This window comes from Shewanella sp. 30m-14 (genome assembly GCF_052977125.1).
The window spans coordinates 1-115,343 of sequence record NZ_JBRILW010000005.1 but is presented as its reverse complement, the minus strand read 5'-3'; the positions used below and the strand labels follow the sequence as shown (position 1 = coordinate 115,343).

Sequence of the window (115,343 nt, the reverse complement as noted above, 5' to 3'; positions counted from 1 at the left end):
CCCTTGAATTTGCTATCATGCATATTCAGGCTACACGTGTAAACTAATGTTCATTAACATAAGTTGTATTTATATTGAGTCGCACTTAGTTGGTGGCTATACTGGCGCCAATTAAATCGCGGGAGATTATAGTGCTGTTAATCCTTAGATGTTTGATCTTGTCTGTCATGCTGTTATTAGCCTTTGTTATCGGTGGCTTAGCTTGTATTTTACGTCCTCGGCATCGAGATAACGTACATATGTTCGCCAAAGTCTTTTCTTGGGCGGCACCAGTACTTGGTATCAAAGTCATTGTGCGTAACTCACAACAGCAAGGCGATAAGCCGTGCATTTTCCTGGCAAACCACCAGAATAACTTCGATATGTTCACTCATACGGCCGTCGTACCCAAAGGCACGGTGAGTTTAGGTAAAAAGAGTCTTGCCTGGATGCCGTTATTTGGACAAATTTACTGGTTGTCTGGCAATATTCTGATTGATCGGAAAAACCGTAACAAAGCATTTGATACCATGGCAGCAACGGCCCGCAAGATAAAAGACAAATGCTTGTCTGTGTGGATCTTCCCTGAAGGCACACGTTCTCGTGGTAAAGGCTTACTGCCATTTAAAGCTGGTGCTTTTTATACGGCAATAGCTGCGGGTGTACCTATGGTACCTGTATTAGCCTCAAACCAGTGTCATATTAAGTTGAACCGTTGGAACAATGGTGTGGTGATCATCGAAATGATGGATCCAATTGAAACCGCAGGTTTTGATAAAACACAGGTGAAAGAACTTTCTAAGCGCATTCACACTATGATGTCTGAAAAGCTATCTCAGTTGAACCAAGAAGCTTCTGCATTAATGACGAAAGCGGTATAATCGGTCGCGAAATTTTTGAGGAGTTATCGATGTCTATTGAACGCCAGTTAAAAGAACAGAAACAAGAAAATAGTGAGATCGTTGAAGCGATCCTTGCAGATGGTTCATTGGCCGATGCCGACTACACCATTGAGCATCACTTCTCATCAACTAACTTTGATCGTTTAGAAAAAGCGGCTGTTGACGCATTTAAGCTAGGTTATGAAGTTAACGATGCTGAAGAGATGGAGTTAGAAGATGGCTCAGTGATCTATTGTTTCGATGCTGTCGCTAGCCATGAGCTAAAGACCGACTTGTTAGATGAAGCCTGCGAAAAAATGATTAACATCGCGGCTAAACAGAAGATTGATTACGACGGTTGGGGCACGTATTTCATCGACGAAAATGGCGAAGAAGTCCGAGATGACGATGAATATGACGACGAAGACGAAGAGCCTGTGCACTAATTGGTGCGCTTAGCGTTAAAAATAATGCCCATCTAGTGATGGGCATTTTTGTGTCTGTTTTATACTGATGGGTATAGGCTACTCATGAGTGATACAGCAGTTACGTCCTGCTTCTTTCGCTTGATAAAGTGCTTGGTCGGCTTGAGATAACCAAGTCTCACAGTCGTTTACCTCTGGCTTAATTTCACAGATACCGATGCTGATAGTGACCTTGATAAGCTGTTCTTCGTAGGCAATTTGCAATTGCTCAACTTTCTTGCGCAGACGCTCGGCAAAAAAGCGGGCATTGACCGCAGGAGTATTGGCCAGCACCACTGCAAACTCTTCACCACCATAGCGTCCTGCGCAGTCGGTTTCTCGCAGTGATTTTCGAATGGTATGAGAGACATTTTGGATGACTCGATCGCCGGCTTGGTGGCCATAGGTATCGTTAATTACTTTAAAGTGGTCGATATCTATCATCACTAGGCTGGTTTCACTGCCATATCGAGTATGGCGATCGAACTCTTTCTGTAAGCATAACTCCCAATGACGACGGTTAAATAGCTGGCTAAGACCATCAATTTGGCTTAAGTATTCTAAGCGTTCATTAGCCGACTTTAGTTGTAATTTATTGATGGCGACGTCAGTGACATCGTAAACAATCATACTAATATGAGTCACTTCACCTGAGAGTGATGATAACGGCAGCAAGGTGACATTCTGGTACATGAAGTCAGCTCTGCCTGTAATAGGCCGATAATTTTTAAATTCGAATATAAAAGGGCGTTGTTCCCAGCTGATAAAAGCGCGGTTCTTTAATAGATAGACCGACTCCATTTTTTGCTTTAACCATTGTGCGGGTAGGTATTCAAACTGCTCAAATAGATTCTTATCTTTGATTGAATTGGGGGTTACACCGCTGTGGTTTTCCATGAAACCATTCCACAGTTGAATGTTGTAATCACGATCGAGTACCACTAAGCCTACCTCTATGGTCTGTACCATATCGATTAGCCAGTGGAGTTCGTTCATTGCACTGTTGTCTACAGCTTTCTGATCTGTTGCCATCCTAATATCCATTTCAATCGAGCAAGTAGCCGAGCTTATAGTTGAGCGTTGGCAGTGAGTCTTCGGTAAACAGTAACAGCAGATCACATTGAATATCATGATCTTCAATACGGTAGTTAATTTCCATCGCCAATGTACGGCTCCATTTATCCGCGTTTTCACTAATCAGGCTGTTAACGCTGCAGTGTCTGCCAAGAACGACGGGGTGACTTTGGCTAAACTTCATGTGTAACTGCTCTGATATGCCGTTGAGGAAGGCACCAATCAACACATTACCCGTGTCTATCATGACTTCGAGTTCGGTGTGTTCATCTTCTGGGTGTTCAAGCTTCATCAGCTTAGCCATATCTTTAAATGAAGAGTCATGGAAAAGTAATAGGGCTTCTCCTGCGACACCTGCACCAATAAAGCCTTGGCATAACGCCGATACCGTGCTGTATTCTTCAGTGGCCTTAAGTGTCATGGTCAGTTCACTGACCTCGAGTACGTTCACATTAGGAATAGGCAACTTTACAAATACGTTGAGTAACTTAGATAAGAGATCGGCCGCGCGCCCCATGGCAACGTTGGCGACTTCTTGGCAGGCATCGCGCAGATCGACCTGGATCATCGGCGCTTGATTTTCACCACCGCTTTGGGCCAACTCTAAAATGCCGTACTCTTGCAAAATATGGCTAATTGAGCCGGCACTCACAGGCTTTTGAATAAAATCGAGTGCGCCTAAGCTTTTAACGCGTTCGTGAGCCTTAATTTGAATATCACCAGAAACCACAATAACTAATGCTGGAAGATCTTCTTTTTGAATGGCTTCTAAGACTTGATAACCATCCATTACGGGCATGTTGAGATCCAGAAACACGACTTCGCCTTTGCCTTCGCGAATGGCCTCTATTCCTTCTAAGCCATTGGTGGCATAGGTTATTTCAATATCCCAGTCTTTTGGGAGTGTGCGAGCCATCTGTTTTCTGGCTAGCGCAGAGTCATCACAAATGAGTATGGGGAGCGGCATTATTATTATTTTTCCTATTATCCATCAACAGCTTTTTTGTGATTTTAATTAGTCTATTGCCCCGTTCATGAAGCCTCTGTCATTTTTTGGGATCAATAACTCGCCACTGTAATACAATAAATTGCATTTCAGCGGTGCATCCTTGGCTTATGCCTTCGAAGAGAAATGGTTCTCGGTAGCTTCCATAACATTGTCCCTTATGAGAAGGGCATGCGCTACGGCCAGATTATTAATTATCAACTAATTAATAGAAAGGCTTATTTTATGACAATAAAATGACGTTTGTCATAATTCAAACACATGTTATAGCTATTAACGAAATAATCCAAATGTGTTAACTTGCCAATCTGGACAGACCACTTGCCAAGAAAGGCCCCAAGATGACTTATGATTTATTACGTTTGACCCAAAAAAATGGCATAGCTTATGTGAGCCTTAATCGACCAGAAAAATATAATGCACTGAGTTATAAGCTTTTTACTGAGATAGAACACTGTATAAAAACCTTGTCGAAAGACCGTTCGCTTACCGCTGTGGTGCTGTTCGGTGAAGGCGGTAATTTTAGCTCAGGTTTAGATGTAAAAAGTGTGATGAACTCGCCGTTAGACGCCGTTAAGTTATTATTTAAGTGGTTGCCAGGTAATGCAAATTTGGCGCAGAGGGTTTCTATTGGTTGGCGCAGATTACCGGTACCCGTTATCGCGGTCCTTGAGGGCGTGTGTTACGGTGGCGGCATGCAAATCGTTCTCGGGGCGGATTTTAGAATTGCGGCTCCCGATTGCAAAATGTCAATTATGGAAGCCAAGTGGGGTTTAGTACCCGATATGGCTGGACTTGCAGGTTTACGAGAGTTGATGCCAAAAGATCAAGCACTTATGTTGACGATGACGGCGGATGTGTTAACTGCAGAGCAGGCGTTAGCAAGCAATTTGGTCACCGCAGTCGCTGATGACCCGATGGCCACAGCGACTGCGCTAGCGACTAAATTATCGCAAACCTCGCCCGATGCTAATGCCGCTATCAAGCGAAGTATTAACAAGAATTGGTCGGCTTCTGTTCGTCAATTACTCAGGCGTGAGTCTTGGTATCAGCTACGATTACTGCTGGGGAAAAATCGAATCATTGCCGCATTAAGACAAACTAAAAGCCCTGAAAAAGCCTATCGAAACCGAGATTCAGGTTGGTAATTTTGGGTAAAACGATGAAGTGTGATCAGATTCACGAATTGCTATGAATTTTATGTAGTATGCAGTGGCTTCTTTTACACTCCTCGCTAATTCACCGCTTTGTTTGCTCGCTTAGGTTTGGCAGCGATTTAGCGAAACCATATTCCATTCAACCAATTGGAACTCTTTACTCATGCGCGAACTTTTTGAACGTTTTTTATGGAGCAGTCGTCTTTCTGTGATGTTTGGTGTGCTTTCCTGCATCATTGCTGCTTTCGTTGTTTTTGCTATGGGGCTCAGAGATGTGGTGCATATGATTGAGCTTATTCTCGGTTATATATTCAGCGGCAGCCATGCGGTACGTAATGATCTGGTGATGGTTGTGGTTGAGATCTTAGACACCTTCCTATTAGGTGCTGTACTGCTTATTTTTGCATTTGGTCTGTATGAACTGTTTATTAGCAACCTTAAGCATGCCAGCCAAAGTGAGGCGGGCGGTAAGCTCCTCATCATTAGTAGTATCGATTCGCTCAAGAGTAAGCTCGGCAAAGTGATCTTAATGATGCTGATCATCAAGGTGTTCTCTTTCTTTACCGATATGAAGCCTACATCTATGTTAGATCTGCTGTATATGGGGATAACGGTGTTACTCATTGCCGGAGCGCTCAAGCTCAGTAAAGACTAATATCGAGCGCGTAAGTCCATCATTAAAACGATGGCTGAGCCTGCGGTATGACTAGCGGTTTGACTAGCTGTTTGATTAGATAAAGCCTATCCATTTGGATAGGCTTTATTGATCCTACTGGCAAAACCTTCAATAAACTTAAGGCTATTATTCCAAGAGACTTGCAGTGATAGATCCAGTGATAACAACTGCTGGCTATATCGTGTTGGTGCGTTGGCTGGTGATAATACGCGTCGCTGCGTTTGGGTCGCGAGCGAAGCCGAGCCGCCATCGTTTGATTGTATATCGAGTACCGGTATCGATAGCGCAGCCAGCTTTTGTGGTAGTGCATTATTAACTGTGGCTATATCGCTGTATGGGTTTATCACTACCAGTATGTCAGGCATCGGCAGGTGTTTAGCCGCTAACAACTCAATGACCAAATTAGCACTGTCACCGATAGCAATAAGCATACGTTTACCGGCAAAGTCCTTGCCCAAACTATCGAGCTGCGCCATAGCGCTTAGCATAAAGTCTCGCTGCTGCTGTTGAGTTTGAGCCAGTTGTTCGGCGCTAAAGTCAGGTGTTTCTTGGTTAGCTGGTACTGAGCTTTGCTGCTCGCCCGCTTTAATCACTTCTTCGGCGTGAGTGACGAAATATGGCGTCTTACTCAGGCTCGGGGGAGTCAGTGCGAGTGTTGCCCACCCTGAGTGGTTTAACTCGTGTCTAAGATTGCTAACGAAACCAGGTGCATCGGCTCGCTCTGAAAAAGCAGGCACGATAATGGTTAACCCGAGTTGCAGCTTGCCTAACCAAGGACGCAAAAGAGCAGGGACATCTTTGCCTTCCACCTGCAGTTGTTTGAGCTCGCTTGGTGGAAGATAGCTGTAATCCACCCGCTCATGTGTGGGCACGGTATCGGCTATACATGAGTTGGCTAGCAGGCAAGTGCTGCAGACTAGGAGCAATAGGGGAGTGGACTTAGAAAAACATCGAGAAAACTTCATCTTGGACTGCAGCCTTTTTACGCTAAAACATCGAAGCGAATAAAATCTTGCGCAGTATATACATAATTGGTCAACATTCGGCAAAAAAAAGCCTCGAATTATCGAGGCCTTATGATACCCATTACTGTGACTTGTTATGCGTGGCTAACTAATACCAGTCTAACCGCATCAAGTTGTAGTTTGCTGCTGTCTAGGTAACGGTTTAATTCGCTCATCTGATCGCTAAGGTGAGTTAGCTCTTCATCACGAATGTTTGGGTTAACTGATTTTAGCGCTTTTAAGCGTTCAAGCTCACCAGACAACTGACTGGTCATCTTCTCGCGAGCACAATCTGTTAGCGTTTGTAGCTCGGCATTGGCAAACGTTTCAGCCTTAGCAAATAGCGGGTGTAAAATCGCCTGTGATGCATTGACTAGCTTGCTGGCAATATGGCGGTTCACCGCGCTTAACTGCTTGTTAAAGCTTTCGTAAGTCACATTGTCAGACAAGTTATTGCCATTCTTATCCAGTAACACACGTACAGGTGTTGGCGGTAGGTAGCGGTATAGCTGGCTTGACTTAGGTGCAGACGCATCGGCTAAGTAGATAAGCTCAAGGAAGACGGTACCTGCTGGCAACGCCTTGTTTTTTAGTACTGCTACGCTAGTGGTTCCGGTTTCTGAAGACGTGATTAAGTCTAGACCCGTTTGTACCAGTGGATGCTCTTGAGTGATCAGCGCAATATCGTCACGAGACAGGGCCATCTCACGATCGAAGGTCACGGTAATACCATCTTCTGGCAGACCAGGATAAGTCGGGAACATCATGTGTTCGCTTGGGTGCAATACAATGGCGTTCTCGCCGCTGTCTTCTTGCTCGACACCAATAATATCCCAAAGGCGGATCACCGAGCCGATAAGCTGAGTGTCACCATCTTTGTCTGCCAAACTCTGTACTAACTTGTTAGCACGTTCGCCGCCGTGAGAGTTGATCTCAAGCAGTTTGTCGCGCCCTTGTTCCATCGCAAGCTTTAGCTCTTGATAGCGCGCTTTAGTGTTATCCAGTAACGTTTCTAGGCTTGTATCGTCATTATTTAGCAAGGTTTCTAGCAGCTCACCAGAGAACTCGTTAAATAGAATGTGACCACTTGGGCAAGTACACTCAAAAGCGTTTAAGCCCTGGTGATACCACTCGGTCAATCTTTCTTGCGCCGTGTTAGCTAAGTATGGCAAGTGAATCTCAACATCGTTCTTCTGACCGATACGATCGAGACGACCAATACGCTGCTCAAGTAGATCTGGGTTTAACGGTAGATCGAACAATACCAAGTTACTGGCGAACTGGAAGTTACGGCCTTCTGAACCAATCTCACTACAGATAAGCGCCTGTGCGCCACCGGTTTCCTGTGCGAAGTAAGCACCCGCTTTATCGCGCTCGATAATCGACATGCCTTCATGGAAGACCGTTGCCTGAATACCTTCGCGAGTACGTAATGCTTCTTCTAAGCTCAAAGCGGTTTCCGCTTGGCTAGCAATAATCAGTACTTTCTTGCTGCGGTTGGTCTTTAAGAAATCAATGAGCCAATCCACACGCGGGTCGAACTTCCACCAGCTAGCACTGCCGCTATCAAAGTCTTGGTAGATCTTCTCTGGGCTTAATACTTGGCGCACTTTAGCATTGGTGTCTAAATGCTTGTTCATCATCGCGCTAACGCGGTAAGCGGTAACATATTGCTCAGGCATCTTTTGTGGATGCACATGCAGATTACGTTGTGGGAAGCCTTTAACTGACGCGCGGCTATTACGGTAAAGCACGCGGCCTGTACCGTGACGGTCGAGCAGATCTTGTAATAGCTCATCACGCGCCTGGAAGCGAGCGTCGGCATTGGCTGCTTCATCTTGAATAAGGCTAATGGTAGCGCTGATATCTTTTTCACCAAGCAGCTGGGTTAAGCCGTTAATCGACTCATCCGACAGCGCTTCTCCGCTGGCGAGTGCATCGGCTGCGGTTGCGACATCTTTGTAGCTATCTTCTTCTTTTAAGAAGGCTTGATAGTCATAGAAACGATCTGGATCTAATAGACGCAAACGCGCAAAGTGACTCTGGTGACCTAGTTGATCAGGTGTCGCGGTTAGCAGTAGTACGCCAGGTACGACTTCACTTAAGGCTTCAACAATTTGGTAAGCGCGGCTTGGGGCGTCTTCAGACCATTCTAAGTGATGCGCTTCATCGACAACCATTAGATCCCAATCGGCATCTAGCGCTTGCTCTAAACGACGCTTTTTACGCAGCAGTTCCAGTGAGCAAATCACTAACTGTTCAGTGTAGAAAGGGTTGTCGTTATCGGCATAGGCTTCAACGCAGCGGTCTTCATCAAATACAGAGAAACGCAGGTTAAAGCGACGTAGCATTTCAACCAACCACTGGTGACGCAGTGTATCAGGCACAATAACTAAGATACGCTCAGCACGACCAGTCAGTAGTTGCTGATGAATAATTAAACCCGCTTCAATGGTTTTACCTAGACCCACTTCATCGGCTAGCAATACGCGGGGTGCAAAACGCTGACCCACTTCGTGTGCAATCCATTGTTGATGTGGGATCAATCCAACGCGTGGCCCTTGTAGTCCAAGCAGATCAGATGTGGCGAGCTTATTTCTCAATAGCTGACACTGATAGCGCACATTAAACCGATCGAGACGATCGATTTGACCGGCGAATAGACGATCTTGTGGCTTATTGAAACGGATATTGTGATTTAGCAAGGTTTCGCGCAGGCTAACTTGCTCGCCAGTTTCGCTATGAGTGCCGTGGTAAATAATCAGTGAATCTTTTTCTTCAACCTCAGTGACCGTAATGCTCCACTCTTCATGGCTCTCTACAGTGTCGCCTGGGTTGTAAATAACACGTGTTAGCGGGGCTTCGGTTCGAGAAAATAATCTATTCTCGCCAGTTGCAGGGAAAAGAACGGTGACCATACGGCCTTCAACTCCAACAACAGTACCTAAACCTAATTCTGATTCAGTGTCACTGATCCAACGTTGACCTAAGGAAAACGGCATTTAAAACTCTCATATACTGGGTGAATCACAAGGGGCGCGTATGTTATACCAATCGCGAGCATATTGAAAATTGAACCCGCGAATAATCGCCCTAATCGGAAGTAATAGTGTACTAAATAATCAGTTGCACCGAAGTATTTTTTTGTGTCATCGCTCTGTCACATCAGCTCGATATCAATGGTGAGGGCTTAAAAAGCTTAGTTGGCGGCTAAAAACTCACACAGAGCATTGAAGCCGGAACTTATTGGTGGCAGTATGGAATTGTTGTTAACAAATTAGTAACCAACAAAAGGAGCTGCACCGATCTTGTAATTGACACTAATACACAATTGGAGGCGCCATGGAACAAGACGACAGAAAGTTGTTTGTACTGGATACCAACGTATTACTGCATGAACCTTTAGCTATCTATTCATTTAAGGAACATGACGTAGTCGTACCAATGACAGTTCTGGAAGAGCTGGACCTGATTAAGGATAGAAAACGAGACGTCAGCCGTGATGCTCGAGTTGCGATTAGAGCATTAGAAGATATTTTGGGTGGCAAAACCACGCCCGAGCAAATCGTCCAAGGGGTTCCCCTGCCAGGACGTGAAGACCATGCCGATGTCAGTGGCACCTTATCAATTTTCCCCGACCATCAAATCGAGTTTACCACTGGCAGTATGCCAGGTGACAATAACGATAACCGTATCATTAATACTGCGCTGCATCTGCAGGCGTTACATAAACCTCGTAAGGTGGTACTGGTTACCAAAGATATCAATATGCGCCTTAAAGCCAAAGGTGCGGGCATTGAGCAGGTAGAAGATTACCGTACCGATCAGCTTATCGATGATATTCGCTTTTTAACTAAAGGCTTTCATCGCTTCGAAGGGGATTTTTGGCAGCAGACCGATGAGGTGAAAACCCAGAGTGATGGTCGCCATACTGTGCATAGTGTACCGATCGATAAGCTCGGCGATGATCTGTTTTACACCAATCAATATTTACTCGATGAAAGTAGTGAGTTTTGTGGACGCATTGTCGAGAAGACTCCTACTGATCTTAAATTTTTAGACTTAGGTCAAGAAAGGCTGATGAACCTCGAAGCTTGGGGAATTAAGCCTAAAAATATTTACCAAGGTATGGCGATGCAAGCATTGCTGGATCCAGATATCGATCTGGTGATCTTAACGGGCCCAGCAGGTTGTGGTAAAACCTTGCTCGCGATGGCTGCAGCGTTAGAGTTGGTGGTTGAACGTGGTAAATATGAAAAAATCATCGTGACCCGTAATACGCCTGAAATTGCCGAGTCTATTGGTTTCTTACCCGGCACCGAAGAGGAAAAAATGACCCCTTGGTTGGCAGCAATCACCGATACTTTAGAGGTGCTGCATAAGAATGATGTCAACCCGAGTGGCAGCATGAACTACATCATGGATAAAGCCAATATCCAGTTTAAGTCGATTAACTTTATGCGCGGCCGTTCGATTCAAAATTCGGTCGTTATCCTCGATGAGTGCCAAAATTTAACGGCTTCACAGATCAAAACCATGATCACTCGAATGGGTGAAGGCACTAAGCTGATTTGTAGTGGTAACCTTGCGCAAATAGATTCTAATTATTTAACTGCTGTGACCTCAGGTTTAACTTATATTGTCGAACGTTTTAAAGACTTCGATGGCAGTGCAAACATCTACCTCAATGGCGTTGTACGCTCACGTCTTGCTGAGTTTGCCGAAGAAAACCTGTAACCCGCTCTGTTTTGGTTGATAAATGGATTAGGCCTCACACTTGTTGAGGCCTTTTTAACTTCTAAGTTACACTTTTAAGCTATTATTGAAAGCTATCTTACTGATATTATTAACGCCAAAGTCCTGTCTTTAAAATGGGCGCATTTGAATAATCTCGTAAAGAGTATACCAAGGGTTGTAAATGAAACGGATTGAGCCGACTCTTCAGCTAAAGTCAACGATTCAGAAAAACTATAATAGAGCCGTTTTTTACACCTATATCGGCGTAATCATCATGGCTTTGGGAACCGCTTGGATTTCATTCGACAATCAGAAGGCCCAGTTAATCGCCCAAACCGAAGAGTTAGTTGAACGTCACGTGCTACAGGTGGACTTGCTGCTGGAGTCGAGTATTCGTGCGGTTAAGAGTCTACGCAACGTTGCCGTCGATCATTTACGATTAGGGGAGCTGGTGCGTAAGGACCGCTTACCTCAGTATGAAAAATTTAACGAGAGTGGCCAGTTCTTTACCTTAGAGCCCAGCTACGCCAAAAGTGGTGATCCTTTCACCAACATGGGACGCATCACTGGTGCGGGTTCGCTTAATGGTCGCAGCGAACAGTTTTATCAAGAACTGGAGATGCTGTTTGAGCTTTCGCTGTCTTTTCCGGTTGCAAACGAAGCCGCGCCTAAAGCCTCTTCTATCTATTACATCTCTAAACGCCGCATCATGTCTTATTTTCCGTGGCCGTCAGATGAGCAACGCTTTCGTGATGAACTGCTTAACAAGAAACAGTTTCAGTTAGTCACTCCCTCGAATAACCCGCAGCGCAGCTTTGCCTGGAGCCCCGCTTATGTTGAAGCGACCGGTAAAGGCCTATTAACTACGCTTGGGGTACCCATATATCTCGAAGATGAGTTTATCGGATCGATCAACTTAGACATGACGCTGGCCTCGCTGAGAAAGCAGATCCGCTTGTACTTTAAAATGCCCGGCACGGTTATTTTGCTGGATCAAAATAATAATATTTTGACCCATAGCGATATCGACAACTCTGATATCAATCGTGTTTATCATATTAGCCAGAAGATCCCGTCTGAGCTGCACTCGATCCCAGAGTCGGAGCTGTTTGATGCCCACGAAGGCATTATCCGAAACGGTTATTATATTCACTCTGTTGCGTTACATAACGCACCGTGGCGCCTACTGTATCTGCAAGATGTCGACGACCTGTTTAAAGACTCATGGGAAAAGCTGGAGATGACATTCGTGTTAGTTGTCTTAGCATTATCGATTTTGGTGACCATAGTACACTGGCAGACTCGCCGCTCATTCGTTAACCCGGCATCTCGATTGCTGACTCACCTAGAGGAGTGTTCGGCGGAACCTATCAAACCTCCCGAGAAAATTACCGTGGGATGGGCGCCCTGGTTCCAGTTGGTGAGCCGGATTTTTGAAGAGAACAAACAATATACCCGGCATTTGGCAGAGCAAAATCGGCGACTCGATAAGCTGGTGGCGCAGCGCACCGAGCGACTAAAAGAGACCACTGAGCGCCGCGAACAAGAATATGCGTTGCTACGTTCACTGCTCGACTCGATCCCCGAAGCGATTGTGTTTAAGGACAAAGAGGGTCGTTACCTAGGTTGTAACAAGTCAGCTGAGCGTATGCTGGGCTTTAGCGAGAGTGAAATTATTGGCCAGTTCTCAGATGCACTGACACCTGACGAGCAGTCGTTGCGTATTCGCGCCGAAGATGAGCGGGTACTCACAGATAGAACGCCGCTACGTTATCAGGAAAAGGTAGAGCTTGCGGGTAAACCTGTGCTACTCGATACCTTAAAAATCCCTTTCTATAACCGCCGTGGTGAGCTGTTAGGCCTTATTGCCGTATGGCGTGATGTGACGCGAGAATATGAGTCGGCGGAGCAGCTGCGTTTATCGGAAGAGCGTTATCACTTAGCCATGGACGCGGTGGAAGATGGTCTATGGGATTGGTATTTAGACTCTGAGCAGATTATTTGTAACCCAGCCTACTATTCAATGCTTGGTTATAAGGTCAATGAGTTCCCAGCCTTAGCATCAACCATTGATGAGCTGATCCATCCGGACGATCGCATTCGTGTGCAAGAGTATCGCGAGCAATACCTTGCCAATCCTGTTGGTGCCTTCGATATCGAATTTAGAATGCTTGGCAAGAGCGGTGAATATCACTGGTTATTGTCTCGTGGCCGAGTGGTAGAGTTCACCCCGAATAATCAGCCAAAGCGTATGGTGGGGACTCACAAAGATATTACTCGCCATAAGCGTAACGAAGTTTCGATGCTAGAAGCTAAACAAGACGCGGAAATGGCTAACCTGTACAAGAGTGAATTTTTGGCCAACATGAGTCATGAAATTCGTACGCCAATGAACGCCATTATCGGTATGTTGCAGTTGGCGCAGCGCACTTCGCTCACGCCAAAGCAAAAAGATTACCTTGAGAAAGCCGGCTTCTCGGCGCACTCGCTGCTGCGGATCATCAATGACATCCTCGATTTCTCTAAGATTGAAGCAGGTAAGCTAGAGCTCGAACGCGTCGCCTTCCCGCTAGATAAGGTATTAGATCATGCGCTTGATCTAAATGGACTTAAGGCACAAGAAAAGGGAGTCGAGCTGCTCTTGTACGCACCTGTTACCGCTGGACTTATTTTAGAAGGTGATCCACTGCGTTTAGGGCAGATCCTGATTAATATGCTGTCTAATGCGGTTAAGTTTACTCAGTCGGGTGAGATTGAGCTTGGCTGTGAAGATGTGGGCGAGCGCGATCACCGCATTACCCTTAAATTCTGGGTACGTGATACCGGTATTGGTATTAGTAAAGAACAGCAGGCGACCCTGTTTGATGCCTTTGCTCAGGCTGACGGGTCCACTACCCGCAAGTATGGTGGTACAGGTCTTGGGCTCTCAATCAGTAAACACTTAGTGTCGATGATGGGCGGTACCATGCAGGTTGAAAGTGAAATGGGGGTTGGCAGTACCTTTAGCTTCACCATTAGCTTTGAGATTGCCGAGGAGGCTGAGGTATTGCCGCTTGTCGTGCCTGAAACCTTAGGTAACCTTCAAACCTTAGTTATTGATGATAACCCAACGGCGCTGCAGATTTATTCGAGCGTACTAAGGGATTTCCATTTCAATGTCGACACGGCAGCAAGTGGGCCAGAAGGCCTATATAAGCTAAGTAAAAAACCTATCGATCTACTGTTGCTCGACTGGATGATGCCTGAGATGGATGGTCTTGAGGTGATTAAAGAGATCGATGCCATGGTGGCGGATGGTCGATTGGACAAGCGGCCGATCATTATCATGATGACCGCATACACTGCAGAGCCGATGCAAAAAGATGTCGCCGACGCGAACGTGTATGCCTTGCTGCAAAAGCCATTTAAAGCATCATCTTTATTCGATGAGATTATCTCAGCCTTTGCCGATGAGCCAAGTCTGAACCCTCTGCCAGATGTGATTGAAGAGGTGGGCGAACAAGACTCTGGTTATATTCTGCTGGTTGAAGATAACTTTATTAATCAGCAAGTGGCTACCGAGTTACTTAAAAGCGCGGGCTACACGGTCGATGTTGCCGAAAACGGGCAGATCGCCTTAGATATGATCGATAAAGCCAATTACGATGCGGTATTAATGGATATTCAGATGCCGGTGATGGATGGTCTTACGGCGACTAAAGAGTTACGTAAACGCTACTCAACCGAACAGTTACCGGTGATCGCTATGACGGCACATGCCATGTCTGGTGATAGGGAAAAGAGCTTAGCGGCGGGGATGAATGCCCATATTACCAAGCCGATAGTGCTCAATGAGCTGTTCGATACCTTGAGCCATTGGATAGCTGTGTGTGGCAGGAAGTCCTAAAGGCGAATGCCATAAGCACTGATGCTATAAACCCTAATGTGATAAACACTGATGTGACAAACACTGATGTGACAAACACTGATGTGACAAACATAATCGCTTAAGTGATAGTTACTCAAATAGAACAAGATAGGCTTGCTAAAGTGCAAGCCTATTTATTAAGCTAATCAATCTTAATAATAAAAATAAAGATTATTGTATTTAACCGAATGCGATAGCGATCAACAAGATCAAGGAGATCGAATGAGACCCTACAAACTCGCGCTGGCAATTGCACTCGCCGTAGTGCCTATGACCAGTGCAGTGGCTGCCACTACAAACACTGCAACACTGATTAAAAAAAGCCAGGCAGCAACAGGTTTCATTAATCTGTTTTATGACGCATCATCAGGGGATCTTTACCTCGAAGCCAATAAGCTCAACCAGCCATTTTTAATGCTAACCAGCCTCCCCCATGGCGTAGGCTCTAATGATATTGGTCTAGACAGAGGCCAGCTTGGTCGAACTCGCATGGTGCAATTTGAGCGCCATGGCCCTTACCTTATTTTAAAGCAGCTCAATACAGCCTATCGCGCTAACACTGACAACGTCGCCGAGCAGCGCGCCGTTAAAGAAGCTTTTGCCGAGTCAGTGTTGTGGCGTGGCAAGTTGGTTACGGGGAAGCGTAATCTTGTTGCGATCAACGATTTAGTGCTTAACGATCTACACGGGATCAGTGACGTATTAGAGCAAACCAAGCAAGGCAGTTATCAGCTCGACAAGAGCAAGTCACTTATTTTGCCTGAAGGGGTTAAATCCTTTGAACGTAACAGCGATATCGATGTGTTACTCACCTTCGACGCTGCCAAAGGCGGTGATTATGTTGCCCAGGTCACCCCTGATGCTAAGCACCTTTCGGTACGCCTGCGTTATTCATTTATCGCGCTACCAGAAGAGGGTTATCAAGCACGCGCTTATCACCCTTTAAGTGGTTACCTGTCTGATGAGTATTTAGATTATGGTACTCGTGTTGATGAAGATATTCGTCAGCGCTTTTTATTGCGCCACCGTTTAGAAAAAGTCACCCCTGGCAGTGCACCGAGTCAGGTGGTTAAACCTATTACTTATTATCTCGACCCTGGCGTTCCAGAGCCAATTAGAACGGCACTGTTAGAAGGGGCGAGCTGGTGGGAAGATGCATTTACTCATGCAGGCTTTATTAATGGCTTCAAAGTTGAGTTGCTACCAGAAGATGCCGATCCACAGGATGTGCGTTATAACATGATCCAGTGGGTTCACCGCGCAACCCGCGGCTGGTCTTATGGTTCAGCTGTTACCGATCCTCGCACCGGTGAGATCATTAAAGGTCATGTCACCTTAGGCAGTCAGCGCGTACGACAAGATCACCTTATTGCCCGTGGTTTAACCGCGGGTTGGGAAGACAGAGCCGCCGCCGGCGATGCGGCAATGGCGTTAGCGCTGGCACGTATTCGTCAGCTGTCAGCTCATGAGGTGGGTCACACCTTAGGGCTCGATCATAACTTTGCCGCCTCAAGTAACAGTAATGCCTCGGTGATGGATTACCCGCACCCTATGGTGGCAATCAATGGTGATAAAATCGATATCAGTAAACCCTACGACGAAGGTATTGGAGCGTGGGATAAATACACCGTGGCTTATGGTTACGGTGAATTTGCCGATGGCAGCGAGGCTCAAGGGCTTAGCAAGCTACGTGATGATGTGGCTAAACAAGGCCTAAGGTATATCGGCGAGGCAGACTCCCGTACAGCGGGAGCGAGTAATGCCTATGCTAGCCTTTGGGACAATGGTAATGATCCCGTTGCCGAATTAACGCGACTTGCAGCAGTGCGCACCAAGGCAATTAATGATTTCTCTGCCGAGGCGCTACTTGCTGAGCAGCCTCAAGGCGAGCTTCAAGACGCATTTGTGCCTATCTACTTGCTGACCCGTTTCCAGATTGCTGCAGCAGCCAAAATGATCGGTGGCACCACATACAGTTATGGCGATGGTATCGATGGACAAACGTGGCACTATGTTGCGCCAGCGATTCAGCAACAAGCGCTAGAAGTCTTGCTAGCAAGCTTGTCACCAGAAGCGTTAGTTGTGTCTGAAAAGCTGCAAGAAGTATTGGTGCCTAAGGCGGGTAACTATTACAAAACTCGTGAGAGCTTCGACTCAGGTCTAGGGGTGATTACCGATCCTGTGGGAATGGCTGAAGTACTGAGCCGCTTGACCGTGTCACAGATTTACACTCCAGAGCGACTCAACCGCGTCAATCAGGCGTATTTGAGCGATAAAGAGCAGTTATCAGTGACCAAGCTGACCGACAAGGTGCTTGCTGCAACCTTGTTTAGCGATATCCCTACAGGACCAGAGCTAGGGGTGTGGATGCGCGTTAATGCTGTCACGCTTGATAGCTTACTTAGTGCTTATCATAACGACAAAACCCGCCCTGAAGTCAAAGCGCAGTTAGCAGAGCGCCTAACTTATACGGTTAAGCAGCTTAAACGCAAAGCTAAGCGTGTGAGTGCTTATGAATCGGCGCACTTTGCATGGTTGCAGCATGGTGTCGAGAAGGGACTAACCGATGCTAAGGCTAAGTTAATCACTAAGCCGTTGGCATTGCCGCCTGGCTCACCGATTTAAGGCTGACTATAAGGTTAAAGCCTAAGATTCTGCTCTCAGGTTAAGGCTTAAAATTAAAAGACGCGAATTATCGCGTCTTTTTTATTGCTAAGCCAAAACTGTCAATGAGCAAGCGAGTTATACCAATCCAGTCATAAAAAGTTAATTACCTCAGAAGGTTATAAAGTCATCCTATCTGATAAAAGCTGAACTCAGATTTAGCCTTTTATGTTTCATTTGTATCAAAATGCAATATTTGCCTCTTTTTTGTTCTCTAAAACAGTCGGATCACGTAGACTGATTGTTAATCGAATGTAGGCAAATAAGATTGGAGTTGTAAATGAATAAGTTAACCAGCGTAGCCTTAACAGTAGCGATTAGCTGTATTTCCACCTCAGCAATGGCTGAGCGACCAGATTTCTCAAAAACAATAGCGGCAAGTGCCGATTATGATTTTTCAAAGAATATTCCAGCTAACCAAAAAAATAATATTCAGCGTGGCTCAACGCGTCATGACTTTTCAAAGCCACTAGCGGCAATGAATGAATATGATTTCGATAAGAATCCATATGCTAAAGTGACTCAGCATAAGCACTCATCGAGTCAGCATGACTTCTCTAAAACAGAGGCATTGCTAGACCGGACGCTGTAAGCGTTAGGCTTAACAGCAATGAAAAGGGCTACTGAACAGTAGCCCTTTTTTGTGGCTGAGTTTTAGCCGAGGCTCAGCTCTTGATACTGCTTAGTATTTGCTACTTATTTCTTACTGATTACTGATTACTGATTACTGATTAGTGCTTATGTTCTGCATCATCGAGCTGTTTGCCAAGACGGTAGGAGTCAATAATCCCAATGACCCATGCCAGAATAAATCCCATGGTAGCAATATTGATATAAAGCGCTTCATTACCAAGGGGCGCCTGGGTTACCGCACTATAGATCGCATTAAGCTCAAGTGGGATCTCGCCATTTAATATTTGCTGAGAGATGATCTGCGCGCGTTGATAAGCGTGCCAGAGTAAAAAACACAGGCTGGTTACAGTGGTGACCAGTAACACTTTACCCATGGCGTATTTCTTAAGATAAAAATGGCCACTGCCAGGGCAAATAAAGGCAGATAGAAGTGCAGCTTTTATGGATGTTTTCATGATGTATCTTGTCTGTTTCGTCGTGTTTTGAACAGGACTTAATGGATGAGCCCAATAGCGATCATTCTAGATCGATACGGCGGATCGCTTGCTGCAAAAAGTCGACTCTCTGTTGCAGCTTAGCTTTATGCATATCCTCTTTGCGATTGGCTGCTAACTGACTGTTGGCCCCTTGCAGCTCTTGAACTAACCAACCACGGATCATGACATAGTAACGCGAATCTGTGCCGTATTGGCTAATCAATTCTAGAGCGTCGGCTGAGGGATGTTGTATGGCGTTATCGAGGGATTTTACCATCACGCCAATGGCATACTCTTCAGACTGCAACGGCTCACTGGCCATCGTTGGGGTGGCTATGACTGCAACTAAGACTGTAACTATGACAGGGACCCGCATTACTTTAATTACGAGTGAAAATAAGGCTGTAACATTCATTTTATGAGCGCTCTTTCTTATCGTGATGGGCATAAACAGTAACAGTAACAGGCAATAGCAGGGAACACCCATAAATTTTTGTTTATGGGTGTTGCATCAATAACGGCTGGCACAGGGTGTTTAATTATCCATGGCGCCTTGTTCAATCCAATCTTTAATCACTTTAATCTGCTCGCTGGTCAGGGGTTTCCTTTGACCTTGGCTGGCGTGATCTTCATGATGCGGTGGCATCTGGATAGACGAGTCGAGCTGATGATCGATTGCGAGATAGAGCGTGCTCGATGTAGGGCTGTTAGCCACAACCACAGGCCCTTTGTTTGTACCTAGCATTAGGCTCGCGTAGCTATCGAGTATTAATCCTGAGCTTTGTGTGCCTTCACCCGTGGCTGAGTGACACTCAATACAAGATGCTTGGAAGATAGGTTGCACTTGATGTTTAAAGCTGACATTAGGAGTCAGGCCTAAAAAAAACACCAGAAAAATTAATGCAGACAGTAAGAGGATTTTGAGGGCGGTCATAATGACCTCCTTAAATACAAAAGTAATATAAAGCCGACTCACAGCCGAGTTTACAGTTACCTTAACTATAGTTGTTACTGCTAAATAACGTGTGTTAAGCGAAGGGGAACTGGAGCGGTAGCAGGCTTTATTGCGCTCAAGTTGATGCAGAATAATTTTTGCTGTGCAGCGATATGCCAGGCTAGTTGTTGTGAGCGACGACTGCCTAATCGGGCGTCACAATCAGGCCTAACGGCGCAAGTAGCTGCTCCTGTTGCCACTGATTAATCATGACACCTTCAAGGCTCACTACGCGCAGATCGAGTCCATCGAGTTCAACTCGGGTGATATTCGCACCTTGTAACTCAAAGCTGCCCCATTGTTCTGGCGAGAACTCGCCGCCGCTTAAATCGCTGCCTTTCATCGATGCGCCAGTTAAATTAGCGCCACGCCAGCGATTATCAAATAGCTCACACTCTTCCAGTAACATGCCGCCAAAATCGGCATAGGCTAAGTTACAGTTGGTGATATAGGCCGAGCAGAAATAGCTTTTCGGAGTGATGTAATTAGCAAAACTAGCGCGGCTAAAGTCGCTACCTTGTAGGTTAGACTCACGCATCTCAAGGCCGTAACAACGGGCCCCTTTAAAGATCGCCATACTCAAATTACAGTGTTTAAAGCTGGCATTGGTCAGGGTGGCGTAACTAAAGTCACAGCCCTTATCCTCACCTGGCACAATAAACTTACAGTGGATAAACTGGGCATCAGTTAAGTCGCTATGATTAAAGCGGCATTGATAAAAGCTGCAGCGCTCAAAGCGCGCATCTTGCAAGTCCTGATCAGAGAAGTCTTCATCATTAAAGATTTGGTCAACGGCGTGCATGAGCTGTTCCTTAGCGGTAAACGTTGCATTAACGATAGCCTCTGCAATTGGCATTTAGCATTAGCGTTAAGCTTGGCTAACAGTGATATCGGTTTTCTCTGGCTCCGAGATCCGTGTCGCCAAAATATAACAGGCAATACCCATAATCGCGTTAGTAATAGGTAGCGCTAAGAGCAAACCTTTCACTCCACCTAAATATGAGCCCAGCGCCGCTAACGGCAGCATGATTAAAAACAGACGGCACACGTTTAAGATAAGTGAACTCATCGGCCTGTGATAGGCATTAAGCGAGGTCGCCACTAAAATCACAATGCCCAATGGGCCATAGGCCGCAGGCATCACCAAGATATAAAAGGTGAGCCACTCAATGACCTGCGGGTCGCTACTAAATATCTCAGCTAGCGGCTTGGCTAAAAACAGCAGCGGCAGATACAGCAAGGTTTGAAATACCAATACGAATTTAAGTGACAACATCAGTGCGCCGCGGGCACGCATGGTTTGCCCCGCGCCCAGGTTTTGCGCCACAAATGGCACTAGGCTAGATGACAACGCCATTACTGCAATCAGCATTACCGACTCTAAGCGAGTTCCGGCACCAAAGGCCGCCACCGCGCTGTGGTCGATACGCGCTAACATGGCCATAATAATGGCATTGGCTAACGGGTTAAGTAAGTTCATCATCGCTGCAGGTTGAGCAATATGCGCCAGCTGCTTCCAGTTGCATTTCAGGCGAGTAATGTTGAGTTCAACAAAGCCGACTAAGTGGCGCTTAAAAATCAGTAGATGAGTCGACAGTGACAGCGCCACCACCCAAGAGATCACCGTCGCAATCGCCGCACCCTCAATCTCTAAGCGTGGGAATGGCCCAATACCAAAAATCAGTAATGGGTCGAGAATAAGGTTGATTAATGCCGCGAGCATCATGATTTTTGCTGGAGAACGAGTATCCCCTGTGGCGCGCAGGCCTTGGTTACCCACCATTAGCAGCACCAGTAGTGGCGCCCCTAAGTACCAGATAAACATATAGTCATGAATAAGCGGTAAGCTGGACTGGTTGGCACCAAGCAGGCTAAATAGCGGGTCGATACACAGGCTGCCGAGTAGAGCGATAAAGGCAATCAACAAGAAGGTCAGCATTAATGCATCGTGTAAAAACACCTTTGCTTTATCTGCATGTCCGCCGCCAATCAAGCGCCCTAGGTTAGTCGATACTCCAGCGCCAATACCGATAGCAATACTTGAAATAATCAAGGTCACGGGAAAGGTAAAACTGATCGCCGCTAAGGCTTCGGTGCCTAATTGGCTGATAAAAAAAGTGTCAACGAGGCTGAACCCGAGAATGGTTAAAATACCAATCAGGTTTGGAAGGCTCATATTTAGCAGTACACGACCAATTGGCTGAGATAGCAGCCCGTGTCTGTCTTTCATAGGGAACTCTTGCCTAGTCTTTACTCGGAGGGCGAATTCTATCAGGATTGCCACAAATTTTATCCGGCTGGGTCAAAAAAATCGGATTTATTTTGTAAATGGGGCTTGGAACCGAGCACATTAACCCCCATGTATCGAACATCAAGCGACAGTTTTGGTTTTACTTAAGTGAAATCGAGTAAAGTCGTTACTATCTTTAAAAGCCTGCAGATAAGTTAGGCATAAAAACAATTGGAGTATCCATCGATGAATATTCGTCCATTACATGATCGTGTCATAGTTAAGCGTTCAGAAGTTGAATCAAAGTCAGCGGGTGGCATCGTGCTAACAGGCAGCGCAGCAGAGCAATCTAGCCGCGGTGAAGTTCTTGCTGTAGGCAACGGACGTATTCTTGAAAACGGTACTGTTCAGCCACTTGACGTTAAAGTTGGCGACATCGTTATCTTCAACGAAGGTTACGGTGTAAAGAAAGAAAAAATTGATGGTGAAGAAGTGCTAATCCTTTCTGAATCAGATCTAATGGCTGTAGTGAGCTAATTCACTCCATTTAGACATTTTCCAATACTGATGCGTGATCGAGCGACTGGCCAACAACGCATTAGTCATTTCAAAAGAATTTAAAGGACATTAAAGATGGCAGCTAAAGAAGTATTATTTGGTAATGACGCACGCGTAAAAATGCTAGCAGGCGTTAACGTTCTAGCTAACGCAGTTAAAGTTACCCTAGGCCCAAAAGGTCGTAACGTTGTACTAGACAAGAGCTTTGGTGCTCCACTTATCACTAAAGATGGTGTGTCAGTAGCAAAAGAGATCGAACTAGAAGATAAGTTCGAAAACATGGGCGCACAAATGGTTAAAGAAGTTGCTTCTAAAGCCAACGATGCAGCCGGTGACGGTACTACAACTGCAACAGTACTTGCGCAAGCAATCGTAACTGAAGGCCTAAAAGCCGTTGCAGCAGGCATGAACCCAATGGATCTTAAGCGCGGTATCGACAAAGCGGTAATCGCTGCTGTTGCCGAGCTTAAAAACCTATCTCAAGAGTGTTCAGACACTAAAGCGATTGCTCAAGTTGGTACCATCTCTGCTAACTCAGACGAGTCAATTGGTGAAATCATCGCAACTGCGATGGAGCGCGTAGGTAAAGAAGGCGTTATCACTGTTGAAGAAGGTCAAGCACTAGAGAACGAGCTAGACGTAGTTGAAGGTATGCAGTTTGACCGCGGTTACCTATCTCCATACTTCATCAACAAGCCAGAAACTGGCAGCGTTGAACTAGAAAGCCCATTCATCCTTCTAGTAGACAAAAAAGTATCTAACATCCGTGAATTGCTACCAATCCTTGAAGGTCTAGCTAAAACAGGTAAGCCACTGCTTATCGTTGCTGAAGACGTTGAAGGTGAAGCACTAGCAACACTAGTAGTAAACAACATGCGCGGTATCGTTAAAGTTGCTGCTGTTAAGGCACCAGGTTTTGGCGATCGTCGTAAAGCAATGCTACAAGATATCGCTATCCTAACTGGCGGTACTGTTATTGCTGAAGAGATTGGTCTAGAGCTTGAAAAAGCCACTCTAGAAGATCTAGGTACTGCTAAGCGCGTTATCATTACTAAAGATGACACAACCATTATCGACGGTAACGGTGAAGAGGCTCAAATCAAGTCTCGCGTAGCACAGATCAAAATCCAGGCTGAAGAATCTACGTCAGATTACGACAAAGAGAAGCTTCAAGAGCGTATGGCTAAACTTGCAGGCGGCGTAGCCGTAATCAAGGTTGGCGCAGCGACTGAAGTTGAAATGAAAGAAAAGAAAGCACGCGTAGAAGACGCACTACACGCAACTCGCGCAGCGGTTGAAGAAGGTGTGGTTGCTGGTGGTGGTGTTGCACTAGTACGCGTAGCAAGCAAAATTGGTGAAGTAGAAGTACTTAACGAAGACCAGAAGCACGGTGTGATCATCGCACTACGTGCAATGGAAGCGCCACTACGTCAAATCGCTACTAACGCGGGTGAAGAAGGTTCAGTTGTTGCTAACAATGTGAAGAACGGCACGGGTAACTACGGTTACAACGCAGGTAACGACACATATGGTGACATGCTAGAGATGGGTATTCTTGACCCAACTAAAGTAACTCGTAGCGCGCTACAGTTCGCCTCTTCAATTGCCGGTCTAATGATCACAACCGAGTGTATGGTTGCTGAAGTTAAAGACGATGCAGCTGATATGGGCGGCATGGGCGGTATGGGTGGTATGGGCGGTATGGGTGGCATGGGCATGTAATCTAACTGGTTAAAATCGTTTATAGCTGCGTTACCTTGCCACTCGTTTAAGAAAGCTAAACGTCGTGGCAAGAAGCCTTGCTCTAAAGCGATTTTTCCTGCGTTAGAACGTAAAGCCTATGTTGGTCTATAGCCTAAAAACTTAAAGCCACTTCTTGTAAAAGAATAGAAAAACCCGAGACTGGCAACAGTGTCGGGTTTTTTAATGCATGAAATTTAGCAGGATAAGCTATCGGGCGAGGTTAAGCAGAAAAGTGTAGTCAGTTACACTTTTAGGGTGTTTGATGGCAAGCCTTGCTCAATAGTGTATGAAACTACACCTTTGGTGTTGTTCGATGTATAAACCTGATTAAAGTGTACGTTGTTACACTTCTATGTTGAATAATCGAACATTCAGGGCTAAAGTGTAGCAAGGTACACTTTTAGTTAGCATTACGGAATTTAGTTATGGGCTCTTCACTCGATCAACACTCATTGGGCTTACAGGTTAAACAAAGCCGTAAGCAAGCGGGGCTGACTCAAGAGGTGGCGGCCATGTTGTGTGGTGTCACTAAAAAGACCTTTATCCGAGTAGAAAAAGGTGAAGATGTTTATATCTCTACAGTGTTTAAAATCCTCGATGGTTTAGGTATTGCGATTGTTGCGAAGCAAAACAGTAGTGACAACGCGAGTGGGTGGTACTAACAGATGGCCACGGCTAACAAGCTTGTTTTAGACATGCACCTTGGTGAGCAAATTATCGGTGAGTTGTCGTTCGATACCGCAACTGAGGTATTTTCGGTTAGCTACAGTAATGCTTGGCAACAAGATGGCTTTCCAATTTCCCCAATGATCCCACTTAATGGCACAGGCAGCAGTAATCAAATCTCAATGTTCTTGGTTAACTTGCTGCCCGAGAACAAAGGGCTCGACTATCTGGTTGAATCGCTAGGTGTGTCTAGGGGCAACACCTTTGCGCTTATTCGTGGCATTGGTTTAGATACCGCAGGTGCAATTGCCTTTTCCCTCAAAGGAACATTACTACCTCAGACGTCATTCAGAGAGATAAGCGATGCTGAAGTCATTAAGCGCCTCGAAGATCCAGATGTTTGGCCAATGGAAGTGTGGGATGGTAAGCCAAGGTTGTCGGTCGCTGGTGTGCAGTCAAAACTGAATCTGTTCTATAACGGTGAGGCATTCGGCTTTGCTGATGGCGCGCTTTCGTCTACGCACATTTTGAAGTTTGAAAAGCATCAGCATTTAGTCATTAATGAATTTCTGACCATGCGCTTAGCTAAAGCTATATCGATGAATGTAGCCAATGTTGATATCAGTTACTTTGGCCAATATAAAGCGCTATGTGTTGAGCGTTTTGATCGCCGCTATTTGCCAGATGAGCAAAAAGTGCTGAGACGGCATATTATTGATAGCTGCCAAACACTCGGCTTTAGCGTTAACAAAAAGTATGAGCGTAACTTCGGTACTGGCCGTGATGTAAAAGATATCCGTGAGGGCGTTAGCTTTGCAAGGTTATTTGGTTTAGCGAGTCAGTGCAGTAATCCTGCGGCTGCTAAACAAGATATGCTGCAATGGACGTTATTTAACTTACTTACCGGCAATGCCGATGCTCACGGTAAAAACTACTCATTCTTTATGACGCCCACAGGCTTAGAGCCTACACCATGGTACGACTTGGTGTGTGTCGCGCTATACGATGAATTTGAGCAAGAGTTAGCAATGGCGATCGATGATGAATTCGATCCAAATAAGATCTATGCCTATCAGTTAGCCTCGTTTATCGAAGATATAGGTTTGCCAAGAGCGCTGTTGGTCAACAACCTAACTCAAATGGCCACCAAGATAACCCAAACCATAGATGAGGTTATCGCTATGCTGCCAGCGCTTGATATAGATGAAACAGCATTTGTCGATGCTTATAGAAAGCAGCTATTGGCAAGGTGTGAACGCTATTTAGCTATGGCGCCTGAAATCAAAGAGATTGAGTTGTAGTTCGCCTTGCTCTAACACGGTTTATCAGGCGCAAAATTAGCCAAAATGTCTGCTGGTCTATTGAAGCCAATCGAAAAGCCAATCGAAGACACCCATTCTTAATGGCATGTTTTGCAGCCTCTTACTAGGCTTTAGGTATTGCTTAAGTAGGAGGTTGTTATGCCCCGTGCAAGAAGTACCTTAATTAGTCTTGAAGATACGCCTTATTATCATTGTTGTAGCCGAGTTGTTCGCCGTGCCTACCTGTGTGGTGAGGATAAATATACAGGTAAGAATTATGACCATCGTCGTGGTTGGGTTGAAGCGCAAATACTCAAGTTAACGGAGGTTTTTGCGATAGATGTTGCGGCCTATGCGGTGATGAGTAACCATCTGCATGTAGTGCTTTATATTGACCTTGAAATGGTGAACAGTTGGTCAGATAGAGAGGTCGTTGAGCAGTGGCACAAACTGTTTAATGGTACTGATTTAACACAGAAGTTTGCTAAAGGTGATGTGATAGAGGAGTGCATGGTAGCCGCACTCAAACACCTTATCGCGACTTATCGCTCACGTCTGAGTGATATCAGCTGGTTTATGCGCTGCCTCAACGAACCTATCGCTAGACAAGCCAACTTCGAAGACAATTGCACTGGGCATTTCTGGGAAGGACGATTTAAGAGCCAAGCCTTATTGGATGAGGCTGCTGTGCTAGCTTGTATGGCTTATGTAGAACTCAATCCTATTCGGGCCAAAATGGCGAGGAGCCCGGAAGAGTCTGATTACACCAGCTTGCAGTTAAGAGTTAATGCTGCTCTTAAAGGAAAACAACCCGATAAGTTATTGTCGTTTATTGGTAATGAGAGGGAGCGCCAACCAAAAGGCATTCATTTCTCGCTGCAAGATTATTTAATGCTTGTAGATGAGACTGGCCGAATCATTCGTGATGATAAACCCGGTGCTATTTCTCCTAGTGCTGAAAGGCTATTGAATAGACTTAATATTCCAAGTGAGAACTGGGTCAAGCTTGCTACAGATTTTGGTAAGTTGTTCCATGGGCCAGTTGGTTCGTTACAGGAGTTAACTGACTACTGTGAACATCTCGAAAAAAGGCGACGGCACTTTGTCGGAAGTTGTTACGACCTCAGATAAGTAAATCCGTTAAACTCAGCAATTCCATGTTATTAGCAGCCTAATATTCTATGTTGTCTTTCTTCGTCCAAATTTCATCATTTTAGCGACTAAACAATAACTTTTAAGACTTTTCACCCATTTTATCTGAATCAGATGACAACTGACTTGCCCTGCAAGTAGCATTTTTAGGACGGTTAACTATGTTATTGATTAATAATGGGTGGCTGGGTTTTAGTTCAATAAGTAGGGGTTTCGTTTGTTCACGCTTAACCCAACCCAACCCAACTATGATAAATGGCATGTTTTGCTGCCTCCCTTGTTCAAAGTAGAAGTTATTGGTTACTTATGGGTGGCGATGACTTTTTGCATTATTGATTATTAATGTGTGGCAATGGCTTTTGGGATTACAATAGCGGCGCAAGACAAGGTTGGACTAAATAGTCACTTATGCTCATATTCTCAGGTAGTTTGGGTATAGATACATAAGCTTGTTAATTTTTAGGGCGTAGATAAACTCATGGCCCTTTTTTGAGATATACATTAGTGAGGGTTTAGCATGTCTAAACAAGATTATTACAGCGTGCTAGGTGTTTCAAAGGCCTCCTCAAATCAAGAGATAAAAAAAGCCTATAAAAAGTTAGCGATGAAGTACCATCCCGATAAAAACCCTGATGATGCTACAGCAGAAGTAAAATTTAAAAGTGCTAAAGAAGCGTATGAAGTACTGACCGACACAGATAAGCGTCGCAAATATGATCAATTTGGTCATGCCGGGCTTGAAAACAGTGGCCAGGGTGGGCGTCATTACAGTCAAGATGGATTTAACGACATGTTTGGTGGCGGATTTAGTCAGCGTGAACGTGGATTTGGTGGCCAAAGCTTTGATGGCTTTGATTTTGAAGATATGTTTTCTCAATCAAGAGGCGGACAAAGTCGAGTGCAAAAAGGCCAAGATAAAGAGTTTGTGTTCACTGTAGACTTTGTTGATGCGGTGCAAGGTGTTGAGAAAGTCGTTGAATTACCGGTTAATGGCGAAACTAAAAAGATAAAGGTTAAGATCCCTGCTGGTATTAAAGACGGTGAAAAAATACGTTTCACCGGCAAAGGTAGTGCTGGTCTGCATGGTGGGCCCGCTGGTGATCTATTGCTGACTATAGCAACCCGCGAACATGCGTTTCTTGAGCGCGAAAACAACGATCTAATTTATACCGCTAGCGTCGATATGGTGATGGCGGCATTGGGTGGCGAGCTTGAAGTTAACGTATTAGATAAGCGTTTTAAGCTTAAAGTGCCTGCAGGGACTCAACCGGGACGTAAGTTCAAGATAAAGGGTAAAGGTGTTACGGATCGTAAGGGGGCGACTGGTGATTTGTTTGTGAAAATTAAAGTTGAAATCCCGCAGGATCTAACTGAACAGCAGCGTTCATTACTGGAACAATTTAAAGCGTTAACGGAAGTGAATACACTTTAAATTGGCTGTGCACTGAGCCATATTACATAAGTGCATAAGCCTAAATTTGAGCATGTCAAACCCTCTACTTATCGCTAAGTAGGGGGCTTAGTTTAATCATAACTTTTAAGCTAATTTAAATATTGGTAATAAATATTGGTAATAATAGGGGCAGAGTAAATCGCCTCGTCTCTAACGCACTCGTTATCCACATTCACAACCACACTCGTATTCATGGTAATTGAAGGTGGCGCTGTCTTTACTTTCTGTACCTTTTACGCTGCAATCGGCTATTACTCGGCTATTACTCGGCTATTACTCGGCTATTACTCGGCTATTACTCGGCTGATAATACTCGGCTGATATTTAACGGCTATTGCTCGGTTGTTAGTGTGCTAATGATTTAGCGACTGACATAAGCGGGTTGCTTGTTGGTAAAACCATTGCGTTTTAGTGCTATCAACGGTGCTTTGCCAGGCAGGCATTTTGGATATGTTATCTAACACTTTGTACACCGATTGCAATTGTTCATCATCAAGAGGATGTTTCTTATTGCCAATTTTAAAAGATATCTCGGCTATTACCGGTGTATTTTCGGGAGGACGACTCCAGATGGTAAGGCTAAATTTCAGCTTGTGTTTACCAAGTTTAAGCTTGAGTCCTTCGTACACGGCTTGCTGCGTTTGTTGCTGGCTTAGTGGTTTTAACTCCAGCGCACCTAATACTTCAAACTGAGGCCGCTGAGCTAAGGCTGGGAATAATTGTGCTAGTAAATTGAGGTTGTTGGGCACCGCGTTAATAGCCTTAGAAGAGGCGATGCTATAGATAGTACGTAGCTTTGGTTTCGCTATGACATCTGCTTGAAATTCACCAGCCATCATTAATGGCGATTGATAGAGTGATTGTTCGTTGTTACTGCGGAGTTTTAAGGTTAACTGCCACTGTTCATGATGACGACGGTGGCGCAGTATTAGCCCATTTCGCTTCAAGTGACACCCTTTAGTGTCATAAAAATTGATGAGTCCATGATCGCTAAGGGCTAGTTGACCTGATACCTCTCCAAAGGAGGTGAGCAGTGAGATTAACGCTTGCTGGTAATCCAGTATTGCCTTGGGGGATTTAAAAGCAGATGCAGGCAATAATTGCTTAAATTCATAAGATGCCGGTACGGGATCGTTAGCATAAGAGTTGAAAGCTATAAGGCAAGTTGCAAGCGACAGTATCAAGCGTTGGAATAGTCTCATGAGCGTTAGTGGTGTCCGTATTCTTGATTCTTGGTGGGTGCTCTGGTCTAACTTATTTAAGACATAGTGAATGACTTTTATTACAGATAAACAGGTAAGGGTAAACTTGCTATAAGCGCTAAATATCCCCTCTGTCCGCCGTCACTGTTAGCTATTCAGTCCCTAGGCGGTGTTACGTTTCTTCAGCCGCGTATTCTTACTATAGCTTTCTATTTCGGCATAGTTGCTAGGCTTGTGCCATTGTCGTGTTTTTAGTGCACCGCTTACTGTTGAAGCGCCCATCTCTTGAGAGTATAGATTTGCCATGTTGTGCATGGCAGTATAATTGTCTGATTCACCGCACTGGCTACAACGCAAGCTTATCTAGCTATCACCAGCTGCAATGTTGTCTTTCACAAGGAACGCCATCATTATCGCCATCCATTTGAGTGCCGGGACAGTTTTTAATGTAAAACGTGGCTTCGGCACATGAGCGCATCTGGCTGCAATGGGTTTTACCTGTTTCACAGCGAAACTGTGGCTTGCTGATAACTTTATTTTCAGCAGCACTTACTCTAGTGCTTAGTCCAGTGCTCGATGGTTTTGCGGGTAACTCCCACTGCATGTTTTCAATATCATCATTGGTGAGCACTATGGTTTCATTCATCTGCTGATACTTGCTGTAACCGACAGCTGCTACAACGATAATGAGTGGGATAGCTAGCTTGCTCAAAAAGCTGGGTTTAATTGGGCGTTGGTTTTGCTGTGGCGAGTGGCTTCTATGTGTGTTGTACTGATTATGCTGGTTATTAATAGGCTTGTTAGCTGATTTGCTCGCAACGATAGCCACGCCTTCAATATTGGCTTTTACGGCTTTGATTTTTCCGTCGCGCTGCCACTCTGAGACATAGTTGATTTGGTCGCCCACAATGGGCTTGCGCGCCATATGCTTTAATACCGATATATGAATAAATATATCGTGAGCACTGGCGCTCTCTGGCTTGATGAAACCAAAACCTTTCTCTTCATTCCAACGAACAAGCGTGCCTCTGTCCATGAGCATTTTGTGTTACTTCCTTTTTTTTACATCAAGTTATCGTTAGCTATTTCTCTGCACATGTTTGAGTGCAGCTTGTAAGGCTTCATAACGGAATAAGAAGGTATTGGCGTTTGGCAGCGAATCAATCACATGAAACTTATTAAGCTGCTCTTGTGTTTGCGGGTTAGGGCACAGTAGAAACACTTCACAATTAGCGTCTTGCGCATCTTTAATCGCATTTTCCAGTGCTAGCCCTACGGTGACATCTATCATAGGGACGTCGGTTAGATCGAGGATCATGGCCTGGTAATCACCAATACTGGCATGTTGACGCGAAATGGCCTTTGAAACACTAAAAATCATTGGGCCTGATAAGTATAAAAACAGCAGTTTATTATTGGCTTGATCAAGTAAATCGCGTTCACTTGGCGTGAGGGGGACATCATTTTGGTCGGCATCACTTATTGCTTTAACTTGGCGGGCTTGCTCTTGGCTTAAGCGCTCAATGATCAGAATATTAGAGATAAACACGCCTAATCCCACTGCCACAATCAAGTCGACAAATACGGTCAATAACATCACGCCGTACATGATCGCCATGCCCTGCATACTGACTTTGTGAGCGCGCTGAATGAAGCTCCAATCGAGAATATTAAAGCCGACATAAACGGCAATACCCGCCAATACCGCCATGGGAATAGGCTCTGTTAGGCTGCCTGCGACCAGTACTACTAAGGCTAATACTGCTGCACGGGTCATGCCTGATAGCGGTGAGCGTGCACCGACTTGAATATTGGTCACGGTTCCCATTGTTGCACCAGCACCTGGCAGCGCACCGAACAAACCTGAAATCATATTTGCTAACCCTTGACCACGTAACTCTTTGTCAGAGTCGTGCTCTTTACGGGTTAGTGAATCACCGATAACGGCGGTGAGTAAGGTATCGATGCTGCCGAGCGTGCCAAGCACTAACGCATCAATCACCATGGTCATAAAGATGTCTGAATTGATGTGAGGCAGGACTAAAGAGGGTAAGCCCGCTGGGATTTCACCAATGCGGCGAATGCTATCTGTGTCGAATAATATTATTGATAATAAGGTGACCGCGACTAAAGCAACAAGCTGTGCTGGGACGTATTTGCGATATTTTTTTGGAAAAAAGAATAAGGTTGCTAGGGTCAGTACACCTAAAAATAGTTCGCTGAATTTGACGTTGGCTAAGGTGGTCGGCAGCGATGTGAGTGTGCCTATCACTCCGCCAGTAGGAGCGGCGTGTCCAAGCAGTGGTGATAGCTGCAAGATAATTAAAATAACGCCAATGCCAGACATAAAACCAGAAATGACGCTGTAAGGCATTAAGGTGACGTACTTGCCTAATTTAAGGGTGCCGATCAAAAACTGAAATGCCCCGGCCATCATGACGACGGTAAAAGATATCGCCATCCCTGATTCAGGATATTTTGCCACCATACTGGTTAACACGGCAGTCATTATGACCGTCATTGGACCGGTAGGCTCAGAGATTAAGGTTGATGAACCGCCAAATAAGGCTGCAAAGAAGCCAACTAAAATTGCCCCCCACAGGCCTGCTTCTGCACCCGCTCCTGAGGCAACACCAAACGCCAAGGCCAAAGGTAACGAGATAATCGCTGTGGTTACACCACCAAATAGATCTCCTTTAACACTAACATCCTTAAAGCGCTCTCTAAACAAGACTGTAACCTCTTAAGCTGATAATTCGCGTGACTTTAACAAATAGTGAACCCTTTTGCATAGTACAAAGTGGGCGAATGGTTAGCAGAGTGGGGCCGGGTTTGACTCTCAATATAAGATTTTTATTAAGCTCCTTAGCTCGGGAGCCAACAGCCTAGCGCTGCGAGTGATTGGGAAATATTCTTATAGTGCGTCATACTCTTTAAGTTAGGCTTTTATCTTCATTTAGGACTCAGTAATGGCTAAGTTATTATCATCACAAATACATGATGTTGTTATGAAATTCATCCCTAAATCGATTCAAGAAAATATTTTCATTAAATCCCTGCTTGCTGGTGCCACGGCAATTGGTATTTTACTATCGGTGCCAGCTTTTGCTCCTATTGGTACGGTTGGTGCTACGGGGTGGATTATTGTGTATGCGGTGACTGGAGGTACCTTCTCCTATGAAGCGATATCTAAAGCCTGGGAAGCTTGGAAACATAAGTCTGAAAGTGAAAGAAAAGAAGCCGATGATAAACTTAAGAAGCTTAAGCAGTTGCTCGATGACGCTATGATTACCGAAGATGAGTACAAGGAGCGGGCGAAAGCATTAATTGACGATCTCATTGACTAAAAGCGGTCGTGGCAGGCTCACCCTTCTATCAACTGGCATAATCCAAAGTCAATTAACCCAGAGATATATTAACCAGGATAGATTAACTAAGCTTATTAGCTTGGACGCATTATTTCATCGGAACGTTGATATTACTCTTAATCGCCGTGTCGTTTGAGGGGCTTGATTGTTATTCACAAATACAGATTAACTGCTTGAAATCACTTTCAAATTGAAATAATTCACTATTGCCTAATACTTACTGCTACTTTCCTATTACTTGTCTCGATTTTATTCCTACTTTCGTATGTGTTAAAATATCGCCCCTTTTACAGCCTCAACCTTTACAAAGTCGCTATAAGTCTTTGCAATAGCCGAGGAAAATTCACCGAATCAGCTTAAAATAGGCCGCACTAAACGGTGCTCATTTAATGGCTGACGACGATAAAAGTGAACACTACATGTCGAATTTGACACAATCTGTCGATCGAAAATCAACAGATGAAAATTACCTTGCGGCTCATCCACCTGAGCGCAGTGTTTCATATACTTCTAACGCCTTTGCCAGCCCAGTACTCTGGTTAAGTGGCGGTTTTCTCGTTCTGTTCGTACTGCTTGCTGTTTTCGATACCTCAGCTCTATCCAGCATTATTCAAGTTGGATTCTCAAAAGTGACTCAATGGTTTGGCCCGTTTTGGCAAATTTTATTGCTGGCTAACTTTATTATTGGTCTGTACTTAGCTTTCGCCAGAACTGGCGACGTCAAGCTCGGTAATCGCAACACCCCAGAAATTGATACCTTCAAATGGTTGGCCATTGTTCTATGTACCTTATTAGCGGGTGGCGGTGTATTTTGGGCGGCAGCAGAGCCGATTGCCCACTTTGTTTCTTCGCCACCTTTTTATGGTGAAGCACAAGGTCGCACATTAGCAATCAATGCGTTATCACAATCATTCCTCCATTGGGGCTTCTTAGCGTGGGCGATACTCGGCAGCTTAGCGGCGATCGTGTTGATGCACTTGCACTACGACAAAGGCTTGCCATTGCAACCGCGCACTTTGCTGTACCCCATTTTTGGTGACAAAGCGCTTAATGGTTGGATCGGTACCTTAACCGATACATTTTGTATTATTGCTGTGGCCGCGGGCACGATTGGCCCAATAGGCTTTCTTGGCCTGCAAATTAGCTATGCGCTCAATGCACTTTTTGGTGTGCAAGATACCTTAATCACTCAAAGTCTAGTGGTACTGTTTGCCATCGCCATGTATACCTTGTCGGCATTAAGTGGCCTAAGCCGCGGCATTCAACTTATCAGCCGCTACAATATTTTACTTTCTGTTGCACTGATCATCTTCATTCTATTATTTGGCCCTACCAGCTTCATCATTGATGGTTACATGCAGGGCATGGCGAGAATGGTGAATAACTTTGTGCCTATGTCTCTCTACCGAGGCGATGCTAACTGGCTCAGTTGGTGGACGGTGTTTTTCTGGGGCTGGTTCATTGGCTATGGTCCTATGATGGCAATCTTCATTGCACGAATTTCTCGCGGACGAACCATACGTCAATTGATCCTTTCTATATCGGTTATTGCACCGCTTATCACCTGTTTCTGGTTTAGTGTTGTGGGGGGCTCTGGCCTTGCGTTTGAGCTGACTAACCCAGGGGTTATTGCGAATGCTTTTGAAGGTTTTAACTTACCGGGCGTATTGCTAGCGATTACTTCGCAGTTACCAATGCCAACGCTGATTGCGATTTTGTTTTTGATCTTAACCACTACCTTTATTGTCACCACGGGTGACTCGATGACTTATACCATTAGTGTGGTTGTTACGGGGTCTACCGAGCCGAGTGGCGCGATGCGTGCATTTTGGGGGATATTGATGGGACTCGTTGCTATCGCATTGATTTCAATGGGAGCTGGTGGAATTTCTGCCTTGCAATCGTTTATTGTGATCACCGCCGTTCCGGTGTCATTTGTCTTGTTACCTTCGCTGTGGCAAGCACCCAAAATGGCTAAAGCGATGGCGGAGCAACAATTTGGTAAAGCACCACTAAGCTCTCGCTAATCATGCACCAATAAAGTCATTCGCAAAAATGCGGCAAAGTCAGCCTGAGTCAATTTTTACTTTAAAGCTCGATGCTTAATAGTGTCGGGCTTTTTTATCGTGAAATTGAAAATCGATAGTGTAATATGTTGCTGTTTCAGAGGAAGGAGTCGAATATTTAGCCGTAAGCAGGTATATTTTATGTCGGTAAGTGGGTATGTTGTTGATTTGTTTAGAAGGCAACAGGCTCTCTAGCGATTGAAGCTAGTTTAAATATTGATGTAAAGGAACGATATCACTATGGCTGTAATCTCAGAAATCAACAAGATGGTAATCAACCCGGACGCGCGCATTCAGGTGCTGCAGTTAGCAGACTCTGAGCATTTGATTTGGGTTATTGATGATTTTATCGCTGATTTTGAGTCCTTAGTCGATTACTGCGAGAACAAAGCATATTTTAACCCGCAGGGCGCCGACGGAACGCTGTTTCCTGGTGTGCGTGATGAAATGCCCGCTAGCTATTATCAATCTTTATCAGCTCTACTAGAATTGTTGGCGCTGCAACCTCAAGGTGAGTGTTTTAAGCAACACCAGATTGCTAAATGCTGGCTATCTAAAGTCACTTTGACTCCGCAGCAATTAACCTCAAAGCAAAAGATGCCTCATTTTGATTCTTTGGCTGATCATTCAATGGCGGCGGTACATTACCTCAAAGGTAACCATCTGGGGGGAACGAGTTTTTACCGTTATAAACATAGCGAAAAACTAAATCTCTCATTTGATGATAAAGAGATGATTTTGGACATGGTGGAGAAAGTTGAACAATCGGCAGCTGCACGTTCGGGGTATATTAATGATACCGATGAGTTGTTTGAGAAGGTGTTTTCTGTTGACGCTAAACCAAATCGGTTAGTGATCTATTCTGGCAATATTCTCCATAGCGCAAATATCACAGACCAGGTCGAGTTTGATAAAAAAGCGCTTAATAATCGAACCTCAGTAAACTCATTTTTTAACGTCAGCGCGTAGAGCTTCTACCTCTTGCCTAAACCTTGTTTGCTTAGATAAAACTACTTCTGCTTGAGCCAGTTTAACTTTGCTAGATATTGCTGCTGGTTTTGCGGCAACTCGGCATACTCTAAAGCGAGCTTGATAGAGTTTTTGGCCGACACGTTTTGGCCTAACGCATATTGCGCTTTTGCTAAGTCAAAATAGGCTTTGTGGTAATACGGAGTGTTCTTTAAAAACTTACGGAGATAAATTTCCGCACTTTTAAAGTCGTCATTGGCAAGTGCATCTTGCCCTATCAGGTACCAGTCATAAGGCGAAGAGTCTTGTAGGCTCAACAGCTGTTGTTTTACATTCCTTGCTTGTTCAGTATTTCCCTGTTTTGAAAGCAGATAATGATAATTGCTGAGTAAGCTTATTTTTGAGTCAGACACAGCGAGCCCATAACGATAAAGTGCATCAGATGTTACTACATCTCCCTTACGGCGATGTACAATCGCCATCATATTGATCAAGGGAGCATATTTATCATCATATTTAATTCCTTCGCTTAATAAGCTATAGGCTAAATCAAGATCACTATCGAGTAAGGCGTCTGCCGCGAGGTTCCGATAAAGCATCGCTATAAATTGACTGTTATTGGCAATTTTACCGACGCGATCATAACGACCTGGGAAATAGTCCAGTATTAGGTAGTTTCTAGTCGAAAAATAAAAGCCCTTATTTTCTTTTTCGCTGCCACTCTTTTCATAAAGAAAAGTGCGTACATGATTCGATGTTACAGCGAAATCAGCGGTAATATCTAACAGTAGTGGCTCGGTATGCATAACTTGAAATACAGTCTCTACACCAAGCTCTTTTGCTACGGCGTAACTCAATAAAGCTAATGACATGCAATTTCCACCCACCTTATCCATGGCATTTCTGGCGGAATAGTTAGCACCTTGGTAATTAAAATTAACTAACCTTTTAGATAGATATTCTGATACCTGCTTATGTCTGGGAAGCATGGCGATAGCTTTTTGACTCACGAATTGATGAATGTCATCAACTTGTATTTTTGTCAGTGACACTAGATCTTCATATGTTGGGACGCTATGGCCCGATACGTTAAAAAGCTGATGATTGGTTTGTGGCAACTCAGGCAGTTTTTGCGAATGCTGTGGCGGAACACTTGAGCAAGCAGATAGTAAGTATAATATTGCTACAGTGAAAATCCATCTCATGGTACAGCTCCATTGTTTTTGGTATCGACAGTAACTGGCTATTGCGCTAGGTCAATTTAACACCACTATAGCCATTATTGGCGATATAAACGACAGCTATCGTTCCTATGGGGGCTTTTAGGCGAAAAAAAAACTCTTGGGTGAGTCATTACATGGATTAGCGCTTGTAAGGCATGGCTATTTTATGCAAAAGCAAACGGTTAGCTGCGGCTTGTTGTATCATCACAGGCCAAAATAATGCGCTTTAGTTGCAGCACTATTTACAATCATAAATTCAGATTTCAGGTCTTCCCTATGCGTATATTATTGACTATTTTAGTCGCAAACCTTGCTCTGGCTGGTTGCGGTAGCCAGCAACAAACTCAGTTAGCTGCAAAGATATTTGACCCTTGGTGTGAATATGCCGTGGCGGGGCAGGCTGATGTTGTATCACCTGAATGCACTGAAAATGCAGCTAAGGGGGACGTAGATGCAGCGACTAATCTAGGATATTTGTACGCCAAGGGAATGCTAGTAAAGGCCGACATTAACCGCGCAATGGCTCTTTATCGGGTGGCGGCGGAGCAAGGCTCACTGGGGGCGCAGTATTCTTTGGCTGAGTTGTATCGAAGCGGGGCATCAAGTCGCGCAAAGCCGCAATTGGCACGCTATTGGTACGAACAAGTGGCGAATCAAAGCCACTCTTTACAACATCAGCAGCAGAGTCAGCAACAACATCATCAACAGAGTCAGCAACAGCCTAGATATCAAGCAGAGGCGCAGTTTATGTTGGGTCTTATGTACATGGAGGGCAATGGCGGCGAGAAAGATCTCACTATTGCTGAGCGTTGGCTAAAGCTAAGTAGTGATAATCGCCACAACGAAGCGCCATTTGTGCTTGGTAATCTCTATTTAGATGAATACGCTAATCCACAGCAAGCCGTCGATTGGTATCGACTCAGTGCTGAACGCGGTTATATTCCTGCTATGCATCGGCTCGGTATGGTTTATATCGAGGGCAGGTTGGGAGCCGTCGATACGTTAAAAGCGAAACAATGGTTATGGCAAGCGGCGACTCAGGGCTCACCAGAGGCGCAAGTCGATTTGGCGACTCTGGAGTATAACGGTATTAATGACGAGTCTGATTTAGTACAGGTTTATGTCTGGTTAGATGCGGCGAGCTTTCAAGGTAACGACCTTGCTAAGCAGCGGCTTAAACAGATGATGGCTAAACTCAATGAGCAGCAATTACAGCAAGCACAGATTAACAGTCAACGCTGTATTGCGAGTCAGTTTCAAAACTGTAAGGTTAATCAGTCATTGTAGTAAAATAGCCAGCTTACCAAGCAGCGCATGAAACCCAGATTTTTCCCTGCAAATTTTAAGATCCGCCTCAGGTTAGTTGATTACAATGGGTGACTTTATTTTGTATTTCAATCGTTAAAAGAAGGATTTGTACCTTGGATACACATAATACAAACTCAACTCGTCGTAAGCCTTGGATTGCTTTGGGGGTAATCGCTTCCATAGTGGTGTTGTTTGCCGTGCTAGTCATGGTCATGCCTAAAGGGTTTAAGGCAACACATGAGCAGATCGGCAGCGGTAAACCTACAGTCGTGTTTGTTTACGACAATGGCCTTGCTGTGAGTAATAGTCAGACCGAGCAAATGAATGACGCGCGTGACCAGCTTGGTGACCAAGCGTACTTTTTGATTGCGACTACCGGCAGCCCTGAAGGAGAGTTATTGATAGCCAAGCATCGCGCTGATTCAGCAGAGCTGTTACTTTTTGATCCATCTGGTCGCTTGGTAAAAAGGCAGTATGCGTTGAAAACGGCTGATGAACTTGTGCGGTGGATTCAATAATATAAGCAAAAAACCATCCAATTTAAGCTGTTCAACAGCGTCGTTATGGAACAGTCAGTGGATGGTTTGCTTGTTTAACGGCTACACTTTTTGAATGGTTATTTTGACCAGCTCTGAGTTAGCCGTAGATGCACAGGTAGGCAGTTTGGGTCTCGACTTTAACCTGGAACTTGGCATTACCGATAACATTAAACTGTTCACCGGCGTTAAATGTTTGCCACTGGGTTTGGCCTGGCAGCATTACCGTTAGCGCACCAGAGATCACTTGCATAACTTCAGGCGCCGCAGTACCAAATTCATACTCACCAGCCTCCATTACGCCAACAGATGCAGGTTTGTCGGCACCTTCAAAAGAGATAGACTTAACCTGACCTGCAAAATATTCATTAACAGCTAGCATTATAATTCCTCGTGATTAGTGTGTTGGTTACTCTGAGAATCTAAGGCTAATCAACCTAAGTTTGGGGCTGAGTGACTCAACGGCGGGATAATATATCAATTGTATAAGTACCAACAGCTGAAATTGAGGGGATTATAGATAGGTAGCGCTGCAGAAAAGTTTGATGTGGCTAACAGCCGTCATTGTAGTGAAAGGGGGGGCCCTCACCTAGGTTAGCCCCTCCTAATTCTATAGTTAAAATTAAAAAGAGACTCTTAAGCTGGCGTTATACATATCGGCATCATCCGCTATTGCATAGCCTGCACCGATAGCAAATCGTTTATTGAAATGGTAATAAGCGGACACCGCAAAACCAGTTTCTGATTGACTATCTATTTCGATGCGATCGATTGTGGCTGAGGCTTCAAAAGACTCTGTGACCATAGAGCGAACTCCAACTCTTAACCCGTAACCGTTATCATCGTAGGATTCACTTTCTCCATCTAAAGAGCCCTCTAACTCTCCATATAGATATGATGCCATAACGAATAGATCGGTTGTGTCACTCGTTCTGTATCTATAGCCGATAGTTGCTGAAGCTTGGCTTAGAGTGGCATCAATATTACTGCCTAATACGTCATCTTCAGAAACTCTGTTGTAAGCAAGACTTAGAATGACACTATCACCTACTAATGTTGACCCTATCACGCCGTAGCCATTTGGCTTGACACTTTGATCTAAAACGTCGATATCGGCTGATAAATAGGCCACTTCGATATAATTCCAATTTGGAGCGCTAGCTTGGGAGGCTGGATTGGAGGATGTTTCGTAAAAGCCCCACTTATAATAAACATCTGGAATTTCATCCTGGGTGTGTAGCTGGCTTTTTATCCTGTCACCAGGTGGTAACACATGAAATTCACAGCCCTTTTTAGTTTTCGAAGGGCAAACTTCCACATTCATCTTCTCAATACAATGACCAATAATTTCTATATCGACATTGTATGAACCAGACTCTATTTCTTTTGTATCTAAAGTTTTTACTGATACGCACTTTTGACCCTTTGATGTGGTTGGGTTTGTTAAGTTAGTTGCCCACGCGTCATTAAAGGTTATGCATAAAAGCAACATCCCAAATAGTTTGTTGTTAATCATAGACTGTCCTTATCTGATTTTATTGGGGAATTAATTTCATGCTCAAGCATAGACTAGCCGTTTGAATAACACTAAAAATGGATTTAACCTTAATAATATGTAGCCGGTTTAAGGGAGTTCATAAGTCATCCATATTTAGAACGCGGAAATTTTGAGGCTTGGCTATACATTCGATTAAGGAGCTTGAGGAGGCCTGAACGAACTCTATGGGCGAAGAACAATTGGTTGTTTGGCATAGATGAAATTGAATAGGCAAAAGTAACTTGTAAGATACGATTTTTTGCATTCGTGTCAGTTGCACGGTTAGGGCTGTTAATGATGTCTGTTTTCTAATCAGGCTAGAGAAAGGAGATAGATGATTAAAATAGGGGATTAGAACAGCCACAGTGATTATGGCTGTTCATCGGGCTCTACTGTTCAGTAAATGCCGCTTCAATCTTTTCTAATTCTTGCTGCTCTTTCAGCTTATATTCTTGTGTCGCTTTTGTATTCGCTTCTTCCAGAAGCGCAGCTTGTCTTTGTTTAAGGCTGTGTTTTTCTGATTTAGTCAGAAACTTAAAGGCTTTTTTATTGGCAAGCGCGTACGCAACCACATCTTCGCCTTTCACTCTACGCTCATCTACTCGTTGCGCGAAACGTTCGTTATCTCGTGCTTTACGCTCTTCAGCATTTAGCTTGCTCATATCTTGTATCCTCATCAGTTAATCACGGTAGGCTTTACTACGTTCAGTTACACAAATGAGAGTTGCTGCACATTCATAAAGCTGATCAGCTATTTTAGCATAATATGGGCTAATAACCCCATGCAATCAGTGCTTGCTCAAGGTTTAGACTATTCTCTAGCTTGCTTTAATTTAGTCACATGGAGTGAGTGGGAACTTTGTTTTCATTTCAAGCTGTTTATTTGTTACAGCCTTGTTGTAAGATGTTGATTCAAGGATTGGATGACAGAGTTAGGATACTATGGGCGACTTAGCCAAGATGAGTAATAAACGGTTTACCATTCGTGTTACCGTGGTTGGGATCTTTATCTTAGCCACTATTCTAACCGCCGCGATTGCCATTAGTTTGCAATATTACTTTAGTAAAAACATGGCTACAGATGCCGCTGTTAAGCTCTACAATCTTACCGCTAAAAATACCAGTAGCTACCTTACTCAAGTCGATAATCGCGCGATTAATACCACTCACTTACTGTCAAACTTTGATACGCCTGTGATAGATGGTGCCTTTAATCCTGAAGTCAGGCAGGCGTTTGCTGACGTCATGCAAATTAACCCATTGTTTTATGGCATTTATGTAGGCATGCCTAATGGGGATTTTTATGAGCTGATTAATTTGGATGCACACCCAATAATAAGAAAGCAGCTTAATGCATCCCATCTAGATCGTTGGGTGATGATTACCATCAGTGGTGGGGGGACATTACGGCGAAAAGAGCAGTCCTATTTCGATGAGCAGTTTAATTTACGCGTGATGCAAACAGAGCCCAGTGAGTATGACGCTAGAGTTAGGCCTTGGTTTGTTGATGCTCATACTCATGCAGTTTCTAAAACAGAGCCTTATCTGTTTCAGCATTTGCAATCTCCGGGGCAAACTTATTCGATAAAGCTCGCAGACTCCGAAATCGTGCTTGCCTTAGATATCGCCCTGTCATCACTTTCAGATTATCTGATTATGCAGGGGGAGAGTGAAAAGGGGATCACGGAGAAAAATATTTATCTCTACAAGCAAAGTGGTGAGCTAATCGCATCGAACCAAGTACAAAAGACGGCGATTGAAATACCTAAGTCTAAAGAGTTAGCTTTGACTGCAAAACAACGCGCCCTGGTAGAAAATACTGAGCCGCTGTTAGTCTCCAATGAAACCGATTGGGCGCCTATTGATTTTGCCATATCAGGCATGCCTCAGGGTTATAGTGTCGATCTACTCAATCTGGTTGCCGATATGACAGGATTAGAGTTGAACTATGTCAATGGTTTTAGCTGGAGTGAATTAACTGAAAGCTATAAAGATCATGAACTAGACATGCTGCACTCTGTGATTAAAACCGATGAGACACGTTTATTAGGAAAGTTTAGCGAGCCTTTTCTTGAGCTTCCCTACGCGATAGCAACCCAGCAAGGAACGCCAGAGATCACGCATATCGAGCAACTCAATGGTAAGCAGGTTGCGATACCGACTGGTTGGTCGATTATTGAGGTTATTAAGCAAAATTATCCGCAGATTGAGATAGTCGAGATGCCTTCCACCTATGCCATATTGCATGCGGTTGAACAGGGGGAGATTTTTGCTGCGCTCGATAGCAACATCATATTGCATTACACAGCTAATCAGTTTTTTGTTAAGCACATCCAATATCATCAGCAGCTAGATTTCTCTCCGATCAAACTGAATACCGGTTTACACGTTGTGATGCCTGCTCACAGAGCAGATATTATTGAAATCATTAATCAGGCTTTAGCTAATATCACCCCGGCTCAAATCAAAGCTCTGAGGGCTAAGTGGTTTGGTGAAGGAGTAAAGCAGACTTTATTAACGCAAGGGACTGTGCCTTTTGAAGCCCTTATTGATCTAGCGGCTGAGCCGGAAAACCAACAAAACTTAATTCGTCGTGAGTTAAATGGGGTTGAGGAGTTTGTTTATGTAACCCCTTTTGGTGATGCATCGGCTGGAAGTGAAGAGCCTTCAGCTGGGAATCAAGAGTATTTTGCGATTGTGGTGCCAATGGAGCAGTTACTTGCGACCAGTATTGAGAAAGTACAGCAATCTATTTTGCTCACCAGCATCTGCTTATTGATTATCTTGCCCGTATCCTGGCTGTTTTCATCTCCTATTATTCGACCTATTAAATTATTGGCGATTGAAAATGACAAGATTAAAAACCGTCAATATGATGCAGTGAAGCGAGTTGAGTCAAGCATCACCGAGCTTGATGAATTGGCGCACTCTATGATGGATATGTCGAGTGCGATTAAGGCGCATGAGGAGAATCAAAAGGAGTTAATGGAGTCTTTTATCAAACTCATAGCGCAAGCTATTGATGATAAATCTCCTTACACCGCAGGACACTGTAATCGAGTGCCAGAGCTTGGCCTGATGTTGGCTCAGGCTGCAGAAAACTCAGAACTAGCCCCTTTTAAGGACTTTAAATTTAACTCCGATGATGAGCAGCGCGAGTTTAGAATCGCCGCTTGGCTGCATGATTGCGGCAAGATCACCACCCCAGAATATATCGTCGATAAGGGCAGTAAGCTTGAAGCCGTTTATAACCGTATTCATGAGGTTAGGATGCGCTTTGAGGTGTTGTGGAGAGACGCCGAGATTGAATATCTAAAGCAAACGATATTGTGTAAGCAAGACGCTAAGCCGTCGGGCGAGCAGTCAGAAGAACTGCTTCTTGCAGAGCTCCATCAGCAGCGATCGCAATTGCTAGAGGACTTTAAATTTATCGCCAAGGCCAATGTTGGCGGCGAGTTTATGGATCAAGAGTCGACAGATCGCCTAGCACAACTGGCTAAAATCAGCTGGCAGCGTCATTTTGACGATAGGCTAGGGCTGTCACCAGTCGAAGAACTTAATCTTAGTGAACGAGAAGGCGAGGACGTTTATCCGGTCACAGAGCCGTTGCTGCGCGATAAACCTGAACATATTATCAAGCGGATCAATAAGGTGGAGTTTGATCCTAAGTTTGGTATTAAAATGGCGATCCCTGAATATCAATATAACTTAGGTGAGCTGTATAATCTTTCTATCTCACGAGGCACTTTGACCACTGAAGACAGGTTTAAAATTAATGAGCATGTCACCAGTACCATTAAGATGCTAGAGAACCTACCGTTCCCCCCAGAGCTTGCGCGCGTACCGCGCTACGCCTCTACTCACCATGAAACCTTAAAAGGCACGGGTTACCCACGTAAGCTCAGCGCTGAAGACTTATCGATCCCCGAGCGGATCTTAGTGGTTGCCGATATATTCGAAGCGCTAACCGCTGCAGATAGACCTTATAAAAAGGCTAAGCCACTCAGCGTTGCTATTGATATTTTGCATAAACTGGCGCTCGATGAACACTTAGATATGGATATCTTTAAGTTGTTCCTCTCAAGCGGGATCTATCTTGAATATGCGCATAAATTTTTGGACTCGGCTCAGATAAATGAGATCGATATCGCTAAGTATTTAATCTGTAATCAGGTAGATAAAACGGCATAGCTAACTAATCAGAAGCTAAGTGCAGCTTTGTTGACTGCGGGGGGGAAAGGCTAAACCAAATTTACAGCTAAAGTTCATTTTGATTTGAATACTGTTGTCTTTATTTACAATGATCCGCTTGGCTGTAATTTGCTTGCTTTGCAGGTTGATAATTAGCTGGTGGGCATTAATCATATGCTTGCCGAGCAGACCGGATACTTTATCAAGATAAAGCTCACCTTTATAAAAAAAGGCATGTTCGAAGTTTAATGTGGTGTTGTCGAATGAAAACTGACCGTGGCGATAGTTTAAAATCTCTTTCGCTTTCTCTTTATTTAAACCATCTAAGAACATATTACGATTTTTGATAGATTGGTATTGCGCGGCTTTCAGCTTGTAAAGCATCACAGAGCGAGTCTCGGAGACCGCCTGGTATTTCGTTTCGGTGATATTGTTAATCGTAACAACACCATTAAAGGAATTTGCCGATAATGGTGCTGTTAGAGATAACAATAGAAATCCAACATTAAGGTTGAATTTCATAAAGATTATTGCTCGTCGAAACAACTAACTTTTTGGCCATCTGCTGACTGACCACACCAGATAACTTCTTCAATGGTAGAAGAACTCGACTCACGATCCGCGCCGTCTGGAAAATCTAGCTGAGAGTAAGAAGCCTTTACTGCAATATTATCGAAGACATTCCAGTGATGGTTGTCTTCTTCATGAGAACATACGGTCTCATTAAATAGCTTTGATAGTGTTTCACTGTATTGTGAATTCTTTAATGGTGTTCCGTCCCAATTCCTTTCACATTGGTACTCTAGGTTAGCAATATTAATATCGGTAACGTCGATACCTTTAGCTGTGCTAAATAGTGCATGTAAATTGATATAAAGCTGCTCTTTATCGGCGTCTTCACTTAGGAATGATGAGTTTTCATCTGCTAAATGTTGGCTCAAATCAGCAATGATTTTTGCTGTTTCAGCAGCTTCTTCTTTATCTAATAGATCACTTAGATCTACCCATTTAGCGATTTCAATAGCTTCAGTTAACCATGCTTTGGCTTCTTTTAGGTTAGCTTCTGCAAAAGCATTAAACTGGCCGATTTCACCTTTTGATAATAGCGATAATGGGTTGCTTTCTATTTGGCTAAATTCAGCCTTAAGGTCCATCTCTTTTTCGATGATCTCGCCATTGCTAAACTCAACCACATCAACTGTTAACTCTTCCGTTTGTGGCATGAGGTTAGCATCTGAACCTTTCTCATAAGAGGCTACTAGATTTAAGGTACTGGCTAAAGCAAGTGCATAGCTGCGAGCAATTTGAGCATCTTGGTAGGTAAGACTAAACTCTGCTTCATCTTCAGAGATCTCACCATACTGCATGACATAGTTTTTATTTGGGAAAGCAGTCGCTAACTCATTGCTAGCATTAGCTAGGCGAACAGCTGCACTGTTAAGAATGATATTGATATCATCTGTGCTGCCGGTTTTAGCTTCATTTAAAGATAGTTCAACCAATGACTTTGGATTAAGTGCGACTTCCAATAAGTTTGCTAACATTTCAGAAGAACTTGGGTTAGTAATTTTTAAGCGTTCACTGACTTCTTGCATGTTTGAAACTTCTAAAATTTCAATCATGGCGAGCAAGGCTTTTTGATGGTAGCCATTGCTATCGTCTGAACCTGATTTTAATAAGTCTCTATATTCGTTTAACTTTGCGTCGAAATCTACTTTGGTAAAGTCATCATTTACTGCAAGCTTTTTCACATCTTTGATTAATGTATCAACGTTTTCACTTTTGTAAGTGTTATTGAGTTCTGCGCCTGCTTTAGATGGCGCTACCGTTTCAATACCTAGATCTTTAACAGTCTTTTCTTCACCGTCTATTTCAATTTTAACTTGAGATACTAACTCGTCAAAAGCTTTATCATCAGTGGCTTGTAAAATAGTTGCAGGGATAGAAGTTGAAACAACCTTAGTTAAATCAATACCATCTTTAATGTCATTATTAGCATCTACTGTCTGTAAAAGTGCAGAGACATTGGCTACATGGTTCACTACGGTTCGAGCAGTAACAGTAGGCTTAAGTGTTAATGTTGAAACTTGGTTGTTAGTCTCTGTGATCGTGGCGTTAGATTGGCCTAAAGAAAGCTCACCAATTGAGAAGACGCAATTAGTTGTGCCTTTTTTAACATTAAAGTTACCTTCGGCGTCAGTGGTACCGCTTTGAATGCCGCACTGATATGTGACGCCGCTTACCAAAGCCACATCCATTAATGTTGCACTTACTAGGTCTTGGCTAGGTTGATTATCCGAATCACTACCACAACCAACTAAAGTGCTGCCGATAAGTAACGCTAAAACTGTTTTTTTCATATTATAAGTATCTCGTGATAAAGGCTTGTTGCCGTCAATGGCTTAATGCCTGAAATTATTTTATTGCATTGGAAAAATAATATGTTGATATAAGTCGACAAAAAATCATATTTATTAAGTGTTTAGTGTAAAAATGTGACGGTGTTATTTATTTCTTATAGCTTGTTTAGTCGCCTCTAATTTTGTTGTTACTTTGCTTTTTACTGCTCGCTAACAGCTAAGCTTTAATGTTTGCTTCTGTTATTCACAAAAGAACACTCTTTATTCTGATTAATCCTTAATCAAAAAAAGTCATTGTTGAATACTCTTGTAATGGTAGAATGCCGCCCCTTAATTCCCATTATCTTCGTTACTGATTAGAGTATTTATGAAACGGATTTTGCTGTTAACCCTGCTGGCCTTATCTCATCAAGCTGTCGCTGTAGAACCTTTATTTGAAACGCCTAAAGATATGGAGCCGACTTGGGTCGACGATATCTTGTCTGTGTTTGGTGCTGACGGTGAGTTTGATCAGAGTAAGCCTATCGATATGAGCTACTTACCTACCGCGTATTACACACCAGAGAAGAAGTTTGGTGTGGGTTTGCTGATGGTGGGCTTATATAAAACAGACGGCGCCGCGAGTGATGAGCAGCCTTCGTCGTTAGTATTGAATTCGTTTGTGTCGATGAACAACTCTTATGGTGTTGAAGTTGAAAATATGACCTTTTTCAACGGTGGTAAGCAGCGTTTACAGCTGGGGCTAGAGCTACATAACGAAGCGGCTGTTTATTATGGACAGGGTATCGAACAAGGTAATATCGACGCTAATCACCATGAGTTTGAAGAGCAAGTTTATAGTTTTAAACCACGCTGGATGACGGAAATTGCCGATAACTACTTTCTAGGTGTGGGCGCAGATTTCACTTACGCCAGTGCTGAAAAATTAGAGCTGGTCGAAACAGAGATGCCAGTAGATTCAGATACACTTCTGCCAAATAATTTTAGCTCGGGAGTGGTGGTAACCAGTATCTATGATTCGCGTGATTACCGCTTAAATGCCACTAAAGGTTGGTTATTCCAAATCGATGCCGGTCTGTATCAAAACAGCGAATATTCGACGTTCTCGACTTACAATCTTGAGTTAGCAAATTATATCGACTTGAGCTCAACCTCTTTGCTGAGTTCGGCGCCAGGTCTTATCGCTTGGCAGGTACAGGGGCATTTTACCAATGGCGATGTGCCTTGGAACATGTTGCCAGACCTCGGTGGCTCAGGAGCGATGCGTGGCTATATCAAAGGCCGTTACCGCGACGAGCAGATGATGATGGGCCAAGTTGAATACCGTTTACCTATTTTTCAGCGTTATGGCATGGTGTTTTGGGGCGGTGTGGGTAGCGTAGCATCAAAGGTGAGCGATCTTAATGAAGAGTTAATGACTTCATACGGCACTGGTTTCCGCTTTAAAATCAAAGGCAATATTAATTTACGCCTAGATATTGGTGTGGGCGAGAACGAAACTAACTTCTACCTTAATGTGAACGAAGTCTTTTAATCATGAGTCGTAATCTTGCCATCATGATAAGCCTGTACGGACTCTTTGGTGTCGCTAGCACTAATGTTTTTGCTAGTGATGCAGCAGCAAAAGACGCAGTAATGGCCGCAGAGCCTAAGCAGTGTAGCCGTAACGCTAAATACGATATTTACGTCAGTGGCATCCATACAGGCACGATGGATCGTACGGAGAATTGGCAAGGCCAAACCGCGCAGGTGATTACTAAAAGTGAGGCCAGTATTCTAGGTATTGGTACTCAATACCATCAAACTGCAACGCTTGCTTGGTCGAACCTAACCCGTCAGTGGCTTACCAGCCAGTTTCATCAAAAAGTGACCGGGTTTCGCGCCCGAGATATGCGGGCCAGCTTTAGCGCTAATGGCCTGAGCTCTCAGGTGGATATTGATGGTGATATCGAGCGTTACGACTCTACTGATATTCCGCTCCGCGATGTCGATACCTTGGCCATTCAGATGCGTGAGTTTTTGCTACAAGGGCGACAACAATTTCGCTTAATCAGGCAGGCATCCGATGCAATAGAGCCGTATCAATATTATGTACAAGAACCGCTGACAACAAATATTGCCCCTTGGGGTGAGTTAAGCGTCATTCCGGTTAAGCAAACGGGCAGCGAAGAGGTGACTTATTACTTTGCACCTTCTATGGATTATCAATTGGTTAAAGCCCGCTATCACGGCATTATATTACGTGGCCTTATTGAGCTTAATCACTACAGCTCTACTTGCGATAAGTCCTAAGGTTGACGCTTCATTTTTGCGTTTATAGCTAAATAACAAGCACTCTTTTTAGAGTGCTTTTTATTTATGTGCTTTTTATTTATGTGCTTTTTATTTAAGTGTGTTGCAGCAAGGATAAAAGGCCATAGCTTAATTGCACAGGCCTTTCTATTCTTGCAGGTGTTAGCTTAGAGCATCACCAGATAAGCGATAAAAATGATCGATAAAACATAGATAATCGGATGCACTTCACGGCCTTTACCTGCAACTACCATGGAGAACGCATAGCTGATAAAGCCCATCGCCATGCCGTTGGCTGGTGAGAAGCTTAAAATCGTGAACATGATGGTAAAGAAGGCTGCAATGCATGATGGCTTATGATCCCAATTAATTTTGCCTAAACGTCCCACCATGTAAATACCGACAACAATCATCGCAGGGGCAACAATTGCGGTTGAGAACATTGAAAATACCGGATAACAGAAGAGTGCCAATAGGAATAAACACGCAGTAGCAACCGCAGCTAGCCCCGTCTTCGCCCCTTGAGCCGAGGCGATGCCTGACTCTGAAAAAGCGGTAATGGAAGTGGTGCCTAATACACTGCCAATGACGGTGCCGCCAGCATCAGCCACTAATGCGGCGCGAGCGTTAGGTACTTTACCGTCTTTATCGATAATACCTGCATCTTTACCCACACCGACAATGGTCGATAAACCGTCGAAGAAATCAACGATAAAAAAGATGATCACGATAAACAGCAGATCAAATAACTTGTCAGCGGTTAGAAACTCAAAATTAAACACCTTACCAAAGCTGGGCTCTATGCTTGGTGGTGCGCTAAACCAGGTTTCGGGGATCGGCGCGTACTGAGTACCGAGCACGGCATCACTGATGAGAGTGAGCGCAATCGAGGCGATAAAGGCGATAAAAGTGGCCAGCTTGATGTTTCTCACCATACAACCTACCGCGACAAAAAGGCTGATAAAGGCTATTGCAACTTGAGGCTGAGTAATGTCTCCCATACTGACGAGCACGGCTGGGTGGGCGACAATAATGCCTGCATTTTTTAAGCCGAGAAAAGCGATGAATAATCCCAATGAAACCGTGATTGCGAGCTTAAGATCTTCTGGGATCGACTCGATCATCTGTTTGCGGATCTTAGTCATGGAAAAGATCAGATAGACGATGCCGGACAGAAAAATACCGAACAGGGCTTCGTGCCAAATTAGCCCAACTGAGCTAGATGCCAACATGCCCTTAAAGAAGCTGTTCATGCTCATGCCGGGCGCTAACATGACTGGGTAGTTACCGAAAAAACCCATTATCAAGGTGGCTAACGCGGCAGCTAAGGCGGTGGCGGTAAAGATCGCGCCTTTATCCATTCCCTCTATGCTGCCCAAGATCGCCGGATTCACCGCCAAAATATAACTCATGGCTAAAAAGGTGATAAAACCGGCGTAGAGCTCGGTGCCAACATTGGCATTGCGCTGTGAAAGTTGGAACGTCGATTCCATAAAACGGGACTGCCCCGTACGTAGAAGTAAGCTAGAGATCGCCACAGTGATGCCTTATTTTATTGATGCGTTATTAATGCGTTCTTCATACATGAGGCTCTATGCAGCGCTCACGTATTCTTCTTACATTAGAAATTCAATAAATTTATTGGCAGATACCACTGGGCTGCCAAGTGTTTGGCAACGGACGGTGATTGGGCTGTAGTCACAAGATTAGGTCTTGTGGTAGAGACTTCTGGACCAAATTTCCAGCGATATACAGCACAATAAATTGTTGGCGCGGATTGTACGCAGCTGCTGGTGGGGCGCAAGCAAGACGGGGGGAAATGTGCAATAGATCATGCTTTTTTGCAAAAACAGCTATAACAATAAGAGCGATAACAAAAACAACAGTAACAAGGTCAGCGGCAAAGGCTGACCTTATTACTTGGCAGCCTTACTTATTAGTTGTCGATGCCAGCGTAAAGCGTCGCCTAAGCATTTGGATTAACGCGGGGGAAACTGAAGCTAATATCATCCCTGCCATCAGTAGATATTGATGTGAGTTATAAGATTCATTGACTAACAAAATGCCACTGATAATCCCTGCTATTGGATTCGCAATACTGCCAAAGGTAAAGTCGACCACACTCATACGCTGTAATAACCATACGTATAAGCCATAACCGAGCACTGTGTTTAGCAGCACAATCCAGCCAATCCCAAAGCTATTCATTAGACTAAATCCAGAGGCTATAGCTAGATACTTATCTGCTGAGAATAAAGCCTCAATGCCTGAGACCAAAAGTAGCAAGCTGCCGCCAATAATGAGCTGCCACGTCAGTACCGTCCACCAATGAATACGTGTGCCGAGTTCTTTAGTCATGGTGCTGCCAACAATAATGCAGCTTATTGCGGCCAACATAGCGAACAGCCCGACAGGGTTTAAACTGATGGAGCTTGGGTCAAACAGCTGCCAAGCCAAGATCACAATAACGAGACCGGATATAGCTTGTAGTAGATTAGGGCGTTTTTTATTAATCAGCCAATGAAATAGCATGGCAAATACGGGCACCGAAACCATACCTACACCTGATAATGCCGAGGGCAGTGTCAAAGCCATTACAAAAATGAGGCTGAAGAAGATGGCAATATTGATGGCACCGAGTTTAACTAAAATTGGCCAGTCAGCTCTATTCGGTAGGCTAGGTTTAATTGCCAGTAAAATTAATCCAGCAGGCAAGGCACGAATCGCTCCTAGTAGCAGTGGCGGCCAGTCGGGCAGAGTAAGCTGCGTCATGGCGTAGGTTGTGCCCCAAAAAAATGCCGGGATCATGGCAATAAACACATTCATAAACTACCTTTATGTTAAGTATCTTTGCGTGAAGATATATTTCATTGTGGACCGATAATTTATTTTTGTAAAGTCTCTTCTTGTAAAGTATCTTTGCGTAAAGTATCTAAGCGTTAAGTTTATTAATGGTGTGCCTGCTTGACGCAAATTAAAGGTGAAAAATGGAAGATATCGATAAGGTTATAGCACAGTGGACCAAAGAGAAGCCGCATTTAGATACGCTGCCGATGGCTATTTTCGGGCGTATTATGCGTTTGCAAAAACACATCGAGGCTGAGATTGCAGCTTGTCATAAACAATACGGCCTGACCATGGGCGAGTTCGATGTCTTAGCGACATTAAGGCGCTCAGGAGAACCGTTTAATCTCACACCATCAGCCTTGTTGTCATCGATGATGCTCACCTCGGGAGCCATGACCAACCGTTTAGATAAGCTTGAAACCAAAGGCTTAATAGAGCGAGTGCACAGTAAACAAGATCGCCGCAGTGTATCGGTGGGCTTAACTGAAAAAGGCTTTAACACCATAGATAAAGCCATTGAAGACCATGTGCGGATCCAACACAAATTAGTTGAACAGTTGTCAGATGCTGAACAACCCGCCCTAAACCTACTGTTGAAAACCTGGTTAGCAGGGTTTGAAGGCGCTGGAGAGGGGGTAACCAATTAGATTTAATGCCTTAGATTTATTCTCAGGTTTACGTCTTGCGAATTAAAGATGATAAATCATCCCAAGCTTATTGCACCGCAAGGCCTGCAAAGTTGTTGGCCTTGTTTTACACATATGACAATAAGTCCCGTACTAGCCACTTATAGCGAGCTATCCCTCTCAGTTTACATACTGTACTTTCGCCTGGTTGATTTTTACTTTAGGATGCACAGCATCTATCGCTGTTAGTTGTAACCCTATGAATTTTATTAAATCTATTATTACTCTTGGCTTTATGTTCATCAGCTTATTATTTGTGGGTTGCAGCGATCAAGCAAAGCGTAAACCCATTGAGTGCAATACCTTTGAGCGCTGCTATGTATTGAGCTTGATAGCCGGGGAAGAAGCGCTGCAAAGCCACACTGAGTTTAGCCAGCTCAAAGTAGTGGTTGCAGTAGATTATGACGTTGGTAAAAGTACTGAAGTACAAACTAAGGTTAAAAAGTCGAGCGGTTCAGCGACATTTGATGCACTTGCTAAGCAGGAGTTACAAGGTTCAATCGAAGCATTATTGCCTGTTTTGGCGACACTTTCTGAAGAGGAACAAGAGAAAGGCGAGTCATTCAATACAGACTTTATTATGAAAACAGCCGATTTCCCCGTTGAGCCAAAAGTCGAACTAGAACCTGAGTTAGTTGAATATTTCTTTGATAATGGCCAGTTGAAGCTCCGCGGCTATGAGCTAGGAATTGATAGGGTGGGTCATTGGCAGACTTTTTATGAGGACGGCACACTACATTATGACGAGCACTACCCTGCGGGAATAAGAAAGCGTTTTCATGAAAATGGTCTGCTCGCACAAGAGGGATTTTTTGATGAAGGGCTAGAGCAGGGCGAATTTACAGATTACCACGACAACGGCAGCCTTAGAGCTAAGCGTAACTTTAAAGATGGCCAGATAGTCGGCTTCGCTGAATCTTATTCAGAGGATGGAACACTAGATCAACGAGCCAATTTCGATGCTCAAGGTAATGGCACATTACAAGAGTTTTGGCCTAACGGGCAACTGAAGTGGGACACGGCGGTTATTAATGGGCAGCCCAGTGGTGAGCAGAAGTATTACGACCTTCAAGGTCAGCGAATGGTTGCCAAGGCTCTCGCCGCCGCCAAGCTGTTTCAGCAAAGCATTACTGATAATGATGTTGATACGTTTATGGGCTTTATTCTCGATGAAGAGATAATGTTTGAAGGTGCAAGGGTCGCTTATCAACGTATTATTTGGCAGTTCACCGAAAGGATGAAGTCAGGCGCTTTTAGTCAAGATTCAGCGACATTTACTGAGCCCACCCAAATGTTTATTGATGGTGATGAATATTGCGCTTATTTGCCGATGACAATTAGTACACAAACTGCAGAAGGCAAGATATTCAGGAACTCTGCTTTATTGGGATACTCTACCGATATTGGTAAAACGTGGAAGTTTGTTGATGCCAGCGATGGTCACGATGTGATTGGTGCAGTGCTACCGCTAATTCCTAATGATTTGACTATCCCTAAGTTTGCAGAGCCTAAGATAATGGCGCGTGATTAAAGCTTGATGATTAAAAGCTTGTGGTTAAAAGATTGATGATTAAAGCGCTGGAAAAACTGATGATTATAATTGGTTTGATATAAGCATTTTCATCTGTGCTTGAGTGTATCGCTTAGCAACGCCTAATGAATGGCCGTTAGAAACAAAAACGCCTTGTAGCAAAGGCTGCGCAAGGCGTTTAGGATAACTTCTTTTGTAGTATTCAAGCTGCTTACCAGCAAGAGCTGGTGCTTTACTTTTGCAACTATTACTTTTGCAGCTGGGCTTTTGCCGCTTCAACTTTGGCAAAGTCTAGGCCTAGCTCTTCAACAGCTTCTTTAATTAAAGCTGGGTTTTGCATAACAAGACCCATTAGCTGCTGTAGCTTCTCTGGTGGAATACCAAGTTGGCCAATCACTGCCATAGCCATCATTGGGTTTTCAGTCAGAGTTTGGAACAGCTCTTTAGCTTGTTCATCACTTACATTGTGCTCTTTTAAGATCGCAAGAATCGGGTTCATTGCATTACCTTTATGTTGGCTAAAATCAATAGGCCTAGATTTTAACACTCATCACGGTTTTTATACCAAGCTAAATCGACAGTATGCCAAGTTTTACCGATTTCGACTTTGGTAAAGCGCCTTTATAGCAGCGCTGAAGCATTAACTGCGCGGGTAATAATCATGCTTATAAAGCCTGAAATTGCGCCTTGGTGATGCCATAGTGCACGCGGTCGTCAAACCCCAGCGCCATTTTGAAATAATCTTTTTGGGTACCTTCATGCACAAAACCGCACTTTTGCATGGTTTTATATGAGCCGGTGTTACTAATGTGGCAATCGGCAGTCACTTTATGGGCATCGAGCTCACTAAAGGCAAGATGAGTTAAAAACTTGCAGGCCGCAGTGGCAATACCTTGACCCCAAGCGTGCACTGGCAGTTGATAGCCGACTTCAAAGTTACCCTGCATAAACATAACCGCAGGTAAGCCAGCCATTCCCATATATTGACCATCAAGATCGCGAATAACGACAGTGATGTTATCTGGCCATTGGCCTTTGCTAATCGCCTCTGCGGTGTTTTCAATAATCGGGTTAAAGAAGCCTTGGTAAACCTCAACTGGCGATGGTGCGAAAAACAAATACTCTGCGACCTTAGGATCGTCCAGCATGGTGATGATCTCACTCAGATCACTCGCCTTAATTAACTCAATCGTTAGCGAGTCTGTTAATGGGATTGCTTGGCCTAATTTAAATTGTGTAATCGACAATGTTGCTTACCTAAATAATGAATATGCGCCCATCATAGCGTGGCCAATAAGCTAGCGATTGAACATTTGCGACAAGTTTCAGCTAACGTTTGCTCAAACCAATTGCTGCAAACAGCTTTAGCGGAACAGCTTTATTATTCAAAGTCGCCATAAATATCGATAACAAGATCCCGTGCGCTGATGTAACCAGCTGGGGTTACGCCTAAGATCTTTTTCATCTGGCGGATCAAATGTGGCTGATCGCTAAAGCCATATTGATCGGCTAAAGCGGCCCAATCTGGATTTAACGGATGCTGGTATAGATGGGTAAACAATGCCTCAAACTTCACTATGGTTTGATATTGCTTAATGCTCAAGCCAACCACTTTGCTAAAGGCACGCTCTAAGGTGCGTTTGGTACAAAAACACTGCTTGGCTAAATGCTCGCTGCTGAGCATGCCATTGCTTTGTTCGATAAAGAGTAAGGACTTTTCAACTAAGTTTACCGTGGGGTCAGACTTTGCGATGGTGAGCAGCGGGCTGAGATCTCGCTCAACCTGCTGTAGCAGTGTTTCTTTATTTGCTTGCGCTATTAAGGCTTGATAGCGTTCAGGCGGCAGTAAATCATCTAGCCAATCTATTTTTACGCATTGGTTGATAACTCCAGCTTGCTGTTGCTTAAGTTGATACAGCGCCGTGGGAGTAAAGCGAAAACCTAAACGGGTCAGTGGCGGTTTATCATCAAGGATCAAAGTCTGAGTATTGGCTGTAAGCAAGTAGCTGCCACTGCCTGAAAACTGAGCTTTAGCACTGGTGTATTGATAGGGCTGCTGGCTGGGCGAAATTATATAATGGGCATTAACATTGGGCACCAGTTGCGGCATGGCATCAATGTTGTCGTCAGCAGAAACATCGAGATACCACACCCAATCAATCAGGTGCTTTAGTGAGTCTATTTGATGTTTCCAAGTGATCATAGCTAGCTCGATAAAAGGCCGTGTTTGAATAATAACAGGCTTTAGAGGTTAGCCTAGGAAGATTTGAAGTGCAGAAAGATGATTTTTGTATATGTATTATGCAGTTAATTCCTTGTTTGTTGATATGTTCTGCAAAAGTTATTCGCCGCTATATAGCTAAACTACTGCCTTGGTTAAGCTACGCGAAATTTATAGCATTCGCTTGGTGTTAGTCAAAAGGTAGTTGGCATGCAAAGATCAGAAGTCAGTATGAATCGGTATTTATCAGGCGTCTTTTTAGAAGACAGGCCTGTAAGCAAACGGGTATTCAATTTAGTGATTGGTTTAGTGCTAATTTGGGGTTTTAGCATTAACTATCTTGCTGTTGCGTATTTTCCAGTTGAAATACTGCAATGGATAAATCCTTGGGTGTTATTGGCAGTTGTGTTTGCTTCATTAATGGCTGGCTGCTTGATTATGCTCAAGTATCCGGTGCCCTTGATTAGTTTTTTAGGCTACAACCTGATGACTTTGAGCATCAGTATTACCTTGAGCCTATTCCTACAAGGATTTACTGCTGCAGAGGTCGCGTTAGCTGTTGAGTACACTGCAGGCATTACCTTACTAATGATTATTACCGCAACGATTGTGCCTAAGCTCTTTGTTAGTTTTGGTAAAGTATTGTGCGTGGTAGGTGGTTGGATTGTGTCAGTTGAGCTGACTTGGTTGCTGTTCTTTGGTCAGAGTCACGATATGATCCATTTGATTGCTGCACTGAGCATGTGTGGTTACATTGGTTACACTTGGGCCGTTGCTTGTGAGTACGGTGAAACCTTAGATGAAGCGATAGACTTTGGTGGCATGCTGTATGTGCACATTATTAATTTATTTATGCGTCTTCTGCATCTTATTGAATCACTGCGCTCGTAATTTGGCACGAAATGAGATTGAACAAAAGCACAGCCTAAGCTGTGCTTTTTGTTTTTGATTGCGTTATAGCGGATTAAGGTAAGACTTAACCGCGGTTAAGCGCACGGTTGCGCCGCCAATAATGTCGAGAAAGCCTAATATCGACAGAGGTTTATCGGCACTTATCCATGCTGACCCCGTTGCGCCAATAGGTAACATCGCCATCGTGGCCTCATCAATTTCTAGCACTACGGTACGCCCAACAGGCATTGAACCTAAGTTGATATGACGAGATACCATCTGTTCGCGAGGTAAGATATCTCCTTGAGCTTCACCCGTTGCTTCAACCTTGCTGTGTACTCTAGCTCTAAAAATCTGCCCTGGATAAGCATCAATATAAAACTCGGCAAATTGACCTGGTTGAATATAGGCAAAGGATTGATCTGGAATGCGCATTTCGACAAATTTACGCCCAGTATCCCACAGGTGCATTGCACCGACTCTTGAGCCATCGGCGATATAAACATGGGTGACCATGCCGTCAAACGGAGCGCGAACTTCAAGGCGTTTGAGCTCAAATTGTTGCTTACGTAGTTGGGCATATTGCACCTCAAGCTGAGCGTGTTGCACCTTAAGCTCAGCTTTAATGATCTCTACGTTATCCTCGGCATTTTCTAAGTCGCGCTCGCTAACATGCTCGCCAAGGTTGGCTTTGCGTTGATGAGTACGCTTTGCTTGCGCCAGCTTAACTTCAGTGGCTTCGATGCTGCGTTCAACCTCATTGATGCGTGCATTGATTTCATCGATTGCGCTGCTGACCTTGTCATCCACTAAGGTGTAGAGTAGATCGCCCTTGTTTACCTGCTGGTTATGATCGATGGTAATTTTATCAATCTGTTGTCCAAACGCAGGTGAGAGGATCGCGTGAGGAGCTCTGACCGTTGTCGAGTTTGTCAGATCCGCAGGGGAGTAAAACCGGTGAGCTAAAAACAGGGTGAGGGCAATTAAGCAACCTACAAACACGCTGATAAAGTAGTTACGCGGTCTAGACTTGATCACCTTGAACTTGAACAACAACCAGACAATAAAAATATACGGTAGCATTATCTCTTTCATGCTCGGGTTCCTCTAATCCACTCTTGTGCTCGGTCCCAATCGGTAACGATGGCAATAACAGCCAGTACCCAAAGCGGCTTCCAAAACAGGCCTAACATACAGAGCCAAAAGACCAGTTTGGCCTGCTGCATGCCGCGCTCTTTAGCCAGGTATTTGGGTAATGAGTGTAAGTGCCAAAGCTTTAGGCCTGTCCAGGCAAATATGGCGACAGTGATCAGGGTAACGACCCACATAAAGGCCACTGAATCGAGTAAAACCATTACGCTTGGCAGGCTTTCATAGACTAAATCTGTGTCATGGATCTTCATTAAACTCTCTTAAGTAAGCCACTCGCTAGGCTAAAAAAGGCATTAAATTAAAATGAATATTAGCGTTAGCTAGCTGAACCCAGGTTGAACTCTTGGGGCTGTTATAGAGATTTGTGTCATTAAATTGCTATTTTGATAATGAATCGATGTTTTAGGGGGGAGTTAATTTTGATACGTTAGTTTAGTTAAATGCATTTTGTTGAGTATTTTCATGCTTTAAGTTGGGTTTGCATTCGGTGAAATGCTGCTTAAATTTTATTTATCTTTAATTTTATTTTCATTTAATCAGTAGCTTGCTATCAGTATTTGTTTTTTTGGTAGGGATTATCGCTTAAGCGTTTGTTTTTAGAGCTATATGTTGTTTTGAACGATATGTATGAAGATAATCATCCGCGAAATAGTTACTCGGAACGCACCTAATATCCAGTTTGTTGTTTTCCTATTTTTTAATGGGGAGGGGTAAGTCAATGAAGTCGTTCTATAAAGCCATATGAATTGATTGAGCTCTTATCGTTTGCATGACTCGATATAGAATGACTTTTTATGGTGTTGATAAGTGGGTAATTAATAACGATTATAAAAAATGCACTATGCGAGTAGAAAGTTGGCTATATTTTTCACTAGCTATTTCAATGCTTTCATCAGTAATTCATCTTTAATGCCCCTACCAAACAAAACTTAACACGGTTTTTACTTTACCGAATAAATACTTATACAAATTGATTACATACTTCTGTAAGATCATGTCTCTAAAATGAGTCGTGGGTCTGTGATGTTAGAGAGTGAGCTAATGGAATCCTCCCTTCTTTCGTCAGTTTGCTTACTCGCGATGTTTAACAAGAAAGATTATAGGAATAATAATCATGTTGAAGAAAAGCATATTGTCAGTATTTGTTAGTAGCGCTTTAATTAGTGGTTGTGGCAGCTCAGATGACAACACTCCAATCGAAATCCCCAATACCGCGCCTATGCTAAGTGCCGAGTTTGCTCCATTGACAGAGAAGTCAGCCTCAACACTGTCGGTATCTGCGAGTGATAGCGATGGCAGTATCGCAAGTTATTTATGGGAGCAAACTGCAGGGCCAGAGCTAGAACTTACAGGTATCGATTCGGCGCAAATCAGCTTTACAGCTCCTTCAGTTGCTATCGATACGCCAATCAGCTTTAAAGTGACTGTTACTGATAATGAAGGCGCAACGACAGCAGTTACCGCTGACACCAATATTGAACGTATTGAAAATATCTATAAATTAGCTGGTAAAGTCGTAGGTGAACAATATTTTGGCGCTAAAGTGACTGCGACTGTTGGTGATGAGGCTGTAGAAGGCTTAGTCGATGAGACGGGTAACTTTAGTGTTGATCTAGCTGTTGATGATGATGTTGAGTTGAACTCGAGTGTGAAGCTAACCGCGGCTACAGAATCAAGCTTGGAACTCGCTTCGCTTTTACCTTCATTATCTCAGTTGAGCGGACTTATTGTTGAGGTTCAGGCAAGTCCAAAGTATCAAAGAGTCGCATCTCAAGGCGTACAAGCGGTAGAGGATACGCCTGCTATCTCTGTCTCTGCAGTATCGACGGCATTATATAGTCTTCTCGTTGCTGCCAATGGCGGTGAAGAGCCTAGTAATTTAGAGGCCTTTGAACTCGTTGAAAGTCAGATTGATCCAGATGCCTTGATTGAGGCTGCTGCTGTTGTACAGATCCTAATTAATAGTGATGAAGCGATACTTGAAGACGGTGCCGATCTAGTATCTGTGCTTGCTGACCCAGCTCAATATAATGCATTGGTTGAAACCATTGAGGAAGCGACGCCAGGCGCTATAGAAGCGGCGATTGATATTGTAGTTACCGATCCTGAATTAACGCCGCCAGTTGAAGCTGCTGATATTCCATCTTTATATTACCAAACTACTCCAGTAGCACCGACTTTCATTGCCCGAGGCGGCAGTCGTTATGAGTTTGCCGATGATAACATTGGTGAGCTTGCAACTAGCTATGGTGTTTCTAAGTTCACTTGGTTGGTTGAAGCTGGGGATATTTTACTCACATATACAGACGCTCAGCCTAGTGCGAGCTACCCAAGTGTTAGCTCATTAGATAAGCTCCCACAAGAGCTGAGAGATAAAATCCTCGCGGCAGGGATCACTCAAGTTGAAGTGAGTAATGAACCAATAACCGAGCGTATGACGCGCCTGACAACAGGCTCAGCATTAGATACTTATCGAGTAGAAAGTGTCACTAAAGTGATTATGTCACCTGTTGAAGTCGATGGTGAAATTATTACGGAGACTTGGGAGAGTACATATTCCTCTGATACTTTGATGCGTAAGTCGGCAACCGCAGGTGTCGAGTTCGTCGATACGAATATTGCCGGTTTATGGGGATTTGAGGTTTATAACGCGACGAGCAATCAGAATAATCACTTTGAAGTGCTGGAATTTCTAGCTGGTGGCAGTGGTGTGAGTAAGGACACTGGTGCTGAGTTTGATTGGTCTGTAACAGACGGCACTTTAGTGCTAGTCTTTGCTGACTTTAATCAAACCTACTCAGTTATCGATAGTGGTGCTGGTGATTTGGCTATCTACTCAGAAGCGTCTGATAAAGATGGTCAGTTGCTTGCGTCGTTATTTGGCTTCGCGACTCAGTTAGATGCGGAAACAAGTTTTACTGTTGAAACCGCTTTAACAGGCACAGAGCAATATTGGCAAACTACAATTAATCAGTGGTCAGCCGACTCCTGGGATGGTGATAAGCTGAATTACTGCTATTCAGTAACGAGTCTGGATTGCACTGCAGCCGAGAGCGTATTTTTTGGCTTCCAAACGCGAGATGACAACTCTGGAACTCGCTTTTGGGACGCCGAAGGCACACCGCCAAATCTTATTAATTATTCAGGTAATGTAATGACTTGGGCCATTGAGACTAACGGCAAGTTAAAGCATAGCTTTGCCGATTGGAAGTGCTGGGATAAAGACGAGTCTTGCGAGTACCGCGAGTGGCGTTTACTAAAAGTGATTGATGGTCGTATAGGTAAGCGTTTCTATGTACAAGAAGCGCAGGTTTGGCGTCAAAACTCTACCGATGAGTGGAACTACTATATTGCGCCGCGCTGGAATATGTACGAGCTAATTGACTTAGAGTATTTCAACAATGCTAATTCAGAGCAAGCAAACTCACCGAGTAAGCGACTATCGAGCAGCCCAATGGTTAACTCTGCGGTTCAACGCATGATCCTTGAGCCAAATAGAGTATCTATGCTCAACCAGTAATCTAAAGTAAATATGTAGGACTTTGTTGCATATAGAGTTCACGAATAAGGCCTCTTCTTAGTTTTAGAAGGGGCCTTTTATTTTTGTCGTCTTAGTTAAACTTTGTGAGTTAGCTTGGGTGTAGTGAGTCATGGTCAGCTAACCGTTGGCAGTTAGCTGTGTCGTCGGGGCTGGGAATATAGGTTTAATCTTTTGCTGGAAATTTGATAGGTTTGGCTTTACTGCTATTAATGCCTAATATTGAGTTATTGCAGCCAAAAGAGACAGCCTGCTATGTCACCTTTCTCAGCAGAAGATCAAAGTCTAGAACAGAACCAACTTTTAATCTCCAACAGGATTACCGATCTTATCGGTAATACAGCTCTGTTACGCATTAATAGCCTGAGTCAGTTGAGTGGCTGTGAGATCTTACTTAAGTGTGAACAGCAAAACCCCGGCGGTTCTATCAAAGATCGCGCCGCCCTGCAGATGGTGCAAGATGCTGTTGCTAGTGGCAAGTTAACTGCTGGAATGACCATAGTCGAGGGGACCGCGGGTAACACAGGTATTGGCTTAGCTTTGGTGGCAAAGGCTCTTGGGTTCAAGATGTTAGTTGTGATGCCAAAAGGCCAAGCGCCAGAGAAGGAGCAGATGATCTCGCTTTATGATGCCGAACTTAAGTTAGTGGATGCCTGTCCTTTTGCCAACCCCGAGCACTTTTATCATACGGCAAAGCGTCTTGGGGAAGAAAATAGTGATTACTGGTGGGCGGATCAATTTGAAAATACCAGTAACAGTCAGGCTCACTTCGTTCATACAGGCCCTGAGATATGGCTGCAAACCCAAGGCAAAATAGATGCACTTGTCTCAGTTGCGGGCACTGGTGGCACCATTGCTGGCAACTCACGTTATTTATCTGAGCAAAATCCACAGCTACAAACTTGGCTGGTAGATCCCGATGGATCCGGTATTTATCACTACCTAAAAATGGGCGAATATGCCTCTAGTGGAGGCTCTTTTACCGAAGGGATCGGCATTATGCGTTTGGTGGAAAACTTTAATCAGGCGAAGATCGATAAAGCGATCACCCTGCCTGATCTCGACTTGGTTGCCATCGCTCGGCATGTTAGATCGCATGATGGCATAGTGTTAGGCAGTAGCGCAGCGCTGAATGTCGCGGGAGCGCTTTATGCTGCGGCAAAAATGGGCTCAGGTAATACCATAGTAACTTTTTATTGTGACCAGCCAGAACGCTCCTCATCTAAGCTCTACAATGAACAATTTTTACAAGAAAAGGGCATTAGTGAACAGAGTGAAACGGCTGAGGCGATGTTTAGTCGCTATCAAAAACAGCCATTATCGGAGGTCGTGGAAGTTCAGTTTGAGTAGATAATATCGGCTGAGATTGGGAGCTAAGTTATATTTTTATTGATAACTATATAAAACTTTACTCCCATTACTGCAACTGTTCGGAGTTACATGTCATTGTCATTGTCATTAAGACATAATCAGTGTCTTTTTGATGTGATTTATTGATGTCATTTAGACAGCTGTTTGTTCGTGTTTTTTATTTAGTTCAGCATAATCAATTTGTTAATGTGTTGGCATGTTAACTGCTATTACTTATTCAAGTTTAGTGTAAACACACTAGTTGAATTAAGTAATAGGTGCACATATGACAATCCATGTAAAAAACAATATCCACTGGGTAGGCCAACGCGACTGGGAAGTACAAGATTTCCACGGTACAGAATTTAAGATGACTAAAGGTACGAGCTACAACAGTTATCTTATTCGCGAGCAAAAGACGGTATTGATCGATACCGTTGACCACAGATTTAGTCAGCAGTTTATTCAAAATCTAGAGATGGAGATCGATCTACATCAGATTGATTATATTGTTATTAACCATGCAGAAGAAGATCATTCCGGCGCACTGGTTGCATTGATGGCAAAAATTCCTAACACGCCGATTTACTGCACCGAGAATGCGGTTGATTCGATAGTGGGTCATCACCATCACCCAGAGTGGAACTTTAATGTGGTGAAAACCGGTGACACCTTAGATATCGGTAATGGTAAGCAGTTGATCTTTATCGAAGCGCCGATGTTGCATTGGCCTGACAGCATGATGACATACCAAACAGGTGATGGGGTACTTTACAGCAATGATGCTTTTGGCCAGCACTATTGTGATGAGCATCTTTTTAACGATGAAGTCGATCAAACCGAGTTAATGGATCAATGTTTGCGTTATTACTCTAATATTTTGACCCCGTTTAGCAGCCTAGTCACCGCGAAAATTCATGAAGTGCTGAGCTTTAATGTGCCAGTGGATATGATCGCAACCTCTCACGGCATTGTATGGCGTGATAATCCGACTCAGATCATTCATCAGTATCTTGAGTGGGCGAATGATTACCAAGAAGATCGTATTACCCTGTTTTATGATTCTATGTCGAATAACACGCGCATGATGGCCGATGCGATTGCACAAGGGATCCATGATGTTGATCCGGGTGTGGCGGTTAAGGTCTTTAATGTGTCACGCCAAGATAAGAATGACATTCTTGCCAGCATTTTTAGATCGAAAGGGATCTTGGTGGGATCATCAACCATGAATAACGTGATGATGCCAAAAGTGGCTGGCATGCTTGAAGAGATCACTGGCTTGCGCTTTAAAAATAAGAAAGCGGGTGCTTTTGGTAGTTTTGGTTGGAATGGTGGCGCGGTGGATCGCATTCATACTCGCTTAACTGATGCGGGCTTTGAAACTACATATGGCATGAAAACTAAATGGCGACCAGACGGTAAAGCGATGCGCGAATGTCGTGATTACGGCAGACATATTGCTAAACAATGGGCGCTTAAAGATCTATCAGAACCATTAAAGCAAAACATTGTTAATCGTGAACCACCTCAAGTTGATTTGGCTGTTGAATGTTTCACTCCAAGTGCTCCAGCGGCCGTTAGCGCTAGTGACACCAGCGAACAACGCATGCTCTGCACTGTGTGTAATTGGGTTTATGATCCGGCTATTGGTGAGCCAAATCAAGGTGTAGATCCAGGCACGACATGGGCCGATGTTGCTGAAGACTTTCTCTGCCCTGAATGTGGGATTGGTAAAGGCGTATTCCAACCAATAGCAGAGGCTTAGCGTGATGAAGGACCAACATGATGCACCGATTATCATTATTGGCAGTGGCTTTGCCGCTTACCAGCTTATTAGAGCGATCCGGCGTAGCGATCCCATTACTGCGATTCACGTTTTTACTGCTGATAATGGTGATGATTACAACAAACCAGACTTGAGCCATGTGTTTTCAAAGCAGCAGCTAGCGAGTGATCTGGTGCGAATATCAGGATCAGAGTTAGCCATAGAACTGAATTTTGAGTTACATGCCAACACTTATGTGGAAGAGATTGTTCCGGAACTACACCAGATCTACGCTGCAGGAAAAATCCATCATTATGCAAAACTGGTGTTAGCAACGGGTGCAAGCGCGGTGGTCCCAAGGATGACTGGCACGGCAGTTGATAGCGTGGTGACGCTAAATAGTTTGCAAGAATTTCAACGTTGCCAACAAGATTTGCATCAAGCGGAGCGGATCTTAGTGATTGGCGCAGGTTTGATCGGAGTCGAGTTGTCGATGGATCTTGCCAGTGCGGGTAAACAAGTGATCACCGTGGATGCTTGCGATCAACTGATGGCAAATTTATTACCTGAGTATATTGCCAATCAACTCGCTAAGCAGATGCAGCAATTGGGCGTGCAGCTTGTGCTTAGTAATACGGTTAGCCGCATTGATTATGGCGCTAATAGCGCAATAATCGAGAACAGTGAGCTTAATACTCCTAGTCTTAATAATACTCCTGATCTTAATCATGGTGGGGGGCTGGAGGTTGAGTTAGCGACAGGTGACATTTTTAGTGTCGATCGCGTTCTCTGTGCTGTAGGTTTGCAAGCTAACACCCATTTAGCCAAACAGGCTGGACTGCAATTGGGCCGCGGGATTGTGGTGGATGATTACCTGCAAACATCTGCGAGAGATGTGTTTGCAATCGGTGACTGCGCTGAAATTAATGGTCAGGTATTAGCGTATTTACAACCTGCTTTATTGGGCGCTAACGCATTGGCTAAAACATTACTGGGTCAGGCGACGACACTCACATTACCAGCCATGTTAGTCAAAGTTAAAACGCCACATTACCCCATTCAACTTGCGGGAAATGCCGCTAAAAATGTAAGTCGTTGGCAGCTGGATATTGATGCGAATGGTTGCAGTGTAACAGCGTTTAATTGTGATGGAGAGTTGCAAGGCTTTGTTGTAACGCAGGGACACATGACCAATGCTTTTGCTTTACTTAAACTTTTAAATTAACAGTTTACGTAAGCTTGCCTAAAAGCCAGCTTAGTTGGCTTTTTTTATTGGCTATTTTTTATTGATTACTCTTTATTGGGTTTTAGTTGTCTTTGACTATTTTTACGCTACTCACTTGTAATTGACTCGTTACTGATTAGTATCTATATGCTTGTTTTAATTTGTTTATTTTGTATTTTGTCATGCTAAGTGAGAAAATCTTAGCGTGATTGCTAAAATTGCTGGCTAGGTCGTGGAATTTATAGCGGCTATCGGTATACTCCACGCTCAAAATTCTACCTAAATATTCCTTAAGTCGAGAGACATTTACAATGAGGTTTCAAGTGAAATCAAGGCGCACTTCTACGTTGAACAAAGGCTTGCTGGTCCTTTTCTTTTTCTGGGTGTCTGCTTCTCAGGTTATGGCAAGGGATTTAGCCGAGATTAAAGCTGAAGGGGTGTTACGTCATGTCGGCGTGCCCTATGCCAACTTCGTTTCTCAGTACACAGAAGGTAACAAGATTAGCCATAGTGGCCTCGATATTGAGCTGATGCAAAACTTTGCTGAGCATCTTGGTGTTGAATATCAGTTTGTGCCAGCACAATGGACAACGGTTCTGGGTAAGCTGACAGGTCGTAATGCGCAGTTTATTGATAAGCAGATTGTTTACGGTGAATCAATGCCGATAGCGGGAGACATCATAGGCAACGGCTTGACTACCCTAGATTGGCGTAAGGAAGTTATTGATTTCTCTGATGACTACTTTCCATCGGCGGTATGGCTAGTGGCACGTACCGGATCAGAGTTGAAGCCCATTAAGCCGACGGGGTCAACGCTTAAGGATGTCGCCATGGTTAAAGAATTACTCAAAGGTCGTGATATTTTGGCGATGGAGCAGTCTTGCTTAGAGCCTGATCTTTATGACTTACATTTGACGCAAGCAAATATCATTTTGCCCACTAAGCAGTTGCAGTTGAATGAAATGGTGCCATTTTTACTGACGATTGAAGCTGAAGCGACATTACTCGATGTTGCAGATTCACTTATTGCCATAGATAAATGGCCTAATTCGATTAAGATTATCGGTCCCATTTCAGAAGACCAAAGAATGGCTATTGGCTTTCGTAAGAACTCGCCGCAGTTGCGTGAGGCCTTTAATCAGTATCTAAAGCAGATCCGTTTAGATGGTAGCTATAATCGGTTAGTGAAAAAGTACTATCCGACAGTGTTCCATTATTATCAAAACTATTTTGAGCAGTCTGCTGCTGGTATTCATCATTAAAATGAAACACTTAAAATGGTTTAATAGTAAAACCACCATCATTATCGCGGGTATCTTACTCAGCGGATATTTAATCCTTATCTTGACTGTAACTAACTTAGGTCAGAGTCGCTTAAAGGAATCACAGAATAGCGCGCTGAATCTCAGGGTAAGTAATTACACCGAGAGTTTAAGTTTTTTCTTCGATGCCAGTGAAAAGAGCATTGCTAATTTAAGTCTTCAACGTGATGTGAATACTTATTTTTCAAACCTAGCCGCAGGTATGTCGCTGCAGTATGGCTTAGGAACAAGCTTGTTTAGCCTTACTAGGACGATAGATAATTTTACCCAGTCCAATAAGATGGAGGATCAGCTGATCTATTCTAGGGTGATGATTGTTGGATTAGGTGAAACAGTCATTATCGATACTGAGCCTGAGCAGAAATTTGATATTAGCCAACTGCCAATTAAAGAGATGGAGACTGTTGGCCAGAAGATGCACCTAGTTAAAGATGCTAATGGCATTAGCGTTCAGTTATTGCAGACGATTTATCATCAGAATAAGCCTATGGCTATCTTGGTTGCTTATTTTAATACCGACCTGCTTATTCAATTACTCTCGACTCAGGAACATAAAGACAGCGGCAGTTGTATCAAGTTGATCACGTCTGCTGGCGATATTTCAGTTTGGGATTCTCTGCCTAACAACCAGACAAAGTTAAGACACTTAAGCGGACAAGACTCTTCTGGGCTCATCTATTTTGAAAAAAGGGTATATTCGACTCCTTTTACATTAGAAGCTTGGTTTGAACCTGTTAGCGAACAAGATATTTTTACCTCTGCTTGGTTTATTGCTGCGATTTCGCTGCTTGCGCTGCCAGTATTTATGGGCTTGATCTTTCTAATGCGCGTCAATAACGCCAACTTAGTGCTCCAGACACAAGTGGAGTTATCAGCAGAGCAACAGCAAAAACTGGCGATGCAAAATACTCAATTGCATGAAGAGATCTCCAAACGTAAGACCTCGGAAAGTCAGCTGGCTTATCAGGCGACTCATGATGAATTAACCAACTTAGCTAATCGCACCCATGGTATGGCTCGTTTACAAGAGGCGATTCGTACCGCGCATGCGAAAAAGGCTCAAGTTTTACTGCTGTTTATCGACTTAGATAATTTTAAGCAGGTGAACGATACCGAGGGACATCACGCAGGGGATCTACTATTAAAGCAAGCCAGTGAACGCTTGATAAATGCTGTGCGTACCACTGATATTGTAGCGCGCTTAGGCGGTGATGAGTTTTTGGTTATTGTGCCAGAGATCCAGCATCAAGATTCAGCCAAGCTGGTGGCAAATAGTATTTTATCTGTGTTTGAAAAGCCGTTCCATATTGGGCAACAAGAGTTCTTTATTTCTGCCAGTATTGGTATGTCTGTGTATCCTAGAGATGGCAGCAATGCGTCGACATTACTGAAACGTGCTGATACGGCCCTGTATAGCGTTAAAGATATGGGCAGAAACGGTTTCAGTTTTTACGATGAGAGTATGAACCTCGATATACAGCGAAATTTTGCACTCAATGTGCGTCTGCATCAGGCTGTTCAGCAAGGTGATATCGAGATCTATTATCAACCGATCTTAGATCTTACCACACGCAAAATAGTTGCTGCCGAAGCGCTTATGCGCTGGACCGACAGTGAACTTGGTTTTGTTTCGCCTGAAGACTTTATTCCTTTGGCGGAAAAAAATGGTTTGATCCACCGACTCGGTGACATTGTTTTACATGAGGCTTGTACTCAAGCTGCTGCTTGGCAGGCGATTAGCCCAATCACGATAGCGATCAACTTCTCTAGTGTACAGTTCCGTTATTGTGAGCAGTTACAGGCGCGGATTGTGGATGTATTAAGGACTACAGGCTTACCTGCAAGTCAGCTCGATATGGAGGTGACTGAGAGCTTATTGATCGATCAAGGTCATGCCCTGATGCAGATGTTGTCATACTTGAAGCAACTCGGCGTCGGCTTATCTATTGATGACTTTGGTACTGGCTATTCGGCGCTCAGCTATCTGCAGAAGTTTTCATTCTCAAAGTTAAAAATTGATCGCGCCTTTATCAATAATATGAGCACCTGTAGCTCCGATGAATCGCTGGTATTAGCCATACTGGCGATGGCGAAATCGTTAAAGCTTAAGGTGGTTGCTGAAGGGATTGAAAACGAACAGCAAGCATTGTTTTTACAGCAAAATAATTGTGAGTTCGGTCAAGGATATCTGTTTAGTCGTCCGGTTCCTGCGGCTGAGTTTACCCAGCTATTAATTAATGATCAGCTATCACTTAATGAGCCGTTATGCAGCCAGCAAACTGATATCACCCAAAATCGGGATATTAAGCAAGTCAGTTGAACGAGCCCGTTGAATAAGCCAGTTGAATAAGTCAGTTGAATGAGTCAGTGAGCAGGCCCAGTCGCTGCGATTAAATCAGAAAACGGTCTGTCTTTGATAAAAGACAGGCCGTTTTTATTTCTGTAAGCGTAAATTTTGCGAGGGGATTCACCTCACTGTACACCTATTGGTATTACTTCATTTCGCGATAGAGTTGCTTCATCGCCTTAACCAGTCCCTTAACATCATCGTCGTCGTGGAAAAGGTGAGTCGAGATACGCAAAGAGTGAGTCTTGATGTGGTCATTTGGGTCTAGATAGAAAGAGGTGGTTCTAACGATATAACCATACTCCTCATGTAAACGGTCGCGAAACTCGGTCAGTAGCTCGCCATTGTTTAAGTCATCAAATGGGTTAAACGTGGTTAGGCCGCTTGAAAGCTTGCGAATATTCGGCGCGAAGATCATTGCATCAGGGAACTTCTTAGCTAATTCTTTCTTACACAGCGCGCTTAAATCTAAAATACGCTCTTCAATTGCATCACGTCCAATTTCATCCCACAGTGCACAAGCGTCTGCTAATGCACGTTTTGCTGGGTAGTTATCCTGACCAACCGATTGCAACTTAGTTTGTACTTCAGCTGCAGATGAAGAGGTATTGATGAACCATAGTGGTGTTTCGCGATCGCTCCAAAACTCAAATAGACGATTGGCGTTATCACGTACATATAGAAAACCGGTTGCGCCTGGGCCGCACTGCCACTTATGGCCTGCACCAGAGTAAAAGTCACAGTCGATATCATGGAAATCGAGATTGAACATACCTGGCGTGTGGGCGCCATCGACAATGGTGATAATCCCATTTGGAATGGCGACTTTTTTACAGATTTGCTTAGCAGGCAAGGTGGTGCCTGTAGTGAAGGTGACATGAGAGAACACCATCAAGCGTACTCGGTTACCATACAGGTTGACTGCGTCGTTAAACACCTGCACGAAATCATCGCTGCTGACTTCATTATTCGGTGTATACACCGGCAGTGCCAACTCAATGACTTCGGCGCCATAGCGTTGTGCCACATGCTTTAGTGGCGTTGTAACGCCGTGGTGCTCATGGTTGGTGGTTAAAATGATATCGCCATATTCAAACTGCAGGCCATTGATAATGGTGCATAAACCGTCAGTAGTATTGCGACATAGCACCAATTCATGTTCATCTGCACCAAAACTCGGGGCGATCTGCTTAGCATAATCTAAGGTTGGAATATTGCTGTTCCAAGGGTTAATCGAGATCTGCTCATTGGTGCGGTTATAGTTCTTCAGTACGCGCTTAGGCATGGTACCTGCTGTACCGATATTCATGTAAGTGGTGCGTTTATTTAAAATGAATTCATTACGTACCTTGTTCCAAAAGCCATGTTCTGAACCGTGACCATGGAAAGTCTCAATATACTCATCAGTGCTCGCTTGAGCGCTTGCAGGTAATAGCGTTGTTCCGGCAGCCGCCAGTGCAACACCTGTCGTTGTCTTCAAAAAACGTCTGCGATCGACATTAGCTAAGCTTGCTTGATTTTCATGTTTCATATTTATCCTCGCCTTTAATTGTCTTTAAAATTAATTGTTTATATTTTTATTTGTTGTTTTTGGTTGTTAGGTGGTAAATGCTATGTTTATTGATGGATTTTATAGTCTAAAAATAGCTAATAACGTGATTTATATCGCATATAGTATTTTGCTTTTTTGTCATAAATCCATATATTTCAATAGCTTTGACGGTAATTTGACGCTTTGTGTTATTGACGTGTTTAAACTTGATTTTTTATTGATTAATTTAACTTTTTCATAAAAACTAGCAGGGCTAGCCAGTGTGACTTAGCATTTTGTAGCAAAATGAAATTCATTGTCTAAAAGGCAAAAATTGATGCGAGTAGAAGCTATATTTTTACAGTCAAGTTTGACTAAAAGTGCTACCTTCGCCGCATAATTTTTTGATGAGAGTGAAACGACCATGATTACCTTTACCACTAACCTTGGTGATATTGAGATAGAGCTTGATTTTGACAAGGCACCTGTCAGTGCTAAGAACTTTATCAAGTACTGTGAAGACGGTTTTTTTGAGGGCACGATTTTTCATCGTGCGATTAAAGGGTTTATGATCCAGGGCGGCGGATTCACCGCTGAAATGGAAGAAAAGCCAACCCGTGCAGCTATCGTCAATGAGGCTAATAGAGGGCTTAAAAATGTGCGTGGCAGTATTGCCATGGCTCGCACCGACGCGCCGCACTCTGCAACAGGGCAGTTTTTTATTAACTTAGCCGATAACAGCTTTTTAGATCATACGGCCACCACCAACGCTGGCTGGGGCTACGCTGTGTTTGGTCAAGTGACCAAAGGTATGGATGTGGTGACTAAGATTGGTCGGGCTAAAACGGGCTCAAAGGGCGATCATGATGATGTGCCAAGAGAGGTGATAATTATTGAGAAAGTCACCATCAATCAGTAACTTTTAAGGCATAATTAGTATGCAGTCTCGTGGCAGAGACTGCATTTGTTTCTAGGTTAGGGAAGGTAACTCTTACCTATTCGAGTAATTTTATTTGGTGCAACAGTGACAATATATCCTGCTCCTCCGTTACTGATAATTAATCCTTGATAAGCCCCTTCAATAAAATCTGCTTTTTCTAGGTTAATATAAGTACCAGTATCGAGTGAGAATGTTTTGAAACTTGGCTCCCAGTTACTTCCATGTAGCTGATAAACTTTATTTAGTTCACTACTAATTATTAAAGGGTATGGTTTAGCTTCCATCCAAGGCTCAAAAGGCGCACTCCATTCTAAATTGAGTGTCTCAGCATTAAAAAACTTTCCTTTTTCTGTAAACACTAGGCCATTAGCACTGCCCATCAAAATGATGTTGTTTGTACTTTCACCATCATTAGCTTTAACTTTTTTTATAAACTCGATAGAGCCTGCGTTTAGTTCAAACTGACTTAACCATTGATCGCTGTTATTCCTCTCTTTATGTAGGGTAAACAGCTTGTGATCTGAGTTGATGGCTAGACTTATTCGATCACCGTACCAAACAGAGTTGTTATTATCTATTATTGGTGAAGAAGCAACGACACCATTTGTGTCTAACATAAACAATTGGTGTTTATCATTTCCACCTATTGAGAAATAAGCGGCTGCAAACCAAGTGTCATTTTCTGTTGGGGAGGTAATGATATCTGAAATCGTTATATGAGTGGCTTCGCATGAATGACAAGTATCCTTAATGATTTGATTAAAATCTATACTCGAAACCGTGGACAGATTTTCGGTGCTATAAATACTAACATTTGAATAGTCGTAGCCTTCGATTGTTTCAGTTTTTTCTAGCAGATACAGTCTATCACCATTTTTTGAAAGCCGAGCTAGCTTGATAATACCTTGAGTCGATACAAGCTCTTTTGATTGCATGGTCGCTAAATTAACTTTGTGGATATTGCCTTTCGAGCCGTCGCTGAAGCTAGAGCCAATGACATATGCAAAATGCTGGATACCGTCAACAATAACAGATTCCATTCGCAGATCTTGTATGTTTGCTGTTGCTAGATCAAACATAAAATCCATATAAATCTGCGTAATAGGTTGAAATAAATCCCCTTCAGTAGTGTCTTCAAAATGATGAGAAAACGTAAAAGTTTCTTGGCTGTTAGAAACGCTACCGACACCATCTTCCTCTGTCTCAAATGAGTTTTTAACGTGTAGTAGTGAGTTCTCCCCTCCATAGCAGTAGATGGAAAAGATATTAGGTTCGCCGTAAATTAAGCCAGATACTTCATCTTTCGTTTCACAGCTCACTATGCTTTCTAAACCATCAGATAAAAGTTGGAAATTAAATGTAATGTCATAAGTTTTATCGATGTTGTTTATGGTTTTTTCAACAAATAACGTAGACCAAGTATCAGTCATATCTATATATGAGAACTTAACATTGGAGCTATGCTCAACTGAAAGGTAATCTTGGCTTGTGCTGTTACGGTTTAGCACTTTAAACGCGCCTAAAACTTGGGTGATATCACCATTAGACTCACTGCTAATATCAAAATCAGAGATCAGCTCTGATGAGTCTGAAGATAGGGCATTAATGAGTAGGAGTTGTTTGCCACTTACAATAGTATTCAGTGCGTTACTTTGACAATTAGCGTAATCAATATTGACTTCATCTCCAGTAGAAACGCCATTTGAATTGTCTTTATCTAGCAGTTCTATGGATGCGCTTCCGCTATTTTCGCAGATATGCTCGACAGATAAATCATCGCTTGCTAGCAAAATATTTAAGTAATTATTTGTTAGCATTCCCAGCTGAATCGACGCCTCTGGAACTGTCCAAGAGAAGATATTAATTAATTCATAGTTTGCAGAATTGATTATCACTTTACTTGGTTCGGGTGTTTCGACATTTGGAGGAGTCTCTGTTACTGGAGGTATTTTTGCGTCATCTCCGCCACCTCCACAGGCTGATAGGAGGAATAAAATAGCGAGGGAGGTTGATGTATGCTTCATGCCAAAGTCCTTTTTGGCCATATGCATTTTATGTTCAATGATATGGCTCATTTTTAATTAGCCATAATGGTACACACTTTATTTGATAGTAACAAAGTGGTAACAACTCTTCTTTGGTGTTACCTAAGGTCTGATATTAAGGCTTCGGGCGATTTAAAGCCTTATAAACTCGGTAGCTCATCGCCAGTGCAATACAGATAGCAGCTGGGGCAAGTAGGGCGAAGAACTGCAACTTGGCAAATAGGTAAGCGCCCAGTGTGCCACCGGAGATAAAGCCTGCAATGATTAACAGAAACAGTATGGCTTTGCGCTTGTCGAACTTCTCACCCTTGAAGGTGCCACCAAGCATGATCCCCAAATCTGTAAAAATGCCAGTAACGTGCGTGGTACGCACGATGGCACCACTATAAGTGGTCGCCAGAGCGTTCTGCAGACCACAAGCTGCTGAAGCCATATAGTGTCCGTAATAGGTGCCATCTTGCAGTAAGTAGATAGCAAATAGGAGGAAACCAGCTTCAATGAGCAACAGGGTATCGTAGTGGCGGCCTAGTTTGACACTGCTGCCGGACAAAAATGCTCCAGAAAGCATTGCTCCAAGGGTAAAGCTGGCTAATATTCCAAGCAGGTGAAACAGGACTGTAGGTGATGAGCTTAACAACTGGGTGCCCACCAAAGTGGCTGTGCCAGAGAGGTGGGATACAGATTGATGTTCAAAGCCCAGTAAACCGATGGCGTTTACGCTGCCCGCAGTAAAAGCCAGAATGAAAGCGCCATACTCAACCCATTTAGGTAGTTTAGAAATCACGGTATAGCCTTAGTTGCACACATCGACAGCGCTTATTATGGGCGCAGAAGAATGCGGACAATTGGTCAGAAAATTAGGATCGTGGGAGCGTTAAACCGGCTCGAGACATACGGTTTAATTTGCACCTTATATTTTGCCAATTATCAACATACTAAACTGCTGCTTGGATCGCAAAAGTTGCGTGATGGCAGATGGCTTGCAGCGAGAGCCTACTTTTTAATGCGATTACTTTATCTGTCGCAATTAAGCCTATTTTATTACACATCAATCAAAGACAATCTTATTGCTTAATAGCGTTTTTTGAATGATAGACCACAAGCGAGTGCAGCACTGGCCAAGAGCACTTGAGCTAAGTTATGGCTGATTGCAGCCAGCGCAAGTCCAGCACCTAGCATTAAGTAATAAGCTAAACCAAAGAGTGCGCCAGCACTGCCTGCAGCATCTTTATATTGGGTTAATGCTTGGCTTAATATATTTGGGATCGCAATACCAAAGCCGATTACCGTTAAGCCCATGGGCAACAAAAAAAGTAAGCTGTTTTGTCCTAAGCAAACCCCTATAGCGCCAACTAAAGCTAACAGGCTAGCAAGGGAGATAAGTCGCTCAGGCCGCCAGCCTTTAGTGAGTAAAAACTTATTTAAAGCACTACCACACAGTACAGCTAGGGCGATAACAATGCCGCTGGTTCCAAATTGCGTCGTACTAAAACCCAGTTGATTAAATATGAAAGGTGCTAAAGAGTAATAGCTAAATAACATCAGATTAAAACTTGCGACCAATACAGCGCTGCGCCACAGGGTTAGGTCTTTTGCCATACAGATACTCAGTGCAAGTAAGGGCGGAGCTTTGTTAGATGAAGCTTGTGTTTCAGGCAGGCGCCAAATAGATATCCCAAGTAATACTCCTGCCAGTAATGCCAGTGCGCTAAAGACCCCCTGATAGCCCCAGATACTCGTGAGTACCGAGCCGCTAATTAGCCCAACTACAGGGCTAACCCCAATGCCTATACCCATGATAGAAAATACCTTAGCCAGCTCCGGACCTTGAAAGCTATCACGGAGCATGGTTTGAGTAATGATAGAGCCTACGGCTGCACCAAATGCACTCAGGCTGCGCGCAAGTAGCAACCATTCAAAGTGCACGCTGTAAAGGGCAATAATAGTGCCTATCCCATAGCTCATTAAGCCTAATAGCATAGCGGGTCTGCGACCTATTACATCGGCTAAGCGTCCCCAAACAACCACGCCAAAGGCGAAAGCGATAAAGTAAATGGATAGGGTCTGAGAGGCTGCATGTTCACTGACGTCAAAGGCGCTAGCAATATTGGGCAATACAGGGCTGTAAATGGTCTCGACGATTTGTGGAAACATCATCAAGGCGGTGATTAACCCGATCTCCGGTTTGTTGTTCATATTCTTTCCTAAACGCTAATAGCTCAATTACGAGCGGAGTATAGCGCTGCCAGATTTGCTCTATTACAATAATAAAGACTAAAAACAGCTAAAATCGGACAGAAGCGTTTATGGCATTAATTGATCATGAAACCAGATTTGATGCAGACCGTGTTGTGGCGAATGTTGTTGGTATCGCCGCCGATGTGGGCCAGCATGATTCGGGAATGCACTCCCATAAAAAAGCTCAGCTGTTGTATGCACCACGCGGATGTATGTCGATAACGTTATGCCAAGCGGGATTAGTTAAGCGTCAATGTGTGCTGCCACCGACAAAGGCTGCTTGGATCCCGGCTGGAGTAGAGCACTGCGCCAAGATGCGTAACGTGGTGGCCTATCGTTCTATCTATTTCGATATTGAGGTTTTTCCTGAGCTTCCTCAAACGGTTAAATTGCTAGGGGTGAACCCGCTACTTGGGGCCTTGATTGAGCGAATGGCAAAGTGGTCTTGGGATATGCCAAGTCAGCAGCAAGCGGCGATTATCGCCTTATTTATTGAAGAGCTCAATTTGGCTAAAGAGATAAAATTATCACTGCCTATGCCCGCTGATAAGCGCTTACAACATTGGCTACAGCAGCTACACGCAGGCAAGCATCAAGCAGAGCAGCTTAAGTTGATGGCGAGTGAGATTGGCGCCAGTGAGAAAACTATTTCACGGATCTTTAGCAAAGAAACAGGCATGAGTTATCAGGCTTGGCGGCAGCAATGGCGTTTGCAAGCCGCGATAGAACGCTTAGCTGAGGGTAAGAGTGTATCGACAGTCGCATTTTCACTGGGCTTTGCCAGTGATAGCGCATTTATTAGCTTTTTTAAACAGCACCTTGGGAATACGCCAAGTCAGTACTGCAAAAGTTAAGGTAACGCTTTTATAAGTAAGCATTATTTAGCCTGTTTGAATATTTTTGAGTGTGAGTTTAGCCACAGTTTACCTGCAACAGATGTCTAATAATCAGGTTGTTGGCGTAGGCCAATAATGTCAGCCGTCACTCATCGGTGACTGACAACAGTAGAAGCGAAATCCACTAATCGAAGCGAGTCTTACAGTGCCTAGACCCAAGAAGTGTCGTCATCTTTCCTGCTGCGTGCCATGTAGCTTATTTAAACCCAATGGCATTGCATCGACTGAACTTGAAAAAATTCAATTAGAAGCTGATGAATTTGAAGCATTAAATTTAGGTGATGTACTGAAAATGAGTCAACTCGATGCCGCGACATCAATGGGGATCTCTAGGCAAACATTCGGTTATTTATTGGCGAGTGCCCGCAAGAAGGTTGCTACAGCCGTCACTCAAGGAAAGGCGCTTTTACTCCCTCAGAACATGAAGAAGGATTTACCATGATAATCGCAATTCCAATGAGTCGAGATCGTTTGGCTACTCACTTTACCAAGGCCGCTGAAATCGCTTTTTATGATGAGCAGCAGTTAATTGCTCGTTATGACAACCCAGCGGTTAATGGCGGCTGTAGTGCTAAAAAGGCCATGTTAAACCTCATTATCGAGCATAAAGCCGATATCGTGATAGTGCAGCATATTGGCGAGCGCATGTTGGGCAAATTACTTGATGCGGGCATTAGCGTAAGTAAAGCGGATAACTCGCTCGATTTAGCGGAGCTGATTTGCACAGCAAAGGATTTAAATCGTCGTCTAGTGGATGCAAGTCAAGGGCGCGCATCACTTAACCATGAGAAGAAAGGCGGCTGCTGTGGCGGAGCGAGTGGTGGTTGTGGCTGCAGTACAACACCGAGTGCAGGTCATAGTCTAGACTCAAGGTTGCTCAAGAACCCTCAAAAAGTGAGCGTAAATGCCCAACAAGGCGTTGTGCAATATGCAGGCTTTAGAAGCATAAAGTAGGTGACTTGGTTTTATGGGATATTTTGTATTTAATTGTATGCAAATTGAGCGCTTTACATTTTTAGAAAAATATCCCATCTTAGAACAGTATTTCGTCAAAGGAGGACGTTATGGCTGTGATAGCAATGGGATTTATCATCATGTTTCTGGGGCTTGCCTTTATGGGCTTACCAGAACTTAACCGAGTGCTGAAGCAGCATGACAGAGCGCAATGGGATGCATTACTTGGATCTCAAGGCAGCTTTATGTCTTCTTTTGACCGTATGACGCTATTTACCTGGACCTTGAGTCGAGGCTTTGAAAATTCAGAGAATATTGATATTCAGTATGCGGGATTGTTAGCTTACAAGCAGGCGACCCGAGTCAAATATATGATCTTAACCGGCGTATCGCTGATTATTATCGGCGCGATAACGGCTTTGTTTGGATTGTAATTTCCTCGCTGGAATGGGTATAAATCTAAATCTAAATCTAAATCTAAATCTAAATCTAAATCTAAATCTAAATCTAAATCTAAATCTAAACCTAAATCAAGATACAAAAAAGCCGCAAACACAGACGTGTTTGCGGCTTTTTATTAAGCCATTGCTTAGTCAACAGCAACCATTACGTTGCTTGCCTTGATGATCGCGTATGCTTGACCACCAACAACTAGACCTAGTTGCTCACAAGATTTTTTAGTTACAACAGATGTGATTTCAACACCTGGTGCTAGTTCGATAACAACTTCGTTGTTTACTGAACCTTCATCGATTGATTTGATTGTACCATTTAGGGCGTTACGTGCGCTGATTTTCATAAGTATATCCTTAATAATAAAGGAGTTATTATAAAGTTCTTATTGGCAAATTAGTATCTGTCACGGACAATATGTCGCATTTACTTGAATCAGGTCGCATTTGCTTACCCCATATCTTATTTTTTGAGACATGGGTCATATGTTATTAATTTATCGATGATTATCTAGTGATGCTTCTTTTAGCAGCATCACCAACACTTCGAAATGGTCGGTATGGGGGAACATATCGAACAGTTGCACTTTTTGAATTCGGTAGCCCTTAATATTGGCTAAATCTTTAGCCAAAGTGTGTGGATTACAGCTCGAATACAGAATGGCCTTGGGGGCAAACATAGATAATGAGTCACATAGGCTTTGCCCAATGCCTCGTCTCGGCGGATTGACGATAACCACATCGGGTTTATCATTGGCATCACGCCCGTGAGCAAAATCAGTAGAGTCCAGTGCAGTAAAGTCGACTTGGGTTAGCCCCATAGCCTCTGCCGATATCTTGGCACAGGCAATGGCCTCGCTTGAGATTTCAATGCCAGTTAGAGCAATGTCTTTGGCAGCGCAGTGCAAGCCAAAACCACCCACACCACAGAAAAGATCCCATAAAGAGTTGGGCTTAAGCTCGGCAACCCACTCTCTGGCTGTTTGATAGAGTTTTGCTGCGACCTCAGGGTGAGTCTGGAAGAAGCTCTTTGGCCGAATAAATAAAGGCACATCATTAAATTGTTCGGCTAAGCGGGTTTCTTCAGTTAAGAAGATCTCTTCTTCACCTTCGAGGATCGCCATATGTATTGGTTGAATATTTACCGAAACCACTTTTATCTGTGGATATTCACCGACTAATTTAGGGAGTTCACGCTCGATACGTTCGATAGATTTATGAGAGTTGAGCACAAAACGCAGCAGATATTCACCTTTGACTTGGCTGCGGGTAAGCAAAATAAACTTAAGCTCACCTTTAGCTTTATCAACATTATAAGGAGGGATCCCTGCTTGGCGTACAAACAACTCAAGTCGATGCAGTAACTGCTGCATATCGTCAGGATATAGGCTGCAATCACATAAGCTCACAGGTGCCCCCGAAGGCGTGACAATACCTAGAATAGGTTGGTGTGCGGCGCCCAGAACGACCATTTTAGCTTTATTACGAAATCCACTATCAGGCCCAAATACAGGGGCATGCCATTGCTCAACCTCAAAGTCACTAAGAAGCTGGGTTAGGACTTGTGTTTTTGCGTCAACTTGCGCAGACATAGGCTGCTGAATATGGCGGCAAGATAGACACTGTTGTTGATCAAAGTGGGCGCATTTCACTGATAGGTACTCTACATCGAAGGTGACAATTTATGCTGACTATTCTCGATAACCGAATTTACATAGCCATCTAGTGCGCATTTTAGTGGTTTTTCACTAAAAAATCGCCCTTTAGTTGGGAGGGGATATTTTATTGCGTTGCTGGATAGCAAAAGCGCAGCTTTCGCTGCGCTTTTTATCGCATTTTACGCTAGGTATTAGCCAATAGCTGGTGTGTGGCCGCTACGGGTGTTTTGCAGGCTCTTAATCAGCATGTAAATAGACGTAGTCGTTAATACTACCGCTAGGTAGGTGATCAACGAGTGCGCCGAGCTACTGCTGTGCTCAGCAATGATAGGGCCAAATACCGAACCGACACTGTAGCTCAGTAGCATTAACTCTGTTGCCGCCACAATTTTTTCCAGCACCATCGACTCGCAAGCAAGTGTGATAGCGATAGGGTATAGCGCAAAGCAGCTAGCACCGAGTATAAAGTAGCTTGCTGTTGTAAAGGCGATAGATGCGCTATCGGCGATGCCGACGATGCCGATAGTACCTAATAGGCAAAACAATGCCATTAGCAGGCTCTTACTGATCCTCGTCGATAAATAGCTCACTAAAGGCTGCACTAGCATTCCGCCTAGAATAATCACCGCCATTAAAAACGCAGTACGTTCTGTACTGGCAAATTGGCCATTAATATAGCTTGGCATTAGGCCGTAAATAGGACCTAACAGCATGCCAGATACAAGGCAGCCAATAATCGCAGGCAGGCTGATCTTCTTGACTTCACGTAAGCTGATCTTTTGATGCTCTAGTGTTTCTGGCTGACCTCTTTTGACTAAAAGAGGTGGCAAGATAGCCAACATCAATAAGCCAATGACCCATAAAAATGGGGTGACGCCATTAACACCTAAAGGCCCAATCGCCAGCTGTCCAAGTGCACTACCGCCATAAAGGGAGGTCATGTACAGTCCTAAGCGTTTGGCTCTTTGCTTGGCGTTATCAGCCATTAATAGCCAAGACTCAACAACAACAAAAACCCCCGCTACTGCAAAGCCTGCTATAAATCTTGCAACTAACCAAACTGTCGGTGTCGGCATGACGAGCATAGCGACGATGGTTAGGGTGAGCATGGCTAAAAACAGCATCAAAGAAAATCGATGGCCGACTTTAGCCACGATAGTTTGAATGCAAGTTGTACCAACTAAAATCCCCAAATAGAAGATGCTCGCTAACCACGCCACCAATGAGTTATCCATGCCAAATGACGCTAATGACAATGGGATAAGGCTCATTAAGAATCCAGATGCGACAGCAAAAAATGATAAACCAGCAACAGGTACGAACGTACTGTTTTTGTGTGGTTTGCAGGCAGAAATGTCCACCTTTATCTCCTATAGATTGATAGTTATTAAAGTTTGAGTGTTGGTCTTTGGAGGCGGATTTTATGCTTTTAATATAGAAAGTAAAGCTTAATTTATATACGGACTGATAAAAAACGTATTTTGCGGATTTTATTGCTCTATCTTTATGATTTTACTTTATTTATCTTTTGATGGCTTTAGCTTTGTTTTATCTTTTTTTCGCTTTTAAATGGATGTTATATAGCGAAGCCTCAGGGGACAAGGGGTAGGTTATTATTTTTAAGTTAATGCTTACTTATAGGTGGTTGAGTGGGGATAGGTTAATAGATGGTTAAAAAGCGGCTTTTAAGGCCGCTTTTTAGGGTTGGTTTATAGCTGGTTTAGAGGTATTAGCTTAATTGCAGCGCTACGATTTTTAATGGGTGGTTACCATCAAATGAGGGAAAGTCTGCATGACAGTCTAACCAGGTGTACTGTGTGACTGTTCGGCCTTGCTTTTCAACACAGCGCACTAAGCTTTCAAACCATGTATTACGGTCAACTTTAGCGACATTGTTACAGCACACGATAGTACCGCCAGCTTTGGTGGTTAATAGTGCGGGTTTAAATAAGCCTTGGTAATCATTAATGAGATCGACAATGCCGAATGCACTCTTGGCATATCTTGGTGGGTCGAGAAACACTAAGTCAAATTGAGTCGCACTCAGTTTTGGATAAGAGGGCAGCTTTTGGTTGCGGCGACCGCCCACTTTAAGGCCTGCAAATTGTCGTAAGGCAGGAAAAGCATCACTTTGAATAAATTCACATACATCCTCAGCTTGGTTTAAGGCTGCATTTTTACGGCCAGCGGCTAGGGCGAAAGAAGAAAAATCGACGTTAACCACGCGCTTAGCACCACCTACTGCAGCCGCAGTACCGATACCGCAAGTATAAGAAAACAGGTTTAGTACCGTCTTACCTTGGCTGTTTGCTGCAACGTATTCACGGCCGATACGCATATCTAAAAACAGCAGTGGGTCTTGACCTTCATGGCGCAGCTTGGTGGTAAATTGAATGCCATTCTCTTGCATCTGTTGTTCGCTGGTTGCGAATTCTTGCAATTGCTCAGTTAATGGGTTCAGTACGCGAGAGTTCTTATCTGAACGATCGTTATAGATCACCGGTTGTTCAGCTAGCACCATCAGCTGCTCTGTCACATCTGCTAACTCATCTTCAGTCAGTGATTGGTGAAAACTTTGAATGAGCCATGCATTACCGTAACGATCAATATTGAGTCCATTACAGCCTTCAACCGTACCGTGGAAGATACGGTAACAATCAGTTTGCTGCGCTGCAGAGCGCTGTAAGAAATCAGCTCGCTTGGCAATGGCTTGACTCAATGCTTGAGAAACGGATAAAGCGGTTGGGTTCGATGTAGTTACCGACATAAATATTGGGCTCATTTGAAATACGGTCAGAGGTGACAGTCAATGATAGCAAAATTGCATTAATAAATACCCTCAATCTTAAAGCTAAGGCGATGAGAGTAAGGCTTTGGTGACTTATACCAATTAGTATGAGTATATGGGCTGATAAGATTTGACTCGGATAGGAAATTGACGCACAAATAAGCATTGAAAGTGCTACGTTGTCATTGAGTCTAGCTAGGGAGTAAGCGGATGAAAGTGGTGTTAGTACATGGTATTTTTAATACGGGTCATGTGATGCGCTTGCTGCAAAAAAGACTGCAAGCCTCTGGGCATGAGTGCTTTTCGCCAACGATTAGCCCTTTTGATGGCCGCCATGGTATTGAGCATGCCGCCCAAAATTTGAGGCAACAAATTGATGAGTATTTTGGTGTTGACGCCGAGATAGTGTTAGTCGGCTTTAGCATGGGAGGCATTGTTGGGCGTTATTACTTGCAGCATCTAGGCGGTGCTCGGCGAGTGAGTCAGTTCTTTAGCCTATCTACGCCTCACAATGGCAGCTATTTAGCGTACCTACCATACCCTTCTATGGGCGTTAAGCAGCTAAGGCCTAATAGTCGCTTGCTTGCTGAACTTGCCGAGTCTGAAACCCTTTTAGCTGGGGTTAAGCTCTATTCTTACTGGACGCCCATCGATTTTACGATTGTACCCAGCTCTAGTTCTTGTTGGCGAGTTGCTGAAAACAAAAGCTTCATCATTATTTTGCATTTGTCGGTGATTTTTAGTCGGCGTATTGCGAAAGAGATCTGTAATAAAATGACTTGCGATTGAATGAACCAGGCTGTAAACCAAATAGTTATACCGATAATGACTTGCTACACGAACAAGTCATTAACGGAGCAAGTATGCGCCGTTATGCTGAGGCGGCTGGAAAGGTTAAACTTGCCCGACAACCCCGAGGCTTGATATCCACTAAGCTAAATTGCCACTGATAGCGCTGACATAAGCTGTCGACAATTAACAGCCCCAATCCATGCCCATCTATACCGTTATTTTCAGAGGAGTTCAGCCCGCGACCGGTATCGGTTATTTCTATTTGGTGTTTATCGACACAAATTGTTATTTCACCAGCGTCGCTAGCATTGATGGCGTTACTGATAAGGTTACTAAGTAACATCCGCAGTACGGCAGGGCTAGGTTTGATCTGGGGAGATTGTTTAAAATCAAGCAGCAGCGCAATTTGCTTTGACTCGGCTAACAGTGATAAAGACGCGATAACCTGCTCAATTTCTTTGAGTTGCAGTGCTCTAAAATCGTGACTTTCAGTACCTTTGTCTTGTTTGACTAAGCTTAATAAGGCATCGACCGTGTGCTGCATATCATGGGCTGAACGTTGGATGCGGTCTCGTTGGCGTGCTTGAAACTCAGGAGAATCATTTTGCTCTTGCAGCTTTGCTGCTCCACAAACCACTGTCAGCGGGGTACGCAGCTCATGGCTAGCGTAGCGGGCAAAGGCTTGCTCTTGTTTTATCATCATCTCATTTTGCTGACGATAGTCGTTTAGGCTATGGGCGAGTTCGCTAAACTCTGTCGCAGATTGTGCTGGGACCGTAAACTTAGGGTGCTTACTGGGAGACTTGAGCTGCTTGCTCAATTGTTCCACGGGTTCAACTAAGCGGCGGCTGAGCTTATGAATGGCAAAGCCAAATAACAAAAAAAGTACGCAGATAAAGCTGAGCACAAATAGGTTTATTGATTGCCACTTGCTATCGCTCAACTCAACATTTTCCGCAGGCATAATTAAGTACAGCGGCTGTACTTTTCCATCTAGTTTAAATTCATTGCGGTATAAGAAGATCTCTTGATGTTGGCTAAGAGAGTCATCTTCAAAAAGCTTGAAGCTGAATATTTCGTGCAATATCCCTGCTGCCTCACGATCGACGACTTCACCTGAAAATCCTCTGGGAAATTGGCTTAAATCGCCATACTGCTCAGGTATGAGCTCATGGGAATAGTAGGCTTGTACATGTAAGCCAATTTTTAGCGGCTGTTTAGCCCCCTGTTGAAATAGGCTTATGGCAAAAGGCGCGCTTGCCTCTAGTTCATGTTGATTCACTTCATCTTCAATCCACTGCATCAGGCTTAGCATAGAGATATAGATGGATAGTCCGATGAATAAGGCTATGGTACTAAAATAGAGTAGCAATTTATGCGGCAAACTCGATGCCGATGGGACTCTGTGGAGCAGGCGGTGTATCAAATCTCCTCTCCTTTTTGTAGCCGAAAGCCTACCTTCGGTATTGTGGCGAGCATGGGCTGTTTAAATGGTTTATCTAACTGATTGCGAAGCTGATACATATGGCTGCGTAATATATCGCTGCTGGGTGGTGACTGGCCCCATATTTCCTCAATGATCTGCTCACGTTTTACGATATTAGGCGCGTTTTTGATTAGCAGTAACAAAATTTGATAGGTAATTGGTGTCAGCGCTAAGTGCATCTTTTGTCGCGTTGCTTGATGCTTGGCGATGTTAATTTCAATATCGCCAAACTTTAAGCTGCCTTGAGCCACTTGGCCACGATGTCGCTTTATCAATGCCTTTAAGCGAGCATCGACAACATCTAGATCAAAAGGTTTGCCTAAGTAGTCATCGGCGCCACAATCAAAACCGTTGAGTAAGTCGGTTTTATTATCTAACGCGGTAAGCATTAAAATGGGGGTGCTGCACCCTAGTGAGCGGAGTGCTTTGCAAAGACTTAATCCATCGAGTTTTGGCAGCATCAGATCGAGAATAATGGCATCAAAATCGAAGGCTTGTGCAAGTGACAGTCCAAGTTCACCATTGTCGGCAAAATCGAGTTCCATTCCTTGCGCTTCAAAGTAATCGCCGAGGATCCCTGCAACATCGCTGTTATCTTCAATTATCAGTAATTTTATTGTCATTATCTATAGGGTTGTTACTGCTGTATATGCGGTGATTTTAGCACTTTTTATGTCGAAAAAATGTCAATGACATTTTTTCGACTTGAGGTTAGGCATGCTACGAACACATTCGTAGTAGCTGGATAAACTTATGCCTTACTCTTCATCCCATAAAAACCTGAGTGGTGCTGAGATTTGCTTGTCAGTTGTAGTGCCGTTATTTAATGAATCTCTTATGATTACTCCCTTAATTGAGCGATTAACTAAGGTGTTATCTGAACTTGATGATAGCAGTGAAATCGTATTTGTTGACGATGGCAGTCATGATGATTCTTGGCAACTCGTGAGCCAATTACCTCTGGTTGATAACGAATATCAATGTATTAAATTGAGTCGTAATTTTGGCAAAGAAGCAGCGATGTCAGCAGGTATTGATCATGCAAGAGGGTTAGTGGTGATTATGCTTGATGCTGACTTGCAAGATCCGCCAGAGCTGATCCCTGCTATGTTAGCGCAGTGGCGCGCCGGGTATGAGATAGTCAACATGAAACGTAAAAAGCGCTTGGGAGAGACTTGGTTTAAGCGTTTCTCTGCAGGTTGTTTTTACAAACTGATGAATTGGGTTTCAGATTCACCAGTGCCCGAAAACGTGGGTGATTTCAGGCTAATGAGCCGTCAGGTGGTAGACAGTATTAAGATGCTACCGGAACGTAACCGCTTTATGAAAGGCTTGTTTAGCTGGCCCGGTTTCTCACAAAAGACCTTAGAGTTTGACCGTGATCCACGCTTTGTTGGTGAAACGAAATGGAATTATGGCAAGTTATTTGGTTTAGCGATGGACGGCATTACATCTTTTAGCTTTAAACCACTAAGGCTCGCAACTTGGTGCGGAGTATTTACTGCACTGAGTGCGTTTATTTATGGCGGCTGGATCGTGGCGAACACGCTTGTTTTTGGCGAAAGTGTTGCGGGTTACCCGTCTTTGATGGTGGTGCAATTGGCGCTTGCCGGTGTGCAACTGCTCGCACTTGGTTTAATTGGTGAATATCTTGGCAGGGTGTTTGTTGAAGTAAAGCAAAGACCACTGTATTTAATCGAAGAGGTGGCTTACAGGCAATCCTTAGCGCAGGTGAAAGCGAGAACCCTCCAGGCTCCTTCCTTTAATGGAGCTCAAAAAGATAATGTTAGTTACCTGGAGGCCAAGTAATGCTTCAGGCTTGTGAGGTAGGCAAAACTCGGGATATGTATAAAGGTATTACTGTACTGTTATTGGTGGTGTTAACTCGACTGCTGCTATTGCCTTGGTATCCACTCATGGATACTACCGAAGCACGGTACGGTGAGATGGCCCGTTTAATGGTAGAGACGGGGAACTGGGTGACCCCGTTGTTTGATTATCATGTTCCCTTCTGGGGGAAACCGCCACTGCACACTTGGTTGAGTGCGGGATCGATATTGGCATTCGGGGTTAACGAGTTTGCGGTACGCTTTCCCCATTGGTTGGCAGCGATGTTGACACTGGTTGTCGTGGCAGCCTTTGCGAAACGGCTACGCCTACCAGTTATTTCAATATTGATTATCTTAGCTTCTACTGTGGTATTTACCATCAGTGCGGGGGCCGTGATGACCGATATGGCACTCACCCTTGGGCTGACCCTCGCTATGGGCGGATTTTATCTGTGCTGGCAAGGGGGCAAAGTCTGGGGCTATTTGGCTTTTATTGGGTTAGCTATTGGTTTACTTGCCAAGGGGCCTGTGGCTTTGGTGTTGTTTTCGATAGGAGTTGGCCTGTGGCTGCTATGGCAATATGGGCCAATAAGAATGTGGCGAGAATTGTGGCAGCGTACTCCATTGTTAACAGGCACCTTGTTAATGCTAGCCATCGCGCTACCTTGGTATGTGATTGCAGAGCAGGCAACGCCAGGATTCCTTAACTATTTTCTTGTGGGAGAGCACTGGTCTAGATTTGTTGATAGCGGCTGGAAAGGAGATCTATATGGCTCGGCTCATGATGAAGTGAGAGGAACTATCTGGTTTTACTTCGTTGTAGCTGCCATGCCGTGGTCACTGTTTTTACCTAGAGCGTTCTACAAAATAGCGACAGAGATTAAAGGTAAGCAAACTCAAGAGGGGGCTAGTGAGCCAGCCTGTGGACTTGTGGGCTATTTAGTCTGCTGGATGATCGCTCCTATGCTGCTATTTACTTTAGCAGGCAATATTCTTCCGGCTTATGTGCTACCTGGGATCCCAGCTTTAGCCTTGTTGCTTGGATACGCGTGGCGTAAGAGCAAACTACCGGGATTAAATATTATTGCTCTATGTATTCCCGTATTGCTGGTGGCCACCACTTTTGTACTTCATTTTGGAGCAGGAAAAGACAAGAGTGAGCGCTGGTTATTGGCCCAGCGTAGCGATGCATTAGCAACATATTATTGGCAGAAACAACCGTTTTCAGCACGTTTTTACAGTGCTGGTCAAGCGGCCAAAATCAACAGTATGAAGCAAGTTAGTGAGAGCACTTTTTATCTCGTTTTAAGCAATGAAAAGCTGACTGAACCAGCGTTCTCTCGCTGCGTTAAAGTGGCGAGTAATAAATATCGAGGGCTGCTCAAGTGCCATCGTCGTTAAGCATGAATATGCCGTCAAAGCGCGCTTCATTGGGGCTCGAAAACCAACCGCTACTACGTTTTCTTATTGTTGGTGGCGGCGTATTTATTTTCGATGCAAGCGTATTTTTTGGGCTAGTGAACATCCTCGCATTGCCCTTGCTCCCAGCAAGAGTCGCTGCGTTTGCTGCTGCGGTAATATTGTCGTGGTTTGTGAATAGATACTGGACATTTAGGGGGCGTCATCAAGCCCCCCATATGCGCCAACTATTTATGTCTATGACGGTGGGGAGTATCGCTGCGATGTTAAACCTATCGGTATTTTACTTATTGACCTTTCTCCTAGGCTGGGGGGCGATAAATACTTTTATTAGTTTTGCCTCTGGCGTGTTGGCTGGACTGATAATTAATTGGTTAGGCGCTAACTATTGGAGCTTTAAAGGCGTTAAAGCTGATTAATTCTGAATTAGCGGCTCCTTATGTTACAAACTGTTAACTAGTGGTTTTACTCTGCTGGGAAAACCGCTAGTTTCAGAGACAGGATAATCATGATGAGATAGGGACTGTATGGAGCGCTTCAATATGAGGTCAGTTTGCAAAGGATTTATTACGGCCTCGGCTTTGTTCGGGGGCTGCTTATCATTCAATGTTAGTGCTAATTCGACGTTGAGCTTTACCGAATCTACCATTAACGCGCCTTTTGAGTTAACTCACCCGATTATCGCTGCCGACCTGTTATCGCAACCGGGTAAAGAGTTAGTTGCATTTGGCGTTGATGGCTTGAGCCATCGCTGGATGGCTATCTATAAACTCGAACAGGGTCAATATACGCTGGCCTTTAAGCTTGAGTTGCCTCAAATGCTGCACAGTTTTGATATCACGCAGTATCAGGCTGGTGAACTGCAGCAGCTATATTTTCTTTCTCAAGATAAGCTGCAAGTATTGGTTAATAATGATCGTGTCGGACAATTGCAGATTGAAGCTGTGGCTAACATCGATTCTTTATCATTTAAAGATCGGCCTGACTTTATTAGTCGTGGTGAGTTTATTGAGGATCTTAATGGCGATCAACGCGATGACATCTTGATCCATGACTTTAATCAAGTACACCTTTTCTTGGCCGCAGAACAAGGTTTTGTGCGCCAAACTCTGCCGATTAAACCTCAGTCTCGTTTGTTTGATGATGGCGCGACTTATACTCAGTCTACACTTTATGTCAGTGATATTGATCTCGATGGTTTGGTCGATATCGTCAAAATTGGTGAGGGGGAGCTGGAAGTTTATAAGCAGACTCAAGCTGGCATAGAAACTCAAGCCAATGCTCAAGCTAAAGTCAAAATTCAAAGCAGCGTTCAAAGCAAAGCTCAAGCGAGAATTCAAGCCAAAAATGAAACTCAAGTCGAAGCTCAAAGCCTAGAACGTAGAAATACTTCAGAAGGTGTTCGGGGCTTTGATCCTATTGCTGAGTTTATTTCGGTGAGCCAGCCTATCAGCGGAATTGACTGGTGGAATAAGCGTGATGCTTATGGAGAGCAATTAGATCAAAGTGAGCTGGTGTACCGCAAAGTCGAAGAGCTTAAAGATCTCAATAATGACGGTATCACCGATATGGTGATCCGTTATACCAAGAGCAGCGGCGTGTTCGATAGAGTTAACGATTATGAGATCTATCTGGGGGAAAACAAGCAAGGAAAGTTAGCTTTCCCGAAGGTGGCTAGCAGTGTTGTTAGGGCTGAGGGGACATTAACGGGCTTGGAGTTTATCGATATCGATAATGACGATAAAGATGAAGTGATGGTTGCTGGCTTCGATATTGGAGTGTCGCAAATTATCGGCGCATTACTGTCGGGCAGTATAGACCAAGATGTTCATCTGTTTAAGATGGACTCGAATGGTCGTTTTAGTGATGACTCAAACGTCACTAAAGAGGTAGAGCTTAATTTTAGTTTGAGCTCGGGACAAACCGGTAGCCCAGTGGTGAAGCTGGCCGATCTCAATGGTGATGGTTTAAAAGATCTGTTGCTGTCTGATGATGAGTCGACCTTGAAAGTCTATTTAGGCCAGCGCGGTGATAGCTTGTTTAGCCGTGACGCACAAAAGCATGAGCTTAAACTCCCTGTCGAAGGTGGCATGTTAAAGACAGAAGATCTTAACGGTGATGGTCGAGAGGATCTGTTGATCAAATATGGTCGACAAGACGATAAGAAACTCGCGAATCAATTTAGAGTGTTATTGGCAAGTTAGCTCGTCCGATTGATATTTACCCCATAAATAAGCGGCTTTAGTAAGGCTGCTTTTTTGTTTCTGAAATGCGTTTCCTGACCATTTATCTGTTCAATCTTGCCGTTTTACAGGCATATTTTCGAAAACTCACACAAGTTTACAAAGCTATTCAAAGCCTTGCTGTTCATTTCACAATCTGACAGTTCTTGACGTATTTTGAGTGTCATAAGTAGCGCACTTATTGCTAATTAGTTAAGGAAGATAAATGAAATTTACACGGTGGGCAGGCGCTGGTTTGTCATTAGTATTGCTAAGCATGGCAGGCTGTAGCTCTGATGATAATGAATCAAGCAGCAACAGTAGTTATATCCAATATTATAATGCTTCGCCAAATAGCACTGCGACAAGGTTAGTATTGGATGACTATCCATACTCCGACGTTGAATACGCCGATACTATGCCTAGATATGAGTATCTGACGGGGAACGTAGAGTTAGAAATTACAGGGTTTGATGCGACAAATGATGAGCAATCCCTCTATCAGTCGATTGTTGAGTTGGGTAACACTGAAAACCATCTGTTTATGCTAGTTGGAGATTATAGCGAGCCCGAGTTTGTCGATATTAACTATAACCGTAGCGAAATGGATGAACTTAATAATGATGAAAGTGGTGATTACAGTAAGATGCAGGTGTTAGTTGCACATGCTGCGATGGGAGAGCCTAGTTTTGATCTGTATTTTGCCAAACAAGGTGAGGAGTTTGGCTCAGCAGTAATGCTTGATTCTCTTAATTACAAAGAGCACACCACTGAGCAGATGTACGATACCGGAGAATATGTACTCTACCTCACTAAAAGCGGGGAAACAGTACCAATTTATACCACCGCGACACTCGAACTGAATGCTAACACTGTGTATAAATTAATTATTCGCAATAGCTTTGGCCCTGGGGTTCCTAAGCTGACGGTCGATAATGTTGATTCTACAGGGACGCCTGAAACGCACGCAAATATTGATGCCAATGCAGAGTTTCGCTTCTTTAACGGGTTAAATGCGACTCATACAATCAATGCGCAGATTGTGAGTAACGAAGAGTCGCAATATCTTTATGATCTGAATCAAAACCAACTCACAGAATTTAAGGACATTGGCTATAACGATTATGGCGTGAGTATTGTCGACAGTACAACGAACGCTGTTCTTGCAAATAATCTATTGGTGACCTTCAATCAAGACGAAAGCAAGTCCATTTTATTGTATGAAGATGAAATGGGCCAAACCAATGGCATGACCATCAGTCACGATCATCGTCCAAGAGCCTATGAGCACCAGATTAGTTTGGCCAATTTGGTCTCTGATTTTGACGAATTGATGATCTATTTTGTACGAGCAAGCGAGACGATTGAGTCTGCCCAATACAAGCTTACAGGACTCGAGTTCACTGAGCTAGGCGTGATTAGCTTACCTTCTGATGACTATGAAATTAGTGTGGTTTTTGAAGATGAAAATGACACATTAACTTTATTGTATCAGTCAGATGTTGTGCAATTTAGTCAAGCGGGGAATTACACCATGGTGCTAAACAAAGATGATGATGAGTCTCTGGGCTATCGACTGACAACCTTTCAATAGTTGCTAATGGATTAATGATGGGGTGCAGAGGCGAAAATCACATTAAGCGTATTTTATTTGAATAGAGTTAGCGCGTTAATTTTTTGATTTCGTTGGGGCGAAAAATAGTGTTTCCCGCCTCTGCTTTAACAGGGTACAGCCTGTTAATTTAACGACGACCGAGTAGCTGCTTTATACGTAAAGCGAGCTGTTTGGTCTGTTGCATAATGGGCAAAGAAGTTGATTTTGAACCTCGCTCATTTTCATGAATAATGTGATAAACGGTTTTTGTCGACAGTCCATAATCTTTAGCAACGTCCGATAACAAACGGCCGTTATTTTTGACTTCGTTGATAACTTTAAGGTTCAGGTTCATAGCATCCATCGGCATTCTCTTTTTAAGTTCTAATGTTAAAACATCAGTGGTTTGGACGTCTTTGAGCGTGGTGACGGAGTTCCCATGGCAAGGTTGTCTAGCTTGACCTTGTCGTTACTCACGAAACAGAGTTTGTTATTATTTTTTTAGTGTCTGTGAATACTCAATAATATATATGCTTAACATATGCCAAAGCCGCAATATATTTAAAATCATTACATTTCATAAGGTTAAATTTGCCGAGCTTACTGTTATGCATGGAACCTGCGAAATCTTGCTCAAAAATGGTGCGCGTGCGCACTATATTGGTGCGTAGATATGTCGGGGGACAGCAGAGCTGCGCTACGGCAGAGGCTATTGGCTACGCTATTAATTCAGTGTTAATTGCTCGATTTTGAATCACTTAACAAGCGAGTCCATTGTCTAATTTGCTGTGGTTTATATACTGCTTTGCAAATACAACTTATAAGTGGCCGCTTTTGTGACTCACACAAGTGGTTGGGAGTGGTTCAAATGAGCGTAAAGCGTAGTTCTTATCTTGCTGGTGGCCTTATCGCCGCCATGATGGTGTCTGGTTGTCAAACAACTAATCCTTATTCCAACGAATCTCAAAATGCTAAAGCGACCAACGGCGCCCTGATTGGTGCTATTGCTGGTGCGGCGATTGGCGTTGCGTCTTCAAGTAAAAACGATCGCGGTAAAGGTGCATTGATCGGTGCTGCGTCGGGCGCTGCATTAGGTGGCGGTATTGGTTACTACATGGATGTGCAGGAAGCTGAGCTTCGTAAGCAGCTGCAATCATCTGGTGTCAGTGTGACACGTAGCGGTGATAACATTATCCTTAATATGCCAAATGACGTGACGTTTGGTGTCGATCAAACGGACTTAAGTCAGCGTGCTCAGCAAGTGCTAAATAGCGTTGTGTTGGTCGCGCTTGAATATGATGAAACCAAGTTAAATGTAATGGGCCATACTGATAGTTCTGGCGCCGAGTCATATAACTTAAGGTTATCGCAAGTGCGTGCGAGTGAGGTGGCGAACTACATAACTCATCAAAAGGTACCAGCGCAGCGAGTTGCTTCACATGGTATGGGTGAGTCAAAGCCAATTGCTTCGAATCAAACGAAACAAGGTCGCGCTGAAAATCGTCGTGTAGAGATTATTTTAAGCCCGATGCCAAACGCATAACGTGCAATCGTTAATGCGTTGAATTAATGCCACTCTTGAGTGGCTTTTTTATGTCCTAACCTGCTGTCGTGTCGGTGTTATTTATTCCTATCAATATATGAAATTGAGCTAAAGTCGGTCTCTAAGACTGCTATGATTTATGGCGGCAGTAATATGAGGGGGGATGAGACTTTTTGTCTTGTCTGCCTAATGATACCGTGATTGAACTCTCGGGTTTGGCAACTAAAGTTAGTTTGCTAAAAGGCAAGTATTGTTATTTGGTTATAGATGATTTGTCATTGCTTAAAATGAGTGCCTTTATTTAAAAACGAATATTGATAATGGAAAAAATGATGAAAAAATGGATGCTAGTTTCACTTCTAAGCTTACCTTTTGCTGTTAATGCTAACCCCATTGAGTTGAGAGCGGCAGGCAGTTTAAAAAATGCTATGAATGATATTGTTAGTGCCTATCAGGCAGCGAGTGAGCAAACCGTTCATGCTGATTTTGGACCGTCAGGATTATTACTTAAGCGTATAGAGTCAGGTGAAAACACAGACGTGTTTGCCTCTGCCAATATGAAGCACCCACAAGCATTACAAGCTGGGGGGAAGGGCAGTAGCGTAGTGATGTTTGCGCGCAATCAGATGTGTGCCATTGCTCAGCCGAGTGTCAAGATCAACAGCGAGGGGGTGCTAGCTGCGATGCTTGATCCTAACGTGCGATTAGGTACCTCAACGCCCAAAGCCGATCCTTCAGGTGACTACGCCTGGAAAATATTTGCAAAGGCTGACCACTTACAGGCTGGAGCGACGGCTAAGCTAGAAGCCAAAGCATTGCAGCTCACCGGTGGTGAAAACAGTGCAAAAGCGCCTAAAGGCCGTAATACCTATGCTTGGGTGATGGAAAATAAACGCGCCGATCTGTTTTTGACTTATTGCACCAATGCGGTGCTGGCTCAGAAAGAGGTCAAAGATCTGCAAGTTGTTCAGCTGCCTGAGCCTTTAAGTGTTGGAGCTAATTATGGTTTGATTGTACTCGATGATGCCCAACAAGATGCCTGGAAACTGGCGATGTATATTCTCTCTGAACCCGGGCAAATGATCCTCGCTGACTACGGTTTTGATGCCCCATTAAAGCAATAGGATTTGTAATCAAAAGGCCGCAATAGCGGCCTTTTGATTAGTCTTTAATAACTAATTTGATAACGAACTTGATAACTAGTTAAGTAAGAAAATCGTGGCTAAGCCTAGGAAGGCAAATAAGCCAATCACGTCGGTGACAGTGGTTAATACCATCCCCCCTGCTAATGCAGGATCGATGTTCATCCTCTTTAGCATAAGAGGGATCGTTGCCCCTGCAAGACCCGCTACCGTCATATTGATGAGCATAGCGCCAGCAATCAAGGCTCCCAAGGCGATATCGCCTTTCCATATCCATACAGCGACAAAAACGAGAACAGACCACAGCAAGCCGTTGAGGAAGCCAATGGCGAGCTCTTTACCTATCAACCAGCGAGAATTGCTTTTACCGATTTGGCCAAGGGCAATACCGCGAATAACCAGAGCTAAAGTTTGGTTACCAGCAACGCCGCCCATACTGGGAACAATAGTCATCAGAATCGCGATCGTGGCAAATTGTTCAATCGTGCCTTCGAACATATTACTGACTGATGCCGCGAGTAATGCCGCGAATAAGTTAACGGTTAACCATAGTGAGCGGCGAAAGGTACTTTTTAATACTGGACCAAAGGTATCAGTATCGTCGTCCATACCTGCCATGCCCATCATAGAGTGTTCGGCGTCTTCACGAATAACGTCGACCACGTCATCGATGGTAATACGGCCAAGTAGCTTGTTGTCAGCGTCGATAACGGGGGCCGACACCCAGTCATGTCGTTCAAATAGCTGCGCCACTTCGCTGTCAGACATGCCAATAGGGATCCCTTCAAGATCCGACACCATTATTTCACGTACTGAGGCGTTTGGGTCACAGGTCAGCAGATCTGCAATACGTACACCACCTAACACGCTGTCTTGTTTATCGACCACATATAGCATGTCTGTGGCTTGCGGAAGTTCACCGCGGATCCGCAAGTAGCGCAAAATCACGTCGATATTGACGTCTGGCCTTAAGGTAACCGTATCGGTATTCATCAAGCTGCCAGCAGTGTCGTCAGGGTATGACAGCGCTTGTTCGACACGCACGCGATCTTGCTTGGTCATTGACTGCAAAACTTGCTTAAAGATGCTGTCAGGCAGGCTTCGCAAAATATAGGCTAAGTCATCGGTGTCCATGTTTTCGGCGGCTTTTGCAACGCGCTCTGGACTCATCTGAGCAATGAGACTGTCTTTAAGCTCTTCACCGAGTTCGTCGAGGATTTCACCTGTGTGTTCCTGGTCAATCAGTTGCCATAGCACTTGACGAGTACGAGGTGGAGAAGATTCGAGAATAAAAGCAATGTCCGTTGCAGCCATATCCTGCAACATGTTGCGGACGTGGACAAACATACCGTTGCCTAATGCTTGAGTCAGCTGATTGAGACGTTGGTCAGTTGTTTGATTATCTAAGACTTCAATCGGCATAGCTCCCTCACTGGGTCGTTTTAAAGGCGCTTATCATAACGTAACTCAAGAGTATTTATGTGCGGTAGCTAGGAAATTCATTAGGAAAATAACGAATTAATTATCTTCATCAAATCTGGCATCAATTAATTGGCAAATGGCATCGAGCGCTGCTTGGGCGTCTGTCCCGGTTGCAACGAGTTGTACCGTTTTTCCCATTCCTGTTTCTAACATCAATAAGCCTAGTACACTTGTAGCCGAGGCTTGTTTCTCACCTTGAATGATGGTGATCTCAGCATCAAATTCGGAGGCTAAAACAACGAGTTTTGTGGCAGCGCGAGCGTGAAGACCTAGTTTATTGCAGATGGTAACTTCACGTTCAATGGTCGGCATTTTTTAGCTCACGGTGGCGGACTTGTATTTTATGTTTGCCATCTTTGAAGTGAGCAGCAAGGCGCTCAGTGATATAAACCGATCGGTGTTGGCCACCGGTACAGCCAATCGCAATGGTAAGGTAGCTACGGTTGTTACGTTCTAGATCGGGTAACCAAGTTTCGAGTAGATCTTCAATCTGTTTAATAAACAGGTTGACCATTGGGCGTTCATTTAAGAAATCTTGTACTGGTTGGTCGAGCCCAGTCATAGGGCGCAGGTCGGGCTCCCAATGTGGGTTTGGCAAAAAACGTACATCAAACATAAAGTCAGCTTCGGTTGGCATACCATGTTTAAAACCAAACGATTCGAAGTTGATCATCAACTCTTTATCAAGATTGCCAAGTAGGATCTCACGCACCTGATCATTAAGATCGTAAATGTTGAGATTTGAGGTATCGATATAATGATCGACAATGTTGGCTAGCGGCTCTAGCAAGCGACCTTCTAGCGCAATGGCCTCTTTAAGCGAAATGTTATCGTGCGATAAAGGGTGCAGACGACGGGTCTCGTTATAACGTTTAAGTAGCACTTCATCGCTTGAGTTAAGGAAAAAGCTTAATAACTCAACCCCATCAGGCAGAAAAGTGAGGTGCTTAACCAGCTCATCTTTCTTTTCTGGCAGGTTACGAATATCGACACTGATGGCGACAAGCTTAGTGTTACCCGATAGCTCTTTGAGTAAGGTCCCCATCATTGGCAAGGGCAGGTTATCGACACAATAATAGCCGAGATCTTCTAGCATTCTTAATAGAACGGACTTACCTGAACCGGAGCGACCTGAGACTAAAACAAGCTTCATCGTATGATTACCTGATAGACATTAAACAAAATGTATGATTTTTGTGGTTATATTGTGTAAGTGTATAGATTAACTTTTTTAAGGCTGAAAGCAAGAAGTTGAGCGGGTGAATAAGAATAAATAATATTGCTGTAATAATTACTTAGGTCTTTAAATCATTTACCTTTTGTGTAAAAAATAAATAACTTAAAGACCTGAGTAGTTAGCTATTGGGTAATGACTTGGTATAGCTCTGATTCATTGCTGGTCTTTCTCAACTGCTTAACCACCGCTTTATCGTTGAGTTTTTCAGCCATACAAGACAGTGTTGCTAAATGTTGCTCACACTGATCAGATGGCACCAATAAAGCAAATAGAATATCGACAGGCTGCTTATCGAATGAGTCAAATGGGATAGGAACTTCACATTTAACTAATACTGCAACTGGACGTTCTATATTCGACAGCCTTCCATGAGGAATCGCTATACCATTACCTATTCCCGTGCTACCCATTTTCTCTCGTGCCAAGAGACTTTCAAAGATCTCTTGTGAAGAAAGGGTTGGGTACTGGACAGCGGCAATGTCACTGATTAACTCCAGTACTTTTTTCTTACTGCCCGGAGTGGCGCAGGTAGTGCACTCCGGCTGCAGGATGGTACTTAGTTCCATCGTTAGTGTTTAGTCAGCTTCTCTTTGTGTTTAATAACCTGACGATCTAGTTTATCGATCAGGGAGTCTATTGCAGCATACATATCTGCATGTTCCGAAATAGCAAATACTTCCCCTTTTTTAAGGTGAATTTTAGCTTCGGCAATCTGCTGCATTTTTTGTACATTCAAAATAACGTGCACATTATTGATCTGATCGAAATGTCGTTCAAGCTTTGTAAATTTCTCTTCTACATAACCGCGTAGTGAATCGGTGATTTCGATGTGATGTCCTGTCAGGTTGATTTGCATTATCGATCCTCCATGTGCCTAATTTTGAGTTATAAACTCTTACGTTGGTTTGAGGGCGGGATCAGCATCGCTTCTCGATATTTTGCAATCGTACGTCTAGCAACTTTAATCCCTTGTTCAGCCAGAAGCTGGGCCATTTTGCTATCGCTTAACGGTTTCCTCTGGTTTTCAGCTGCGACTAATTTCTTAATAAATGCCCTAATTGCTGTCGATGAGCATTCTCCGCCATCGTCGGTACCCACATGGCTTGAGAAGAAATATTTTAGTTCAAAAATGCCCCTTGGGGTGTGCATGTACTTCTGTGTGGTAACGCGTGAAATGGTAGATTCATGCATTTCAACAGCTTCGGCAATGTCATTGAGTACCATAGGTTTCATGGCTTCTTCACCGAACTCAAAAAAGCCTTGCTGGAATTTGACGATACAGTTTGTCACTTTCAATAAGGTGTCGTTGCGGCTTTCCAGGCTCTTTATAAACCACTTAGCTTCTTGCAGGTGGCCACGGATAAATTGACCGTCGGCCTGATTCGTTGTGCTACGCGCCATTGATGCGTAATGCTGATTAACATTAATCTTAGGCATATAGTCAGGATTTAGCTCTACCACCCAGCGACCTTTTTTCTTGCTGACAGACACGTCGGGAATGACGTATTCATCTTTACTGCGTGCAATGGCAAGCCCAGGTCTTGGGTTAAGAGTTTGGATCAGTGTGATCGCCTCACGTAAATCATCCTCTTTGAGTTTGGTTTTACGCATTAACTGCCTAAAATCACGCCCCGCAATAAGGTCTAAATAGTCTTTAATCAGTAATCTTGCATTTTCAATGTGCGGTGTATCTGCGGCATATTGTGCTAGCTGGATAAGTAGGCATTCACTTAAGTTGCGGGCGGCAACACCGATAGGATCAAAATGTTGAATTCGTTTTAAAACGGCTTCGACTTCATCGAGTTCAGTTTCAGGATCGCCCATCGCTTCGAGAATTTCGTCACAGCTCTGGGTTAAATAACCTCGTTCATCGATCGCATCAATAATCGCGGTGGCGATAGCAAGATCGTTATCTGAAAATGGGGTGAGGTTCTTTTGCCACTCAAGATGCTCATATAAGCCTTCGCTAGTCTCGCCTTGGAATGGCATGTCATCTTCACGACTTACGCCTGAGCTAGCATTAGAGGAAACGGTGTAGACTTCATCCCAAGTGGTATCCATAGGCAGGTCATCGGGCATGGAATCTTGGGTGAGGGCTTCGGAGGTGTCAACGCTTGCGCTATCTTGGGTGAGTTCACTATTAGAGTCATTTACAGAGTGATCTTCATCGTTGATCATATCGCCATCTGACTGCTCTTCATCTAGCTCCAGTAACGGATTAGAATCTAATGCTTGTTGGATCTCTTGTTGCAGCTCTAAAGAAGACAGTTGTAACAGGCGAATGGCCTGTTGTAACTGGGGAGTCATAGTGAGCTGTTGACCCATTTTGAGCTGGAGTGACGCTTTCATTTTACCGCTATTCCCTACACTGTAGTTAAACGTTAAAGCTCGTTGAACTGGCGAAGGTTGCTCAAAAACTCAACACGTTGATTTTTTTTTGGAAATAATTCCATATTGAGTTTTTCAGCTTCCATACTGTGAATTAACTATAGCCTGAATTGTTCACCTAAGTACACCGCTCGAACCTGTTGGTTGTCCAAGATTTCGGCAGGTGTACCTTCAGCAATCAGATTTCCGTGGCTTACTATGTAAGCACGCTCACAAACGTCCAAAGTTTCGCGAACATTATGATCGGTGATCAGTACGCCCAGACCGCGACTCTTAAGTTGTTCAATAATTTTTTTAATATCGATAACTGAAATGGGGTCAACACCCGCGAACGGCTCATCTAACAAGATAAACTTTGGATTAGCTGCGAGTGCCCGAGCAATTTCTACCCGGCGGCGTTCGCCTCCAGACAATGCCATACCTTGGCTGTCACGAATGTGAGTGATATGAAACTCTTCGAGTAGATGCTCAAGTTGTTCTTCACGTTGCTCGTTATTGATGTCATGACGAGTCTGTAAGACGGCCATGATGTTGTCACGTACTGACAGCTTTCTAAAAATACTGGCTTCCTGAGGTAGGTAACCGATACCTTTACGGGCGCGTAAATGCATAGGATCGAGCGTAAGATCGTCATCATCAATAAAGATCTTACCCTTATCACTCTGTACTAGGCCAACCACCATGTAGAATGTCGTTGTTTTTCCTGCACCGTTTGGGCCAAGCAAACCAACAATCTGACCTGTCTTTACGGTTAAGCTAACATCTTGTACGACGGCACGATTTTTATAGCTCTTAGCAAGATTGACCGCTTTTAAGGTGATTTGGTTCATTGCTGTTCCTGCTTTTTCGCTGGCGATTCTGGTTTCTCTTCCTGATAGGTTTCAGGCTGAATAATGGTGATAACTCTGTCATCGCCCTTGCCAGTACTTTCTGCAATAAGCTGTTGCAAACTGATGTTGTATTTAATGCGGTTACCTGTGACCTGGCTACCGTCTTGCGCTAGGGTGGCTTCGCCGACTAAGGTGAGTGTGCGCGTAGCAAGTTCGTAGCGGATCTCTTTTGCGCTAGCCGTTGCCGGGCGTCCATCATCCATTATTTGGGTGTAAGTGGCTGGGTTACCAGTCGCCACAAGCGTTTTACCGCTCTTATCTTCTTTTGAGAAAACCCGTAGCTTATCGGCATTCATCTTGATTGTGCCCTGAGTGACTTCGACAGGCCCAAAAAAGATAACCTGATTATTCTTGATATCAGCTTCTTGGCTAGCGGCCGCAATTTTCACCTCTTGCATCAGGTCATCAACTTTAGCAACAGAGCTGAAACTGAGCAGACAAAATAGGCCTGCAAGGATAGATTGATTGTATTTCATAGCGTCCTTCTACTCAGCTAAAGCGTTTTCTTTAGCTAGTATGAGTGTAAAATTGTTCAATATGTTGGCGTTACTGAGCTTCGTAGATACCTTCTACTTGGCTGATTAGTTTTACGCTCTGGGCATTCAGGTCGGCATATAAGCCTACACCTTGAATGACGAATTCGTTGCCAGTGACGTGGATAATTTCATCTGACGTCATGATCATAGTATTCAAATCAAGATCTAAATAGCTGGTGCTTAACGTCTGTATCGGCTCTTCTGGGCTAATCGAGTCGATAATAACATTGTTTTCTAGCGTTACCTTGCCAGTGACTTTATTCAGGCTGCCTTTATCACTTTTAAGTCGCCATTCGGCTAGGCCATCATCAGGGTAAATGAGATAAACAGGCTCAGTAAAATAGGTCATATTGACGCTATCAAAGTGTTCCATGTGTTTCGCTGTTACTTCGCTATTGATGAAGCCTAACTCGTTATATTCGATGCTACGTAGATCATCGATAATATAGTCGGGTCGCTGACTTGTATCGATATTCAGCTCCTGCTCGCTTTTTTTAGACTGAACTTGCCAATAGAGCAAAAGTGCAGTGCCAAAAAGTGCGATTATCGCAAGGGTGACGCGGTTCATATACTCATCCCATGAGCTGAGTCAAACTTGTCTTGGCTTAATAGTAGTAAATCAGTGAGTTCGCGTAGGGCGCCGTGGCCGCCTTTAATATGGGTGGTCATTTTTGCATGTTGTTTTACATATGGGTGACCATCGGCCACACAAACGGAAAGACCAACCTGCTGCATAACGGGCAAGTCCACCATGTCATCACCAATATAAGCGACCTCTTCAGGGCTAACATTATAAAGTGATAGCAGTTCATTATAGGGGGCTAACTTGTTATCGACACCTTGGTAGATGTGGGTAACGCCTAGAGCGGTAAACCTGTCTTCAACGATTTGTGATTTACGACCGGTGATAATCGCCACTTGGATGCCACTAGATAATACTGAGCGTACGCCATATCCATCACGAGTATGGAATGTTTTAAGTTCTTCACCGCTGTTGCTCATATAGACTAGGCCGTCGGAAAACACGCCATCAACATCGCAAATGAGTAGTTTTATCTTGCTGGCTGCTTGCCAGACTACATCGCTAATAGGGCCGTATAAACCTTGCTTGGACATATTAAATTACTCCTGCTTTGACCATATCTAGCATGTTTAATGCGCCAACAGGCTGTTGTTTGTCGTTAATCACGATTAAACCATTAATACTCTTAGTATCCATGACTTTTAATGCTTCTGCTGCAAGCACGTTATCGGTAATGGTGACGCAGCCTTTAGTCATCACCTCTGCGATAGGAGTAGTGCGTAAATTGACTTCAGCGTCGATAACCCGGCGTAGGTCACCATCGGTGAAAATACCGACTAAGGTGTTGCTGGCATCAACAACCGCTGTCATGCCTAAGCCTTTTTTAGAGATCTCGTACAGCGCCTCAGTAATACAGATATCATTTTGCACACTTGGTAACTCACAGCCCTTATGCATGACATCACTGACTTTAAGTAGCAATTTTCGCCCTAGGCTACCGCCGGGGTGAGACAGTGCAAAGTCATCTTGAGTAAAGCCGCGCGCTTGCAATAACGCAACCGCTAGGGCATCGCCCATGACTAATGTTGCTGTGGTGCTCGACGTTGGTGCAAGCCCAAGTGGGCAAGCTTCTTCTGGTACTTCAATGCAAAGGTGCAGTTGCGCCAGCTTCGCCATATTAGAATCTGGCTTACCCGTGACAGAGATCATTGGCAGCCCCATGCGCTTAATGACTGGCATTAAGGTTAAGATCTCACTCGACTCACCTGAATTTGAAATCGCAAGTACGATATCGTTCTCACTCAATACGCCTAAGTCGCCATGGCTAGCTTCACCGGGATGCACAAAAAATGCAGGTGTACCTGTGCTGGCTAGTGTGGCTGAAATCTTGTTGCCAATGTGTCCTGATTTGCCCATGCCCATCACGATAACTTTACCTGTGCATTGCAATATTAATTGGCAAGCTTGGGCAAATTCTGAAGAGTCAATGTACTGATACAGATTATCGAGTGCTTGTTTCTCGATATCGATGACCTTAGTACCCCATTGGCGTAGTTGATTTGCATCTACCATTTCTTGGTCTCTCTTTAAATTGCTGCTTAACGTATCGCACCCATTGCTAAGATAGGAAGAGTAATGCCTGGTATGCGATAAATGTAATAAGTAATACTACGCCATGCCATGGTTTTAGCTGTCTGGCGCGTCCAGATAATAAGATCAGTATTGCAAGTGCGCTGCTTGTTGCAAGCACCATATAAAAATCACGGGTACTCGCCGCTGCATCAACAGCGCCAGGCGCTATAATGCCAGGTATAGCAAGTACCGCTAGAATATTGAATAAGTTTGAACCAACTATGTTACCGATCGCAAGGTCATCTTCTTTTTTTAAGACTCCGGCAATACAAGCGGCGAGTTCTGGCAGACTGGTACCGACTGCAATAATGGTTAAACCGATAACTAAATCAGACAAATGATACGCTTTAGCGATCCCTACTGCACCTTGTACCATCCAGTCTGCGGATAATGGTAACAATACCATACCCACAATCAGCCATAAAATGGCTTTACCCGTTGGGACGTCGGCAGGCACTTCGCTTTCTGCTTCAACGGCTAATGCATCTTTGTCTTTACTGTTTAAGCCATGCCAGATTAGGTAACCCATTAAAGCGATAAATAGCACTAATAAGCTAATGCCTTCGATACGGGTTAAAAAACCATCGTAAAGAAAGTAACCTACAATCACTGTAGCGACTAGCATCATTGGGATTTCACGTTTGAGTGTCTGTGAGCTCACCGAAATTGCGCCGAGCAAAGCGGTGATCCCCAAAATTAAAGTGATGTTAGCGATGTTAGAACCTAGTACGTTACCAATTGCGGTATCAGTCATGCCTTCGAGTGATGCGGTCGCCGCAACGAACATTTCAGGAGCCGAACTCCCCATAGCGACAATCGTTAAACCAATAAGCATTGGCGGTAAACCAAGGTTACGAGCAAAGGCTGCTGCACCGTAAACAAACTTATCGGCACTCCAAACAAGGGCGCCTAAGCCTGCGACTAACATAAAAATATTAAATAACATCGATTCTTAGTATTTTGGGGTATAGCCGCGTATTTTCGCTGTAATTGAAGAAAAATGAAAGTATTGAGGTGAGATAGTCTTGATTTGGTTGTGCCTCTTTAGTCAATTACGTACAATTTCTCCCTTTCCGGTACGGAAAACGGAAGTTTCCATTATTAGATGCAGGGTGCTTGCATGACTGAAATCCCCAAAACATTGGTTGAAACTCAAGGTATGACCTTTAGCCGCGGCGAACGTGTCATTTTTCAAGATGTCAGCCTGTCGATACCTCAGGGTAAAGTTACCGCGATCATGGGCCCAAGCGGTATCGGAAAAACCACACTACTTAAGCTTATTGGTGGGCAGTTAACCCCTGATAGCGGAACAGTAAAATTCGATGGCGTAGACGTACATAAGTGCAGCCGCAGTGAACTGTTTGCTCTGCGTAAACGTATGAGTATGCTGTTTCAAAGTGGTGCGCTGTTTACCGACATGAATGTATTCGATAATGTTGCTTTTGCACTAAGAGAGCATTCAGGTCTACCAGAAGAGATTATTCGCCGAATCGTATTGATGAAACTCGAAGCCGTAGGGCTTAGAGGCGCCGCGCAGATGATGCCGACAGAGCTGTCCGGTGGTATGCAGCGCCGAGCAGCATTAGCACGCGCAATTGCATTAGAACCTGAGATGGTGCTTTACGATGAGCCATTTGCGGGGCAAGATCCGATCTCTATGGGAGTGCTGGTTAAGCTTATTCGTGAACTGTCAGATGCACTCAATCTCACTTCTGTTGTGGTATCTCATGATGTGGTAGAAGTGCTTGGCATTGCAGATTACGTCTATGTGTTGGCAGACAAGCGCATTATTGCTCACGGTACACCAGAAGAGCTGCGTTTGGCCGATAATCCGCAATTAAAGCAATTTATTGGCGGCGAACCCGACGGCCCGGTGCCGTTTCACTATCCTGCAGAAGATTATAAGAAGGAACTACTCCGTGAGCTTGATTGATCAAATTGCGCGATTAGGTAAGTCTGCAATTGAGTTAGTGGTAGGGCTTGGACAAGCCGGCTTAATGCTATGGGGCGCAATTGCACATCGCCCAAGATTTCGAAAAGGCACCCCATTACTGCTAAAGCAGTTGTATGTTGTGGGCGTGCAGTCGATGGTGATCATCTTGGTTTCGGGTCTGTTTATCGGCATGGTACTCGCGCTGCAGGGCTATAATATTCTTGTGGGCTTTGGCACTGAAGAAAGTCTTGGGCCGATGGTGGCTTTGAGCTTATTAAGGGAGTTAGGCCCGGTAGTGACTGCGCTACTGTTTGCTGGCCGAGCAGGTTCGGCGCTAACGGCAGAGCTTGGTCTAATGAAGAGTACCGAACAGTTGGCGAGTCTAGAAATGATGGCTATCGACCCGCTTAGGCAAATTATTGCACCACGTTTTTGGGCGGGAGTGATCAGTTTGCCATTGCTAGCCTTGATGTTTACTGCTGTAGGGATCTATGGTGGCCACATAGTTGGTGTGGAGTGGAAGGGCATTGATAGTGGTAGTTTTTGGTCGATATTGCAGGCGTCAGTTGAGTGGCGACAAGACATTGTTAACTGCATTATCAAGAGCTTTTTATTTGCGGTGGTGGTGACATGGATTGCACTTTATCGTGGCTATCATGTTATCCCTAATCCTGAAGGGATTAGCCGTGCAACGACGCAGACGGTAGTTCAATCGAGCCTAGCAGTTTTAGCATTGGACTTTTTGCTGACAGCGATGATGTTTGGCCAGTAATTTTTACGGTGACGCAGGAAGCTTCCACGTCGTTAATTATTGTTTAGATTTATTGAATAGAGTGGTAAATGAGTTATGTTGACAAGGAAAATTGAGATTCTAGTCGGTCTATTTTTATTGTCCGGGTTGGCAGCCTTTTTAGTATTGGTGTTTAACGTTGCCAACGTCGAGGTCAAATCGGGCGATAGCAGTTATACGCTGTACGCCAAGTTTAGTAATATTGGTGGTCTTAAGGTACGCTCTCCCGTTAAAGTGGGTGGCGTGGTGGTTGGTCGTGTGAGCGAAATCAATCTTGACCCTGAGAAGTTGGTGCCAGTAGTCAGCATCGCCATGGATAAGCGTTATCAGTATTTTCCTGAAACCAGCACCTTATCTATTTTAACCTCAGGCCTGTTAGGTGAGCAGTTTTTAGGGCTAACGCCAGGGTTTATGGACGACGATATTGAATTGTTAGCCGATGGCGACAGTATTGAGGACACCCACTCAGCACTAGTATTAGAAGACTTGATTGGTCAGTTGCTGTATAGCATGGGTTCAAAGGATTAACCTTCGGTAAGCTATTGGAGTATACGAATATGTTTAAAAGTATTTATCGCAGCATTATGTTCGTCTTGATGGCGGTGTGTAGTCTAGGTGCGCAGGCTGCAGACGCAGTGGCAAGTGCTGATATCGACCAAACCAATCCTTTTACTATGGTTGAAGAGGTCGCAAATAAGACCTTTGCGCGTTTTCATCAAGATGAAAAGCTGATTGCCTCAGATCCGGATCATTTAAAAGTGATTGTGACGGAAGAGTTGATGCCGTATATCGACTATAAATACGCATCTTATAAGGTGTTAGGCCAGTATTTACGTGAGACGAGCAAAGATCAACGTGACCGTTTTGTTGAGGCATTTCGAGACTATTTGGTTTCAACCTATGCGCAAGCGTTTACTGAATATACCGACCAAACTGTAGAATATGGTAGAGCTGAAGATTTTGCCGATGAAAAGTTTGTCAGTGTTAATGTGCAAGTTGTTGAACAAGGCCGCCCTCCAATTAAGTTGCAGTTTAAAGCGCGTCGCTTAAAAAACGGTACATGGAAAGCGTTTGACTTAGTTGCTGAAGGGGTAAGCTTGTTATCATCGAAGCAATCAGAGATTACTAACCTTGTTCGCCAACAAGGTATTGAGTCAGTGATAACCATGCTCAAAGAACGCACTGCTGAGCGCATTGACTTAAACGCCAAAGAGAAACAGAGTTAGTGGCAAGTTTTAAGCAGCAAGGGATTAACTGTGCGGTATCGGGTCGACTAGATCAAGATGCGGTACGTAGTCTATGGAATAGCCGCAATAGTATTTTAGCGCCTGAGACTGCATTTTTGCAGCTTTCTGGCATTGAGTATTGTGACAGCGCTGGGGTGGCATTTTTACTTGAGTTCGTCAGTATATTTGCCGCCAAAGGTGCAAGCCTTAAGTTAGTCTCGCCTTCAGAGCAGCTTAAGAAATTTATTATATTATACGATTTAAACGACTTCTTTATTGAAGAAGCTAAGTAAGGTGAATAGTTCCATGGAATGCAAAGAAATTGAAACCATCCTTTTAGACGCGCTTTCTTTAGAGGAAGTTAAAGTGACCCAAGAAGGGACACACTACAAGATTGTTGCTGTAGGTGAGTGCTTTGACGGCATGGGACGAGTGAAACAACAACAGACAATTTACGGCCCATTAATGGCCCGCATTACTAGCGGTGAGTTACACGCTATTACGATTAATGCATTCACGCCAACACAATGGAAGCGTGAAAAAGTTTTTAATATGTAATCGCGGATTTAGAGAGTTAAAGTGGATAAATTAAAAATAGAAGCAAGTGGTGCACTTGCTGGAAACGTGGTTATCTCAGGTGCTAAAAACGCTGCCTTGCCAATCTTAATGGCGGGCGTGCTGGCCGAGACAGACTTCAATGTTTCTAACGTACCAAATCTAAGAGATGTGAACACAAGCTGCGAATTGCTTCGCTGCTTAGGTGCTGAAGTGACTCGCTCTGGCACAGATAAAGTGTGTATCTCAACAACCAATCTAAATGAGTTTTGCGCGCCGTATGAGTTAGTAAAAACCATGCGTGCATCGATTCTTATTTTGGGCCCTTTACTTGCACGATACGGCACTGCCGATGTGTCTTTGCCTGGTGGCTGCGCCATCGGTGCGCGCCCAGTTAACTTGCATTTGCAAGGTCTTGAGCAGATGGGCGCACAGATTGAAGTGCAAGAGGGCTACATTAAGGCTCGTGTTGATGGCCGCCTAAAAGGCGCGCATATCTTTATGGATATGATTAGCGTTGGCGCGACAGAAAACTTGCTAATGGCAGCATCATTGGCCGATGGTGAAACCATTATCGAAAACGCTGCCCGTGAGCCTGAAGTGGTCGATCTGGCAAACTGCTTGATTGCTATGGGTGCTAAAATTGAAGGTGCGGGTACCGATACCGTGCGTATTCAAGGTGTTGAATCGCTAAAAGGCTGTGATTACAAAGTCATGCCAGATCGCATTGAAACCGGTAGTTTCCTGGTTGCTGCGGCTGTGACCCGTGGCAAAATCCGTTGTACTAAAGCGGATCCTAAGTCACTTGAAGCGGTTTTGGCAAAGCTTGAAGATGCAGGCGCAAACATCACCACAGGTGATGACTGGATTGAGTTAGATATGCAGGGCAAGCGCCCTAAAGCTGTCAATATCAAAACAGTGGCGTACCCAGGTTTCCCTACTGATATGCAAGCGCAGTTCTGTGTGTTAAACGCACTCGCTGAAGGCACGTCAACCATTACCGAAACGATTTTTGAAAATCGCTTTATGCATGTTCCTGAGTTAAGCCGTATGGGCGCAACGATGGAGCTTGAAGGCAATACGTGTATTATTCATGGTATTGAAAAGCTTAATGGTGCTCAGGTGATGGCAACGGATCTACGTGCGTCAGCAAGCTTAGTGATTGCAGGCCTTGTGGCTGAAGGAACCACTATCGTCGATCGTATTTACCACTTAGATCGTGGTTACGAGCATATTGAAGACAAATTTAAGGGATTGGGCGGACACGTCGAGCGCGTTAAGTCTTAAGATAAATCCTGGTGCAACAAAGAAGCCACTTAAGTTTTTTACTTAAGTGGCTTTTTATTTTTTGAACTCACGCAACTTACAACCTGACGAAACAAGAAGCAGATCAAATCATACTTAATAGGTAGGTGCTAAGGTGTACCCATGCCTGTTTTTGTCACGTTTAATATTTATCTTTTCTACGGCCTCGTTTTTTTCTCGATGGGCTGCGCCGTCCTGTTTCGTAACTTTCGTTATAGTCAGCTAAAAATTGCCCCCACATTATGGGCGCTAGCGGTTTTTGGGTTTTCCCATGCGTTTCATGAATGGTCAGAGCTTTACGTGCTCATTTTTTCCGATGATATCGCACCTGAATATCGCCTACTGACACAATGGCTCTGCTTGGTAAAGCTATTTTTATCCTACGCGGCCTTGATGGTATTTGCTTGGTTGATATTAACCATTAGCAATAAACGCCTTGCTTATATCGGACATGGACTGATTATCGCCTTGTTGCTTAGTTACGGATATTTAGTGATCCCTGACTTGCACCACCTCTCAGTGAACAAAACCGGGTTTGAAGAAGCGAGCCGCTATACGCGTAGCTTGATCGGGTTTGGTTCTGCGGCTTTAGCGGGTATTGGTATGATGGTTTATGGCAACAGTTTGCGTCAAGATGAGCATGGTTATGGTCAGTACTTTGCTCTTTGTGGTGTTGGGTTAATGATCTACGGAGTGCTATCAGGTTTGGTGCCCACGGATTATCATCATAGCGTACCTGTGTTAAGAACCTTAGCCGGTGGTCTTATCTTAATTGCACTGTTTAAGGCGCTTAAAGTCTTTGATGTAGAAAAAGAGCAAGCCACAGAAGCAAAACTTAAGCGAGCTATTGAAGCTGATAAGTACAAGGCGATTGGTCAGTTGGCCATGGGGGTTGCCCATGAAATTAATAACCCGTTAGCCTCATCGACATTAGCGCTCGATCTTTGGGAGCGAAAACACCCACAAAGATCAGAGTCTGAAGCCAATTACTTAAGCCGCGTCCGCCTAGGGATTGAAAGAGCCTCTTCAATTAGTAAAGAGTTACTCAGTTATGCGAGGCCTGCTTCGGGCAAGCGTAGTTTTATCGCCATTAACAATGTACTCGATTCGGCCGTAAAGTTACTGGCACACCGCACTAAGCAGCATCACATTGAGCTTGAATGCAGTGCGAGTATCATTTTATATGCAGAAAAAATTAAGCTCGAAGAGCTGTTTATTAATTTGCTTTGCAATGCCATTGACGCCTCTCATCCCCATAGCGCTATTCTTATAAAAGCCACTCAAGATGATGAGAAGGTCCATATTTCAGTTGAAGATTCGGGTAACGGCATGACTCCTGAGCAACTGTCTCGTGCAACAGAACTGTTCTACTCCAGCAAGGCAATAGGGCAAGGTACGGGTTTAGGTTTAGCGATTTGCGAGCAAATCGTGTCTCTACATAATGGGAAAATGCATATTGTGAGCAGTAAAGAACAAGGCACACGAGTTGAACTCACTTTTTATCGGGGGCACCATTCATGACCGCAATTTTACTGGCTGAAGACGATATTGAACTGAGCGAAAATATAGTTGAAATTCTAGAGTTAGAAGGGTTTTCCGTTACAGCAGTGACGAGTGCTGAAGCAGCGATTGAGGCGAGTGATAGGCAGCACTTCGATATTGCCTTGATGGACTTGTTGATGTCGGGGATGACCGGGGTTGAAGCTATTTCTAACCTGCGCCAAAACCAACCCTTACTCGCAGTCATTATTATCACAGCCTATGCTACTGTCGATACCGCTGTGGATGCGATGAAAAAAGGTGCTGATAGCGTGATGACTAAGCCTTTTAAAAGCCATGAGCTTATCGTAACCATAAGACGAAGTTTAGCGGAGAAGCAACTATTCAAGAGCCGTGTCGATCTTGACCCAGATTTAGTTTATGGCGCTCTGGCTAATCCTTATCGGCGTAAAGCCCTTAAAGTGCTTGCAACGCATAAAGCGCTGAAGTTTATGGATCTATGTCGTTTAGTTGAAATTGAAGACCATACCAAGTTTAATTTCCATCTGCGGCAGTTAAAGAAGGCAGGACTTGTTACGCAAAATGAGAGTAAGATCTACATTTTGACAAACACTGGTCAATTTGTGATAACAAATCACAACATTTCTCATGGTTGATTTTTTATATTAAACAATGCGTTAGATGTAAGCTGATAACAAAAGCTCACAACTTTCTCGTACTAGTGAATTCTAATTATCTATCTCTTTAGTAGTAACTCTTCAATACTTGAAACATGTCCAAAGAGGCATATCAATCGCCATTCTCTGCAACGTTGGCGATGTGAATAGCAATGTTGAGGATGAACTTATGAACACAACAATTCCATGTAAAAAACTATTACTCGCGAGCATGATCACCATGTTGGTTGCTTGTGGTAGTGATAACGATAACGAAGTAAACCTACCTGTTGAGAACACTGCGCCTGTCGCAGTGGCTGATTTTGCCAATGTTTTGGCTGAAGATGTAGTGACAATTGATGTACTTGCCAATGATACCGATGCAGATGGTGATACCTTATCCATCGTGTCAGTAGATTCCGATAGCGCTGTCGTTAAAGATGGCAAAGTCGACTTTACAGCAGGTTCTGAAACGGGCGAAGTGAAGTTTAACTACACCATCACCGATGGTACCGATGAAGCATCTGCTGTGGTGACTGTGACTGTTGAGGCGCAACCTGAGCCTGAGCCGCTAACTTATGTTGGCAGCGCGGCATGTGCGGGATGTCATAGTGGTAAATATGAGACCTTTAGTAAAACGGGTCATAATTTTAAGATCCAAAAAATTGCTAACGGTGAGCAACCTGCTTTCCCCTATACTCCTGAGGAGTCGATTACAGGAGCTATTGACTTACTTCAAATTGCAGGCCCTGATGCTGACGGCACAACGAACAACGCCTTAGGTGCACCAACAAGCTATGACGATGTTACTTATGTCGTCGGTGGTTACCACTGGAAGATGCGCTGGTTAGATGCCGATGGTTATATCGTTACTGGTACCAATGTGCAGTACAACATACGTAACGCAGAGGGTGAGCTTAATATCCCCGATAACCACCTTAATGACCCCGATGTGATGGGTAACTATAAAACGGGTGATATGAACTACCAATACAAGTGTGGCAATTGTCATACTACTGGTTGGAAACGCACTACCGAAGGAGATGATGTTCGTAATCTAGAGCGTCAAGATGACCTACCAGGTATGGGCGGCACATTTGCTGAGCAAGGTATTCAGTGTGAATCTTGTCATGGCGCGGGTAGTGAACATATCGCTGCACCATCAAAAGATAATATCACTAAGATAGCTATGGCCCGCACTACGGAAGACTTCTTAGCTGAAGATATGGCTTTTGGTAAAGCGGTTACTTGTGCTGAGTGTCATACTCGTGATGGTGAGAAAGATTATCCAACTTTTGTCAGTGCTTATAATGTTGCCTTCCCTGACGGTAGCAAAGTGGGTGGTCGTATTATCTCAAGTAGTGGTCTATCTAAGCATCACCAGACTGGCGATGAAATGCTAGGTGTCGTTCCTGAGGATCATGGTACTTACAAAGCGGGCGAAGAGATTGGTCCTAAGAGTGGTATGGCGTGTACCACTTGTCATGACTCTCACAAGTCGACGGTCAATCAAGACAGCGCTGATGGTCTACACACTGGTGCAGTGAAAGAGTGTACCGCTTGTCATGATAAAGAGTTTGCTGAAAACACTTGGGCTGCTGGGCCGCATAAAGCCGCTGAGTGTACCGACTGTCATATGCCAAAGCTTGCCAAGAGCGCCGTCACTCATTTAGGTGAAGATGGCACAACAGTATTTGGTGATGTGAAGTCTCACTTGTTCACTATTGACCTTGACCCAGCGGCAAAGCAGTTCACCGAAGATGGCAAGTTCCAAATGCCATGGTCTACCGCACAATACTCTTGTGGTGAGTGTCATGCAGACTATACACAGAGAGCTGAGGCGTTACCTAAAATCCATAAATAAAAACAAAATCATCATTATTTAGTCCCTCCCGACAAGCCACGCTAAGCTATTTAGCGTGGCTTTTTTTGTGCGCCGAAGGTTGAGCTGCGAACGATAAACCTGAACAAAGTTTAATCTGGAATTGATGAACGACTCAGTAGGGATTGTTATAGTCGTAATGACACAAGAAAGGGAGAGCAATATGTCATTATGGATGAGAGCCACTATTTTAGTTGGATTAATCAGCGCGGCAATAGTCTGTTATATCGCGGGAGCGGCAAAAGGGGCGACAGGCCTAGTTATTTTGGGTGTGCTATTTGAATTGGCATTTTGGGTTGGTCTGTTCAAACAAAATAGCAGGTTCTAGGAAAGGCTAAGAAAGATCCTAGGTTCTAGGAAAGCAGGAAAAGCCAAGAAGCTAAAGCTAAGGCTGTAAAGGTGAATAGGGTTGAGACTGTTGAAGCTGGTGCAAGAGCAAGTCGATTCAGCAAGAGAATAAGCATTAAATGAAAAAGGCAAAACAGCTGAACTGTTTTGCCTTTTCGCGTTTTATGTTTTGCTAGAACCTAGAACCTAGAACCTAGAACCTAGAACCTAGAACCTAGAACCTAGAACCTAGAACCTAGAACCTAG

103 protein-coding genes and 1 riboswitch are annotated in these 115,343 nt (G+C 44.0%); of the genes, 55 read left to right on the top strand and 48 right to left on the bottom strand.

Annotated features, from left to right (window positions below; all coding sequences use genetic code 11):
- The first annotated feature begins 131 nt into the window (after positions 1 to 131).
- Both ACVBIU_RS05610 and rraB read left to right on the top strand, forming a co-directional pair.
- Positions 132 to 860, top strand: coding sequence for a 1-acylglycerol-3-phosphate O-acyltransferase (locus tag ACVBIU_RS05610; RefSeq protein ID WP_447159725.1), 729 nt, complete (start codon positions 132 to 134; stop codon positions 858 to 860).
- A 29-nt stretch (positions 861 to 889) separates the two neighbouring features.
- Positions 890 to 1,306: a ribonuclease E inhibitor RraB gene (gene rraB, locus ACVBIU_RS05605; RefSeq protein ID WP_447159724.1), complete on the top strand. Its 417-nt coding sequence runs from the start codon at positions 890 to 892 to the stop codon at positions 1,304 to 1,306.
- Between the two features lie 78 nt (positions 1,307 to 1,384).
- Here rraB and ACVBIU_RS05600 read toward each other — a convergent pair whose 3' ends face one another.
- Together ACVBIU_RS05600 and ACVBIU_RS05595 are read right to left on the bottom strand one after the other, a co-directional pair.
- Positions 1,385 to 2,356 carry a GGDEF domain-containing protein gene (locus ACVBIU_RS05600; protein ID WP_447159723.1) on the bottom strand — a complete coding sequence of 324 codons (972 nt, stop codon included), beginning with the start codon at positions 2,354 to 2,356 and terminating at the stop codon, positions 1,385 to 1,387.
- Between the two features lie 13 nt (positions 2,357 to 2,369).
- On the bottom strand, positions 2,370 to 3,365 hold the full coding sequence (locus tag ACVBIU_RS05595; protein WP_447159722.1) for a response regulator: 996 nt from the start codon (positions 3,363 to 3,365) through the stop codon (positions 2,370 to 2,372).
- A gap of 380 nt (positions 3,366 to 3,745) precedes the next feature.
- Here ACVBIU_RS05595 and ACVBIU_RS05590 point away from each other — a divergent pair, with 380 nt between their 5' ends.
- Positions 3,746 to 4,552 carry a crotonase/enoyl-CoA hydratase family protein gene (locus ACVBIU_RS05590; protein ID WP_447159721.1) on the top strand — a complete coding sequence of 269 codons (807 nt, stop codon included), beginning with the start codon at positions 3,746 to 3,748 and terminating at the stop codon, positions 4,550 to 4,552.
- Positions 4,553 to 4,724: 172 nt separating this feature from the next.
- The gene (locus tag ACVBIU_RS05585; protein ID WP_447159720.1) at positions 4,725 to 5,216 is read left to right on the top strand and encodes a YqhA family protein; all 492 of its coding nucleotides are present in this window, start codon (positions 4,725 to 4,727) and stop codon (positions 5,214 to 5,216) included.
- 86 nt (positions 5,217 to 5,302) lie between these two features.
- Here the strand turns inward: ACVBIU_RS05585 and ACVBIU_RS05580 are convergent, their stop codons facing one another.
- Complete coding sequence (locus ACVBIU_RS05580) at positions 5,303 to 6,109, bottom strand: DUF3530 family protein (protein WP_447159719.1); 807 nt, start codon at positions 6,107 to 6,109, stop codon at positions 5,303 to 5,305.
- Between the two features lie 227 nt (positions 6,110 to 6,336).
- Positions 6,337 to 9,243 carry an RNA polymerase-associated protein RapA gene (gene rapA, locus ACVBIU_RS05575; RefSeq protein WP_447159718.1) on the bottom strand — a complete coding sequence of 969 codons (2,907 nt, stop codon included), beginning with the start codon at positions 9,241 to 9,243 and terminating at the stop codon, positions 6,337 to 6,339.
- Positions 9,244 to 9,583: 340 nt separating this feature from the next.
- On the opposite strand from rapA, the gene ACVBIU_RS05570 reads away from it, so the two are divergent.
- The 4 genes from ACVBIU_RS05570 (at position 9,584) to ACVBIU_RS05555 (ending at position 18,141) form a co-directional block, all read left to right on the top strand.
- On the top strand, positions 9,584 to 10,978 hold the full coding sequence (locus ACVBIU_RS05570) for a PhoH family protein (protein ID WP_447159717.1): 1,395 nt from the start codon (positions 9,584 to 9,586) through the stop codon (positions 10,976 to 10,978).
- Between the two features lie 181 nt (positions 10,979 to 11,159).
- Complete coding sequence (locus ACVBIU_RS05565) at positions 11,160 to 14,864, top strand: response regulator (protein ID WP_447159716.1); 3,705 nt, start codon at positions 11,160 to 11,162, stop codon at positions 14,862 to 14,864.
- Positions 14,865 to 15,107: 243 nt separating this feature from the next.
- Positions 15,108 to 17,510: a zinc-dependent metalloprotease gene (locus tag ACVBIU_RS05560; RefSeq protein WP_447163268.1), complete on the top strand. Its 2,403-nt coding sequence runs from the start codon at positions 15,108 to 15,110 to the stop codon at positions 17,508 to 17,510.
- A 319-nt stretch (positions 17,511 to 17,829) separates the two neighbouring features.
- Positions 17,830 to 18,141, top strand: coding sequence for a hypothetical protein (locus tag ACVBIU_RS05555; protein ID WP_447159714.1), 312 nt, complete (start codon positions 17,830 to 17,832; stop codon positions 18,139 to 18,141).
- Positions 18,142 to 18,280: 139 nt separating this feature from the next.
- Here ACVBIU_RS05555 and ACVBIU_RS05550 read toward each other — a convergent pair whose 3' ends face one another.
- From ACVBIU_RS05550 to ACVBIU_RS05530, 5 genes are all read right to left on the bottom strand, one after another.
- Positions 18,281 to 18,637 carry a DUF6677 family protein gene (locus tag ACVBIU_RS05550; RefSeq protein WP_447159713.1) on the bottom strand — a complete coding sequence of 119 codons (357 nt, stop codon included), beginning with the start codon at positions 18,635 to 18,637 and terminating at the stop codon, positions 18,281 to 18,283.
- A 61-nt stretch (positions 18,638 to 18,698) separates the two neighbouring features.
- On the bottom strand, positions 18,699 to 19,073 hold the full coding sequence (locus tag ACVBIU_RS05545; RefSeq protein ID WP_447159712.1) for a hypothetical protein: 375 nt from the start codon (positions 19,071 to 19,073) through the stop codon (positions 18,699 to 18,701).
- A gap of 120 nt (positions 19,074 to 19,193) precedes the next feature.
- On the bottom strand, positions 19,194 to 19,592 hold the full coding sequence (locus tag ACVBIU_RS05540; RefSeq protein WP_447159711.1) for a c-type cytochrome domain-containing protein: 399 nt from the start codon (positions 19,590 to 19,592) through the stop codon (positions 19,194 to 19,196).
- 205 nt (positions 19,593 to 19,797) lie between these two features.
- The gene (locus ACVBIU_RS05535) at positions 19,798 to 20,454 is read right to left on the bottom strand and encodes a Qnr family pentapeptide repeat protein (RefSeq protein ID WP_447159811.1); all 657 of its coding nucleotides are present in this window, start codon (positions 20,452 to 20,454) and stop codon (positions 19,798 to 19,800) included.
- Positions 20,455 to 20,520: 66 nt separating this feature from the next.
- Positions 20,521 to 21,882 carry an MATE family efflux transporter gene (locus ACVBIU_RS05530; RefSeq protein ID WP_447163267.1) on the bottom strand — a complete coding sequence of 454 codons (1,362 nt, stop codon included), beginning with the start codon at positions 21,880 to 21,882 and terminating at the stop codon, positions 20,521 to 20,523.
- Positions 21,883 to 22,128: 246 nt separating this feature from the next.
- On the opposite strand from ACVBIU_RS05530, the gene ACVBIU_RS05525 reads away from it, so the two are divergent.
- From ACVBIU_RS05525 to ACVBIU_RS05500, 6 genes are all read left to right on the top strand, one after another.
- A complete protein-coding gene (locus ACVBIU_RS05525) occupies positions 22,129 to 22,419 on the top strand; it encodes a co-chaperone GroES (protein ID WP_220782516.1) in 291 nt (96 codons plus the stop codon).
- 96 nt (positions 22,420 to 22,515) lie between these two features.
- On the top strand, positions 22,516 to 24,162 hold the full coding sequence (groL, locus tag ACVBIU_RS05520) for a chaperonin GroEL (RefSeq protein ID WP_447159709.1): 1,647 nt from the start codon (positions 22,516 to 22,518) through the stop codon (positions 24,160 to 24,162).
- 446 nt (positions 24,163 to 24,608) lie between these two features.
- Positions 24,609 to 24,845 (top strand): helix-turn-helix domain-containing protein, encoded by a 237-nt coding sequence (locus ACVBIU_RS05515; protein WP_447159703.1) that lies wholly within the window; start codon positions 24,609 to 24,611, stop codon positions 24,843 to 24,845.
- Between the two features lie 3 nt (positions 24,846 to 24,848).
- Positions 24,849 to 26,150 carry a HipA domain-containing protein gene (locus tag ACVBIU_RS05510; RefSeq protein WP_447163266.1) on the top strand — a complete coding sequence of 434 codons (1,302 nt, stop codon included), beginning with the start codon at positions 24,849 to 24,851 and terminating at the stop codon, positions 26,148 to 26,150.
- 159 nt (positions 26,151 to 26,309) lie between these two features.
- Positions 26,310 to 27,281, top strand: a complete 972-nt coding sequence (locus ACVBIU_RS05505; RefSeq protein WP_447159699.1) for a transposase — start codon at positions 26,310 to 26,312, stop codon at positions 27,279 to 27,281.
- Between the two features lie 538 nt (positions 27,282 to 27,819).
- Positions 27,820 to 28,734, top strand: coding sequence for a DnaJ C-terminal domain-containing protein (locus ACVBIU_RS05500; protein WP_447159698.1), 915 nt, complete (start codon positions 27,820 to 27,822; stop codon positions 28,732 to 28,734).
- Positions 28,735 to 29,108: 374 nt separating this feature from the next.
- On the opposite strand, the gene ACVBIU_RS05495 is transcribed toward ACVBIU_RS05500, so the two are convergent.
- The 3 genes from ACVBIU_RS05495 to ACVBIU_RS05485 all read right to left on the bottom strand — a co-directional run bounded on the left by ACVBIU_RS05495 (position 29,109) and on the right by ACVBIU_RS05485 (position 32,688).
- Positions 29,109 to 29,957: a hypothetical protein gene (locus ACVBIU_RS05495; protein ID WP_447163265.1), complete on the bottom strand. Its 849-nt coding sequence runs from the start codon at positions 29,955 to 29,957 to the stop codon at positions 29,109 to 29,111.
- A 370-nt stretch (positions 29,958 to 30,327) separates the two neighbouring features.
- Complete coding sequence (locus tag ACVBIU_RS05490; protein ID WP_447163264.1) at positions 30,328 to 30,999, bottom strand: excalibur calcium-binding domain-containing protein; 672 nt, start codon at positions 30,997 to 30,999, stop codon at positions 30,328 to 30,330.
- Positions 31,000 to 31,035: 36 nt separating this feature from the next.
- Positions 31,036 to 32,688, bottom strand: coding sequence for a SulP family inorganic anion transporter (locus tag ACVBIU_RS05485; RefSeq protein ID WP_447163263.1), 1,653 nt, complete (start codon positions 32,686 to 32,688; stop codon positions 31,036 to 31,038).
- Between the two features lie 238 nt (positions 32,689 to 32,926).
- On the opposite strand from ACVBIU_RS05485, the gene ACVBIU_RS05480 reads away from it, so the two are divergent.
- From ACVBIU_RS05480 to ACVBIU_RS05470, 3 genes are all read left to right on the top strand, one after another.
- Positions 32,927 to 33,304: a hypothetical protein gene (locus tag ACVBIU_RS05480; RefSeq protein WP_447159694.1), complete on the top strand. Its 378-nt coding sequence runs from the start codon at positions 32,927 to 32,929 to the stop codon at positions 33,302 to 33,304.
- A 440-nt stretch (positions 33,305 to 33,744) separates the two neighbouring features.
- Positions 33,745 to 35,352 (top strand): BCCT family transporter, encoded by a 1,608-nt coding sequence (locus ACVBIU_RS05475; RefSeq protein ID WP_447159693.1) that lies wholly within the window; start codon positions 33,745 to 33,747, stop codon positions 35,350 to 35,352.
- A gap of 279 nt (positions 35,353 to 35,631) precedes the next feature.
- Positions 35,632 to 36,360 carry a DUF6445 family protein gene (locus ACVBIU_RS05470; RefSeq protein ID WP_447163262.1) on the top strand — a complete coding sequence of 243 codons (729 nt, stop codon included), beginning with the start codon at positions 35,632 to 35,634 and terminating at the stop codon, positions 36,358 to 36,360.
- 41 nt (positions 36,361 to 36,401) lie between these two features.
- Here ACVBIU_RS05470 and ACVBIU_RS05465 read toward each other — a convergent pair whose 3' ends face one another.
- A complete protein-coding gene (locus ACVBIU_RS05465) occupies positions 36,402 to 37,565 on the bottom strand; it encodes a tetratricopeptide repeat protein (protein ID WP_447163261.1) in 1,164 nt (387 codons plus the stop codon).
- Between the two features lie 294 nt (positions 37,566 to 37,859).
- On the opposite strand from ACVBIU_RS05465, the gene ACVBIU_RS05460 reads away from it, so the two are divergent.
- Positions 37,860 to 38,870, top strand: a complete 1,011-nt coding sequence (locus ACVBIU_RS05460; protein ID WP_447163260.1) for a tetratricopeptide repeat protein — start codon at positions 37,860 to 37,862, stop codon at positions 38,868 to 38,870.
- Between the two features lie 134 nt (positions 38,871 to 39,004).
- A complete protein-coding gene (locus ACVBIU_RS05455) occupies positions 39,005 to 39,409 on the top strand; it encodes a hypothetical protein (protein ID WP_447163259.1) in 405 nt (134 codons plus the stop codon).
- A gap of 118 nt (positions 39,410 to 39,527) precedes the next feature.
- On the opposite strand, the gene ppnP is transcribed toward ACVBIU_RS05455, so the two are convergent.
- The 3 genes from ppnP to ACVBIU_RS05440 all read right to left on the bottom strand — a co-directional run bounded on the left by ppnP (position 39,528) and on the right by ACVBIU_RS05440 (position 41,626).
- On the bottom strand, positions 39,528 to 39,809 hold the full coding sequence (gene ppnP / locus ACVBIU_RS05450; RefSeq protein ID WP_447159688.1) for a pyrimidine/purine nucleoside phosphorylase: 282 nt from the start codon (positions 39,807 to 39,809) through the stop codon (positions 39,528 to 39,530).
- Positions 39,810 to 40,049: 240 nt separating this feature from the next.
- A complete protein-coding gene (locus tag ACVBIU_RS05445) occupies positions 40,050 to 40,943 on the bottom strand; it encodes a porin family protein (RefSeq protein ID WP_447163258.1) in 894 nt (297 codons plus the stop codon).
- A 410-nt stretch (positions 40,944 to 41,353) separates the two neighbouring features.
- On the bottom strand, positions 41,354 to 41,626 hold the full coding sequence (locus tag ACVBIU_RS05440) for a DNA polymerase III subunit epsilon (protein WP_447159687.1): 273 nt from the start codon (positions 41,624 to 41,626) through the stop codon (positions 41,354 to 41,356).
- Between the two features lie 280 nt (positions 41,627 to 41,906).
- Here ACVBIU_RS05440 and ACVBIU_RS05435 point away from each other — a divergent pair, with 280 nt between their 5' ends.
- The gene (locus ACVBIU_RS05435) at positions 41,907 to 45,155 is read left to right on the top strand and encodes an HD domain-containing phosphohydrolase (protein WP_447163257.1); all 3,249 of its coding nucleotides are present in this window, start codon (positions 41,907 to 41,909) and stop codon (positions 45,153 to 45,155) included.
- 15 nt (positions 45,156 to 45,170) lie between these two features.
- On the opposite strand, the gene ACVBIU_RS05430 is transcribed toward ACVBIU_RS05435, so the two are convergent.
- On the bottom strand, positions 45,171 to 45,647 hold the full coding sequence (locus ACVBIU_RS05430; protein WP_447163256.1) for a hypothetical protein: 477 nt from the start codon (positions 45,645 to 45,647) through the stop codon (positions 45,171 to 45,173).
- A gap of 35 nt (positions 45,648 to 45,682) precedes the next feature.
- Positions 45,683 to 47,515, bottom strand: a complete 1,833-nt coding sequence (locus ACVBIU_RS05425) for a hypothetical protein (RefSeq protein ID WP_447163255.1) — start codon at positions 47,513 to 47,515, stop codon at positions 45,683 to 45,685.
- A gap of 367 nt (positions 47,516 to 47,882) precedes the next feature.
- On the opposite strand from ACVBIU_RS05425, the gene ACVBIU_RS05420 reads away from it, so the two are divergent.
- Together ACVBIU_RS05420 and ACVBIU_RS05415 are read left to right on the top strand one after the other, a co-directional pair.
- Positions 47,883 to 49,049 (top strand): BamA/TamA family outer membrane protein, encoded by a 1,167-nt coding sequence (locus ACVBIU_RS05420; RefSeq protein WP_447163254.1) that lies wholly within the window; start codon positions 47,883 to 47,885, stop codon positions 49,047 to 49,049.
- A 2-nt stretch (positions 49,050 to 49,051) separates the two neighbouring features.
- Positions 49,052 to 49,807, top strand: a complete 756-nt coding sequence (locus tag ACVBIU_RS05415; RefSeq protein WP_447163253.1) for a hypothetical protein — start codon at positions 49,052 to 49,054, stop codon at positions 49,805 to 49,807.
- A 167-nt stretch (positions 49,808 to 49,974) separates the two neighbouring features.
- On the opposite strand, the gene ACVBIU_RS05410 is transcribed toward ACVBIU_RS05415, so the two are convergent.
- Both ACVBIU_RS05410 and ACVBIU_RS05405 read right to left on the bottom strand, forming a co-directional pair.
- Positions 49,975 to 51,345, bottom strand: coding sequence for an NCS2 family permease (locus ACVBIU_RS05410; RefSeq protein ID WP_447163252.1), 1,371 nt, complete (start codon positions 51,343 to 51,345; stop codon positions 49,975 to 49,977).
- Positions 51,346 to 51,482: 137 nt separating this feature from the next.
- A riboswitch (purine riboswitch) is annotated at positions 51,483 to 51,582 on the bottom strand.
- 154 nt (positions 51,583 to 51,736) lie between these two features.
- A complete protein-coding gene (locus tag ACVBIU_RS05405) occupies positions 51,737 to 52,633 on the bottom strand; it encodes a DMT family transporter (RefSeq protein WP_447163251.1) in 897 nt (298 codons plus the stop codon).
- A 161-nt stretch (positions 52,634 to 52,794) separates the two neighbouring features.
- Between ACVBIU_RS05405 and ACVBIU_RS05400 the strand changes: the two genes are divergently transcribed.
- Positions 52,795 to 53,301, top strand: coding sequence for a MarR family winged helix-turn-helix transcriptional regulator (locus ACVBIU_RS05400; RefSeq protein ID WP_447163250.1), 507 nt, complete (start codon positions 52,795 to 52,797; stop codon positions 53,299 to 53,301).
- Positions 53,302 to 53,539: 238 nt separating this feature from the next.
- Positions 53,540 to 54,871, top strand: a complete 1,332-nt coding sequence (locus ACVBIU_RS05395) for a toxin-antitoxin system YwqK family antitoxin (RefSeq protein ID WP_447159680.1) — start codon at positions 53,540 to 53,542, stop codon at positions 54,869 to 54,871.
- Positions 54,872 to 55,118: 247 nt separating this feature from the next.
- On the opposite strand, the gene ACVBIU_RS05390 is transcribed toward ACVBIU_RS05395, so the two are convergent.
- The 3 genes from ACVBIU_RS05390 to ACVBIU_RS05380 all read right to left on the bottom strand — a co-directional run bounded on the left by ACVBIU_RS05390 (position 55,119) and on the right by ACVBIU_RS05380 (position 57,074).
- Positions 55,119 to 55,370 (bottom strand): DUF2999 family protein, encoded by a 252-nt coding sequence (locus ACVBIU_RS05390; RefSeq protein ID WP_248471200.1) that lies wholly within the window; start codon positions 55,368 to 55,370, stop codon positions 55,119 to 55,121.
- Positions 55,371 to 55,536: 166 nt separating this feature from the next.
- A complete protein-coding gene (locus ACVBIU_RS05385) occupies positions 55,537 to 56,118 on the bottom strand; it encodes a GNAT family N-acetyltransferase (RefSeq protein WP_447159679.1) in 582 nt (193 codons plus the stop codon).
- 134 nt (positions 56,119 to 56,252) lie between these two features.
- A complete protein-coding gene (locus tag ACVBIU_RS05380) occupies positions 56,253 to 57,074 on the bottom strand; it encodes a helix-turn-helix domain-containing protein (RefSeq protein ID WP_447163249.1) in 822 nt (273 codons plus the stop codon).
- Positions 57,075 to 57,302: 228 nt separating this feature from the next.
- On the opposite strand from ACVBIU_RS05380, the gene ACVBIU_RS05375 reads away from it, so the two are divergent.
- Complete coding sequence (locus ACVBIU_RS05375) at positions 57,303 to 57,983, top strand: Bax inhibitor-1 family protein (RefSeq protein WP_447159677.1); 681 nt, start codon at positions 57,303 to 57,305, stop codon at positions 57,981 to 57,983.
- Positions 57,984 to 58,046: 63 nt separating this feature from the next.
- Here ACVBIU_RS05375 and ACVBIU_RS05370 read toward each other — a convergent pair whose 3' ends face one another.
- A complete protein-coding gene (locus ACVBIU_RS05370; protein WP_447163248.1) occupies positions 58,047 to 59,078 on the bottom strand; it encodes an HlyD family secretion protein in 1,032 nt (343 codons plus the stop codon).
- Positions 59,075 to 59,386: an Mg2+ and Co2+ transporter gene (locus ACVBIU_RS05365; RefSeq protein WP_447163247.1), complete on the bottom strand. Its 312-nt coding sequence runs from the start codon at positions 59,384 to 59,386 to the stop codon at positions 59,075 to 59,077. Before ACVBIU_RS05365 ends, ACVBIU_RS05370 begins: the two co-directional genes overlap by 4 nt.
- 863 nt (positions 59,387 to 60,249) lie before the next feature.
- On the opposite strand from ACVBIU_RS05365, the gene ACVBIU_RS05360 reads away from it, so the two are divergent.
- The 6 genes from ACVBIU_RS05360 to ACVBIU_RS05335 all read left to right on the top strand — a co-directional run bounded on the left by ACVBIU_RS05360 (position 60,250) and on the right by ACVBIU_RS05335 (position 70,658).
- Positions 60,250 to 62,655, top strand: a complete 2,406-nt coding sequence (locus ACVBIU_RS05360; protein ID WP_447163246.1) for a PKD domain-containing protein — start codon at positions 60,250 to 60,252, stop codon at positions 62,653 to 62,655.
- Between the two features lie 273 nt (positions 62,656 to 62,928).
- Positions 62,929 to 64,023: a cysteine synthase A gene (locus tag ACVBIU_RS05355; RefSeq protein ID WP_447163245.1), complete on the top strand. Its 1,095-nt coding sequence runs from the start codon at positions 62,929 to 62,931 to the stop codon at positions 64,021 to 64,023.
- A gap of 286 nt (positions 64,024 to 64,309) precedes the next feature.
- Positions 64,310 to 65,791: an anaerobic nitric oxide reductase flavorubredoxin gene (norV, locus tag ACVBIU_RS05350; protein ID WP_447163244.1), complete on the top strand. Its 1,482-nt coding sequence runs from the start codon at positions 64,310 to 64,312 to the stop codon at positions 65,789 to 65,791.
- 4 nt (positions 65,792 to 65,795) lie between these two features.
- Positions 65,796 to 67,016 (top strand): NADH:flavorubredoxin reductase NorW, encoded by a 1,221-nt coding sequence (gene norW / locus ACVBIU_RS05345; RefSeq protein WP_447163243.1) that lies wholly within the window; start codon positions 65,796 to 65,798, stop codon positions 67,014 to 67,016.
- 323 nt (positions 67,017 to 67,339) lie between these two features.
- Entirely contained in the window at positions 67,340 to 68,278 is a 939-nt protein-coding gene (locus tag ACVBIU_RS05340) for a transporter substrate-binding domain-containing protein (protein ID WP_447159670.1), read from the top strand.
- Between the two features lies 1 nt (position 68,279).
- Positions 68,280 to 70,658 carry an EAL domain-containing protein gene (locus ACVBIU_RS05335; RefSeq protein WP_447163242.1) on the top strand — a complete coding sequence of 793 codons (2,379 nt, stop codon included), beginning with the start codon at positions 68,280 to 68,282 and terminating at the stop codon, positions 70,656 to 70,658.
- 172 nt (positions 70,659 to 70,830) lie between these two features.
- On the opposite strand, the gene ACVBIU_RS05330 is transcribed toward ACVBIU_RS05335, so the two are convergent.
- The gene (locus tag ACVBIU_RS05330; protein ID WP_447163241.1) at positions 70,831 to 72,216 is read right to left on the bottom strand and encodes an aminotransferase class V-fold PLP-dependent enzyme; all 1,386 of its coding nucleotides are present in this window, start codon (positions 72,214 to 72,216) and stop codon (positions 70,831 to 70,833) included.
- Positions 72,217 to 72,640: 424 nt separating this feature from the next.
- On the opposite strand from ACVBIU_RS05330, the gene ACVBIU_RS05325 reads away from it, so the two are divergent.
- A complete protein-coding gene (locus ACVBIU_RS05325) occupies positions 72,641 to 73,135 on the top strand; it encodes a peptidylprolyl isomerase (RefSeq protein ID WP_447163240.1) in 495 nt (164 codons plus the stop codon).
- 56 nt (positions 73,136 to 73,191) lie between these two features.
- Here ACVBIU_RS05325 and ACVBIU_RS05320 read toward each other — a convergent pair whose 3' ends face one another.
- The 3 genes from ACVBIU_RS05320 to ACVBIU_RS05310 all read right to left on the bottom strand — a co-directional run bounded on the left by ACVBIU_RS05320 (position 73,192) and on the right by ACVBIU_RS05310 (position 77,397).
- Positions 73,192 to 75,231 (bottom strand): hypothetical protein, encoded by a 2,040-nt coding sequence (locus ACVBIU_RS05320; RefSeq protein WP_447164940.1) that lies wholly within the window; start codon positions 75,229 to 75,231, stop codon positions 73,192 to 73,194.
- An 85-nt stretch (positions 75,232 to 75,316) separates the two neighbouring features.
- A complete protein-coding gene (locus ACVBIU_RS05315) occupies positions 75,317 to 75,985 on the bottom strand; it encodes a YoaK family protein (RefSeq protein WP_447163239.1) in 669 nt (222 codons plus the stop codon).
- Positions 75,986 to 76,272: 287 nt separating this feature from the next.
- Positions 76,273 to 77,397 (bottom strand): multidrug effflux MFS transporter, encoded by a 1,125-nt coding sequence (locus tag ACVBIU_RS05310; protein WP_447159664.1) that lies wholly within the window; start codon positions 77,395 to 77,397, stop codon positions 76,273 to 76,275.
- 110 nt (positions 77,398 to 77,507) lie between these two features.
- Between ACVBIU_RS05310 and ACVBIU_RS05305 the strand changes: the two genes are divergently transcribed.
- The 4 genes from ACVBIU_RS05305 (at position 77,508) to ACVBIU_RS05290 (ending at position 79,723) form a co-directional block, all read left to right on the top strand.
- On the top strand, positions 77,508 to 78,293 hold the full coding sequence (locus tag ACVBIU_RS05305) for an AraC family transcriptional regulator (RefSeq protein ID WP_447163238.1): 786 nt from the start codon (positions 77,508 to 77,510) through the stop codon (positions 78,291 to 78,293).
- Positions 78,294 to 78,480: 187 nt separating this feature from the next.
- Positions 78,481 to 78,777, top strand: a complete 297-nt coding sequence (locus tag ACVBIU_RS05300; RefSeq protein ID WP_447159662.1) for a DUF134 domain-containing protein — start codon at positions 78,481 to 78,483, stop codon at positions 78,775 to 78,777.
- The gene (locus ACVBIU_RS05295; protein ID WP_447163237.1) at positions 78,774 to 79,289 is read left to right on the top strand and encodes a NifB/NifX family molybdenum-iron cluster-binding protein; all 516 of its coding nucleotides are present in this window, start codon (positions 78,774 to 78,776) and stop codon (positions 79,287 to 79,289) included. The genes ACVBIU_RS05300 and ACVBIU_RS05295 overlap by 4 nt, the downstream gene beginning before the upstream one ends.
- 110 nt (positions 79,290 to 79,399) lie before the next feature.
- Positions 79,400 to 79,723: a hypothetical protein gene (locus ACVBIU_RS05290; protein ID WP_447159660.1), complete on the top strand. Its 324-nt coding sequence runs from the start codon at positions 79,400 to 79,402 to the stop codon at positions 79,721 to 79,723.
- A gap of 155 nt (positions 79,724 to 79,878) precedes the next feature.
- Here the strand turns inward: ACVBIU_RS05290 and ACVBIU_RS05285 are convergent, their stop codons facing one another.
- From ACVBIU_RS05285 to ACVBIU_RS05270, 4 genes are all read right to left on the bottom strand, one after another.
- On the bottom strand, positions 79,879 to 80,088 hold the full coding sequence (locus ACVBIU_RS05285) for a TOBE domain-containing protein (RefSeq protein ID WP_447159659.1): 210 nt from the start codon (positions 80,086 to 80,088) through the stop codon (positions 79,879 to 79,881).
- Between the two features lie 150 nt (positions 80,089 to 80,238).
- A complete protein-coding gene (rlmC, locus tag ACVBIU_RS05280) occupies positions 80,239 to 81,393 on the bottom strand; it encodes a 23S rRNA (uracil(747)-C(5))-methyltransferase RlmC (RefSeq protein WP_447159658.1) in 1,155 nt (384 codons plus the stop codon).
- Positions 81,394 to 81,590: 197 nt separating this feature from the next.
- A complete protein-coding gene (locus tag ACVBIU_RS05275) occupies positions 81,591 to 82,760 on the bottom strand; it encodes an MFS transporter (protein WP_447159657.1) in 1,170 nt (389 codons plus the stop codon).
- Between the two features lie 368 nt (positions 82,761 to 83,128).
- Positions 83,129 to 84,166 (bottom strand): class I SAM-dependent rRNA methyltransferase, encoded by a 1,038-nt coding sequence (locus ACVBIU_RS05270; RefSeq protein ID WP_447163236.1) that lies wholly within the window; start codon positions 84,164 to 84,166, stop codon positions 83,129 to 83,131.
- Positions 84,167 to 84,397: 231 nt separating this feature from the next.
- Between ACVBIU_RS05270 and ACVBIU_RS05265 the strand changes: the two genes are divergently transcribed.
- Entirely contained in the window at positions 84,398 to 84,976 is a 579-nt protein-coding gene (locus tag ACVBIU_RS05265; protein WP_447159655.1) for an esterase/lipase family protein, read from the top strand.
- Between the two features lie 82 nt (positions 84,977 to 85,058).
- Here the strand turns inward: ACVBIU_RS05265 and ACVBIU_RS05260 are convergent, their stop codons facing one another.
- Positions 85,059 to 86,405 carry a sensor histidine kinase gene (locus tag ACVBIU_RS05260; protein WP_447163235.1) on the bottom strand — a complete coding sequence of 449 codons (1,347 nt, stop codon included), beginning with the start codon at positions 86,403 to 86,405 and terminating at the stop codon, positions 85,059 to 85,061.
- Complete coding sequence (locus tag ACVBIU_RS05255; RefSeq protein WP_447163234.1) at positions 86,402 to 87,088, bottom strand: response regulator transcription factor; 687 nt, start codon at positions 87,086 to 87,088, stop codon at positions 86,402 to 86,404. The genes ACVBIU_RS05260 and ACVBIU_RS05255 overlap by 4 nt, the downstream gene beginning before the upstream one ends.
- A gap of 130 nt (positions 87,089 to 87,218) precedes the next feature.
- On the opposite strand from ACVBIU_RS05255, the gene ACVBIU_RS05250 reads away from it, so the two are divergent.
- The 5 genes from ACVBIU_RS05250 to ACVBIU_RS05230 all read left to right on the top strand — a co-directional run bounded on the left by ACVBIU_RS05250 (position 87,219) and on the right by ACVBIU_RS05230 (position 93,529).
- Complete coding sequence (locus ACVBIU_RS05250; RefSeq protein ID WP_447159652.1) at positions 87,219 to 88,274, top strand: glycosyltransferase family 2 protein; 1,056 nt, start codon at positions 87,219 to 87,221, stop codon at positions 88,272 to 88,274.
- A gap of 35 nt (positions 88,275 to 88,309) precedes the next feature.
- Entirely contained in the window at positions 88,310 to 89,695 is a 1,386-nt protein-coding gene (locus tag ACVBIU_RS05245) for an ArnT family glycosyltransferase (protein ID WP_447159651.1), read from the top strand.
- On the top strand, positions 89,680 to 90,132 hold the full coding sequence (locus tag ACVBIU_RS05240) for a GtrA family protein (RefSeq protein ID WP_447163233.1): 453 nt from the start codon (positions 89,680 to 89,682) through the stop codon (positions 90,130 to 90,132). Before ACVBIU_RS05245 ends, ACVBIU_RS05240 begins: the two co-directional genes overlap by 16 nt.
- A gap of 123 nt (positions 90,133 to 90,255) precedes the next feature.
- Positions 90,256 to 91,917, top strand: a complete 1,662-nt coding sequence (locus ACVBIU_RS05235) for an FG-GAP repeat domain-containing protein (protein WP_447163232.1) — start codon at positions 90,256 to 90,258, stop codon at positions 91,915 to 91,917.
- Positions 91,918 to 92,161: 244 nt separating this feature from the next.
- Positions 92,162 to 93,529, top strand: a complete 1,368-nt coding sequence (locus ACVBIU_RS05230) for a hypothetical protein (protein ID WP_447159648.1) — start codon at positions 92,162 to 92,164, stop codon at positions 93,527 to 93,529.
- 148 nt (positions 93,530 to 93,677) lie between these two features.
- Here ACVBIU_RS05230 and ACVBIU_RS05225 read toward each other — a convergent pair whose 3' ends face one another.
- Positions 93,678 to 93,893, bottom strand: a complete 216-nt coding sequence (locus ACVBIU_RS05225) for a transposase (RefSeq protein ID WP_447159647.1) — start codon at positions 93,891 to 93,893, stop codon at positions 93,678 to 93,680.
- Between the two features lie 504 nt (positions 93,894 to 94,397).
- Here ACVBIU_RS05225 and ACVBIU_RS05220 point away from each other — a divergent pair.
- Both ACVBIU_RS05220 and ACVBIU_RS05215 read left to right on the top strand, forming a co-directional pair.
- Positions 94,398 to 95,072 (top strand): OmpA family protein, encoded by a 675-nt coding sequence (locus tag ACVBIU_RS05220; RefSeq protein WP_447163231.1) that lies wholly within the window; start codon positions 94,398 to 94,400, stop codon positions 95,070 to 95,072.
- Positions 95,073 to 95,404: 332 nt separating this feature from the next.
- Positions 95,405 to 96,196, top strand: a complete 792-nt coding sequence (locus ACVBIU_RS05215; protein ID WP_447159645.1) for a molybdate ABC transporter substrate-binding protein — start codon at positions 95,405 to 95,407, stop codon at positions 96,194 to 96,196.
- Between the two features lie 75 nt (positions 96,197 to 96,271).
- On the opposite strand, the gene mgtE is transcribed toward ACVBIU_RS05215, so the two are convergent.
- From mgtE to ACVBIU_RS05155, 12 genes are all read right to left on the bottom strand, one after another.
- Entirely contained in the window at positions 96,272 to 97,636 is a 1,365-nt protein-coding gene (gene mgtE / locus ACVBIU_RS05210; RefSeq protein WP_447159644.1) for a magnesium transporter, read from the bottom strand.
- Between the two features lie 96 nt (positions 97,637 to 97,732).
- The gene (locus ACVBIU_RS05205; protein WP_447159643.1) at positions 97,733 to 98,008 is read right to left on the bottom strand and encodes an HPr family phosphocarrier protein; all 276 of its coding nucleotides are present in this window, start codon (positions 98,006 to 98,008) and stop codon (positions 97,733 to 97,735) included.
- A complete protein-coding gene (rapZ, locus tag ACVBIU_RS05200) occupies positions 97,995 to 98,849 on the bottom strand; it encodes an RNase adapter RapZ (RefSeq protein ID WP_447159642.1) in 855 nt (284 codons plus the stop codon). The genes ACVBIU_RS05205 and rapZ overlap by 14 nt, the downstream gene beginning before the upstream one ends.
- 206 nt (positions 98,850 to 99,055) lie before the next feature.
- Positions 99,056 to 99,499 (bottom strand): PTS IIA-like nitrogen regulatory protein PtsN, encoded by a 444-nt coding sequence (ptsN, locus tag ACVBIU_RS05195; protein ID WP_447159641.1) that lies wholly within the window; start codon positions 99,497 to 99,499, stop codon positions 99,056 to 99,058.
- Between the two features lie 2 nt (positions 99,500 to 99,501).
- Positions 99,502 to 99,789, bottom strand: a complete 288-nt coding sequence (gene hpf / locus ACVBIU_RS05190) for a ribosome hibernation promoting factor (protein ID WP_447159640.1) — start codon at positions 99,787 to 99,789, stop codon at positions 99,502 to 99,504.
- A gap of 29 nt (positions 99,790 to 99,818) precedes the next feature.
- A complete protein-coding gene (locus ACVBIU_RS05185) occupies positions 99,819 to 101,282 on the bottom strand; it encodes an RNA polymerase factor sigma-54 (protein WP_447159639.1) in 1,464 nt (487 codons plus the stop codon).
- Between the two features lie 137 nt (positions 101,283 to 101,419).
- A complete protein-coding gene (gene lptB, locus ACVBIU_RS05180; protein WP_447159638.1) occupies positions 101,420 to 102,151 on the bottom strand; it encodes an LPS export ABC transporter ATP-binding protein in 732 nt (243 codons plus the stop codon).
- Positions 102,148 to 102,687, bottom strand: a complete 540-nt coding sequence (lptA, locus tag ACVBIU_RS05175; RefSeq protein ID WP_447159637.1) for a lipopolysaccharide transport periplasmic protein LptA — start codon at positions 102,685 to 102,687, stop codon at positions 102,148 to 102,150. Before lptA ends, lptB begins: the two co-directional genes overlap by 4 nt.
- Before the next feature lie 70 nt (positions 102,688 to 102,757).
- The gene (gene lptC, locus ACVBIU_RS05170) at positions 102,758 to 103,315 is read right to left on the bottom strand and encodes an LPS export ABC transporter periplasmic protein LptC (protein ID WP_447159636.1); all 558 of its coding nucleotides are present in this window, start codon (positions 103,313 to 103,315) and stop codon (positions 102,758 to 102,760) included.
- Positions 103,312 to 103,863 carry a 3-deoxy-manno-octulosonate-8-phosphatase KdsC gene (kdsC, locus tag ACVBIU_RS05165; protein ID WP_447159635.1) on the bottom strand — a complete coding sequence of 184 codons (552 nt, stop codon included), beginning with the start codon at positions 103,861 to 103,863 and terminating at the stop codon, positions 103,312 to 103,314. Before kdsC ends, lptC begins: the two co-directional genes overlap by 4 nt.
- Position 103,864: 1 nt before the next feature.
- The gene (locus tag ACVBIU_RS05160) at positions 103,865 to 104,842 is read right to left on the bottom strand and encodes a KpsF/GutQ family sugar-phosphate isomerase (RefSeq protein WP_447159634.1); all 978 of its coding nucleotides are present in this window, start codon (positions 104,840 to 104,842) and stop codon (positions 103,865 to 103,867) included.
- 46 nt (positions 104,843 to 104,888) lie between these two features.
- Positions 104,889 to 105,848, bottom strand: a complete 960-nt coding sequence (locus ACVBIU_RS05155) for a calcium/sodium antiporter (RefSeq protein ID WP_447159633.1) — start codon at positions 105,846 to 105,848, stop codon at positions 104,889 to 104,891.
- Between the two features lie 174 nt (positions 105,849 to 106,022).
- Here ACVBIU_RS05155 and ACVBIU_RS05150 point away from each other — a divergent pair, with 174 nt between their 5' ends.
- The 11 genes from ACVBIU_RS05150 to ACVBIU_RS05100 all read left to right on the top strand — a co-directional run bounded on the left by ACVBIU_RS05150 (position 106,023) and on the right by ACVBIU_RS05100 (position 115,077).
- Entirely contained in the window at positions 106,023 to 106,835 is an 813-nt protein-coding gene (locus ACVBIU_RS05150; protein ID WP_447159632.1) for an ATP-binding cassette domain-containing protein, read from the top strand.
- Complete coding sequence (mlaE, locus tag ACVBIU_RS05145) at positions 106,822 to 107,607, top strand: lipid asymmetry maintenance ABC transporter permease subunit MlaE (RefSeq protein WP_447159631.1); 786 nt, start codon at positions 106,822 to 106,824, stop codon at positions 107,605 to 107,607. Before ACVBIU_RS05150 ends, mlaE begins: the two co-directional genes overlap by 14 nt.
- Before the next feature lie 75 nt (positions 107,608 to 107,682).
- Positions 107,683 to 108,153 (top strand): outer membrane lipid asymmetry maintenance protein MlaD, encoded by a 471-nt coding sequence (mlaD, locus tag ACVBIU_RS05140; RefSeq protein ID WP_447159630.1) that lies wholly within the window; start codon positions 107,683 to 107,685, stop codon positions 108,151 to 108,153.
- Between the two features lie 29 nt (positions 108,154 to 108,182).
- Positions 108,183 to 108,851 (top strand): MlaC/ttg2D family ABC transporter substrate-binding protein, encoded by a 669-nt coding sequence (locus ACVBIU_RS05135; protein WP_447159629.1) that lies wholly within the window; start codon positions 108,183 to 108,185, stop codon positions 108,849 to 108,851.
- Entirely contained in the window at positions 108,851 to 109,144 is a 294-nt protein-coding gene (locus ACVBIU_RS05130) for an STAS domain-containing protein (protein ID WP_447159628.1), read from the top strand. The genes ACVBIU_RS05135 and ACVBIU_RS05130 overlap by 1 nt, the downstream gene beginning before the upstream one ends.
- 13 nt (positions 109,145 to 109,157) lie before the next feature.
- Complete coding sequence (locus ACVBIU_RS05125; RefSeq protein ID WP_447159627.1) at positions 109,158 to 109,409, top strand: BolA family protein; 252 nt, start codon at positions 109,158 to 109,160, stop codon at positions 109,407 to 109,409.
- 21 nt (positions 109,410 to 109,430) lie between these two features.
- Positions 109,431 to 110,693: a UDP-N-acetylglucosamine 1-carboxyvinyltransferase gene (murA, locus tag ACVBIU_RS05120; protein WP_447159626.1), complete on the top strand. Its 1,263-nt coding sequence runs from the start codon at positions 109,431 to 109,433 to the stop codon at positions 110,691 to 110,693.
- 141 nt (positions 110,694 to 110,834) lie between these two features.
- Entirely contained in the window at positions 110,835 to 112,232 is a 1,398-nt protein-coding gene (locus ACVBIU_RS05115; RefSeq protein ID WP_447163230.1) for an ATP-binding protein, read from the top strand.
- Entirely contained in the window at positions 112,229 to 112,867 is a 639-nt protein-coding gene (locus ACVBIU_RS05110) for a response regulator (protein ID WP_447163229.1), read from the top strand. Before ACVBIU_RS05115 ends, ACVBIU_RS05110 begins: the two co-directional genes overlap by 4 nt.
- Before the next feature lie 190 nt (positions 112,868 to 113,057).
- Complete coding sequence (locus tag ACVBIU_RS05105; protein WP_447163228.1) at positions 113,058 to 114,731, top strand: Ig-like domain-containing protein; 1,674 nt, start codon at positions 113,058 to 113,060, stop codon at positions 114,729 to 114,731.
- A 181-nt stretch (positions 114,732 to 114,912) separates the two neighbouring features.
- Positions 114,913 to 115,077: a hypothetical protein gene (locus tag ACVBIU_RS05100; protein WP_447163227.1), complete on the top strand. Its 165-nt coding sequence runs from the start codon at positions 114,913 to 114,915 to the stop codon at positions 115,075 to 115,077.
- The last annotated feature ends 266 nt before the right edge of the window (positions 115,078 to 115,343 follow it).

Excerpts from the sequence above, each read along its gene's own strand:
- rraB (WP_447159724.1), top strand. The coding sequence starts at position 890 with ATGTCTATTGAACGCCAGTTAAAAGAACAGAAACAAGAAAATAGTGAG.
- ACVBIU_RS05600 (WP_447159723.1), bottom strand. The coding sequence starts at position 2,356 with ATGGCAACAGATCAGAAAGCTGTAGACAACAGTGCAATGAACGAACTC.
- ACVBIU_RS05595 (WP_447159722.1), bottom strand. The coding sequence starts at position 3,365 with ATGCCGCTCCCCATACTCATTTGTGATGACTCTGCGCTAGCCAGAAAA.
- ACVBIU_RS05590 (WP_447159721.1), top strand. The coding sequence starts at position 3,746 with ATGACTTATGATTTATTACGTTTGACCCAAAAAAATGGCATAGCTTAT.
- ACVBIU_RS05585 (WP_447159720.1), top strand. The coding sequence starts at position 4,725 with ATGCGCGAACTTTTTGAACGTTTTTTATGGAGCAGTCGTCTTTCTGTG.
- rapA (WP_447159718.1), bottom strand. The coding sequence starts at position 9,243 with ATGCCGTTTTCCTTAGGTCAACGTTGGATCAGTGACACTGAATCAGAA.
- ACVBIU_RS05570 (WP_447159717.1), top strand. The coding sequence starts at position 9,584 with ATGGAACAAGACGACAGAAAGTTGTTTGTACTGGATACCAACGTATTA.
- ACVBIU_RS05565 (WP_447159716.1), top strand. The coding sequence starts at position 11,160 with ATGAAACGGATTGAGCCGACTCTTCAGCTAAAGTCAACGATTCAGAAA.
- ACVBIU_RS05560 (WP_447163268.1), top strand. The coding sequence starts at position 15,108 with ATGAGACCCTACAAACTCGCGCTGGCAATTGCACTCGCCGTAGTGCCT.
- ACVBIU_RS05555 (WP_447159714.1), top strand. The coding sequence starts at position 17,830 with ATGAATAAGTTAACCAGCGTAGCCTTAACAGTAGCGATTAGCTGTATT.
- ACVBIU_RS05550 (WP_447159713.1), bottom strand. The coding sequence starts at position 18,637 with ATGAAAACATCCATAAAAGCTGCACTTCTATCTGCCTTTATTTGCCCT.
- ACVBIU_RS05545 (WP_447159712.1), bottom strand. The coding sequence starts at position 19,073 with ATGAATGTTACAGCCTTATTTTCACTCGTAATTAAAGTAATGCGGGTC.
- ACVBIU_RS05540 (WP_447159711.1), bottom strand. The coding sequence starts at position 19,592 with ATGACCGCCCTCAAAATCCTCTTACTGTCTGCATTAATTTTTCTGGTG.
- ACVBIU_RS05535 (WP_447159811.1), bottom strand. The coding sequence starts at position 20,454 with ATGCACGCCGTTGACCAAATCTTTAATGATGAAGACTTCTCTGATCAG.
- ACVBIU_RS05530 (WP_447163267.1), bottom strand. The coding sequence starts at position 21,882 with ATGAAAGACAGACACGGGCTGCTATCTCAGCCAATTGGTCGTGTACTG.
- ACVBIU_RS05525 (WP_220782516.1), top strand. The coding sequence starts at position 22,129 with ATGAATATTCGTCCATTACATGATCGTGTCATAGTTAAGCGTTCAGAA.
- groL (WP_447159709.1), top strand. The coding sequence starts at position 22,516 with ATGGCAGCTAAAGAAGTATTATTTGGTAATGACGCACGCGTAAAAATG.
- ACVBIU_RS05515 (WP_447159703.1), top strand. The coding sequence starts at position 24,609 with ATGGGCTCTTCACTCGATCAACACTCATTGGGCTTACAGGTTAAACAA.
- ACVBIU_RS05510 (WP_447163266.1), top strand. The coding sequence starts at position 24,849 with ATGGCCACGGCTAACAAGCTTGTTTTAGACATGCACCTTGGTGAGCAA.
- ACVBIU_RS05505 (WP_447159699.1), top strand. The coding sequence starts at position 26,310 with ATGCCCCGTGCAAGAAGTACCTTAATTAGTCTTGAAGATACGCCTTAT.
- ACVBIU_RS05500 (WP_447159698.1), top strand. The coding sequence starts at position 27,820 with ATGTCTAAACAAGATTATTACAGCGTGCTAGGTGTTTCAAAGGCCTCC.
- ACVBIU_RS05495 (WP_447163265.1), bottom strand. The coding sequence starts at position 29,957 with ATGAGACTATTCCAACGCTTGATACTGTCGCTTGCAACTTGCCTTATA.
- ACVBIU_RS05490 (WP_447163264.1), bottom strand. The coding sequence starts at position 30,999 with ATGCTCATGGACAGAGGCACGCTTGTTCGTTGGAATGAAGAGAAAGGT.
- ACVBIU_RS05480 (WP_447159694.1), top strand. The coding sequence starts at position 32,927 with ATGGCTAAGTTATTATCATCACAAATACATGATGTTGTTATGAAATTC.
- ACVBIU_RS05475 (WP_447159693.1), top strand. The coding sequence starts at position 33,745 with ATGTCGAATTTGACACAATCTGTCGATCGAAAATCAACAGATGAAAAT.
- ACVBIU_RS05470 (WP_447163262.1), top strand. The coding sequence starts at position 35,632 with ATGGCTGTAATCTCAGAAATCAACAAGATGGTAATCAACCCGGACGCG.
- ACVBIU_RS05465 (WP_447163261.1), bottom strand. The coding sequence starts at position 37,565 with ATGAGATGGATTTTCACTGTAGCAATATTATACTTACTATCTGCTTGC.
- ACVBIU_RS05460 (WP_447163260.1), top strand. The coding sequence starts at position 37,860 with ATGCGTATATTATTGACTATTTTAGTCGCAAACCTTGCTCTGGCTGGT.
- ppnP (WP_447159688.1), bottom strand. The coding sequence starts at position 39,809 with ATGCTAGCTGTTAATGAATATTTTGCAGGTCAGGTTAAGTCTATCTCT.
- ACVBIU_RS05445 (WP_447163258.1), bottom strand. The coding sequence starts at position 40,943 with ATGATTAACAACAAACTATTTGGGATGTTGCTTTTATGCATAACCTTT.
- ACVBIU_RS05440 (WP_447159687.1), bottom strand. The coding sequence starts at position 41,626 with ATGAGCAAGCTAAATGCTGAAGAGCGTAAAGCACGAGATAACGAACGT.
- ACVBIU_RS05435 (WP_447163257.1), top strand. The coding sequence starts at position 41,907 with ATGGGCGACTTAGCCAAGATGAGTAATAAACGGTTTACCATTCGTGTT.
- ACVBIU_RS05425 (WP_447163255.1), bottom strand. The coding sequence starts at position 47,515 with ATGAAAAAAACAGTTTTAGCGTTACTTATCGGCAGCACTTTAGTTGGT.
- ACVBIU_RS05420 (WP_447163254.1), top strand. The coding sequence starts at position 47,883 with ATGAAACGGATTTTGCTGTTAACCCTGCTGGCCTTATCTCATCAAGCT.
- ACVBIU_RS05415 (WP_447163253.1), top strand. The coding sequence starts at position 49,052 with ATGAGTCGTAATCTTGCCATCATGATAAGCCTGTACGGACTCTTTGGT.
- ACVBIU_RS05405 (WP_447163251.1), bottom strand. The coding sequence starts at position 52,633 with ATGAATGTGTTTATTGCCATGATCCCGGCATTTTTTTGGGGCACAACC.
- ACVBIU_RS05400 (WP_447163250.1), top strand. The coding sequence starts at position 52,795 with ATGGAAGATATCGATAAGGTTATAGCACAGTGGACCAAAGAGAAGCCG.
- ACVBIU_RS05395 (WP_447159680.1), top strand. The coding sequence starts at position 53,540 with ATGAATTTTATTAAATCTATTATTACTCTTGGCTTTATGTTCATCAGC.
- ACVBIU_RS05390 (WP_248471200.1), bottom strand. The coding sequence starts at position 55,370 with ATGAACCCGATTCTTGCGATCTTAAAAGAGCACAATGTAAGTGATGAA.
- ACVBIU_RS05380 (WP_447163249.1), bottom strand. The coding sequence starts at position 57,074 with ATGATCACTTGGAAACATCAAATAGACTCACTAAAGCACCTGATTGAT.
- ACVBIU_RS05375 (WP_447159677.1), top strand. The coding sequence starts at position 57,303 with ATGCAAAGATCAGAAGTCAGTATGAATCGGTATTTATCAGGCGTCTTT.
- ACVBIU_RS05370 (WP_447163248.1), bottom strand. The coding sequence starts at position 59,078 with ATGAAAGAGATAATGCTACCGTATATTTTTATTGTCTGGTTGTTGTTC.
- ACVBIU_RS05365 (WP_447163247.1), bottom strand. The coding sequence starts at position 59,386 with ATGAAGATCCATGACACAGATTTAGTCTATGAAAGCCTGCCAAGCGTA.
- ACVBIU_RS05360 (WP_447163246.1), top strand. The coding sequence starts at position 60,250 with ATGTTGAAGAAAAGCATATTGTCAGTATTTGTTAGTAGCGCTTTAATT.
- ACVBIU_RS05355 (WP_447163245.1), top strand. The coding sequence starts at position 62,929 with ATGTCACCTTTCTCAGCAGAAGATCAAAGTCTAGAACAGAACCAACTT.
- norV (WP_447163244.1), top strand. The coding sequence starts at position 64,310 with ATGACAATCCATGTAAAAAACAATATCCACTGGGTAGGCCAACGCGAC.
- norW (WP_447163243.1), top strand. The coding sequence starts at position 65,796 with ATGAAGGACCAACATGATGCACCGATTATCATTATTGGCAGTGGCTTT.
- ACVBIU_RS05335 (WP_447163242.1), top strand. The coding sequence starts at position 68,280 with ATGAAACACTTAAAATGGTTTAATAGTAAAACCACCATCATTATCGCG.
- ACVBIU_RS05330 (WP_447163241.1), bottom strand. The coding sequence starts at position 72,216 with ATGAAACATGAAAATCAAGCAAGCTTAGCTAATGTCGATCGCAGACGT.
- ACVBIU_RS05325 (WP_447163240.1), top strand. The coding sequence starts at position 72,641 with ATGATTACCTTTACCACTAACCTTGGTGATATTGAGATAGAGCTTGAT.
- ACVBIU_RS05320 (WP_447164940.1), bottom strand. The coding sequence starts at position 75,231 with ATGAGCCATATCATTGAACATAAAATGCATATGGCCAAAAAGGACTTT.
- ACVBIU_RS05310 (WP_447159664.1), bottom strand. The coding sequence starts at position 77,397 with ATGAACAACAAACCGGAGATCGGGTTAATCACCGCCTTGATGATGTTT.
- ACVBIU_RS05305 (WP_447163238.1), top strand. The coding sequence starts at position 77,508 with ATGGCATTAATTGATCATGAAACCAGATTTGATGCAGACCGTGTTGTG.
- ACVBIU_RS05295 (WP_447163237.1), top strand. The coding sequence starts at position 78,774 with ATGATAATCGCAATTCCAATGAGTCGAGATCGTTTGGCTACTCACTTT.
- ACVBIU_RS05290 (WP_447159660.1), top strand. The coding sequence starts at position 79,400 with ATGGCTGTGATAGCAATGGGATTTATCATCATGTTTCTGGGGCTTGCC.
- ACVBIU_RS05285 (WP_447159659.1), bottom strand. The coding sequence starts at position 80,088 with ATGAAAATCAGCGCACGTAACGCCCTAAATGGTACAATCAAATCAATC.
- ACVBIU_RS05270 (WP_447163236.1), bottom strand. The coding sequence starts at position 84,166 with ATGTCGGTAACTACATCGAACCCAACCGCTTTATCCGTTTCTCAAGCA.
- ACVBIU_RS05265 (WP_447159655.1), top strand. The coding sequence starts at position 84,398 with ATGAAAGTGGTGTTAGTACATGGTATTTTTAATACGGGTCATGTGATG.
- ACVBIU_RS05255 (WP_447163234.1), bottom strand. The coding sequence starts at position 87,088 with ATGACAATAAAATTACTGATAATTGAAGATAACAGCGATGTTGCAGGG.
- ACVBIU_RS05250 (WP_447159652.1), top strand. The coding sequence starts at position 87,219 with ATGCCTTACTCTTCATCCCATAAAAACCTGAGTGGTGCTGAGATTTGC.
- ACVBIU_RS05245 (WP_447159651.1), top strand. The coding sequence starts at position 88,310 with ATGTATAAAGGTATTACTGTACTGTTATTGGTGGTGTTAACTCGACTG.
- ACVBIU_RS05235 (WP_447163232.1), top strand. The coding sequence starts at position 90,256 with ATGAGGTCAGTTTGCAAAGGATTTATTACGGCCTCGGCTTTGTTCGGG.
- ACVBIU_RS05230 (WP_447159648.1), top strand. The coding sequence starts at position 92,162 with ATGAAATTTACACGGTGGGCAGGCGCTGGTTTGTCATTAGTATTGCTA.
- ACVBIU_RS05225 (WP_447159647.1), bottom strand. The coding sequence starts at position 93,893 with ATGGATGCTATGAACCTGAACCTTAAAGTTATCAACGAAGTCAAAAAT.
- ACVBIU_RS05220 (WP_447163231.1), top strand. The coding sequence starts at position 94,398 with ATGAGCGTAAAGCGTAGTTCTTATCTTGCTGGTGGCCTTATCGCCGCC.
- ACVBIU_RS05215 (WP_447159645.1), top strand. The coding sequence starts at position 95,405 with ATGAAAAAATGGATGCTAGTTTCACTTCTAAGCTTACCTTTTGCTGTT.
- mgtE (WP_447159644.1), bottom strand. The coding sequence starts at position 97,636 with ATGCCGATTGAAGTCTTAGATAATCAAACAACTGACCAACGTCTCAAT.
- ACVBIU_RS05205 (WP_447159643.1), bottom strand. The coding sequence starts at position 98,008 with ATGCCGACCATTGAACGTGAAGTTACCATCTGCAATAAACTAGGTCTT.
- rapZ (WP_447159642.1), bottom strand. The coding sequence starts at position 98,849 with ATGAAGCTTGTTTTAGTCTCAGGTCGCTCCGGTTCAGGTAAGTCCGTT.
- ptsN (WP_447159641.1), bottom strand. The coding sequence starts at position 99,499 with ATGGAACTAAGTACCATCCTGCAGCCGGAGTGCACTACCTGCGCCACT.
- hpf (WP_447159640.1), bottom strand. The coding sequence starts at position 99,789 with ATGCAAATCAACCTGACAGGACATCACATCGAAATCACCGATTCACTA.
- ACVBIU_RS05185 (WP_447159639.1), bottom strand. The coding sequence starts at position 101,282 with ATGAAAGCGTCACTCCAGCTCAAAATGGGTCAACAGCTCACTATGACT.
- lptB (WP_447159638.1), bottom strand. The coding sequence starts at position 102,151 with ATGAACCAAATCACCTTAAAAGCGGTCAATCTTGCTAAGAGCTATAAA.
- lptA (WP_447159637.1), bottom strand. The coding sequence starts at position 102,687 with ATGAAATACAATCAATCTATCCTTGCAGGCCTATTTTGTCTGCTCAGT.
- lptC (WP_447159636.1), bottom strand. The coding sequence starts at position 103,315 with ATGAACCGCGTCACCCTTGCGATAATCGCACTTTTTGGCACTGCACTT.
- kdsC (WP_447159635.1), bottom strand. The coding sequence starts at position 103,863 with ATGTCCAAGCAAGGTTTATACGGCCCTATTAGCGATGTAGTCTGGCAA.
- ACVBIU_RS05160 (WP_447159634.1), bottom strand. The coding sequence starts at position 104,842 with ATGGTAGATGCAAATCAACTACGCCAATGGGGTACTAAGGTCATCGAT.
- ACVBIU_RS05155 (WP_447159633.1), bottom strand. The coding sequence starts at position 105,848 with ATGTTATTTAATATTTTTATGTTAGTCGCAGGCTTAGGCGCCCTTGTT.
- ACVBIU_RS05150 (WP_447159632.1), top strand. The coding sequence starts at position 106,023 with ATGACTGAAATCCCCAAAACATTGGTTGAAACTCAAGGTATGACCTTT.
- mlaD (WP_447159630.1), top strand. The coding sequence starts at position 107,683 with ATGTTGACAAGGAAAATTGAGATTCTAGTCGGTCTATTTTTATTGTCC.
- ACVBIU_RS05135 (WP_447159629.1), top strand. The coding sequence starts at position 108,183 with ATGTTTAAAAGTATTTATCGCAGCATTATGTTCGTCTTGATGGCGGTG.
- ACVBIU_RS05125 (WP_447159627.1), top strand. The coding sequence starts at position 109,158 with ATGGAATGCAAAGAAATTGAAACCATCCTTTTAGACGCGCTTTCTTTA.
- ACVBIU_RS05115 (WP_447163230.1), top strand. The coding sequence starts at position 110,835 with ATGCCTGTTTTTGTCACGTTTAATATTTATCTTTTCTACGGCCTCGTT.
- ACVBIU_RS05110 (WP_447163229.1), top strand. The coding sequence starts at position 112,229 with ATGACCGCAATTTTACTGGCTGAAGACGATATTGAACTGAGCGAAAAT.
- ACVBIU_RS05105 (WP_447163228.1), top strand. The coding sequence starts at position 113,058 with ATGAACACAACAATTCCATGTAAAAAACTATTACTCGCGAGCATGATC.
- ACVBIU_RS05100 (WP_447163227.1), top strand. The coding sequence starts at position 114,913 with ATGTCATTATGGATGAGAGCCACTATTTTAGTTGGATTAATCAGCGCG.